The sequence below is a fragment of the Morganella morganii H1r genome (assembly GCF_000633515.1).
Lineage (GTDB): Bacteria > Pseudomonadota > Gammaproteobacteria > Enterobacterales > Enterobacteriaceae > Morganella > Morganella morganii_B.
The window spans coordinates 1-115343 of sequence record NZ_AYMP01000023.1 but is presented as its reverse complement, the minus strand read 5'-3'; the positions used below and the strand labels follow the sequence as shown (position 1 = coordinate 115343).

At 53.0% G+C, this 115343-nt stretch carries 98 protein-coding genes, 3 tRNA genes and 2 riboswitches (1 of these 103 running past the window's edge); of the genes, 57 read left to right on the top strand and 44 right to left on the bottom strand.

What is annotated here, in order from left to right:
• Nucleotides 1–417 carry the 5' portion of a DedA family protein gene (locus U868_RS0113895; RefSeq protein WP_025153813.1) on the bottom strand. It extends 282 nt beyond the left edge of the window, so the window shows 417 of its 699 coding nt (coding positions 1–417); it begins with the start codon at nt 415–417; its stop codon lies off the left edge, out of view.
• Nucleotides 418–792: 375 nt separating this feature from the next.
• Here U868_RS0113895 and exbB point away from each other — a divergent pair, with 375 nt between their 5' ends.
• On the top strand, nt 793–1701 hold the full coding sequence (gene exbB, locus U868_RS23670; protein ID WP_025153812.1) for a tonB-system energizer ExbB: 909 nt from the start codon (nt 793–795) through the stop codon (nt 1699–1701).
• 6 nt (nt 1702–1707) lie between these two features.
• The gene (exbD, locus tag U868_RS0113885) at nt 1708–2130 is read left to right on the top strand and encodes a TonB system transport protein ExbD (RefSeq protein WP_004237145.1); all 423 of its coding nucleotides are present in this window, start codon (nt 1708–1710) and stop codon (nt 2128–2130) included.
• A 32-nt stretch (nt 2131–2162) separates the two neighbouring features.
• On the opposite strand, the gene U868_RS0113880 is transcribed toward exbD, so the two are convergent.
• A complete protein-coding gene (locus U868_RS0113880) occupies nt 2163–3341 on the bottom strand; it encodes a multifunctional CCA addition/repair protein (RefSeq protein ID WP_025153811.1) in 1179 nt (392 codons plus the stop codon).
• A gap of 31 nt (nt 3342–3372) precedes the next feature.
• Nucleotides 3373–3990 (bottom strand): TIGR04211 family SH3 domain-containing protein, encoded by a 618-nt coding sequence (locus U868_RS0113875; protein WP_025153810.1) that lies wholly within the window; start codon nt 3988–3990, stop codon nt 3373–3375.
• A gap of 228 nt (nt 3991–4218) precedes the next feature.
• Here U868_RS0113875 and U868_RS0113870 point away from each other — a divergent pair, with 228 nt between their 5' ends.
• The 3 genes from U868_RS0113870 (at nt 4219) to hldE (ending at nt 9580) form a co-directional block, all read left to right on the top strand.
• Nucleotides 4219–5187, top strand: coding sequence for an inorganic triphosphatase (locus tag U868_RS0113870; RefSeq protein WP_025153809.1), 969 nt, complete (start codon nt 4219–4221; stop codon nt 5185–5187).
• Nucleotides 5188–5232: 45 nt separating this feature from the next.
• The gene (glnE, locus tag U868_RS0113865; protein ID WP_025153808.1) at nt 5233–8061 is read left to right on the top strand and encodes a bifunctional [glutamate--ammonia ligase]-adenylyl-L-tyrosine phosphorylase/[glutamate--ammonia-ligase] adenylyltransferase; all 2829 of its coding nucleotides are present in this window, start codon (nt 5233–5235) and stop codon (nt 8059–8061) included.
• Nucleotides 8062–8152: 91 nt separating this feature from the next.
• Complete coding sequence (gene hldE, locus U868_RS0113860) at nt 8153–9580, top strand: bifunctional D-glycero-beta-D-manno-heptose-7-phosphate kinase/D-glycero-beta-D-manno-heptose 1-phosphate adenylyltransferase HldE (protein WP_025153807.1); 1428 nt, start codon at nt 8153–8155, stop codon at nt 9578–9580.
• Between the two features lie 46 nt (nt 9581–9626).
• On the opposite strand, the gene ubiK is transcribed toward hldE, so the two are convergent.
• Nucleotides 9627–9887, bottom strand: coding sequence for a ubiquinone biosynthesis accessory factor UbiK (gene ubiK, locus U868_RS0113855; protein ID WP_004242156.1), 261 nt, complete (start codon nt 9885–9887; stop codon nt 9627–9629).
• 141 nt (nt 9888–10028) lie between these two features.
• A riboswitch (FMN riboswitch) is annotated at nt 10029–10174 on the top strand.
• 154 nt (nt 10175–10328) lie between these two features.
• On the opposite strand from ubiK, the gene ribB reads away from it, so the two are divergent.
• Both ribB and ygiD read left to right on the top strand, forming a co-directional pair.
• Nucleotides 10329–10982, top strand: coding sequence for a 3,4-dihydroxy-2-butanone-4-phosphate synthase (gene ribB, locus U868_RS0113850; protein ID WP_025153806.1), 654 nt, complete (start codon nt 10329–10331; stop codon nt 10980–10982).
• A gap of 185 nt (nt 10983–11167) precedes the next feature.
• A complete protein-coding gene (ygiD, locus tag U868_RS0113840) occupies nt 11168–11947 on the top strand; it encodes a 4,5-DOPA dioxygenase extradiol (protein ID WP_025153805.1) in 780 nt (259 codons plus the stop codon).
• A 76-nt stretch (nt 11948–12023) separates the two neighbouring features.
• Here the strand turns inward: ygiD and U868_RS0113835 are convergent, their stop codons facing one another.
• The 3 genes from U868_RS0113835 to tolC all read right to left on the bottom strand — a co-directional run bounded on the left by U868_RS0113835 (nt 12024) and on the right by tolC (nt 15531).
• Nucleotides 12024–13184 carry a glutathionylspermidine synthase family protein gene (locus U868_RS0113835; RefSeq protein ID WP_025153804.1) on the bottom strand — a complete coding sequence of 387 codons (1161 nt, stop codon included), beginning with the start codon at nt 13182–13184 and terminating at the stop codon, nt 12024–12026.
• A gap of 5 nt (nt 13185–13189) precedes the next feature.
• Nucleotides 13190–13855, bottom strand: a complete 666-nt coding sequence (locus tag U868_RS0113830) for a DUF1190 family protein (protein ID WP_025153803.1) — start codon at nt 13853–13855, stop codon at nt 13190–13192.
• A 311-nt stretch (nt 13856–14166) separates the two neighbouring features.
• Entirely contained in the window at nt 14167–15531 is a 1365-nt protein-coding gene (gene tolC / locus U868_RS0113825) for an outer membrane channel protein TolC (RefSeq protein WP_025153802.1), read from the bottom strand.
• 219 nt (nt 15532–15750) lie between these two features.
• Between tolC and nudF the strand changes: the two genes are divergently transcribed.
• The 7 genes from nudF (at nt 15751) to ftsP (ending at nt 24685) form a co-directional block, all read left to right on the top strand.
• Nucleotides 15751–16389: an ADP-ribose diphosphatase gene (gene nudF / locus U868_RS0113820; RefSeq protein WP_025153801.1), complete on the top strand. Its 639-nt coding sequence runs from the start codon at nt 15751–15753 to the stop codon at nt 16387–16389.
• A gap of 108 nt (nt 16390–16497) precedes the next feature.
• Entirely contained in the window at nt 16498–17331 is an 834-nt protein-coding gene (gene cpdA, locus U868_RS0113815) for a 3',5'-cyclic-AMP phosphodiesterase (RefSeq protein ID WP_025153800.1), read from the top strand.
• Nucleotides 17331–17909: an esterase YqiA gene (gene yqiA / locus U868_RS0113810; RefSeq protein ID WP_025153799.1), complete on the top strand. Its 579-nt coding sequence runs from the start codon at nt 17331–17333 to the stop codon at nt 17907–17909. The genes cpdA and yqiA overlap by 1 nt, the downstream gene beginning before the upstream one ends.
• A 95-nt stretch (nt 17910–18004) precedes the next feature.
• Entirely contained in the window at nt 18005–19900 is a 1896-nt protein-coding gene (parE, locus tag U868_RS0113805) for a DNA topoisomerase IV subunit B (RefSeq protein WP_025153798.1), read from the top strand.
• Between the two features lie 42 nt (nt 19901–19942).
• On the top strand, nt 19943–22204 hold the full coding sequence (gene parC, locus U868_RS0113800) for a DNA topoisomerase IV subunit A (protein ID WP_025153797.1): 2262 nt from the start codon (nt 19943–19945) through the stop codon (nt 22202–22204).
• A gap of 79 nt (nt 22205–22283) precedes the next feature.
• On the top strand, nt 22284–23030 hold the full coding sequence (locus U868_RS0113795; protein WP_025153796.1) for a 1-acylglycerol-3-phosphate O-acyltransferase: 747 nt from the start codon (nt 22284–22286) through the stop codon (nt 23028–23030).
• A 227-nt stretch (nt 23031–23257) separates the two neighbouring features.
• Nucleotides 23258–24685 (top strand): cell division protein FtsP, encoded by a 1428-nt coding sequence (gene ftsP, locus U868_RS0113790; RefSeq protein WP_025153795.1) that lies wholly within the window; start codon nt 23258–23260, stop codon nt 24683–24685.
• A gap of 52 nt (nt 24686–24737) precedes the next feature.
• On the opposite strand, the gene U868_RS0113785 is transcribed toward ftsP, so the two are convergent.
• Nucleotides 24738–25490 (bottom strand): nucleotidyltransferase domain-containing protein, encoded by a 753-nt coding sequence (locus tag U868_RS0113785; RefSeq protein WP_240182721.1) that lies wholly within the window; start codon nt 25488–25490, stop codon nt 24738–24740.
• Nucleotides 25491–25501: 11 nt separating this feature from the next.
• Nucleotides 25502–26116, bottom strand: a complete 615-nt coding sequence (locus tag U868_RS0113780; protein ID WP_025153793.1) for a LysE family transporter — start codon at nt 26114–26116, stop codon at nt 25502–25504.
• 171 nt (nt 26117–26287) lie between these two features.
• Here U868_RS0113780 and folA point away from each other — a divergent pair, with 171 nt between their 5' ends.
• Nucleotides 26288–26782 carry a type 3 dihydrofolate reductase gene (gene folA / locus U868_RS0113775; protein ID WP_015422448.1) on the top strand — a complete coding sequence of 165 codons (495 nt, stop codon included), beginning with the start codon at nt 26288–26290 and terminating at the stop codon, nt 26780–26782.
• Nucleotides 26783–26876: 94 nt separating this feature from the next.
• Here the strand turns inward: folA and apaH are convergent, their stop codons facing one another.
• From apaH to lptD, 6 genes are all read right to left on the bottom strand, one after another.
• Complete coding sequence (gene apaH / locus U868_RS0113770; protein WP_025153792.1) at nt 26877–27710, bottom strand: bis(5'-nucleosyl)-tetraphosphatase (symmetrical) ApaH; 834 nt, start codon at nt 27708–27710, stop codon at nt 26877–26879.
• Nucleotides 27711–27716: 6 nt separating this feature from the next.
• A complete protein-coding gene (apaG, locus tag U868_RS0113765) occupies nt 27717–28094 on the bottom strand; it encodes a Co2+/Mg2+ efflux protein ApaG (protein WP_004237169.1) in 378 nt (125 codons plus the stop codon).
• A gap of 10 nt (nt 28095–28104) precedes the next feature.
• Nucleotides 28105–28917, bottom strand: a complete 813-nt coding sequence (gene rsmA / locus U868_RS0113760) for a 16S rRNA (adenine(1518)-N(6)/adenine(1519)-N(6))-dimethyltransferase RsmA (RefSeq protein WP_004237170.1) — start codon at nt 28915–28917, stop codon at nt 28105–28107.
• The gene (gene pdxA / locus U868_RS0113755) at nt 28914–29912 is read right to left on the bottom strand and encodes a 4-hydroxythreonine-4-phosphate dehydrogenase PdxA (protein WP_025153791.1); all 999 of its coding nucleotides are present in this window, start codon (nt 29910–29912) and stop codon (nt 28914–28916) included. The genes rsmA and pdxA overlap by 4 nt, the downstream gene beginning before the upstream one ends.
• Nucleotides 29896–31194, bottom strand: a complete 1299-nt coding sequence (gene surA, locus U868_RS0113750; RefSeq protein WP_025153790.1) for a peptidylprolyl isomerase SurA — start codon at nt 31192–31194, stop codon at nt 29896–29898. The genes pdxA and surA overlap by 17 nt, the downstream gene beginning before the upstream one ends.
• A 70-nt stretch (nt 31195–31264) precedes the next feature.
• Complete coding sequence (gene lptD / locus U868_RS0113745; protein WP_025153789.1) at nt 31265–33625, bottom strand: LPS assembly protein LptD; 2361 nt, start codon at nt 33623–33625, stop codon at nt 31265–31267.
• A 179-nt stretch (nt 33626–33804) separates the two neighbouring features.
• Here lptD and djlA point away from each other — a divergent pair, with 179 nt between their 5' ends.
• Nucleotides 33805–34626: a co-chaperone DjlA gene (gene djlA, locus U868_RS0113740; protein WP_025153788.1), complete on the top strand. Its 822-nt coding sequence runs from the start codon at nt 33805–33807 to the stop codon at nt 34624–34626.
• Between the two features lie 236 nt (nt 34627–34862).
• Here the strand turns inward: djlA and rluA are convergent, their stop codons facing one another.
• The 6 genes from rluA to thiB form a co-directional block, all read right to left on the bottom strand.
• Nucleotides 34863–35513: a bifunctional tRNA pseudouridine(32) synthase/23S rRNA pseudouridine(746) synthase RluA gene (rluA, locus tag U868_RS0113735; RefSeq protein WP_025153787.1), complete on the bottom strand. Its 651-nt coding sequence runs from the start codon at nt 35511–35513 to the stop codon at nt 34863–34865.
• 55 nt (nt 35514–35568) lie between these two features.
• On the bottom strand, nt 35569–38475 hold the full coding sequence (gene rapA / locus U868_RS0113730; protein ID WP_025153786.1) for an RNA polymerase-associated protein RapA: 2907 nt from the start codon (nt 38473–38475) through the stop codon (nt 35569–35571).
• Nucleotides 38476–38688: 213 nt separating this feature from the next.
• Nucleotides 38689–41064, bottom strand: coding sequence for a DNA polymerase II (locus U868_RS0113720; protein ID WP_025153785.1), 2376 nt, complete (start codon nt 41062–41064; stop codon nt 38689–38691).
• A 72-nt stretch (nt 41065–41136) separates the two neighbouring features.
• A complete protein-coding gene (gene thiQ / locus U868_RS0113715) occupies nt 41137–41835 on the bottom strand; it encodes a thiamine ABC transporter ATP-binding protein ThiQ (protein ID WP_025153784.1) in 699 nt (232 codons plus the stop codon).
• Entirely contained in the window at nt 41832–43442 is a 1611-nt protein-coding gene (thiP, locus tag U868_RS0113710) for a thiamine/thiamine pyrophosphate ABC transporter permease ThiP (protein WP_025153783.1), read from the bottom strand. Before thiP ends, thiQ begins: the two co-directional genes overlap by 4 nt.
• On the bottom strand, nt 43418–44428 hold the full coding sequence (thiB, locus tag U868_RS0113705) for a thiamine ABC transporter substrate binding subunit (RefSeq protein WP_025153782.1): 1011 nt from the start codon (nt 44426–44428) through the stop codon (nt 43418–43420). Before thiB ends, thiP begins: the two co-directional genes overlap by 25 nt.
• A 69-nt stretch (nt 44429–44497) precedes the next feature.
• Nucleotides 44498–44606, bottom strand: a riboswitch (TPP riboswitch).
• A gap of 180 nt (nt 44607–44786) precedes the next feature.
• Between thiB and rppH the strand changes: the two genes are divergently transcribed.
• The 3 genes from rppH (at nt 44787) to lgt (ending at nt 48582) form a co-directional block, all read left to right on the top strand.
• Nucleotides 44787–45320, top strand: coding sequence for an RNA pyrophosphohydrolase (gene rppH / locus U868_RS0113690; RefSeq protein ID WP_015422452.1), 534 nt, complete (start codon nt 44787–44789; stop codon nt 45318–45320).
• A gap of 9 nt (nt 45321–45329) precedes the next feature.
• On the top strand, nt 45330–47576 hold the full coding sequence (gene ptsP, locus U868_RS0113685; RefSeq protein ID WP_025153781.1) for a phosphoenolpyruvate--protein phosphotransferase: 2247 nt from the start codon (nt 45330–45332) through the stop codon (nt 47574–47576).
• A gap of 109 nt (nt 47577–47685) precedes the next feature.
• A complete protein-coding gene (gene lgt / locus U868_RS0113680) occupies nt 47686–48582 on the top strand; it encodes a prolipoprotein diacylglyceryl transferase (RefSeq protein WP_025153780.1) in 897 nt (298 codons plus the stop codon).
• Between the two features lie 85 nt (nt 48583–48667).
• Here the strand turns inward: lgt and thyA are convergent, their stop codons facing one another.
• Nucleotides 48668–49603 (bottom strand): thymidylate synthase, encoded by a 936-nt coding sequence (gene thyA / locus U868_RS0113675; protein ID WP_025153779.1) that lies wholly within the window; start codon nt 49601–49603, stop codon nt 48668–48670.
• A 481-nt stretch (nt 49604–50084) separates the two neighbouring features.
• Between thyA and U868_RS0113670 the strand changes: the two genes are divergently transcribed.
• The 8 genes from U868_RS0113670 to recD are packed head-to-tail and all read left to right on the top strand — an operon-like array spanning nt 50085 to nt 63704.
• Nucleotides 50085–50552 (top strand): PPDA, encoded by a 468-nt coding sequence (locus tag U868_RS0113670; protein WP_025153778.1) that lies wholly within the window; start codon nt 50085–50087, stop codon nt 50550–50552.
• Complete coding sequence (locus U868_RS0113665) at nt 50546–51133, top strand: prepilin peptidase-dependent protein (protein WP_025153777.1); 588 nt, start codon at nt 50546–50548, stop codon at nt 51131–51133. Before U868_RS0113670 ends, U868_RS0113665 begins: the two co-directional genes overlap by 7 nt.
• Nucleotides 51108–51623, top strand: a complete 516-nt coding sequence (locus U868_RS0113660) for a YgdB family protein (RefSeq protein WP_025153776.1) — start codon at nt 51108–51110, stop codon at nt 51621–51623. The genes U868_RS0113665 and U868_RS0113660 overlap by 26 nt, the downstream gene beginning before the upstream one ends.
• On the top strand, nt 51616–51948 hold the full coding sequence (locus U868_RS0113655) for a prepilin-type N-terminal cleavage/methylation domain-containing protein (protein ID WP_025153775.1): 333 nt from the start codon (nt 51616–51618) through the stop codon (nt 51946–51948). The genes U868_RS0113660 and U868_RS0113655 overlap by 8 nt, the downstream gene beginning before the upstream one ends.
• 10 nt (nt 51949–51958) lie before the next feature.
• Entirely contained in the window at nt 51959–55360 is a 3402-nt protein-coding gene (gene recC, locus U868_RS0113650) for an exodeoxyribonuclease V subunit gamma (protein WP_025153774.1), read from the top strand.
• Nucleotides 55353–58235: a pitrilysin gene (ptrA, locus tag U868_RS0113645; RefSeq protein WP_025153773.1), complete on the top strand. Its 2883-nt coding sequence runs from the start codon at nt 55353–55355 to the stop codon at nt 58233–58235. The genes recC and ptrA overlap by 8 nt, the downstream gene beginning before the upstream one ends.
• Nucleotides 58236–58239: 4 nt before the next feature.
• A complete protein-coding gene (recB, locus tag U868_RS0113640) occupies nt 58240–61872 on the top strand; it encodes an exodeoxyribonuclease V subunit beta (protein WP_025153772.1) in 3633 nt (1210 codons plus the stop codon).
• Nucleotides 61872–63704 carry an exodeoxyribonuclease V subunit alpha gene (gene recD / locus U868_RS0113635; protein WP_025153771.1) on the top strand — a complete coding sequence of 611 codons (1833 nt, stop codon included), beginning with the start codon at nt 61872–61874 and terminating at the stop codon, nt 63702–63704. Before recB ends, recD begins: the two co-directional genes overlap by 1 nt.
• Before the next feature lie 9 nt (nt 63705–63713).
• Here recD and argA read toward each other — a convergent pair whose 3' ends face one another.
• Nucleotides 63714–65042, bottom strand: coding sequence for an amino-acid N-acetyltransferase (gene argA / locus U868_RS0113630; RefSeq protein WP_025153770.1), 1329 nt, complete (start codon nt 65040–65042; stop codon nt 63714–63716).
• A 280-nt stretch (nt 65043–65322) separates the two neighbouring features.
• Here argA and amiC point away from each other — a divergent pair, with 280 nt between their 5' ends.
• Nucleotides 65323–66573, top strand: a complete 1251-nt coding sequence (gene amiC, locus U868_RS0113625; RefSeq protein ID WP_025153769.1) for an N-acetylmuramoyl-L-alanine amidase AmiC — start codon at nt 65323–65325, stop codon at nt 66571–66573.
• Between the two features lie 151 nt (nt 66574–66724).
• On the opposite strand, the gene U868_RS0113620 is transcribed toward amiC, so the two are convergent.
• The 3 genes from U868_RS0113620 to U868_RS0113610 form a co-directional block, all read right to left on the bottom strand.
• Nucleotides 66725–66801 (bottom strand) — tRNA-Met (locus U868_RS0113620).
• A 26-nt stretch (nt 66802–66827) separates the two neighbouring features.
• Nucleotides 66828–66904: transfer RNA gene (locus U868_RS0113615), tRNA-Met, on the bottom strand.
• A gap of 59 nt (nt 66905–66963) precedes the next feature.
• Nucleotides 66964–67040: transfer RNA gene (locus U868_RS0113610), tRNA-Met, on the bottom strand.
• Nucleotides 67041–67270: 230 nt separating this feature from the next.
• Between U868_RS0113610 and mltA the strand changes: the two genes are divergently transcribed.
• Entirely contained in the window at nt 67271–68368 is a 1098-nt protein-coding gene (gene mltA, locus U868_RS0113605) for a murein transglycosylase A (RefSeq protein ID WP_025153768.1), read from the top strand.
• Between the two features lie 94 nt (nt 68369–68462).
• On the top strand, nt 68463–69278 hold the full coding sequence (gene tcdA / locus U868_RS0113600; protein WP_025153767.1) for a tRNA cyclic N6-threonylcarbamoyladenosine(37) synthase TcdA: 816 nt from the start codon (nt 68463–68465) through the stop codon (nt 69276–69278).
• A gap of 5 nt (nt 69279–69283) precedes the next feature.
• On the opposite strand, the gene csdE is transcribed toward tcdA, so the two are convergent.
• Nucleotides 69284–69730, bottom strand: coding sequence for a cysteine desulfurase sulfur acceptor subunit CsdE (gene csdE / locus U868_RS0113595; protein ID WP_025153766.1), 447 nt, complete (start codon nt 69728–69730; stop codon nt 69284–69286).
• 9 nt (nt 69731–69739) lie between these two features.
• Entirely contained in the window at nt 69740–70951 is a 1212-nt protein-coding gene (gene csdA, locus U868_RS0113590; protein ID WP_025153765.1) for a cysteine desulfurase CsdA, read from the bottom strand.
• A 511-nt stretch (nt 70952–71462) separates the two neighbouring features.
• Here csdA and U868_RS0113585 point away from each other — a divergent pair.
• Genes U868_RS0113585 through rlmM form a run of 3 tightly spaced genes read left to right on the top strand, consistent with a single transcriptional unit; the run spans nt 71463 to nt 73901 of the window.
• Entirely contained in the window at nt 71463–72389 is a 927-nt protein-coding gene (locus U868_RS0113585) for a transcriptional regulator GcvA (protein WP_004242201.1), read from the top strand.
• A gap of 26 nt (nt 72390–72415) precedes the next feature.
• Nucleotides 72416–72811 carry a DUF423 domain-containing protein gene (locus U868_RS0113580; protein WP_015422457.1) on the top strand — a complete coding sequence of 132 codons (396 nt, stop codon included), beginning with the start codon at nt 72416–72418 and terminating at the stop codon, nt 72809–72811.
• On the top strand, nt 72804–73901 hold the full coding sequence (gene rlmM / locus U868_RS0113575; protein WP_025153764.1) for a 23S rRNA (cytidine(2498)-2'-O)-methyltransferase RlmM: 1098 nt from the start codon (nt 72804–72806) through the stop codon (nt 73899–73901). The genes U868_RS0113580 and rlmM overlap by 8 nt, the downstream gene beginning before the upstream one ends.
• Nucleotides 73902–73941: 40 nt before the next feature.
• Here the strand turns inward: rlmM and U868_RS0113570 are convergent, their stop codons facing one another.
• From U868_RS0113570 to queF, 4 genes are all read right to left on the bottom strand, one after another.
• A complete protein-coding gene (locus U868_RS0113570; RefSeq protein ID WP_025153763.1) occupies nt 73942–74637 on the bottom strand; it encodes a DUF3592 domain-containing protein in 696 nt (231 codons plus the stop codon).
• Between the two features lie 228 nt (nt 74638–74865).
• The gene (gene xni / locus U868_RS0113560; protein WP_025153762.1) at nt 74866–75630 is read right to left on the bottom strand and encodes a flap endonuclease Xni; all 765 of its coding nucleotides are present in this window, start codon (nt 75628–75630) and stop codon (nt 74866–74868) included.
• A 56-nt stretch (nt 75631–75686) separates the two neighbouring features.
• Complete coding sequence (ppnN, locus tag U868_RS0113555; RefSeq protein WP_025153761.1) at nt 75687–77054, bottom strand: nucleotide 5'-monophosphate nucleosidase PpnN; 1368 nt, start codon at nt 77052–77054, stop codon at nt 75687–75689.
• Nucleotides 77055–77114: 60 nt separating this feature from the next.
• Entirely contained in the window at nt 77115–77966 is an 852-nt protein-coding gene (gene queF / locus U868_RS0113550) for an NADPH-dependent 7-cyano-7-deazaguanine reductase QueF (protein WP_025153760.1), read from the bottom strand.
• Between the two features lie 108 nt (nt 77967–78074).
• On the opposite strand from queF, the gene syd reads away from it, so the two are divergent.
• From syd to U868_RS0113525, 4 genes are all read left to right on the top strand, one after another.
• A complete protein-coding gene (syd, locus tag U868_RS0113545) occupies nt 78075–78626 on the top strand; it encodes a SecY-interacting protein (protein WP_025153759.1) in 552 nt (183 codons plus the stop codon).
• 413 nt (nt 78627–79039) lie between these two features.
• Entirely contained in the window at nt 79040–79363 is a 324-nt protein-coding gene (locus U868_RS0113535) for a YqcC family protein (RefSeq protein ID WP_025153758.1), read from the top strand.
• Nucleotides 79360–80133, top strand: coding sequence for a tRNA pseudouridine(65) synthase TruC (truC, locus tag U868_RS23665; RefSeq protein ID WP_205275512.1), 774 nt, complete (start codon nt 79360–79362; stop codon nt 80131–80133). Before U868_RS0113535 ends, truC begins: the two co-directional genes overlap by 4 nt.
• Nucleotides 80134–80174: 41 nt before the next feature.
• Entirely contained in the window at nt 80175–80624 is a 450-nt protein-coding gene (locus tag U868_RS0113525) for a flavodoxin (protein ID WP_025153757.1), read from the top strand.
• 60 nt (nt 80625–80684) lie between these two features.
• On the opposite strand, the gene U868_RS0113520 is transcribed toward U868_RS0113525, so the two are convergent.
• From U868_RS0113520 to map, 5 genes are all read right to left on the bottom strand, one after another.
• A complete protein-coding gene (locus U868_RS0113520) occupies nt 80685–81071 on the bottom strand; it encodes a DUF3461 family protein (protein ID WP_004237217.1) in 387 nt (128 codons plus the stop codon).
• Nucleotides 81072–81177: 106 nt separating this feature from the next.
• Nucleotides 81178–82002, bottom strand: a complete 825-nt coding sequence (gene dapD / locus U868_RS0113515; RefSeq protein ID WP_004242209.1) for a 2,3,4,5-tetrahydropyridine-2,6-dicarboxylate N-succinyltransferase — start codon at nt 82000–82002, stop codon at nt 81178–81180.
• A gap of 37 nt (nt 82003–82039) precedes the next feature.
• Entirely contained in the window at nt 82040–84694 is a 2655-nt protein-coding gene (gene glnD, locus U868_RS0113510; protein WP_025153756.1) for a bifunctional uridylyltransferase/uridylyl-removing protein GlnD, read from the bottom strand.
• A gap of 84 nt (nt 84695–84778) precedes the next feature.
• Nucleotides 84779–85495 carry a hypothetical protein gene (locus tag U868_RS0113505; protein ID WP_025153755.1) on the bottom strand — a complete coding sequence of 239 codons (717 nt, stop codon included), beginning with the start codon at nt 85493–85495 and terminating at the stop codon, nt 84779–84781.
• Between the two features lie 78 nt (nt 85496–85573).
• Nucleotides 85574–86371 (bottom strand): type I methionyl aminopeptidase, encoded by a 798-nt coding sequence (gene map / locus U868_RS0113500; RefSeq protein ID WP_004237221.1) that lies wholly within the window; start codon nt 86369–86371, stop codon nt 85574–85576.
• Between the two features lie 361 nt (nt 86372–86732).
• Here map and rpsB point away from each other — a divergent pair, with 361 nt between their 5' ends.
• The 18 genes from rpsB (at nt 86733) to tilS (ending at nt 107583) form a co-directional block, all read left to right on the top strand.
• Entirely contained in the window at nt 86733–87452 is a 720-nt protein-coding gene (gene rpsB, locus U868_RS0113490; protein WP_004242214.1) for a 30S ribosomal protein S2, read from the top strand.
• A 140-nt stretch (nt 87453–87592) separates the two neighbouring features.
• Entirely contained in the window at nt 87593–88444 is an 852-nt protein-coding gene (gene tsf, locus U868_RS0113485) for a translation elongation factor Ts (RefSeq protein WP_025153754.1), read from the top strand.
• 120 nt (nt 88445–88564) lie between these two features.
• Nucleotides 88565–89293, top strand: a complete 729-nt coding sequence (pyrH, locus tag U868_RS0113480) for a UMP kinase (protein WP_015422460.1) — start codon at nt 88565–88567, stop codon at nt 89291–89293.
• 118 nt (nt 89294–89411) lie between these two features.
• Complete coding sequence (gene frr / locus U868_RS0113475) at nt 89412–89969, top strand: ribosome recycling factor (protein ID WP_004242216.1); 558 nt, start codon at nt 89412–89414, stop codon at nt 89967–89969.
• A 155-nt stretch (nt 89970–90124) separates the two neighbouring features.
• Nucleotides 90125–91321: a 1-deoxy-D-xylulose-5-phosphate reductoisomerase gene (gene ispC, locus U868_RS0113470; protein ID WP_025153753.1), complete on the top strand. Its 1197-nt coding sequence runs from the start codon at nt 90125–90127 to the stop codon at nt 91319–91321.
• 265 nt (nt 91322–91586) lie between these two features.
• Nucleotides 91587–92300 carry a polyprenyl diphosphate synthase gene (gene uppS / locus U868_RS0113465; RefSeq protein WP_051583066.1) on the top strand — a complete coding sequence of 238 codons (714 nt, stop codon included), beginning with the start codon at nt 91587–91589 and terminating at the stop codon, nt 92298–92300.
• A complete protein-coding gene (gene cdsA / locus U868_RS0113460; protein ID WP_025153751.1) occupies nt 92293–93150 on the top strand; it encodes a phosphatidate cytidylyltransferase in 858 nt (285 codons plus the stop codon). The genes uppS and cdsA overlap by 8 nt, the downstream gene beginning before the upstream one ends.
• 26 nt (nt 93151–93176) lie before the next feature.
• A complete protein-coding gene (rseP, locus tag U868_RS0113455) occupies nt 93177–94532 on the top strand; it encodes a sigma E protease regulator RseP (RefSeq protein WP_025153750.1) in 1356 nt (451 codons plus the stop codon).
• 41 nt (nt 94533–94573) lie between these two features.
• Nucleotides 94574–96970: an outer membrane protein assembly factor BamA gene (gene bamA, locus U868_RS0113450; protein WP_025153749.1), complete on the top strand. Its 2397-nt coding sequence runs from the start codon at nt 94574–94576 to the stop codon at nt 96968–96970.
• 110 nt (nt 96971–97080) lie between these two features.
• Nucleotides 97081–97581 carry an OmpH family outer membrane protein gene (locus tag U868_RS0113445; RefSeq protein WP_004242223.1) on the top strand — a complete coding sequence of 167 codons (501 nt, stop codon included), beginning with the start codon at nt 97081–97083 and terminating at the stop codon, nt 97579–97581.
• 3 nt (nt 97582–97584) lie between these two features.
• Nucleotides 97585–98613 (top strand): UDP-3-O-(3-hydroxymyristoyl)glucosamine N-acyltransferase, encoded by a 1029-nt coding sequence (lpxD, locus tag U868_RS0113440; RefSeq protein ID WP_015422461.1) that lies wholly within the window; start codon nt 97585–97587, stop codon nt 98611–98613.
• Between the two features lie 103 nt (nt 98614–98716).
• Nucleotides 98717–99169, top strand: coding sequence for a 3-hydroxyacyl-ACP dehydratase FabZ (fabZ, locus tag U868_RS0113435; RefSeq protein WP_004237234.1), 453 nt, complete (start codon nt 98717–98719; stop codon nt 99167–99169).
• 3 nt (nt 99170–99172) lie between these two features.
• Nucleotides 99173–99964, top strand: a complete 792-nt coding sequence (gene lpxA, locus U868_RS0113430; protein WP_004237235.1) for an acyl-ACP--UDP-N-acetylglucosamine O-acyltransferase — start codon at nt 99173–99175, stop codon at nt 99962–99964.
• 14 nt (nt 99965–99978) lie between these two features.
• Nucleotides 99979–101133: a lipid-A-disaccharide synthase gene (gene lpxB / locus U868_RS0113425; protein ID WP_025153748.1), complete on the top strand. Its 1155-nt coding sequence runs from the start codon at nt 99979–99981 to the stop codon at nt 101131–101133.
• Entirely contained in the window at nt 101133–101729 is a 597-nt protein-coding gene (gene rnhB / locus U868_RS0113420; protein ID WP_025153747.1) for a ribonuclease HII, read from the top strand. Before lpxB ends, rnhB begins: the two co-directional genes overlap by 1 nt.
• A gap of 10 nt (nt 101730–101739) precedes the next feature.
• On the top strand, nt 101740–105219 hold the full coding sequence (gene dnaE / locus U868_RS0113415) for a DNA polymerase III subunit alpha (protein ID WP_025153746.1): 3480 nt from the start codon (nt 101740–101742) through the stop codon (nt 105217–105219).
• Nucleotides 105220–105231: 12 nt separating this feature from the next.
• The gene (gene accA / locus U868_RS0113410) at nt 105232–106191 is read left to right on the top strand and encodes an acetyl-CoA carboxylase carboxyl transferase subunit alpha (RefSeq protein ID WP_025153745.1); all 960 of its coding nucleotides are present in this window, start codon (nt 105232–105234) and stop codon (nt 106189–106191) included.
• Nucleotides 106192–106200: 9 nt separating this feature from the next.
• Complete coding sequence (gene tilS / locus U868_RS0113405; protein ID WP_025153744.1) at nt 106201–107583, top strand: tRNA lysidine(34) synthetase TilS; 1383 nt, start codon at nt 106201–106203, stop codon at nt 107581–107583.
• Here tilS and rof read toward each other — a convergent pair.
• Entirely contained in the window at nt 107561–107827 is a 267-nt protein-coding gene (gene rof, locus U868_RS0113400; RefSeq protein WP_025153743.1) for a Rho-binding antiterminator, read from the bottom strand. The two genes, tilS and rof, sit on opposite strands and share 23 nt — an antisense overlap.
• A 267-nt stretch (nt 107828–108094) precedes the next feature.
• Between rof and nlpE the strand changes: the two genes are divergently transcribed.
• The gene (gene nlpE, locus U868_RS0113390; RefSeq protein WP_025153742.1) at nt 108095–108754 is read left to right on the top strand and encodes an envelope stress response activation lipoprotein NlpE; all 660 of its coding nucleotides are present in this window, start codon (nt 108095–108097) and stop codon (nt 108752–108754) included.
• 73 nt (nt 108755–108827) lie between these two features.
• Here the strand turns inward: nlpE and proS are convergent, their stop codons facing one another.
• From proS to metN, 6 genes are all read right to left on the bottom strand, one after another.
• The gene (gene proS / locus U868_RS0113385; RefSeq protein WP_025153741.1) at nt 108828–110549 is read right to left on the bottom strand and encodes a proline--tRNA ligase; all 1722 of its coding nucleotides are present in this window, start codon (nt 110547–110549) and stop codon (nt 108828–108830) included.
• A 109-nt stretch (nt 110550–110658) separates the two neighbouring features.
• Nucleotides 110659–111366 carry a tRNA (N6-threonylcarbamoyladenosine(37)-N6)-methyltransferase TrmO gene (gene tsaA / locus U868_RS0113380; RefSeq protein ID WP_025153740.1) on the bottom strand — a complete coding sequence of 236 codons (708 nt, stop codon included), beginning with the start codon at nt 111364–111366 and terminating at the stop codon, nt 110659–110661.
• Nucleotides 111359–111769 carry an Rcs stress response system protein RcsF gene (gene rcsF / locus U868_RS0113375; RefSeq protein WP_025153739.1) on the bottom strand — a complete coding sequence of 137 codons (411 nt, stop codon included), beginning with the start codon at nt 111767–111769 and terminating at the stop codon, nt 111359–111361. The genes tsaA and rcsF overlap by 8 nt, the downstream gene beginning before the upstream one ends.
• Nucleotides 111770–111950: 181 nt before the next feature.
• Nucleotides 111951–112766, bottom strand: a complete 816-nt coding sequence (locus U868_RS0113370; RefSeq protein WP_025153738.1) for a MetQ/NlpA family lipoprotein — start codon at nt 112764–112766, stop codon at nt 111951–111953.
• Nucleotides 112767–112825: 59 nt separating this feature from the next.
• On the bottom strand, nt 112826–113479 hold the full coding sequence (locus U868_RS0113365; protein WP_025153737.1) for a methionine ABC transporter permease MetI: 654 nt from the start codon (nt 113477–113479) through the stop codon (nt 112826–112828).
• Nucleotides 113472–114506, bottom strand: coding sequence for a methionine ABC transporter ATP-binding protein MetN (gene metN, locus U868_RS0113360; RefSeq protein WP_025153736.1), 1035 nt, complete (start codon nt 114504–114506; stop codon nt 113472–113474). Before metN ends, U868_RS0113365 begins: the two co-directional genes overlap by 8 nt.
• A gap of 170 nt (nt 114507–114676) precedes the next feature.
• Between metN and gmhB the strand changes: the two genes are divergently transcribed.
• Complete coding sequence (gene gmhB / locus U868_RS0113355) at nt 114677–115258, top strand: D-glycero-beta-D-manno-heptose 1,7-bisphosphate 7-phosphatase (protein ID WP_025153735.1); 582 nt, start codon at nt 114677–114679, stop codon at nt 115256–115258.
• Nucleotides 115259–115343 lie beyond the last annotated feature (85 nt).

The following is a 115343-nucleotide window of genomic DNA, read 5'->3' as shown; positions in this document are numbered from 1 at the left end:
CAGCAGAGTACGGACAAAACCGAGAAAACGACCAATCAGCAGGGCATACAGACCGTGGCGGTTAAACAGCACTTCGGCTTTCTGATGATAATTTTTCGGGATCTGCGTCATCCAGCGCCTGACGGTTTTGGTATCACTCAGCCAGCGCCCCTGAACAAAACCCAGCCAGCTGCCGAACCCGGCGGCGGCGGTCAGAATGGCCAGCGTCGGCAGGAAATCCATCACGCCCTTCGCAATCAGTGCGCCTGACAAAATCAGCAGGGTATCCCCGGGCAGAAACGCGGTGGGCAGAATGCCGTTCTCCAGCACAATAACGGTGAAGAGGATAGCGTAAACCAGCCAGAGGACTTCGGGATTAGAGAGTGTGGCAAAATCGTGAGACCAGAGCGCACTCACAATCTCTGATAAACTAGACATTAGATTTCCTGTAAAACGAGATCCGGAACAACGGTACAGACAGTGTATCGTAAAAATTGCTCACTCGTTTGATTTGATCGGGTTTTTCTTCCGATTCACTGACGGTATAAAGGGAGGCTGGTGAATCATATCCTGTGTACAGTTCCTGTGCGTTTTATTTGTGAGGGCACTGGGCAGACTGCTGAAAACCCTTAGCATTCTGTGTGGTATTTTCCGCCGGAATCGCATTTTTTTGGTAAACGGTAATGATAATTACTATCAAATTGCTCAGGGTTTGGTATGATCAGCGGGTTTCGTTTTTGGGTAGCGATGAATAACACGATTTATTTTTTGCTGAGAAAGAGTTCATAACAAAAGAGAGTTGAAGGCCAACTGATGCGTAATTTGACCGTTTCTGTGCTATTGGCATTATGTTTAACCGGCAGTGCATTCGCAGACAACACTGCTGCTGTCACACCAGCGACAACAACACCTGTCACCGCGCCGGCAGCAACAGCCGCTCAGCCTGCTCAGACACCGGAACAACCGGCAGCCCCGGTATCTGCAACCGATGTTTCTGTTCAGGAAATCAGTGCTGCACCGGCAGACGGTAACCGTGGCTTTGCGGCGGAATTGTCCGTGATTTCCATGTATCAGGGCGCGGATGTTATCGTTAAAACGGTTATGATCGGCCTTATTATCGCCTCAGTGATTACCTGGTCTATTTTCTTTGCCAAGGGTGCTGATCTTATCGCTTCCCGCCGCCGTATCCGCCGTGAAGCGGCTGCTATCAAAGATGCCCGCTCGCTGGATGAAGCCGCAGCCATCGCCGATACATTCGGGAAAAAGAGCGTCACCCGGATGCTGGTACTTGACGCCGTGACTGAACGGACGGCATCAGAAAAAAGTCGTGACCTGAGTGGTATTAAAGATCGTGTGGCATTCCGCCAGGAGCGTATTGTTGCCGGTGTTGCCCGTCATATGGGGCGCGGTAACGGTTATCTGGCGACTATCGGGGCTATCTCACCGTTTGTCGGTCTGTTTGGTACCGTATGGGGTATCATGAACAGCTTTATCGGTATCGCCCACTCACAGACCACCAACCTCGCGGTTGTGGCGCCGGGGATCGCAGAAGCACTGCTGGCAACGGCACTGGGTCTGGTCGCGGCAATTCCTGCGGTCGTTATCTACAACATCTTTGCCCGTATGATTTCCGCTTACCGTGGTGATCTGGGTGATACCGCAGCACACACTATTTTATGGCTGGGCCGTGATCTCGACCTGGCAGACAGCAAAGCAGGGTAATATCTGATGGCAATGCGTCTTAACGAAGAGTCGGATGACAGCGGCGAATTGCATGAAATTAACGTCACACCTTTTATTGATGTGATGTTGGTTCTGCTGATCATCTTTATGGTGGCCGCACCGCTGGCAACCGTTGATATCAAAGTGAATCTGCCTGCCTCAACGGCAAAACCACAGCCGCGCCCGGAAAAACCGGTCTTCCTGACGGTGAAAGCGGATAACCAGCTGCTGGTGGGCGAGCAGGAAGTCACAAAAGAAACACTGGCTCAGATCCTGGATCAGACCACGGAATCCAATAAGGAAACCACGATCTTCTTCCAGGCAGATAAAACAGTCGATTATGAAACGCTGATGGGCATTATGGATGCCCTGCGCAAAGCGGGATATCTGAAAGTCGGGTTAGTGGGTATGGAGTCTGCGGAGAAATAATCATCCGCAGCTGAAGTGAAAAAAGCCGTTCATCATGAACGGCTTTTTTGTTGCCACTCCCGGATAGCCTCAGCGCGGCGGCGGGAGAGCTCGGCTTTGATGTCCGCGCCTTTAAAACCGGCCTCAATCACCGGTTTGACGGCAACCTGTTGTACCAGCGTGAAAGCCTCAGCCAGTAATTTTCCCTGCGGATAATCTGCTGCGTCCGGTGCTATCCGGCTGCGGTAATCCGCCTCACAGAGGATCGCCAGCTGAGAAATGCGCTCAGGCTTGCGCCAAGCATCCAGTGAATCAAACAGGGTAATGATATCGTCTGCCGTCAGATGGCTGATGTCATGAACAGTCCGGTAATCACGGGTGGCAAGCAGAGCCAGATCCCGTGCCGGGTTCGGCACCCGCAGGCGTTCAGACATCTTTTGAATTGCGGCTGTTCCCTCTGCGGTACTGTGACAGCTCAGGTAAAGGCACAGCGCAGCAAAGCGGATATCTGTGCTGTCTGTCAGAAGCACTGTCCGGCGCAGGAGTGCGGCGGTCAGAATGTCATAACCGGTCTGCCCGTCAGTGGTGCAGAACAGGGTTTCCAGCTCCGGAAACAGCACCGCCAGCGCACCGCAATCACGCAGTACCGCGAAATAGATATCCGGACGCAGGCTGTTCAGGGCTTTTTCTGTCTCTTTCCAGACCCGTTCCGCCGTCAGATGAGTAAGTTCTCCCTGCTGCGTGATGGCAGACATCAGCCCGAGGGTTTCCGGCGCAATCACAAATCCCTGCGGTGCAAAACGGGCAGCAAAACGCGCCACCCGCAGCACACGCAGCGGATCTTCTGTAAACGCCGCAGAAACATGACGGAGCACCCGGTTTTTCAGATCATCCGCCCCGTGATACGGGTCATGCAGCGTGCCGTCAGCCGATTGCGCCATGGCATTGATGGTCAGATCCCGGCGCTGTAAATCATCTTCCAGCGTGACATCCGGCGTGCTGTAACAGGCAAATCCGGTGTATCCGGCTCCGGTTTTCCGCTCTGTCCGCGCCAGGGCATACTCCTCCCGGGTATCCGGATGGAGAAAAACAGGAAAATCACGTCCGACCTGCTGATAGCCGCGCGCCAGCATCATCTCAGGGGTGGCACCGACGACCACCCAGTCTCTGTCAGAAACAGGCAGTCCGAGCAGGGCATCACGGACGGCACCGCCGACCAGATAAATATCCACGTGTCTCTCCGTACTGTGGTTACTGTGAGGCTCAGTTCATCCAGCGATCTTTTTTCTTGCGGCGCGGGATCATATGCGGCAGCAGCAGGCCCAGCAGCAGACCGGCACCGGCTACACCGCCGCCGTACATAAACCATTGCAGGATAATATCGCGCTGTTTGTCATCCAGCTGAACACTGATGGCATCCAGTTTTTTCTTTGCGACCACAACCTGATTACGCAGGCTGTCATTCTCTTTTTTCAGGTTATTAATGATATCATCACTGGCAGCCACACGGTTTTGCATGTCAGCCGTTTTTTCGTTCCAGGTGCCGTCGATATTGGCGAGTTTGCCGCGCAGAGTTTTAATTTCTTCTTCCATCGCCGGTACGCGCTCTTTCAGGCTCGGCGTTGTGCTCAGCAGCTCTTTCGGTAACCAGACATCGCGGTTTTTACTGTCACGGACACGGACAAAACCGCTTTCATTATTCACATCAAGAACGGTGACTTTTTCACCGGAATTGAGTGAGCCGGCAATGCGGTAGCGGTTGCTCGGGCCGCTGTGAACATAGGTGGAGAGGTCATCAGAGACATAACGGATTTCTTCAGCATGTGCGGTAATGCTGACGGTTGCTGCAAACAGCAAAGGGAGTAAGGCGAGTTTTTTCATCGTCATAAGCTTTATCAATCGTTGGTTATGAATAGCATACTAATGAGTTAAGTGTGCGGGTGCAAACGGTAAACAGCCATGAGATTACTCTTAACAGCGGAATAAATGACGGGATAAAGTGGATAAACAGCGAAAAATCCGGCTGTTTATAACAAATGAGTGTCATCTTTATCACGAATGCAGGGTCAGACTGACGATAAATAACGGTATAAGATTACGGGAATGTCTATGAGTGATTACGAAACAGAACTGAAATTTGCAGTAAAACCGGAAGCTATCACGGCGGTGATCGCCGCGCTGACCACTTTTCCTCATCAGCATTTCCGTGCTGTCCGCCTGACCAACAGCTATTTTGAAACAGCTGACGACACACTGCGGCAGTGGGACATGGGGCTGCGGATCCGGGGGTGTGATACCGAATATGAAATGACCCTGAAAACCGCCGGAAACGATATCGGCGGATTGCATCAGCGACCTGAATATAATATCCCGCTGTCCCGCCCGGAACTGGATTTATCAGCACTGCCTGCTGACGTCTGGCCGCCGGAAACGGATGTCGCGGCGCTGCAATCATCACTGCGTGCCCGCTTTACCACCGATTTCGCCCGTGAAAAGTGGCTGCTGACGGTCAATCACAGTGTGGTGGAAGCGGTGCTGGATCAGGGCAGTGTGGTTGCCGGAGAAGCAGAACACCCTATCTGTGAATTTGAGATGGAGCTGAAAGAGGGCACCGCCGCTGATTTGCTGACAGCAGCCAAAGCCCTGGCTGAATTACCGGGGCTGCGCCTTGCCGGACGCAGCAAAGCGGCGCGCGGTTACTGGCTGGCTCAGGGCGCCCCGGTACCGGAACTGCCTGAACTGTTCACAGAGTGGGATCCGCAGACTCCGCTGACGGATGTGGTTGTCCGTCTGATCAAACAGTGGCAGAGCCTGGAAGAAGCCTGGCTGCTGGATGCGGACGGTGCATTACCGGCATTGCGGCAAACCCTTTCTCTGCTGCTGATACTGGCGGACAACTATCCCGGCGCAGTGCCTGATTTTGTCCGTGACTGCCCGCTGCCGGAGGTGGCATCGGCACTGGCGGCGGCGGATGCAAAATCTGCGGATGTCTGTTTCAGTCCGGTATGGTTGCAGTGTAAACTGGCTTTCACGCAATGGGTTTTCGCACTGTGGATGGCGGCTCCTGCCATGCCGTAACCGGTGCTGAGCTGTTATGTGAATCTGATAACAAAAGGAACATTGATGCTGCCGCTGACCCCGATACTCCGGCAAGCCGCTGAGCGGGTAACCGCCCGGCTTGATACCGGACTGGTGCCGTATTCTGAACAGGAAGCGCTGATTTTTGCCGGCAGTGATTTTGTGGCGGAGCAGTGTATCCGCCATCCGGACTGGCTCTCTGCCCTCCGTGACACCCCGCCGCAGCCGGATGAATGGCAGAATTATGCCGCCCGCCTGACGGAGATGATGGCAGATACCGCACAGGAAGAGGATGTGATGCGGGTGCTGCGCCTGTTCCGTTATCAGATGCTGATGCGCATTGCGGTCATGCAGATCCTGCGCCGGAGCACAACGGAAGAGACACTGCGTCAGCTCAGTGAACTGGCGGAAGTGCTGATTATCGCCGCCCGTGACTGGCTTTATCAGCGCTGTTGTGCGGACTGGGGCACGCCCTGTTCGGCAGACGGCAGCGCGATGCCGCTGCTGATCCTCGGGATGGGAAAACTGGGTGGCGGCGAACTGAATTTTTCCTCCGATATTGATCTTATTTTTGCTTATCCGGAAAACGGTGTCACACAGGGGGGCCGCCGTGAGCTGGAAAATGCGCAGTTCTTTACCCGTCTGGGACAAAAAATTATCAGAATGCTGGATCACACCACGGCGGACGGTTTCGTCTACCGCGTGGATATGCGGCTGCGGCCGTTTGGCGACAGCGGGCCGCTGGTGTTCAGTTTCTCCGCCCTGGAAGATTATTATCAGGAGCAGGGCCGTGACTGGGAGCGCTATGCGATGGTCAAAGCGCGTATTCTCGGCCGTGATGATTCTGCTTTCAGTGAGATGCTGCGCCGGATGCTGCGCCCGTTTGTTTACCGCCGCTATATTGATTTCAGTGTGATCCAGTCTCTGCGCAATATGAAAGGTATGATTGGCCGTGAAGTCCGGCGGCGCGGGCTGACCAGCAATATTAAACTCGGTGCCGGGGGCATCCGGGAAGTGGAGTTTATCACCCAGGTCTTTCAGCTGATCCGCGGCGGACGTGAGCCGGGATTACAGACACAATCCCTGCATGCGGCGCTGGCCGAAATTGCCCGTCTGGGGCTGCTCGGTGAGGAGCAGGTTGCGCAGTTACTGGATGCTTACGTGTATCTGCGGCGGCTGGAAAACCTGCTGCAGGCGATTAATGACAGCCAGACACAGACCCTGCCGGACTCACCGCTGGATCAGGCCCGGCTGGCTCAGGGGATGGATGCCGCTTCGTGGGCGGATCTGGAAACGGTGCTGAACAGCAAAATGGCGGCAGTGCATCAGATTTTTACTGATCTTATCGGCGATGATGATGAGGAAAGTGAGGATGAAACCGCCTTACAGCCATTTATTTCGTTGTGGGAGAGTGAGCCGGAACTGACGGATATTACCTCATTGTTTGAACTGAATGAGGAGGATGCCGCACAGTTTCTTACCGGTTTACAGGGGTTCCGGCAGGATCTCGGCAAGCGGACCATCGGGCCGCGCGGACGGGATGTGCTGGATCACCTGCTGCCCAAACTGCTGGCGAAACTGGTATCCCAGCCGGATACACAACGGGTGTTGCAGCGCCTGACGCCGCTGCTGCTCAGCATTGTCAGCCGGACAACCTATCTGGAACTGCTGCTGGAATCCGATGTGGTACTGACCCATGTGGTGCGGTTGTGTGCGGCATCCCCGATGATTGCCGTGCAGCTGGCGCGCCATCCGTTGCTGCTGGATGAACTGCTGGATCCGGCTTCACTTTATCAGCCGCTGCCGCTGAATGCGTACCGTGATGAGCTGCGTCAGTATCTGATGCGGGTTCAGGAGGACGATGAGGAACAACAGCTTGAGGCACTGCGCCAGTTTAAGCAGGCGCAGTTGCTGCGGATCGCAGCGGAAGATATCACCGGCGTGCTGCCGGTGATGAAAGTGAGTGATCATCTCACCTGGCTGGCAGAAGCGATGATCGGCGCCGTGGTTCAGCAGGCGTGGGGGCAGATGGTCAGACGTTACGGCGAACCTGCGCATCTGACCCGCGGCGGGGATAAAGGTTTTGCGGTGATCGGCTACGGCAAGCTGGGCGGCCGGGAGCTGGGCTACAGTTCTGATCTCGACCTGGTGTTTCTGCTGGATTGCCCGGAAGGAACACAAACCACCGGCCCGCGTGAGATCGACGCGCGGCAGTTCTATCTGCGGCTGGCGCAGCGCATTATGCATCTGTTCAGCACCCGTACATCATCCGGCGTGCTGTATGAGGTGGATGCCCGTCTGCGTCCGTCCGGGGAAGCCGGGATGCTGGTCAGCACGCTGGAGGCATTTGCGGATTACCAGCAGAACAGTGCCTGGACCTGGGAACATCAGGCGCTGATCCGCGCCCGTCAGGTCTATGGTGATGAGGCGATTGCCGCCCGTTTTGACGGTATACGCCGCGATATTCTGTGCCGTCAGCGTGATAACGCACAGCTGAAACTGGATGTCCGTGAGATGCGCGAAAAGATGTATCAGCATCTCGGCAGCCGTGACGACAGCGTGTTTAACATCAAAACCGATCCGGGCGGGATCACGGACATTGAATTTATCGCCCAGTATCTGGTGCTGCGTTTCGCGCCGGAGAATAAGGCGCTGATACGCTGGTCTGATAATGTCCGGATTTTTGAGCTGATGGCTGATTATGATGTGATGCCGGAAGAGGAGTCACTGCGGCTGACAGCGGCCTATATTATGATGCGTGACAGACTGCATCATCTTTCTTTACAGGATAAATCCGGCGTGGTGCCGCTGACGGAATTTGCTGCTGAGCGCGAATTTGTCCGCGCCCGCTGGCAGCATTGGCTCGGGGAATAAGCACCGGTTGCCGCACGCGGGATTTTCTGTCCGGCAGCCGGTTTGTGATATTATCAGTAACAATTTCGTTATTCATAAGGTGGAGCAGGGGATGAAAGTAACACTCCCGGATTTTCAGAATGCCGCAGTTTTAGTCGTCGGTGATGTGATGTTAGACCGTTACTGGCACGGCCCGACCAACCGGATCTCCCCGGAAGCCCCGGTACCGGTGGTGAAAGTCACTGAAATTGAAGAGCGCCCCGGCGGCGCGGCAAACGTGGCCATGAATATCGCGTCTCTGGGCGCAAATTCGCGCCTCGTGGGGCTGACCGGTATTGATGATGCCGCCCGCGCACTGACTGAGCGCCTGAATGATGTGAAAGTCCGCTGTGATTTTGTCGGCCTGCCGACACACCCGACGATCACCAAGCTGCGTGTCTTATCCCGCAGCCAGCAGCTGATCCGCCTGGATTTTGAAGAAGGTTTTTCGGATGTTGATCCGCAGCCGATGCTTGAGCGTATCGCACAGGCACTGCCGCACATCGGTGCGCTGGTGCTGTCTGATTATGCCAAAGGCGCACTGGCGCATGTGGAAGAGATGATCGCACTGGCCCGTAAATCCGGCGTGCCGATCCTGATCGATCCGAAAGGCACCGATTTCGCCCGTTATCGCGGTGCCACCCTGCTGACGCCGAATATGTCTGAGTTTGAGGCCGTAGCCGGGAAATGCACTGATAATGCCGATATCGAAGAAAAAGGCCTGAAAGTTATCCGTGATTTCGATTTGCAGGCACTGCTGGTGACCCGTTCCGAGCAGGGCATGAGCCTGCTGCGTCCGGGACAGCCTGCCCTGCATCTGCCGACACAGGCGCAGGAAGTGTTTGATGTGACCGGTGCCGGAGACACGGTAATCGGTGTGCTGGCAACCTCGCTGGCTGCCGGGAAAACCCTGGATGAATCCTGTGCGCTGGCCAATGCCGCTGCAGGTGTTGTGGTCGGTAAGCTGGGGACATCCACCGTATCACCGGTTGAGCTGGAAAATGCCGTGCGTGGCCGCAGCGATAACGGCTTTGGTGTGATGACTGAAGCAGAGCTGCATCAGGCGGTGGCGGATGCCCGTCAGCGCGGCGAGAAAGTGGTGATGACCAACGGCTGTTTCGATATTCTGCACGCCGGGCACGTCTCTTACCTTGCCAATGCGCGCAAACTGGGGGATCGCCTGATTGTGGCAGTGAACAGTGATGCTTCCACCAAACGTCTGAAAGGCGAAAGCCGTCCGGTTAACCCGCTGGATCAGCGGATGATTGTGCTTGGTGCGCTGGGTGCCGTGGACTGGGTGGTGCCGTTTGAGGAAGATACGCCGCAGCGTCTGATCGCTTCTGTTCTGCCGGATGTGCTGGTGAAGGGCGGGGATTACCGTCCGGAGGAGATCGCAGGCAGTGAGGAAGTGCGGGCAGCTGGCGGGGAAGTGAAAGTCCTCAATTTTGAGGATGGCATTTCCACCACCAATATCATCAATACGATCAATAAATCAAAGTAACCGGCTGATTATGCAGGAGATACGCACGGCGTATCTCCTGTTGTCATTATTCGCCGCCTTTTTCCGCCAGACGCGCTTCCAGCTCTGCCAGACGTTTTTCCATCTGCGACAGTTTTTCGCGGGTGCGCAGCAGCACCTGAGTCTGCACATCAAACTCTTCGCGGTTGACTAAATCCAGCTTACCGAGTTGTGACTGTAAAATGGCACGCATCTTTTTATCGATATCCGCTCCGATCTCCCGCACACCTTTCGGCAGCGCGCTTTGCAGCTGTGTGGCAATCTGTTCAATTTTTTTCGGGTCAATCATGATTTTTCCTTTCTGAGCCTGAGGATCGTTATGCCGCAAATAGTAACCTGTTACGGGATTCTGAACCAGTCTGAGTTCTCATTTTGAGCCCCCGGTAAAAATAACCACTGGCTGAGATGATTTATCGGGGGTATAGTAATCACGCTATCTCAGGGCGGGGTGAAAGTCCCCACCGGCGGTAAACATTCCATTGCGAATGAAGCCCGCGAGCGCTTCACCACGGTGAAGGTCAGCAGATCCGGTGTAATTCCGGGGCCGACGGTTATAGTCCGGATGGGAGAGAGTCAGCATCAGCCGGGCAATATCCGCCCGTCCGATCGCATATCATTCATTATCTGCACAGGTAGTAATCTGTTGCAGCATGATTTTATGATATATATGCAACTCCTAAGATGCCCTGGTTCTGGTAATCATTTTTAATTACGATGAGGTTTATTTACCATGAATCAGACGCTGTTATCAGATTACGGCAATCCGATTGAACGTGCAGAACGTGCTATTGCAGCTATCCGTCAGGGACGGGGAGTGATGGTACTCGATGATGAAAACCGTGAAAATGAAGGCGACATGGTGTTCGCCGCTGAAACCATCACCGTTGAGCAGATGGCACTGACCATCCGTCACGGCAGCGGTATTGTGTGCCTGTGCCTGACTGACGAACGCCGTCAGCAGCTTGAGCTGCCGATGATGGTGGAGAACAACTCCAGCCAGTTCAAAACCGGCTTTACCGTAACGATTGAAGCCGCACACGGTGTCACCACCGGGGTGTCTGCGGCTGACCGCGTCACCACCATCCGCGCTGCGGTGGCCGATGGCGCTGTTCCGGCGGATCTGAACCGTCCCGGTCATGTATTCCCGCTGCGTGCGCAGAACGGTGGTGTGTTAACCCGCCGCGGTCATACCGAAGCCTCTGTTGACCTGGCAACGCTCGCCGGTCTGAAGCCGTACGGTGTGCTGTGTGAACTGACCAACGATGACGGCTCAATGGCCCGCGCACCGGAAGTGATTGTGTTTGCGAAAGCCCATGATATGCCGGTTGTGACGATTGATGACCTGGTGCAGTACCGCGAACAGTTAATGGCGAAAGCGGGCTGAGATCACTGACAGGGTCAGTAACTGAACAAGACTGAAATCCTGAGATGCCGCTGCTGACACAGCGGCATTTTTGTCTCCGCTCTCCCGTCATATTTTTTGAATAACTTCATCATGATTACCCTGCGTGATAAATCCCGGAATGGCATACACTGATCTCAGTGAATAATTTTTGTGTGAGGTCAGCAATGAAACGATTACCGGCTCTGTTTGCGGGTCACGGCAGCCCGATGAATGTCCTGGAAACCAACCGTTATACCGAAACCTGGCGGCAGCTGGGAGAACACATGCCGCGTCCGTCAGCCATTCTGGTGATTTCCGCGCACTGGTATACGCAGGGGTCGTGGCTGACATCCGCTGCCCATCCGCGCACCATCCATGATTTTCGCGGTTTTCCGCCTGCGCTGCATGAGACGGAATATCCGGCTCCCGGATCCTCTGCGCTGGTGGCACGGGTAAAAGATCTGCTCAGTGATGATAATATCGGGGAAGATCACGGCGAATGGGGGTTAGATCACGGCAGCTGGGGGATCTTAGTGAAAATGTATCCGGATGCGGATATCCCGGTGGTACAGCTCAGCCTCGACGGCAGCAAACCGGCACAGTGGCATTATGACACCGGCCGTAAGCTGGCGGCACTGCGCGATGAAGGTGTGCTGGTGCTCGGCAGCGGCAATGTGGTGCATAATCTGCGTGAGATGGACTGGCAGAATGCACAGGCCGAACCGTATCCGTGGGCAGTGAGTTTTAATAATTTCGTGCGTGATAATCTGGAAAGTGACACCCGGCCGCATCCGCTGGTGAATGCACTTGAGCGCGAAGACGGCAAGCGGTCAAATCCGTCACCGGAGCACTATCTGCCGCTGCTCTATATTCTCGGTATGCGGCAGGGCAGTGAGCCTGTCACCGTGCCGGTGGATGGCATTGAATCCGGTTCACTGAGTATGCTGACGGTGAAAGTCGGCTGACGATGTCTTTTCGTTATAAAAAATCCCCGCGATACCGGATATCGCGGGGATTTTTGTATCAGTCAGAGACTATTCGTCAGTCAATAATGACATGCGGATAGAAACGGGAGAGATCCTGGGTGATAAGCTCTTTATCTTCACGGATGCAGATCCCGGCAGATTCATCATTCACCAGCCAGCTGCCCACAAGGGTATAGCTGTCGCCGAATTTCGGCAGAGGATGGAACTGCTGGACAATCATACCTTCTTCACCGTAAGGGCCATCCGCGGCAGCAATTTCTTTGCCGTTTTCGATAATACGGATATTGGCACCTTCGCGGGAGAACAGCGGTTTGATGACGTAGCTCTCCATTTCCGGATACGGTTTATCCGCAAAATAGGCAGGCAACAGGTTCGGGTGATCCGGGAACATTTCCCACAGCACCGGCAGCAGTGCTTTGTTGGAGATGATGCTCTTCCAGGCCGGTTCCAGCCAGCGTACACCGGCATCTGCCAGCTTGGTGGAGAAAATCTCCCGCATCATAAATTCCCACGGATAGAGTTTAAACATGTTGCTGATAACCTGATCCTGAAGATCAGTAAACTCACCGCGATCGCCCAGCCCGATATCTTCGATAAACAGAAAATCAGTGGTGATACCGGCTTCCTGTGCGCAGTCCTGTAAATACTGGATAGTACCGCGATCTTCCACGGAATCCTGACAGCATGCCATGTGCAGATAACGGAACCCGTACTCTTCCGCCAGCATCCCGAAACGCTCAATCAGCTTTTCCTGGATGGCGTTGAACTGATCGGCATTTTCCGGCAGGTTACCGGCGGCAATCTGGTCTTCCAGCCAGATCCACTGGAAGAAAGCGGATTCATACAGCGATGTCGGCGTATCCGCATTATTTTCCAGTAATTTCGGCGGGTTAACGCCGTCATAGGCCAGATCCAGACGTGAATAAAGTGACGGCTGGCGGGTTGCCCATGACTCACGCACGAAATCCCAGCAGTGTTTCGGGATTTGGAAACGGGTCATCAGCTCGTCACTTTGTGTGACCTTATCCACCACCTGAAGACACATCTGATGCAGTTCGCTGGTCACTTCCTCGATTTCATCGATTTGTGCCATCGTAAACTGATAACAGGCATCTTCCGACCAGTACGGCTCGTCGTACATGGTATGAAAATGGAAGCCGAATTCTTCGGCTTTCCCGCGCCAGTCAGGGCGCTCGCTAATCGCTGTACGTTTCATGTAAATCAGCCGCCCATTGAACGGGAGGATGAGCTGCTGCCGGATGAGCGCTGCATGGTGTTCTGTTTCGCCACGCTGTCACCGAAGCCACCGCGTGTGGTGGTGGTTGTGGTGGCCGGTTTTGGTGCCATGGCGGTTTTCGGTACCGTCATGGAGCGCCCGCCGGTGGCAGAGCCGTAGTTCTTGCCGGTGGCATCAACAAATTTACCGTTGGCCGGGCTTGCCGGGTTACGGGAAGTGAACAGCGGCTGCGAGTTTGCGGCACCGCCACCCATCATACGGCCCATCATATAACCGGCCATCAGCGGCATCCAGAAGCTGCCGGAGGCCTGGGCAGGCTGCTGCTGGCTGTTGTTTGCCAGCTCTGTTGGTGCCTGAGTACACTGTGCTTCGCCGAATTCCGCCACACAATCTTCGCGGGTGGCATATTTCGGTGCGGTTTTTGCCGCCTCTTCCAGTGCGTTGTTATAGGCAGTGGTACATGCACCGGCGTGTGCCGGGTTCTCGGCGGAGCACTGCTCTGCGGTGGTGTAGAGCGCAACGGTTTCATCGGCTTCATCGCAGGCGGTTAACATCAGAACAGCGCCGACAGCAGCCGCAACAGGTGCCAGGCGGTACTGACGCCAGGTTTTGCGGAAAGCATCGCGGTTAATATTTTTGGTGCGTTTCATTGTCATCGTCGTTATATCCGGAAACGGTTTTATGGGGAGGTAATATCTGTCTAGGATAGGGGAAAATTGTGTTAAATTAAAGTAATAATCGGCTTTTTGCGTCTGATGTCAATTAAATCAGATTAACAGAAAAAAAAGATACCGGTATGGCGGTATTTTTACGGATAAAGTACACATTACGGGGGTAATTATATTGCGGCTTCCGGTATATAACCTGATATTTCACTGCCCGGCAGAAGTATTATCCGTAAAAACAGCAAAAACATATAAAAACCCGCCGAAGGCGGGTTTTTATCATCACAATACGAAAATCAGCGGGTGGTCGGCGCCACGGAAGCCGGTGATGTGGAAATGGTTTTACCCAGCACCTGGTTGAGACGCAGGATATCGTCTTCATTCAGTGTACCGCGTGCCTGACCGATATAAAGCTGGTTAATCAGATAGTCATAACGGGCATTGGACAGGCTTTTCTTCGCTTCATACAGGGTAGTGGTGGCGTTCAGCACATCCACAATCGTACGCGTACCCACCTGATAACCGGCTTCGGTTGCATTGAGTGAGCTTTCCGCAGAGGTCACAACCTGTTTGTAGGCGTTCACGCTGCTGATTGAGGCGTTGATATTGTTGTAAGAAGAACGGGTGGTCTGAACAACCTGACGCAGTGTCGCTTCCAGTTTTTCGCTGGCGGCGGTATAGCCGTACTGAGCCTGATCAACCTGTGATGACACAGCACCACCGGTGTACAGCGGGATACTGACATTCACACCGATGGTGCTCTGGCCTGCATAGCTGTTATCCGGACGGCCGTTAGGGTAGCCGTTGCCGCTGTAATCGGTGTTGGTTACGCCTGTGCCGGCACTCAGGTTCACAGTCGGATAGTGACCGGATTCTGCCAGGCTGATTTGCTCTTTCGCCAGGTTACGGCTCAGTGTGGCACCCAGCAGGTTCAGGTTACGTTCCTGTGCTTCTTTCAGCAGTGCTTCGATGGCATCCGGGGCATTGGTTTTAAAGCGGTTAACATCCAGCGAGGCTAATTCGCTGTAATAAATACCACTCACCTGACGCAGTGCTTCAATAGCGTTTTCGACATCATTACGGCCTGCCACTTCCTGAGCCAGAACACTGTCGTAGTTAGCGCGGGCGTTCTGTACGTCAGTAATGGCGACCAGACCGACATTAAAACGCTGAGTGGTCTGATCCAGCTGACGGTAGACCGCTTCTTTCTGTGCCTGTATGAAGGACAGGGTATCCAGCGCGCGCAGAACATTAAAGTAAGCAACGGCGGTATCCACAATCAGCTGCTGCTGGGCACTCTGGAATGTGATATCGCTGATCCCGGCATTCTGTTCCTGCAGGTTCAGCTGGCGCCATTTGCTCATGTCAAAAATTGTCTGAGTCAGTTTCAGCTGTGCATTCAGTGCATTATTACTCTGGTTACTGTTATCACGGTAACCGGTGTTATAGTCATAACCCCCGCTTAAACCTAACTGCGGCAGTAACGGACTGCGGGCTTCGTTAATTTTTTCAAACGCCTGGTTACGTTCAGCCTGAGTCTGACGGAGGGTCGGGTTGGTCTCTTTCGCTTTTTGATAAACCTGAAGGAGGTCTTCAGCCTGGGTGACAGAGCTGAAACCTGCCACACTCACAGCAATGAGAAGAGAAAGCAGTTTCTTCATTAGGATTCCTTTTTGCACAGCGCTAATCTGTCAGTTGCCTCACGGGAAGCACCAAATGGCTTTAATTCTAGCAGAGTCCGCTCGCTAATAAAGGTAGCCGTTTGTGCCTTCCGGGTTAAATTAGCTTAACTTTACCTCAACGGGATGAAAATTTCTTTATCTCAGCAGAGGAAAAAGGTCATTATCACTGATAATTGATGTATTGGCGGAGAAAATAGTATGAAACGCACATCCGGATTACCTTTTGCGTTCAGCAGCGATGACGTGGAGATTATCAGTCAGAAAACCCTGTTTTCAGGATTTTTTAAGATTAATGAATACCGTTTCCGGCACCGGTTATTTGAGGGCGGCTGGAGCCCGGAAATCCGCCGCGAAGTATTCGAACGGGGAAATGCCGGCGTCATTTTGCCGTATGACCCGGTTCGTGATGAAGTTGTGCTGATTGAACAGATTCGTCTGCCCGCCATTGAAAGCAGCCAGACCCCCTGGCTGCTGGAAGCGGTGGCCGGGATGATCGATAAAAGCGGGGAATCCGCTGAAGATGTGGTGCGGCGTGAAGCGGAAGAGGAAGCAGGGCTGAAAATCGGCCGCTGCACCTTCGCGCTGAGCTATCTTTCAAGCCCGGGCGGGACATCCGAGCGGATGTATGTGTATATCGGCGAGGCAGATACCGCGGCGGCAGGCGGGGTTCACGGGCTGGCGCAGGAGAATGAGGACATCCGTGTTCATGTGGTCAGCCGTGAGCAGGCGTATGAATGGGTTGAAAAAGGTGTGATCGACAACGCAGCAACTGTCATTGCAATTCAGTGGCTTACACTGCACTATGAACGTATACGCACAACATGGCGGGATAAATAATCCGGATTTTTTTATACGCAACCGGGGAATTGTGTGCGGGATTGCAGATCTTCTTCGCCGAAACACGTTATCATTATATGTTAGTTATTAAAATAACAAGGACATCGATTGGAAACCCCGTTGCACTTGCCCGTGGCTGACGGCGCTGCGGTCAGAATTTTACAGATTACCGATACGCATCTTTTTGCCGGTGAAACAGACACGCTGCTGGGCATTAATACTCTGCACAGTTACCACGCCGTGCTTGATGCTATCGTAAAACAGCAGTTACCGGCTGACCTGATTGTTGCCACCGGTGATCTGGTTCAGGACCAGAGCACCCGGGCCTATCAGCGGTTTACGGACGGTATTGCCCGTTTACCGGCGCCGTGTGTCTGGCTGCCGGGGAATCATGATTATCAGCCGTCGATGGCACAGGAACTGGCCGCCGCCGGTATCTCCTCCTCCAAGCAGGTGCTGTTCGGGGATCAGTGGCAGATCCTGCTGCTCGACAGCCAGGTTCAGGGCGTGCCGCACGGCGAACTGAGTGACGACCAGCTTATCTGGCTGGATAACTGCCTGGCGCGGCAGCCTGACCGCCATACCGTTGTTATGCTGCATCACCATCCGCTGGCATCCGGCTGTACCTGGCTTGATCAGCACAGTCTGCGCAACTCGCATATGCTGGCTGAGGTTCTGACCCGTTATCAGAATATTGAAGGCATTTTGTGCGGACATATTCACCAGGATATGGATGTGATGTGGAATGGCATCCGTATGCTGGCCACGCCGTCAACCTGTGTCCAGTTTAAACCGCACTGCACTAATTTTACGCTGGATACCGCAGCGCCGGGCTGGCGTTATCTGGAACTGACCACCGGTGATAATCCGTCGCTGACGACACAGCTGTTCCGGCTCGATACGGATGAATTCAGCCCCGATCTGGGTTCGGACGGTTACTGATGGCAACGCTCCTTTATCTGCACGGCTTCAACAGTTCCCCGCTGTCAGAAAAAGGGACGATGCTGAAAGCGTGGCTGGCAGAGCACCATCCGGCGATCCGGATGTTACAGCCGCAGATCCCCTGCTATCCGGATGACGCCGCACTGTTTCTGGAAGATCTGATGAACTCGCTGGCCGGTGAAAACACCGGCATTGTCGGGTCGTCGCTGGGCGGGTATTTTGCCCTCTGGCTGTCACAGGCGTTTGATGTCCCAGCGGTGGTGGTCAATCCGGCAGTGTATCCGTTTGATCTGCTTCAGGATTATCTCGGGGAGAATGAAAACCCCTATACCGGCGAGCGTTATACCCTCGAACCGCACCATATGCAGGATTTACGGGCGATCTTTGCCGATCCCGTTGAATCACCTGATTTGATCTGGTTATTGCAGCAGACCGGCGATGAAGTGCTGGATTACCGTCAGGCGGTCACCCATCTGGTGGCATGCAAACAGACGATTGAATCCGGCGGAAACCACGCATTTACCGGATTTCAGCGCTATTTTCCGCAGATAATTGAGTTCCTCGGCCTCGGCCATTAATGAAAAATCGTATTTAAATTTATCCGGGACTGGTATTATCGCCAGTATCATTCACGTATTTTGTTTATTTTTTAGCGAAAAACCGATAATCCAACATGACGCAATCATCTTATAACGCAGAGGATATTGAAGTCCTCAGTGGTTTGGAGCCTGTCCGCCGCCGTCCGGGTATGTACACGGACACGATGCGGCCGAATCACCTTGCTCAGGAAGTTATCGACAACAGCGTCGATGAAGCTTTAGCCGGTCACGCTAAATCTGTCGAAGTCATTTTGCATAAAGATCAGTCTGTTGAAGTGATTGACAACGGGCGCGGGATGCCGGTGGATATGCACCCGGAAGAAAAAGTCTCTGCGGTCGAACTGATCATGACCCGCCTGCATGCCGGGGGGAAGTTCTCCAATAAAAACTATCAGTTTTCCGGTGGTCTTCACGGGGTAGGTATTTCCGTGGTCAATGCGTTGTCAAAACGCACCGAAGTGACTGTCCGCCGTGACGGACAGGTTTATCAGATTGCCTTTGAAAATGGTGACAAAGTCAGTGAACTGGCTGTCATCGGGCAGTGCGGCAAACGCAACACCGGTACCAGTGTGCATTTCTGGCCGGATGAGCAGTTTTTTGACAGTCCGCGCTTCTCTGTTTCCCGGCTGGTGCATCTGCTGAAAGCCAAAGCGGTGTTGTGCCCGGGGGTTGAGATCCTTTTCAAAGATAATGTGAACGAGACCGAACAGCGCTGGTGCTATCAGGATGGTCTGACCGATTACCTGATGGAAAACGTCAACGGCCTGGTGACCCTGCCGGAAGCGGCGTTTACCGGCAAACATGCCGGGGACAATGAAGAGGTGGACTGGGCGCTGCTGTGGCTGCCGGAAGGCGGCGAACTGCTGACCGAAAGCTACGTCAACCTGATCCCGACCCCGCTGGGCGGTACTCATGCCAATGGCCTGCGCCAGGGGCTGCTTGACGGCATCCGCGAGTTCTGTGAATTCCGTAATATTCTGCCGCGCGGCGTGAAGTTATCCGCTGATGACATCTGGGAGCGCTGTGCGTATGTGCTCTCCGTGAAGATGCAGGATCCGCAGTTTGCCGGTCAGACCAAAGAACGTCTGTCATCACGTCAGTGCGCGGCATTTGTCAGCGGCGTGGTGAAGGATGCCTTCAGTTTGTGGCTCAATCAGAATGTGCAGGCTGCGGAACAGCTGGCGGAAATGGCGATTGCCAGCGCCCAGCGCCGTCTGCGGGCCGCGAAAAAAGTGGTGCGCAAAAAACTGACGTCAGGCCCGGCACTACCGGGAAAACTGGCGGACTGTTCATCCCAGGATCTGAATCAGACCGAACTGTTTCTGGTGGAAGGGGACTCAGCGGGCGGCTCTGCCAAACAGGCACGTGACCGAGAATTCCAGGCCATCATGCCGCTGCGCGGTAAGATACTGAATACCTGGGAAGTGTCGTCTGATGAAGTGCTGGCGTCTCAGGAAGTGCATGATATTTCCGTGGCCATCGGTATCGATCCGGACAGTGACGATTTAAGCACCCTGCGTTACGGCAAAATCTGTATCCTCGCGGATGCGGACTCGGACGGGCTGCATATCGCCACCCTGCTGTGCGCTCTGTTTGTGCGTCACTTCCCGGCGCTGGTGAAAGCCGGTCATGTCTATATGGCTATGCCGCCGCTCTATCGTATCGACCTCGGCAAAGAGGTGCATTACGCCCTCGATGAAAACGAGAAAAATGCGATTCTGGATAAATTAAGCCGCAAGCGCGGCAAACCGAATGTGCAGCGTTTTAAAGGGCTGGGGGAAATGAATCCCGGTCAGTTGCGTGAAACGACCCTGGATCCGAATACCCGGCGTCTGGTACAGCTCACTATCAGTGAGGAAAACTATCAGGAAACGATGTCGGTGATGGATATGCTCCTCGGCAAGAAACGAGCGGAAGACCGCCGTAACTGGTTGCAGGAAAAGGGTGATCGGGTGGAATTGGATGTGTGATGTCACCCCGTGACGGCACAAAAGGTCAGAGGAACAGAGTGAATGAGTGAAATAACTCATGACGGTGTGGAGCGCCAGGCGCTGCATAATTTTACAGAGAATGCCTACCTCAACTATTCCATGTACGTCATCATGGACAGGGCACTCCCTTTTATCGGCGACGGGTTAAAACCGGTTCAGCGGCGTATCGTGTATGCCATGTCTGAACTGGGGTTAAGCAACTCCGCCAAATACAAAAAATCCGCCCGTACTGTCGGTGACGTGCTGGGTAAATACCATCCGCACGGCGACAGCGCCTGTTATGAGGCGATGGTACTGATGGCGCAGCCGTTCTCTTACCGCTACCCGCTGGTGGACGGACAGGGGAACTGGGGGGCACCGGATGATCCGAAATCCTTCGCCGCCATGCGTTATACCGAATCGCGCCTGTCAAAATATGCGGAAGTGCTGCTCAGTGAACTGGGACACGGCACTGCAGACTGGGTGCCGAACTTTGACGGTACGATGCAGGAGCCGAAAATGTTACCGGCGCGCCTGCCGAACATTCTGCTCAACGGTACCACCGGGATCGCAGTCGGTATGGCAACGGATATTCCGCCGCACAACGCCCGTGAAGTAACCGGTGCCCTGCTGGCGCTGATCGACAAGCCGTCTCTGTCCCTCGAAGAGGTGATGGCGTTTATCCCCGGCCCTGATTACCCGACAGAAGCGGAAATCATCACCGGACCGGAAGATATCCGTAAGATCTATAAATCCGGCCGCGGCTCTGTGCGTATGCGCGCCGTGTGGACAATTGAGGACGGTAATGCGGTGATCACCGCACTGCCGCACCAGGTTTCCGGCGCGAAAGTGCTGGAGCAGATAGCGGCACAGATGCGGGCGAAAAAGCTGCCGATGGTCGAAGATCTGCGCGATGAGTCGGATCACGAAAACCCGACCCGGCTGGTGGTTGTACCGCGCAGTAACCGGATCGATCTTGATCAGGTGATGACTCACCTGTTTGCGACCACGGATCTGGAAAGAAGCTACCGCATCAACCTGAATATGATCGGCCTGGACGGACGTCCTGCGGTTAAAGGGCTGGTTGAGATCCTTAATGAGTGGCTGGTTTACCGCCGCGAAACGGTGCGCCGCCGCCTGAATCACCGGCTGGAAAAAGTGCTGCGCCGTCTGCATATTCTCGATGGTTTGTTGCTCGCATATCTCAACATTGATGAAGTGATTGACATCATCCGTTCGGAAGATGAGCCGAAACCGGTACTGATGGATCGCTTCGGGCTGAGCGATACTCAGGCGGAAGCCATCCTCGAACTGAAATTACGCCATTTAGCCAAACTCGAAGAGATGAAAATCCGCGGCGAGCAGGATGAGCTGGCGAAAGAGCGTGATAAATTACAGGCAATCCTCGGCTCTGAGCGTCGTATGAACACGCTGCTGAAAAAAGAGCTTGAGGAAGACGCCAGACAGTACGGTGACGATCGCCGCTCCCCGCTCAATGAGCGCGAAGAAGCGAAAGCCATGAGCGACCATGACATTCTGCCGTCCGAGCCGCTGACCGTTGTGCTGTCACAGATGGGCTGGGTGCGCAGCGCCAAAGGCCATGATATCGACCCGTCAGGTATGAACTACAAAGCGGGTGATGCGTTCCTCGGTGCGGCACGGGGTAAAAGTAATCAGCCGGTGGTATTCCTTGATTCCACCGGACGCAGTTACTCGCTCGATCCGCTGGAGCTGCCGGGCGCGCGTGGTCAGGGCGAGCCGCTGACCGGTAAGCTGACACCGCCGCCGGGGGCTGTGTTTGAACAGGTGCTGATGAACGATGAAAATCAGAAGTACCTGATGGCCTCGGATGCCGGTTACGGATTTATCTGTACCTTCAGTGACCTGGTCGCGAAAAACAAAGCCGGGAAAGTGCTGATCACGCTGCCGGATAACGCAAAAGTCATGACACCGATTGAGGTGAATGATGAGGAGAACGATCTCCTGCTGGCAGTATCGCAGGAAGGGCGGATGCTGCTGTTCCCTGTCGGTGACCTGCCGCAGTTGTCAAAAGGGAAGGGGAATAAGATTATCTCCATTACCTCTGCGGCGGCGGCGGCCGGGGAAGACGGTTTGGCACATCTGTTTGTGATCCGCCCGGATGCCAGTGTGACACTGCATTTCGGCAAGCGTAAACTGACGCTGCGTCCGGAAGAGCTGCAAAAATTCCGTGCTGAGCGCGGACGCCGTGGTACGGCGCTGCCGCGCGGCATGCAGAAGAAGATCGAACGGATTGATATTTCTGAACCGGAGCCGAAGGCGTAATATCCGGTATTAACAGCGATACTATTCACGGGGCAATGATTGCCCCGCTTTTCTTAAAAGGCCATTTTGCGGGGGACGCATGTTAGCCATTTTACGTATTATCATCGTTATTATTTATTGTATTGCCGGCAGCCTGGCCGGTATCCTGATCTGCCTGACCAGCCCGCGTAACCCGAAGCATGTGATGACCTTCGGGCGCATGTACGGCAAGCTTTCTTATGTTTTCGGCATCAAAATGGTGTACCGCATTCCGGAAGAAGCCAAACACTACGGTTCCTGTGTATATGTGGGTAACCATCAGAACAACTATGACATGATCACCATGTCGAATGCGGTGCAGCCGCGCACGGTGACTGTCGGAAAGCGCAGCCTGATTTGGATCCCGTTTTTCGGGCAGCTGTACTGGATTTCGGGGAATATCCTGATCGACCGGAGCAATCGCAGCAAAGCGCATAACACCATTACCCAGGTGGCGGATCAGATCAAAAAGCGTAATATCTCTGTCTGGATGTTCCCGGAAGGCACACGCAGCCGGGGCCGCGGTATGCTGCCGTTTAAAACCGGTGCTTTCCACGCTGCAATGGCTGCCGGTGTGCCGGTGGTGCCGGTGTGTGTGTCCACCACTCAGGGACGCATCAAACTGAACCGCTGGAATAACGGTGTGGTGATTGTGGATATGCTGCCGCCGGTTGATACCTCAAAATACAGCCGTGAACAGGTGCGTGAACTGGCTGAAGACTGCCGCCAGATGATGATCAAACGTATCGCGGAGCTGGATAAGGAAGTGATTGAAATGGAAAAACAAAAGGGCTGTAAAGACGCTTAATTTCCGTGATTGTCACGCCCGTTATACAATAGCAGTCTTATTATTTTGCAACTTATCATAGATAAGTTTAGGAATTGCTCTTCATCCGCTATATCATACGCTTAACACTCCGTTGTTAAGCGTATGCCCTTCATGAAAAGATAACACGGATGTCTCTGTCTGCTCACCGGCATACGGGTGTTCGGTACAAATCATAAAAATCATGGAAACGTTTTTTCGGAGATGCTATGACACTGAGTCGGCGCCGGTTTATTCAAGCATCCGGCTTAGCGGTGTGTTTAGGTTCACTGCCTCTGTCTGTCCGTGCGGCAGATGAGGGCGGCAGTCAGCCGTTACCGGTTCCGCCATTGCTGGAAAGCCGCAACGGACAGCCGTTATTTCTGACGATGCAGCGCACTCACTGGTCATTTAACGGTAAAAATCAGGCCAGTGTCTGGGGTTTTAACGGCCGTTATCTCGGGCCGACTGTGCGTGTCCGTAATGGTGATGATATCAAAATGATTTACAGCAACCGTCTGTCAGAGCCGGTTGCCGTTAATGTCAGCGGGCTGCTGGTGCCGGGAACGGTTGCCGGAGGGGCCGCACGCCTGATTTCACCGAATACAGACTGGTCGCCGGTGATCCCGGTGCGCCAGCCGGCTGCAACCTGCTGGTATCACGCCAATACTCCGAACCGGATGGCACCGCACGTTTATAACGGGCTTGCCGGCATGTGGATTGTGGATGATGAGGAAAGCCGTAATCTGCCGCTGCCGAAAGAGTACGGCGTCAATGATTTCCCGCTGATCATTCAGGATAAGCGTCTTGATTCCTTCGGGTCGCCGGAGTACCGCACGGAAGATAACGGTATGTTTATCGGTGACCGGCTGATCGTCAACGGTGCGGAAGATCCGTATCTGGAAGTGTCGAAAGGCTGGATCCGGCTGCGCATGGTCAATGCCGCAAACGCCCGGCGCTTTGAACTGAAACTCAGTGACGGCCGTCCGTTCTATATGATCGCTTCTGATCAGGGACTGCTGCCGTCACCGGTAGCGGTTGAGGTATTGTCCCTGTCGCCGGGTGAACGGCGCGAAGTGCTGATCGATATGTCAAAAACGGAAACACTGACTATCACAGCCGGGGAATCCGCTACCCTGACAGAGCGTTTTAAAAGTCTGTTTGAGACATCAAATACGCTGGTGAATACTAACGTGCTGACTATCCGCGCAACCGGTCTGATTTCGCTGGTAACGGATAATTTACCGGCCACCCTGATTCAGGATCCGACACAAATCACAACCGGTGTCCGTAACCGCGATGTGTCACTCAGTCTGTTACCGCCGGGGATTAACGGCGCGATGTGGGACATGAGCCGTACCGATATCCGCACGCAGCAGGGTAACTGGGAGCGCTGGGCTGTCACAACCGATACCCCGCAGCCGTTCCATATCAGCGGTGTGCGCTTTAAGGTGATCAGCCATAACGGTCAGTCACCGCAGCCGCAGGATTACGGCTGGAAAGATACTGTCTGGATTGACGGGCGCAGTGAATTACTGGTACAGATGATGCAGCCGTCGTATTCCCATTTCCCGTTCTTCTATTACAGTCAGTTCCTTGAACAGGCCGACAAAGGCGTTGTCGGGCAACTGGAAATTGAACCCTCTCCGCTGTATTAAAACACCCCGGATAAAAAAACTGCTGATTATTCAGCAGTTTTTTATGGTTTTTTCAGCGGCTCAGAAGACGCTTTTCCTCATCCCGCAGCCAGCGGGAGAATGTCCCGGCAACGGCGATAAACTGGATAATCCCGGTATCCGGCTCTTCGGTTTGTCCCAGCAAAAACGTGATCGCGTGGCGCTTTTCCGGATACAGCGCAATCGCTTTTCCGGCCATCTGCGGCAGCGGCAGCGGGTAAGTGCAGGTTTCATAATCATTCCACACCAGTGCGGTGGCACGCAGCAGACGCCGTGCGGTTTCCCGTTTTATCCGCCGGATTTCAGCCAGCGGCGGGCTTTTCTGTAACTGCGTCAGGTTGGTGCGGACCAGCACCGGAAAGTCGCCGTTAATGCCGTGTATAATCTCACGGTTAAGTGTCACAACGGGCAGTTTCAGTGTCAGGTCATCACCCCAGACCGGCAGGCAAAAATGTGCCAGCCAGTAAGCCCAGACCGGCTGCTCTTCCGCAGAGGTCACTTCTGACAGCAGGCCGGTATCAAACCCGATTTTTGACACACTGCTGTGACGCGCGGTCAGTGCTTTGTCCAGACTGCGGAGAATGGTTTTTTCCGCCGCGCTGAGCGGCCGGTGCAGCACCAGGGTCAGATCCAGATCAGAGCGGCCCGGGACAGCGCGACCTTCTGCTACACTGCCGTAAACATAGATGCTGTGCAGCACACCCGGCAGTGCAGTGCACAGGGATTGTACGGCATCCTGTATGACATCCTGAAATTCCGGCTGAAAAGTGTATTTATCTGTTTTCATTATCATTATCATCAGCTCATTGCAACCCGGACGCCAAAGCCAATCAGGACGACGCCAAGGACTTTATCGATATACTTCTGAATTTTCGCCAATCCGCGGCGTACCGGATCACTCTGAATCAGCAGTACCAGTGATGGCCAGTAAACCACCGCCAGTCCCATTACAATAGCAGCATACCAGAGTTTTTCACCAAATCCGGAGTTGATATCCAGTACCTGGGTAAAAATAGCAAGGAAAAAGAGTGTGGCTTTCGGGTTCAGCAGGTTACAGAGAAATCCCTGCATAAAGGCTTTTTTAAAGGAGATACGCTGATGTGAGCCATCCCCGGTATCAAGGGTATGGCCGGCACGCGCCAGCAGGCTGTTGATCCCTATCCAGATAAGGTAAGCCGCCCCGGCATATTTGAGGATCATAAACAGCCATGGTGTGGTGGTGATGATCACCGCCAGACCTGCCACGCAGTAGGTCATGTGAATAGCGATCGCGGACAGCACACCCAGTGCGGTCATCATAGCTGCAGCACGCTGGTAACGGGCTGCGTTTTTCACAATCAGAAAGAAATCCGGGCCCGGGGAGATCATACCGAGCGCAGCGATAGTGGTGACCATCAGAGTGGCATCATACATATGGTATATCCTTGCTGAAAAAGACCTGAATACAGAGTAAAAGTATGACCCACCTTCAAGTGTGAAGACAAATAAATTATTTGTATTGATGAAACACTGAATTCTGTCGACGGCATTGAGTAGTTTACGTATAGTGACGGCAAAATTTCTCTCAGCCCTAAGGTGAAATGAATGAACATTAGCTTGATCGCTGCTTTAGCTATGGATCGGGTTATTGGCATGGAAAATGCGATGCCATGGACACTGCCGGAAGATCTGGCATGGTTTAAACGTAATACGGTGAATAAACCGGTGATCATGGGTCGCGTGACTTATGAATCTATCGGCCGTCCTCTGCCGGATCGCCTCAATATCGTCCTCAGCCGTACGCCGGGCAACGATGATCGCGTGGTCTGGGCTAAGTCTGTGGAAGAAGCACTGGCGATTGCACAGAAAGAAACAGACGGTGAGATCATGGTGATGGGCGGCGGTAAAGTCTACGGACAGTTCCTGCCGCTGGCGGATCGTTTATATCTGACGCACGTTGATGCCGAAGTCAGCGGGGATACTTACTTCCCGGACTATGAGCCGGATGAGTGGGACTCCACTTTTATGGAATATCATGATGCGGATGAAGCAAACTCGCACGGTTTCTGCTTTGAAATCTTAGAGCGCCGTAAGAGCTGATTAATCAGTTGATTCGTATTATTTCATAAATAATGTTAATACAAAAAAGCAGAGCCACCGGCTCTGCTTTTCCTTGTCTGTTGCCGGTGACTGCTCAGTCCTCATCCTCATCCCGCACCGCAAAAGATTCCTGCCAGAAATAGCAGCGATCTTCCCAGCGCAGCATGGTAAGCTGTCCGCCCCAGCAGCAGCCGGTATCCAGCGCATAAATACCGCGCGGCGTACCTTTGCCTTCCAGTGATGCCCAGTGACCAAAAGCCACGCTGTAACCTTCCGGCAGTTTTGACGGCAGGGCAAACCAGGGTTTCAGCGGTGCGGAAACCTGATCCGGTTTATCTTTGCAGACCATATCCAGTTGTCCGCCCGGGAAGCAGTAACGCATCCGGGTCAGGGCATTGGTGGAAAAGCGCAGACGTGCCAGGCCGGTCAGAGAGGGGGACCAGTCATTCGGCAGGTCACCATACATAGCATTAATAAACAGCGGATAGGTATCGCTGCTGAGAACCGCTTCCACTTCACGGGCACATATAATGGCGGTATCCAGATCCCACTGCGGGGTGATCCCGGCGTGTGCCATAATCAGCTTTTTCTCATGATCAACCTGCAGCATCGGCTGGCGGCGCAGCCAGTTGATCAGCTCATCCAGATCCGGTGCGCTGAGCAGTTTGTTCAGATGGTCGCGTGGTTTGTTACGGCTGATCCCCGCGTAGATCCCCAGCAGATGCAGATCATGATTACCGAGTACCAGCCTGACGCAGTCACCCAGGCTTTTGACATAACGAAGGACATCAAGTGAATCCGGGCCGCGGGCGACCAGATCACCGGTCAGCCACAGGGTGTCAGCCTGCGGATCAAAATCTGCCTGAGTCAGTAATGCGCGAAGTTCACGGTAACAGCCGTGAACATCGCCGATAAGATAGGTTGCCATAGAGAATCAGTGAATAAAGGTTGGTATTGCGAGCCGGAAAACAGGGATCTCACTGATGAAATCCGCACCCTCGTGATCCACCATAGTGTAGTAACCTTCCATGGTGCCCAGCGGTGTTTCCAGGACTGTGCCGCTGGTATAACGATACTCTTCACCGGGCCGGATCACCGGCTGTTCACCGATGACACCTTCCCCCTGAACCTCTGTCTGGCGGCCTTCACTGTTGGTGATACGCCAGTAGCGGCTGATAAGCTGCACAGGATCACGACCCAGGTTACGGATAGAAACGGTATAGGCGAAAACATAGCGTTCCGCATCCGGTTCAGACTGACTTTCGATATAAACACTCTGAACCTGAATACAAATTCTCGGGTCGTTATTCATGATGAATCCCCTATGAGGCGGGATGTTCCGCCAGGTAATTGGCCATCAGACAGTATTGCGCAACACTGATATTTTCTGCCCGGGTGGCCGGATCAATACCCAGTTCAGTCAGGGTTTCCGGACTGAACAGATCACCTAAGCTGTTGCGGATCGTTTTGCGGCGCTGGTTAAAGGCCTGTGTGGTTACCCGGCTGAGCAGCGCGACATCTTTCAGCACATACGGATTTTCGCGGTGCGGGATCAGGCGGACAACCGCTGAATCCACTTTCGGTGCCGGGCGGAATGCCGTCGGCGGCACATCCAGAACCGGTACGACCTGGCAGTAATACTGCGCCATAACACTCAGACGACCGTAGGTTTTGCTGCCCGGACCGGCAACCAGACGGTTAACCACTTCTTTTTGCAGCATAAAGTTCATATCACTGATTGCGTTAGTGAAGGTGAACAGATGGAACATCAGCGGCGTGGAGATATTGTACGGCAGGTTACCGAACACCCGCAGCGGCTGGCCGCGCTCCTGTGCCAGTGCCGTGAAATCGACGGTCATGGCATCCTGCTGAATAATGGTCAGTTTGCTTTGTAAAAACGGATGGCTGGCCAGACGGGCGGCCAGATCACGGTCGATTTCAATGACCGTCATTTTGTCCATGCGATCGGCGACCGGCTCAGTCAGTGCAGCCAGTCCCGGCCCGATTTCGACAATCGCCTGACCGGGTTGCGGGTTAATCGACGCGACAATGCTGTCGATAATAAATTGATCGGTTAAGAAGTTCTGCCCGAAACGTTTACGGGCAAAATGCCCCTGATGGACTCGTGTATTCATTGACTGTTTTTAATCATTGTAATCGCTAAATTTAATGCGGTGATAAAACTACCCGCATCTGCTTTGCCGGTACCTGCCAGTTCCAGGGCTGTGCCGTGGTCGACAGAGGTCCGGATAAACGGCAGTCCCAGCGTGATATTCACGGCACGGCCGAATCCCTGATATTTTAGCACAGGAAGGCCCTGATCGTGATACATGGCGAGCACCGCATCCGCGCGTTCCAGGTATTTCGGCTGGAACAGGGTGTCTGCCGGGAGCGGACCTTCCAGGGAAATCCCCTGCGCCCGCAGTTCATCGAGTGCCGGGATAATGGTATCTATCTCTTCATGGCCCATATGGCCACCTTCCCCCGCATGCGGGTTCAGGCCACAAACGATGATATGCGGCTGCGCGATACCGAATTTGGTACGCAGATCATGATTGAGAATAGTGATCACTTCATGCAGACAGGTGCGGTCAACGGCTGCCGGTACCTGTAAAATCGGCAGATGTGTGGTCGCCAGCGCCACCCGCATTTCTTCGGTGGCCAGCATCATCACCACACGCTTGCAGTGACTGCGGTCAGCGAAAAATTCGGTATGACCGATAAACGGGATCCCGGCATCGTTAATGATGCCTTTATGTACCGGGCCTGTAATCAAAGCACCAAACTCACCCTGTAAACAGCCGTCACAGGCGCGTGCCAGTGTTTCCGTTACATAGGCGGCATTTGCCACGTTAAGCTCACCGGCGACAGCCGGCGCTTTCAGTTTAACAGGCAGAATGGTCAGTGTGCCCGCGCGCTGCGGCTGACAGGCGGTATCCGGTGAATAAGGTTCAAGGGTGAGCGGCAGTGACAGCGCGTGTGCGCGTTGCTGCATCAGTTGCGGGTCGGCACAAACCACCAGTTTTACCGGCCAGTCGCGCTGTGCCAGCGCGACTGTCAGATCAGGACCAACCCCGGCCGGTTCGCCGGGGGTAATAACGACAGGTTTCAGCTTATTTGTTACTGCCATCTAAAATTTCCACGTAAGCGCCGGCGCGCTGTTCCTGCATCCAGCTCTGTAATTCTTCGCTGAATTTACGGTTAAACAGCATACGGTAAGCGCGATCTTTCTGAGCCGCTTCGGTCTTATCCACGTTGCGGGTATCTTCAAGCTGGATCAGGTGCCAGCCGAAAGAGGAACGGACAGGCTGACTCAGTTCGCCTTTTTTCAGTTTCATCAGTGCGTCACGGAAAGCCGGGTCGTAGATATCAGGCATTGACCAGCCTAACTCACCACCGCGCAGGGCAGAGCCCGGATCTTCTGAGAATTGTTTTGCCGCAGCATCAAAAGTGGTTTTACCGCTTTTCACATCAGCGGCAATCTGCTGCAGTTTGCTGCGGGCCTGGTCATCGGTCATTACCGGTGACGGTTTGATCAGAATATGACGGGCTTTCACTTCCGTCACCGAAATCGGCTGACTGTTTCCGCGGACGTCATTCACGCGCAGAATATGGAAGCCGACACCGGAGCGAACCGGCCCGACAATTTCTCCGCTTTTGGCGGACTGAAGACGCTCGGCAAACAGACCCGGCAGCTCCTGTAAACGGCTCCAGCCCATATTACCGCCTTTCAGCGCCTGCGGATCCGCAGAATAGGTAATTGCCAGTTTACCGAAATCGGCACCATGCTGAAGTTCATTCATAATGGTGGTGACTTTTTCTTTTGCTGCATTCATCTGTTCTTCTGTCGGATTTTCCGGCAGCGGGATCAGGATATGGCTGATGTTCAGTTCCGTATCCGCAGCGTTTTGTGTGCTGATAAGGTTTGCCAGAGACTCCACTTCCTGCGGCAGGATCACCACACGGCGGCGGACTTCGTTATTACGGACTTCCGCCATCATCATTTCTTTGCGGATATCGCTGCGGTATTTGTCATAGCTCATCCCGTCACGTTTCAGACGATCTTTCATCTGGGCAAGGGTCATGTTGTTCTGACGGGCGATATCTTCGATAGCGCCATCAACGGCCTGGTCAGGGATAGTGATCTGCATCTGTCCGGCCATCTGCATCACGATATTGTCCATGATAAGACGTTCAAGAATCTGCTGACGTAATGTTGCCTGATCCGGAATCTGCTGACCGGCATTGCGGGCATTCATGGCGACAGTCTGAAGCATATTATTGACATCACTCTCCAGAACCACACCGTTATTCACCACTGCCGCGACTTTATCCAGTTGCTGCGGTGCTGCGAATGAGGCTGTGCTTGCCGTGAACATCAGGCCGAGAATGAGTGTTCTCCAGTTTTTCATAAGTATCCCATCATGTTTCGTATCGCCGTACCGCCGGTACGGCATGTGAAAATTGTGTCAGCTCAGGCGGTTAAAATGCCGGGACATACGGCAGAATACCACGCTCAAGCATTTTCTGGCTGCCCAGACTGTAATTGCTGCTCATGCCGCGTAATTCGATATTAAACGTCCATTTATTGTCGTATTCACTGGCATCATTTTTCCAGCCGATAATCTTACGCTCATAGCCAACGTTTGCCGCCCAGCAGCAGGTATTGTATTGCAGACCAACCAGCTGGCTGGCCGGCTGGCTCTCTTTGGTGTCATAGTAATACTGACCGACAAAGGCCCATTGCTCGGCAACCGGCCAGCTGGCCACGATACCGACCTGAGAGATACCTTTCTGGTAAGCTGGTAACTCAGAGTTATTGCCGGAAGCATTCTGCCGCATTGCCTGAATATAATCCCGGTCCACATAGCGGTAGTTCAGCTGAATCAGACGTTCGGCATCCTGACGGTACTCCATTGTGGCATTGGACATGGCGACACTGCCCAGGCGGCGGTCATACTGAATGCCGCCTTTCAGGCCCCAGTTGTCGTTATAACGCCACATGGAATCACCAGCCCAGACCATCGAACCGGTTTCATCTTTCTCGTCCACAACGGTAGTTTTACCGGTACGCGGACGTTCAAAGTAGTAGATTTGACCCACAGAAACGTTAAATCGTTCAACTAATTCATCATCATAAATCCGGCTGGTCACCCCGGTGGTCACCTGGTTGGCGGATGCAATGCGATCCAGACCACTGTACATACGGTCACGGAACAGGCCGCTGTAGCTGGACTGCATCAGCGTGGAGTCGAAGTTGTTGATATTGTCCTGGTCTTTATACGGGACATACAGGTACTGTGCGCGCGGTTCTAATGTCTGGGTGAAACTGTTGTTAAAGAACATCGGCCGCTCGAAGATCATCTTCGCGTCAGCTTTAAACTGCGGCAGTACCCGGGTAACATTTTTTTCCAGCGCGGCGTTCTTCGGTGTATCAGGAATATCCTGATCATAATGAGTTGCCATCAGCTTCGCTTCGGTATTGAAGCTGGCCCAGCCATTTGACAGCGGCATACTGAGCGTTGGCTCTGCATGCAGACGGATGGCATCCGGATTATTTCTGCCCACACTGGTAAAACGGGCAGCCTGGCCATAGGCCCGGAAATCAAACACGCCGAGGTCATTCTTATAATAGTTGAGATCCAGCTGCGGCTCAGCGCGGTAGGATTTCGCATTATCATTGTTGGTCAGGATCTGGAACTGTTTAGAGGTTACAGTGGCGTTCCAGTTTGATTTTCGGATACCCACAGCCAGTTTCTGCGTGGCATAGCCGTCCGTAGAGTTACCGTAAGCCGAGGTAAAATCAGAAAAATAGCGCGAGTCACTGACTTTGGTGTAGTCAGAAGAGAACCACCAGTCCTGTGCAAACGACCCGCTGTGACCCCAGTAGAATAACCAGCGGTCGTTGGATTCCCGTTTTGCCCATTCCGCATTACCGGCGGCTTCTTTGTCTTTTTTGTACTGCGAGTCATCCAGCAGGAAGTCAAAGGCCAGTGTGCCTCTGCCGAACTGTGTCAGATAACGGAATTCATTATCCATTTTCAGGCCGCGTTTACTGAAATAGTGCGGCGTGATAGTGGCATCATAATTCGGGGCGATATTCCAGTAATACGGCAGGGTAAATTCCAGGCCGGAGGATTTGGAATAGCTGCCGTTCGGGATCAGGAAACCGGAGCGGCGTTTATCACCGATCGGTAACTGGAGATACGGGCTGTAGAAGATCGGGACATTGGCAACACGGAAACGGGCGTTCCAGATTTCCGCAACCTGCTCATCCTGGTCAATAATGACTTCTGAGCCTTTGACGCTCCAGCTGTCATTACCCGGCAGACAGGAGGTGAATACCCCGTTCTCAAGGATGGTATAACGGTTTTCGCCGCGAAGCTTCATTTTGTCGGCATCACCGCGGCCCTGGCGACCGACCATCTGGTAATCGCCTTTCTCAACATCGGCATCATTGTTGTTGAGATTCAGCCACGCTTTCGGCCCTTTCAGACGGATTTGCGGATCAGAATAGCGGACATCACCGGTCGCTGTCGCAATACGGACAGGATTGGTCTCTTCACCGCTCTGAGTGACTTCCACTTCATCCGCTTTCAGATTCTGGTTACCTGAACGGATATCCACACCACCGTCATATTTTACCGCGTGCGGATATTCGCCTGACATACCTTGTGCGGTGATATTGACCGGAAAATCACCGGGTTTTCCGTCAACAACCGGCTCGTCATACACCGGAACACCCAGCATACACTGCTCGGCAAGTGTGGCGGCTTGTGCAGCCTGACTGTATAGCGCTGTCCAGATAATGGTGGCCAGCAGGGTTGGATAACTCTTCTTCATAAGTATGTCTGCAATTCCGTCCTCGGTAGCACATTGCCCGAACGCCAGGAGCCTAATTTACACGAAAAAAGAGCGTGCGTGAAACAGGTTCACGTATCCAAATGGCGTTAGGCATCGTACAGAATGGGTAGTATGATAATGCAAAATTGCGTCAAGGGCATTGTTGAATTGAGGAGTATATGCACTATTTGGGAAAAATCATCGGAATTTTATTAGGCATGGCATCCGGAGCCGGTTTTTGGGGTATTTTTCTCGGCTTTCTTATTGGTCATGCGATTGATAAAGTCCGCAGTCAGCAATTGGGTGGCTCATTCAGCAATAATCAGTCCAGACAGGCACTTTTTTTCAGCACGACCTTTCAGATACTGGGGCATCTGACCAAATCAAAAGGCCGGGTAACGGAATCAGATATTTATCTGGCCACCGCGCTGATGGATCGCATGCAGTTACACGGCAGTGCGCGGACACAGGCTCAGAATGCTTTCCGTGAAGGTAAAGCCGCCGGTTTCCCGCTGCGGGATGCCCTGCGGCAGTTACGCAGAGCCTGTTACGGGCGGGCGGATTTGCTGCGTATGTTTCTGGAAATCCAGATCCAGGCGGCGTTCGGTGACGGGGAACTGCATCCGAACGAGCGCCAGGTGCTCCTGGTGATCGCCGAAGAACTGGGGATCCCGCGTCATCAGTTTGAAAATGTACTGGCAATGATGCAGGCACAGATGCACGGCGGGGCACAGAGCGGTAACTGGCAGCAGCAGTCTCAGCAGGGTTATTATCGCGATCAGAGCGCTGATCTTGCCGCGGCTTACCGGGTGCTGGGTGTGAAAGAAAGTGACGACAGTACTGCCATCAAACGCGCCTACCGCAAGCAGATGAGTGAACATCATCCGGATAAACTGGTGGCGAAAGGGTTACCGCCGGAAATGATGGAACTGGCAAAAGAGAAAGCGCAATCGATCCAGGCAGCATATGATCTCATTAAAAAAGAGAAAGGCTTTAAATAATCCCGTTTAATACCGTTTTGAAGGTGTAAAACGTGTTGCCGGGAAAGTGCAGGGCGGATCATATTCTTTTCATATCATTGCTATAAAATATAAATGCAGTTGAAAAATTACGTAAATATTTTATTAAATATGTTAAGGATATGATCCATGGCCAATACCCGTGTTCTTATCGGAGTAGCGGGATTAGCACTTTGCCTGATTCTTGCCTCAATGAATTCGGTGACCGTGTTAATCCACTAAAAATCTGATTCACAAGTAAAATGCATCGGCTCACCGTTTGCCGGATGTGTGACAGACAGCGCCTCTGCATGAAGCTGCAGCCGGGGCGCTGCGGCTCTTGCTTCATCATGTGCATAAAAACGATCACCTAAAATCGGATGTCCCAGTGCCAGCATATGCACCCGCAGCTGATGTGAGCGGCCGGTAACCGGGAACAGCCTTACCCGCGTGGCATTTTTCTCATATTCCAGCACCTCATAACCTGTCTGAGCCGGTTTGCCGGTTTCAAAACACACTTTCTGTTTCGGCCGGTTCGGCCAGTCACAGATCAGAGGTAAATTGACCATACCGGTTTCCGGCTCCAGCCGTCCCCAGATACGGGCAATATAGGTTTTTTTCGGTTCCCGTTCGCGGAACTGCCGTTTAAGCTCCCGCTCGGCGGCTTTGGTCAGCGCAACCACAATAATACCGCTGGTCGCCATATCCAGACGATGAACAGATTCTGCGGAAGGATAATCACGCTGAATGCGTGTCATCACACTGTCTTTATGTTCGGGCGCACGGCCGGGTACGGAAAGCAGTCCGCTTGGTTTATTCACCACCATGATACTTTCATCCTGCCAGAGGATGTTCAGCCGGGGATCGGCTGGCGGGTTATAGGGTTCCATTAGCATGGGATCACCAAATCAGAGACCCGGCAGAGATTCTCTGCCGGGATACAGGTTACTGATGCGAAACGACAATCAGCCGGATAGCATCCAGGCGCCAGTTGGCATCATCCAGATGTGACAGGATTTGCTGACGTTCTTCTTCAATAGCGTCAAGTTCATCATCACGGATATTCGGGTTAACCGATTTCAGTGCCAGCAGGCGGTCGTGCTCCAGAGTAAGGTGCTGATCCGCCATTGCTTTCGCAGCGGTAATCAGTTCACGGGCCTGACCGGCGACAACGTCTTCGGACAGACGCAGCACCTGATGCACTTCATTTTGTACCGCATTGACAAACTTGCTGCCGGTATGGCGGTTCACGGCATTCAGCTGGCGGTTAAAGCTTTCAAACTCCACCTGAGACGCCAGATTATTGCCTTTCACATCCATCAGCAGACGCACCGGTGTCGGCGGTAGGAAACGGGTCAGCTGCAGATTTTTCGGCGCCTGGGCTTCCACCACATAAATCAGCTCGGTCAGCAGTGTGCCGACCGGCAGGGCTTTGTTTTTCAGTACAGAGACCGCGCAGCTGCCGGTATCACCGGACAGGATCAGATCCAGACCATTGCGGATAATCGGGTGTTCCCAGCTGATAAACTGCGTATCCTCGCGGGACAGCGCCTGCTCACGTTTAAAGGTGATGGTACAGCCGTCCTCCGGCAGACCCGGAAAATCCGGCACCAGCATATGATCAGACGGGGTCAGGGCGATCATGTTGTCGCTGCGGTCATCCTGATTGATACCGACAATATCAAACAGATTCAGGGCAAAGGTCACCAGTTCAGTATCTTCATCCTGATCCGCAATTTCAGCAGCCAGCTCATTACCGGCTTCGCCGCCGTTGGAGTGCATTTCCAGCAGGCGGTCACGGCCCTGTTCCAGCTGTTGTTTCAGGACATCATGGGTTTTCCGGCATTCGGCGATAAACTCATCAAAACCACTGAGATCCGCCGGATTCGCCATCAGGTTAATCAGTCTGTCGTAATAGCGGTCATAGATGGTGCGGCCGGTCGGACAGGTATATTCAAAGGCTTCCAGACCTTCGTGGAACCAGCGCAGCAGTACCGCCTGTGCGGTATTTTCCAGATACGGGATGCTTATCTGAATATCACGTTTCTGACCGATACGATCGAGACGCCCGATACGCTGTTCCAGCAGATCCGGGTTGAACGGCAGATCGAACATCACCAGCTGATTGGCAAACTGGAAGTTACGGCCTTCTGACCCGATTTCGGAACAGAGCAGCACCTGTGCCCCTTCCTCTCCGGAAGCAAAGTAGGCCGCCGCACGGTCGCGTTCCAGCAGGGACATATTTTCATGGAAAACCGCTGCGTGGATACCTTCGCGCTCGCGCAGAACCTGCTCCAGTTGCAGAGCGGTTGCGGCCTGGGCACAGATCACCAGCACCTTTTCATTGCGGTTTGCCAGCAGGAAGCCGAGCAGCCATTCAACACGCGGGTCGAAGTTCCACCAGGTGGCGTTTTCGCCTTCAAATTCCTGATAAATCTGCTCCGGATAGAGCATCTCCCGGGCTTTGACTTCGGTGGTTTTCTTGCTGCCCATGATCCCGGCGACTTTAATCGCGGTCTGATACTGTGCCGGCAGCGGCATTTTAATCGCTTTCAGTTCGCGGCGCGGGAAGCCTTTCACGCCGTTACGGGTGTTACGGAACAGCAGGCGGCTGGTACCGTGTCTGTCCATCAGCATGCTGATAAGCTCACGGCGGGCATTCTCGCCGTCTTCGCTGTCGGTATTGGCGGCTTTCAGCAGCGGCTCAATATCCTGTTCGGCGATCAGGTCATGAATGGCATTCTGCTGATCGCTGGTCAGCGGCGCGTGGTCGAGCAGCAGGGTGACAGCATCGGCAACCGGCTGATATTTCTGCTGTTCGGCAACAAAAGTTTCGAAATCATGGAAACGGTTCGGATCCAGCAGGCGCAGGCGCGCAAAATGGCTCTCCATACCCAGCTGTTCCGGGGTGGCGGTCAGCAGCAGAACCGACGGGATGCTCTCTGCCAGGGTTTCAATCACCTGGTACTCACGGCTTGGCGCGTCTTCACTCCAGACCAGATGGTGTGCTTCATCCACCACCAGCATATCCCAGCCGGCTTCCGCCAGGTGTTCAAAACGCGGCTTGCTCTTGCGGACAAAATCCAGCGAGCATAATACCAGCTGCTCAGTATCAAACGGGTTGTCACTCTCGTGCTGTGCCTCGGTGTAACGGCTGTCATCGAACAGGGAAAAACGCAGATTGAAGCGGCGCAGCATTTCCACCAGCCATTGATACTGAAGGCTTTCCGGCACAACAACCAGTACACGCTCGGCACGTCCTGCCATTAACTGCTGGTGGATAATCATCCCGGCTTCGATGGTTTTCCCCAGACCGACTTCGTCCGCCAGCAGAACACGCGGCGCGTGGCGTTTGCCGACTTCATTGGCGATAAACAGCTGGTGCGGGATCAGACTGGCGCGGATGCCGCGCAGGCCGCTGGTGGCACGGCGGTATTCTTCACTCAGAAATTTGCGGGCGCGGTAGCGCAGCGCAAAGCGATCCATGCGGTCAATCTGACCGGCAAACAGGCGATCCTGAGGCTTATTAAACGTCAGTTTGCTGTCGAGAAACACTTCGCGCAGGCGGACATTGTCCTCACCGGTATCGGTGCGTTGCCCGATATAGGTTAACAATCCGTCGCTCTCTTCAACGGCGGTCACACTGAGCTGCCAGCCTTCGTGACTGGTAACGGTATCCCCTTCGTTGAACATCACACGGGTGATAGGGGCATCGGCTGCGGCATAGAGGCGGTTTTCACCGGTAGCCGGGAAAAGAAGGGTGATCATCCGGGCGTCGACAGATACAACTGTACCTAATCCCAGCTCGCTTTCAGTATCGCTTATCCAGCGTTGACCAAGAGTAAACGGCATATTTTTGGCTCGATTCTGTTATTCAGGGCTAATTAGACAAATGCTGTGGACATCATTACCGGTGATACAAAAACGGCATTGTATTCACCGGGAAAAAACACCGTCAGTCAGAACGGCAGCATCAGCTGCGTCACTCTGCTCCGGTGATAAAAGCAGTAAAGGGGCGCTATGTTAATCCATAAGATCCGCAGCGTCACCTGTAAAATGGCAAAATTAAAATGGCATCAATAATTGCCCGGTTAACAACGTGGTGAAGTCATCCTCCAGGAAGGGCAGAATGGCATCGGCTATCGGCATCAGTTGCTTATTAATGTAATGTTCGTAGTCCGGCGGTGCCGTCAGAATTTCCAGCGGCTGCGGCCCGGCGCGGGTAATGATATAGCTTATTCCGGCGCCGCGCTGGTACTGTGGCGGGCGATTCATGCGGATATTATACTCATCCGCCATTCTGGCCGCTTTGACATGAGGCGGCACATTACGCTGATAATCCGCCAGCGGGCGGCGCAGGCGCTTGCGGTACACCAGGCGGTCATCGTAGCGTCCGGTGAGGGTGTCGCGGACATAATCACGGATAAACTGCTGATACGGTATTTTATCGAAAATCAGCCGGTACAGGGTTTGCTGGAAATGCTGTGCCAGCGGTGTCCAGTCACTGCGGACCGTTTCCAGCCCGCGAAAAACCATGTTATCCCCGGAAAGCCCTGCATACCGTTTTTTGCTGCCGAGGTCGGTTCCGCGGATCGTCGGCATCAGAAAACGCCGGTAGTGGGTTTCATATTCAATTTCCAGGGCGGAAGTCAGCCCGTATTCATTCTTTAAATGTGTTTGCCACCATTGGTTGATCTCATCCACCAGCCAGCGTCCGATACGTTCCGCATCCGCTTCACTGTGTGCGCTTTTCAGCCAGACGAAGGTGGAATCCGTATCGCCGTATATGACCCGGTAACCCAGGGATTCAATAATGGTGCGGGTTTTGCGCATGATATCGTGCCCGCGCATGGTGACGGAGGAGGTCAGACGCGGATCATAAAAACGGCATCCGGCCGCCCCCAGGACACCGCAAAACGCATTCATAATAATTTTCAGTGCCTGTGACAGCGGTTTATCCCCTGCCAGTTTCGCGATATCCCGCTCATGCCAGATGCGGTTGACGATATCCGGCAGGCAGTTGGTTTCTCTGGAAAAATACGCGCCCTTAAACCCGGGAACCGCTTGTTCCGGCGCGGTAAGACCTTCGACCATGCCAATCGGGTCAATGAGGAAGGTGCGGATGATGGAGGGGTACAGGCTTTTAAAATCCAGCACTACCACGGAGTCATATAATCCCGGGGCTGAATCCATCACAAAGCCGCCGGGTATCGGTTCGCCGGGTTTTTCGCCGGGATCAGGCGCGACATAGCCTTTACGGTGCATCGGCGGCAGATAAAGATGGGTGAAGGCGGCGACCGATCCCCCCATGCGATCCGGTGTCAGGCCGGTTACCGCTGCCCGTGCCAGCAGGAATTCTGTCAGATGGGTGTGTTCAAAAATCCGGGTGACCAGACGGCAGTCCTGAAGGTTATACCGTGCCAGCGCCGGTTTATCCTCCCGGAAACGGCGGTTGATTTCATCCATGCGGTCATACGGTGAATCACTGTCTTTGCCCTCGCCGAGCAGTGCCTGAGATACCGCCTCCAGACTGAAGGACGGGAACTGCCAGGTCGCGGCTTTCAGGGCATCGATACCGTCAATAATCAGCCGCCCCGCAGCACCGGCAAAAAATTGGCCGGGTTTGAAGCCGTGTTCCCGCCAGGAGAGCGGGGCATTATTGCGGCCGAAAATCAGCGGGATCTGATACTTTTCCGCATGGCGCTGCAGAATGCGTAAATCAAACTGGATCAGGCTCCAGCCGATTATCATGTCCGGATCATGTTCTGCCAGCCACTGGTTCAGACGGTGAAGCAGATCCGGGCGGCGCGGGACGTACTCCAGTGTGAAATCGGGATTGGTCAGCGGCATGCCGTTCTCCGGGCCGAGCATAAATACCGTATCGGCCCCGCAACCGGAGAGCCCGATGGAATAAAGATCACCGAACTCCGTGGTTTCGATATCCAGAGAAACGATTTTCAGCGCCGGGCGGTAATCCGGATGCGGCTTCATCAGCACATGACCATCCGGCTGCGGCTGCACCCAGACAGCGGCGGTGATAAAGCGTTCCATCAGATAGCGCTCACAGGGGCGGATATCCGCTTCATAAAGGTGCAGATGCTGCTCGCCGAGTTGTTTTTCCAGTTGCTGTAACTGGCGGTACTGGCGGCAGTAAACGGCACTGACATCATCCTGATGGAAATCCTTCAGCGGGCGTGCTGTCAGTGTGGTGCCGGGGATATTGTTAATAAAGGGACGGCTTTCAGCCAGTTCCCGGTGCGGGACAAAGCCGACAGCCTGTTGCAGCGGAACAGAAACATACCGCGGCCCGTTATCTGTCGCCAGCCAGTAACGGACCTCAATACCGCGCGGGGTATCAGACCAGTGACGGGTCAGAATAAAACCGGCTTCCGCCGGTGCTGCCACCTGACGGGAGGGAAAATTGTTGTGCCCTGCCATCATTTTGTCCGTTCTGCTGATGAAAAAATAACTATAGCAGAGTGGTGTGGATATATACAGTATTTAAGGTGCGGTTTACCGACCGATACCGAGGATCCGTGCCTGGGGAACCTCACCGCTGACCAGGGCGGTGGTGCTGCCGTCAAAGGCAATGGTGCCGTTATCCACCACCATCGCGCGGGGCGCGATCCTGGCGGCATCATCTGTGTTGTGAGAGACCATCATCAGTGTCAGCCGCCGTGAATCACAAATGGTTTCCAGCAGCGCCAGCATTTCATTGCGCAGTGCCGGGTCCAGGGCGGAGAAGGGTTCATCCAGCAGTAAAACCGGCTGGGAACGCACCAGGCACCGTGCCAGTGCCACCCGCTGACGCTGGCCGCCGGAAAGCTGTGACGGCAGACGTTTCAGCAGTGGTGTCAGTGAAACCTGTTCAGCGATTTGTGCCAGCTGTACTTTCTGCTCCGCATTCAGTTTCATTCCGGGATGAAAACCGAGGGCGATATTCTGCTCTGCTGTCAGGTGCGCAAAGAGATTATTTTCCTGAAACAGCATGGATACCGGGCGCGAAGCGGGCGGTGTACGGGTGTGATCTTCACCATTGAGCAGGATAGTGCCGCTTTCGGCAAACTGAAATCCCGCAATCAGTGACAGCAGGGTACTCTTACCCGCACCACTCGGGCCGAGAATGGCAATTTTTTCTCCGGCGGCAACGGAAAAATGAAAATTCATTGTCTGTTGCTGATAGCGGTAAAGAATATGATCAAAATAAATCATGGGCGTTTCCCCGGCAGACGTTCCAGAACGGTAAACAGCCCGAAACAGAGTAAAAACAGGATCAGTGCCGTGACTGCGGCGTCCGCATTGCGGTAAGCACCGATCTGCTGATAAAGATAGAACGGCAGCGTGCGGGAATCGTCATTGCCGAACAGGGCTATCACACCAAAATCCCCGACCGACAGCACACTGGCAAATGCCACCGCCTGTGCCAGAGGGTTACGGAGAGCCTTCAGTTCAATCAGTTTCAGCCGGTTGAATCCGCTGATATTCAGCGAGAGACAAAGCGGGTTATAGCGTTCAGCCAGGTCACGCATCGGGTTATCCAGTACTTTCAGGGCATACGGGACTGCCATCAGCGCATTGGTCAGGATCACCAGTCCGTATGGGATTGCCCCCAAATCAGTGGTGCCGGTCGTGCTGTTGAGCAGCAGGAAAAATCCGGTGGCCAGCACAATGCCCGGCATGGCCAGGATCACCAGCCCGGAAAGCTCCATGGCCTGCCCGGCTCTGACTGCCTGCCGCAGCCGCAGTTCACGGCTGCTCCACAACAGCATCATGGTCAGCAGCACACAGATAAAACCGGAAGCCAGCGCAATACCGAGCGAGGTGAAAAAAGCCCGCCACAGCGCCGGTTGCTGCAATACCGGCAGTAATCCCGGATTGAGGCCGTCAGCGATAATGGCAAAAAACGGCGGCAGCAGAAACAGCAGGGCGCAGAGGATGATCAGGCCGTCAGTCAGCCGGCGCGGCAGCGTGTCCTGCGGATTGCGCCATTGCAGCGATTGGGTAAAGCCGACAGAAAAATGGCCGGACAAACGCTGGCTGATGAGCACCAGCCCGATGCAGCACACCAGCTGGATCAGCGCCAGCAGGGCAGCCCGGCCGATATCAAAGTCATAATTCAGTGCCTGATAAATCGCCAGTTCGATGGTGGTTGCCGCCGGGCCGCCGCCGAGCGCCAGCACCGTGGCAAAACTGGCAAAGCAGAGCATAAAAATCAGTGCCGCAGTCGGCAGCAGCTGACGGCGCAGATAGGGCCATTCAACAATCCGGAAATGCTGCCATTCATTCATATTGAGCTGGGCGGCGAGCTGTCTCTGCTCTGTGGCAATATTATCAAGCTGTTGATACAGCATCCGGGTGGCGAGCGGCATATTAAAGAAGATGTGTGCCAGCAGAATGCCCTGTAACCCATACGGGGAGAAAGAATAGTCCAGACCCAGAAAACCGGAAATATGTGCCAGCCAGCCGTTACGGCCATAGACAGATAAAATACCGAATACCGCCACCAGCACGGGCAGTACCAGAGTCATTGCGCACAACCGCAAAAAGACTGCCCGTCCGGGGAAACGTCGGCGCCAGAGTGCCCGTGCCAGAAAAACCGCCGGGATGACCGAAAACAGGGCAGATAAGAAAGCCTGCCAAAAGGTAAAGCGGACGACATGCCACAGGTAGCTGTCATCCCATATCTGCTGCCAGTCTGTATCCGGTGTGTTAAACCACAGCGCCCCGAAGGCACTGACAGCAACAACCAGCAGAAGACCGGACGCGAGTGCGCCCGGTATCAGGTATGCGGCAATTAACGGCTGACTGCGTTTTGCCATATCCGTATCCACTGATTGCGTTCTTTCGCCACTTCTTTTGCATCAAATTCCAGCGTTTTGGCCGGTTTCGGCATGTTGTCGTAAACCGGCGGCAGCGGCATATCAATCACAGGATACATCCAGTTGGTGGTCGGCAGTGTTTTCTGGAAATCCGGAGTCAGCATAAACTGCATAAACTGTTCTGCCAGTGCAGGGTGTTTTGACGCAGCCAGCACACCCGCCATTTCCACCTGAAGGTAATGCCCTTCCTCAAACAGTGCGGCCGCATAGTTATCTTTGTTATCCGCCAGCATGTGATAACCCGGCGACGAGGTGTAACTCAGTACCAGATCAGCTTCACCTTTCAGGAACAGGCCGTAAGATTCGCTCCAGCCTTTGGTGACTGTCAGGGTTTTTTTTGCCATTTTGGCCCACTGCGCTGCCACATCGTCTCCGTAGAGCTTTTCCATCCACAGCAGTAATCCCAGTCCCGGTGTGCTGGTGCGCGGATCCTGATAAATAATGGTCAGCTTCTGATCACTGTTAAGCAGTTCTTTCATGCTTTTCGGCGGATTCGGCAGAGTGTCTTTGTTGTAGATAAAGGCAAACCAGCCGTAGTCATAAGGAATAAAGGTATTGCTTTCCCATTTGACCGGCAGTACCAGTTTTGACTGATCAACATTGCTTTCTTTAAACAGCCCGGTATCCAGTGCCGCCTGCATCAGGTTGTTATCCAGACCTAAGATGATATCTGCCTGCGATTTTTTGCCTTCCATCCGCAGACGGTTCAGCAGCGTCACGCCGTCACTCAGCCCGACAAGTTTCAGTTCGCAGTTGCATTGCGCTTCAAAGTTTTTCTTAATTTCCGGCCCCGGTCCCCACTCAGCGACAAATGAGTCATAGGTATAGACAGTCAGAACCGGCTTGCTGTTATCCGCAGCTGCCTGGAAAGAGAACAGTGCGGCAAGGCCGCCTGCAATAATATTTCTGGTCAGTTTCTGTAACACTTTGCGCTCCTGTAAGGGAAGGATTGGCAAAGGATCTGAGTGCAGCATGATGGCGACAGGCTGTGCTGTCAGCAGTGGCGGCTCAAATCCCTACGCCGGTATTAACCGGATCAGGTTCCTCGGGTGTTATCTCAGCAGCACCGGCCGGAAAGCCGGCGCTGCACCCCGTTGAGAGAGGAACAGTGTAGTGTTTTTCCCGGGAATTTGCCACTGTCCGGAACGGCTGAAACAGCCTGTTGCTTTTTATCCGTCAGAGCCGGAAATGCGGCGGGCTGAAGGATTTTGAGTGCAGAGGTTTACCCCATGATGGGAGTGTGAAACAATTGGCTATCTTTCAGTTTTTTTCTGAGGTAGTCGAGTGATTGATGATGATGGCTACCGCCCGAATGTCGGAATTGTAATTTGTAATAAGGAAGGCCAGGTGTTATGGGCCCGCCGCTACGGACAGCACTCGTGGCAGTTTCCTCAGGGAGGTATCAATCCCGGCGAATCACCGGAACAGGCCATGTACCGTGAGTTGTATGAGGAAGTTGGTTTAACGCGTAAAGATGTGCGTATCCTGGCGGTCACCCGCAACTGGCTGCGCTACAAATTACCCAAACGTTTGGTGCGTTGGGATACCAAACCGGTTTGTATCGGTCAGAAGCAGCGCTGGTTTTTACTTCAGCTGCTCTGCGAGGACAAAGAGGTCAATGTGACCCGCAGCAAGTCGCCGGAATTTGACGGCTGGCGCTGGGTCACCTACTGGTATCCTGTTCGTCAGGTGGTCTCTTTCAAACGTGATGTGTACCGCCGCGTCATGAAAGAGTTTTCTTCCGTTGTGATGCCTGCCAACAGCGAAGCGACGGCTGTGCGGGCACCGTTTCCCTATCGTCGCCGGCGCCAGAATTAGGGGGAACGGATGCTGACGCGTTTACGTGAAGTGATTGAAAAAGTGGCTGCTGCCGCTGATCTCGCGGAAGCGCTGGAGCTTCTGGTTAAAGAAACCTGTCAGGCGATGGGAACCGATGTCTGTTCCATCTACCTGGCAGATAACCAGCATCACTGTTTTTATCTGATGGCAACGCAGGGGCTGAAAAAGCCCCGCGGCCGTGCTGTCAGCCTTGCTTTCGGCGAAGGTGTGGTCGGCCATGTCGGCCGCCGCGCCGAGCTTATCAATATCGCGGATGTCCGTGAACACCCCGGTTTCAAATATCTCCCTCAGGTTAAAGAAGACAACCTGCGTGCGTTTCTCGGTGCGCCGGTGGTTTACCGCCGCCAGTTACTGGGTGTGCTGGTGGTTCAGCAGAGAGAAAAACGCCTGTTCAGTGAAACGGAAGAGTCTTTTATTGTCACTCTGGCAATGCAGCTGGCGGTACTGCTGGCTCAGGCGCAAACCAAGGGGTTGTTCGGGCAGTTCCGTCAGACCCGTATTCAGGCTATTCCGGTCTCTTCCGGGATTGTGATGGCCTATGGCTGGGAAGACCGTTCACAGCCGGTGCTTGAGAATGTTTCCGAAGCCTCGGCGCTGGATCGCGCGCAGGAGCGTGCCCGCCTGAATAAAGCGCTGGAGGATGCCACGGCAGAGTGCCGTCGTATCAGCAAGCGTTTTAATGCCGCCTCACAAAAAGAGAGCGCGGCTATTTTTGATCTCTACTCCCACCTGCTGAACGACCTGCAACTGAAAAAAGGGTTGTACAGTATTGTGGAGCAGGGTTTTGTGGCTGAATGGGCTGTCAAAACAGTCATTGAGCAATTCGCCGCCCGGTTTGCCGGGCTTCAGGACAGCTATATGCGGGAGCGGGCCACGGATTTACGTGCACTCGGGCAGCGGCTGTTATTCCATCTTGATGATAATTTTACCGGCAGCAACCAGTGGCCGGAGCGCTTTGTGCTGGTGGCTGATGAGCTGAGTGCCAGCCTGCTGGCGGAACTGCCTCAGGAACAGCTTGCCGGTGTGGTGGTGCGTGACGGGGCAACACATTCCCATTCCGCCATTCTGGTCAGGGCAATGGGTATCCCGGTTATCATGGGTGCGGATATTCAGCCGGAGCTGTTACATAACCGCCTGCTTATCCTCGACGGCTACCGGGGCGTGGTGTATATCGAACCGGAACCGCTGATAGTACAGGAATTCAGCCAGATTATTGAACAGGAGCAGGCTATCAGCCAGCTGGCGGAGGATGAACTCAGCCGCTCCGCTGCACTGAAAAGCGGCGAACGGGTTTCTGTTCAGCTGAATGCCGGGCTCAGTCTGAAATACGAGCAGAAAATCGTCAGAAGCATTGACGGTATTGGCCTGTACCGCACGGAAATACCGTTTCTTGTGCACAATGGTTTTCCGTCAGAAGAAGAGCAGAAGGTCCGTTATCAGGATATGCTGCAACTCTTTGCCGGGAAACCGGTGGTACTGCGGACACTGGATATCGGCGCGGATAAGCAGCTGCCATACATGCCTATCAGCGAGGAAAACCCGTGTCTGGGCTGGCGCGGTATCCGCGTGATGCTGGATCAGCCGGAGATTTTTCTTATCCAGCTGCGGGCCATGCTGCGGGCTAATATCGGGCTGAATAATCTGAAGATATTATTCCCGATGATTTCCGGGCTCGCTGAGGTTGAAGAAGCCATCCGTCTGCTTGACCGCGCCTGTGAGGAAGTCTCGGCACTGGCCGGGGTGCGGGTGGAACGTCCGCCGGTGGGGGTGATGCTGGAAGTGCCGTCATTGCTGTTTATGCTGCCGGAACTGAAACACTATATTGATTTTATTTCTGTCGGTACGAATGATTTAACTCAGTATCTGCTGGCGGTTGACCGGAATAATACGCATGTTGCACCATTATATGACTCGCTCCATCCGGCGGTTCTGCGTATGCTGAATTTTGTCCGGACGGAAACCACCCGGCTGGGGATCCCGGTCTCGGTCTGCGGGGAAATGGCGGCAAATCCGCTAGGTGCAATGATACTGGTTGGTTTAGGATACCGTCAGCTGAGTATGAACGGGCGGAGTATCCCGCGTATTAAGTATCTGCTGCGGCATCTGGATGCCGGAGCGCTGGAGCCGCTGCTGGCATCATTGCTGGATGCACAGACAGCGGCTGAGATCCGTGAAAAAGCGGAGCTGTTTATTGAGAGCAAGGGACTGGGACAGCTTATCCGGGGCAGTGCTTAACCGGCACATCCCGGGGCATAAGGTGTTTCAGTCCTTACAGTCATATATCCCGGTCTGCGGCAGGCAGAGCTGTAACCGCAGCCGGATACAACACACAGTGTGAGGTACGATGAGTAACACTTATCTGGCATTTCCGGATTTTGATCCTGTTATTTTTTCTGTGGGGCCGGTGGCGTTACGCTGGTACGGGCTGATGTATCTTGTCGGGTTTGTGTTTGCCATGTGGCTGGCCGGCCGGCGGGCGGATAAACCGGGCAGCGGCTGGAAACGCAGTGAAGTTGAAACACTGTTATATGCCGGGTTTGTGGGTGTTTTCCTGGGCGGCCGTATCGGTTATGTCCTGTTTTATAACTTTCCGCTGTTTGCGGAAAACCCGCTGTATCTGTTCAAAGTCTGGGATGGCGGTATGTCATTCCACGGCGGACTGATGGGCGTTATCATTGCTATGTGGTGGTTTGCCCGCCGCACGAAGCGTCATTTCCTGCAGGTTGCTGATTTCGTGGCACCACTGATTCCGTTTGGTCTCGGTATGGGGCGCATCGGTAACTTTATTAACGGCGAGCTGTGGGGACGTGTGACACTCGATACGCCGTGGGCCATTCTGTTCCCGACGTCTTACAGTGAAGACGTGAAACTGGCCGCTGCTGATCCGTCGCTGATGCCGGTACTCGAGCAATACGGCGTTCTGCCGCGTCACCCGTCACAGCTGTATGAAATGCTGCTTGAAGGGATCGTCCTCTTTATCATTCTGAATGTGTTTGTCCGCAAATCCCGCCCGATGGGCAGCGTGTCAGGCCTGTTCCTGATTGGTTACGGCCTGTTCCGTATCATTGTGGAGTTTTTCCGCCAGCCGGATGCGCAGCTTGGTTTATTCGGCGGGATCAGCATGGGGCAGATTCTGTCTGTACCGATGATTATTGTTGGTGTGCTGATGATGGTATGGGCCTACAAATGTCCGGGTAATAAAAAGCAGAGTGATAGCGGAAAACAGAATGCGCCGGAATAGATCCGGTTTTAGTATTTAGTGAGTAATAAAAAACTGCATCGTAACTGATGCAGTTTTTTTTATGCGCAGATGTTTAATCGCTTTCTCAGACAGAGAACGGATATTTTATCGGGTCGTGGTGCTGATAATCTGTCACCGTGAAGTCATCGGTGGTTACCCATGTCATTAAATCATCCAGTGTTTTAATCTCAGGGTTAATATGCAGTTTTGGTGATGTAAATGGTTTACGTGTGATCTGGACGTCACGCATTAATTCCAGCTGGTCTTCATATAAATGAAGATTAACCACTTTGTGATAAACCTTACCGCATTTCAGGCCGGTTATCTGAGCCATGATAGCCAGCAGGAAATAACATTGCGGCGCATTGAAAACATAACCAAGTGCATAATCACAACTGCGCTGATAACTGTTTAAATATAATGTGCCATCAAGAACAGAGAAATGATGCATAAACATGCAGGGTCTCAGACAGCCCTGATCAAATTCACCCGGATTCCAGAATGAAATGATTTCACCGCGGTCATCAATGCCTTTTTTTAAATTATTATAGACTTTACGGAGTTGGTCGAATGTATTTTTCCGCAGTTCAGTAATCAGTGCGTGAACGCCTTCTTTATCTCCGGAGTCACTTAATGATAATAATAAATCATATTGTGCTTCTGTCGGGGATACTTTCAGCTGCCGTCCCTGAACGCCATAAACGCGGCCCATATCATCCTCACCTTTGCGGTTCGGGTTTGCCAGCCAGTCGGTATTTTCATTGGCGTTAGCGTTCCAGGTATTACAGCCGATGGCTCTGAACTGAGCGGCACTGTCATATCCGCGTAAGTAACCCAGCATTTCCGCAATTGCCGCTTTCCAGAATGCTTTGCGGGTGGTCACCAGCGGGAACTCATTTTTGTCAACGTGGTAAGTGAAATCGGCATTAATAATTGTCAGGCATCTTTTACCTGTCCGTTTATTCTCAATCCATTTCCCTTCCTCCAGAATGCGCTTTGCAATGTCTAAATATTGTTCCACTTTTATTTTCCTGTTGACGCAGTATATGGTCTTAATATTATAACATTATTTTCATTTGTTTCATACAAGATAATATTGTTTTGATTTTTATTAAAATTAAATTTATTAATGAAATTGATGGTTAAGAATGTGTTTTTTTATTTTATAAAACAGTATCAGTGGTTGATTTTATTTTCTGGCTGATAGTATCCGGCACACAGGTACTGAGACTTAAATACAGTACCTGTGGCCGGTTTTTATATCAGTTAATTTCCGGATTGTTAAAGAGCGGTGATGTCTGTTCTTTTTAGTCTCTTCATTTTATTCACTCCACACTTTTTTTTCCGGCAGGTGATTTTTTTCCGCACAACACGAAAAAAAATGTGTGTTTGCAGTACCCCGCAGAAAAATTTTCCTGTTGTATCGCATTTTTTCCGGTTTTGTCTTTCCGGGAGTGGCAAACACGCTATTTTTTCCGCATGAAACAGAAACGGGTGATCACATGCAGACAGAGCGGGGAATATCACTGATGGAAGTCATTGTTGTTTTATTTATTATGGCATTACCTTTTTCATTTATTCATATTTCATGGGAAAGCTACAGAGAGCGGCGTTACCTGACAGAAACGGCGGCGTTGTTTCAGCAATATCTCAGCAGCCATAAACTGAAAGCAACCTATCTGAATGAAACACGCAAAATAGCAGTTACTTTTGGTGAGAAAAGCAGGGCCTGTCATCAGGCATCAGCAGCACCGTGTGATGATGGCCCGGAAGGATTCACACCGATGGAGGGAGTCCGGATTGTTTCCGGCACGACAGATACGGTGCTGTTCTGGGGAACCCGGCATACCGCCTCTGCTGCCAGCTTTTTACTGGAAAACACACAGGGACAGATAAAACTGATTATCTCGGCACCCGGCCGCATACGGCTGTGTACGCCGGGGAAGATATCCGGTGTACCGCCATGCTGAATAAAATACAGGAGCAGGGCTCATTGCTATTTGAAATGCTGGTGAGCATGGCGGTCAGTGCAATTCTTCTGGTCGCGGTAACCCGTTTTTTTCCGGCGCTGGGGCAGGATGTGCTGAATACATACCGGCAATATAAGCTGGATACCATTATGCGGGAAACCCTTTTGCGGCTGGAAAAAGATCTCCGGCGGACGGCATTCTGCAGGGGGCATTGTCAGGGAAACCCTCTGGACATTGCCGCCCGGCCCGGAGAGGCAAACGGCAGTTGCATCATTGTTGCTTATGATCTTAATCACAATGGCCGCTGGGAGCAGAATGTCCGCAAAACCGGGGAGCATTTTGGCTACCGTCTGAATAATCAGGCACTGGAATGGACGCGCGATGCCCGCAGCTGCCGGGATACCGGCTGGCAAAAGGTCACGGATAACCGCTATGTGAATGTTTCCCGGTTTCTGGTCACGCCGGTGAAACTATACGGTAAAAATGGCCTGAAACTGGCCCTGACACTCACCGGGCGGGACATGCCCTTAATACAGCGAACCGGAGAAAGCCTGATTGTTATGCCTAATTACCACCTGTAGCACCGGCAGGAAGAAAAATATCCGTTCAGCGGGAAGCGCTCTGTTACTGATGATTATGATGTTGCTGGGGATATCACTGATGATGCTGTCTGTTTTGCATCGTTTTTATCAGACGGAGTGGCGTAACGGTCAGGATGAAACGGAATTTTACCGCGCAGATGCCGGAGCGGCTTCCGCGCTGGAATGGGGTCTTACACAAGCGTGGTCCCGGAAAGCACTGAACAAAACACAGTTTTACTGCCGGGCAGCGCCGGACCCGGCACTGAAGAGTTGTTTGCGGCGACTGAGAGCCAACAAGCTGTTATTACAGGGCAGCATGTTTTCATCCTGGTTTGAACAAAATATCACGCATTATCAGCTGGTCAGCGCCCGGGAAGAAGGAGACAACATGATTTTGACAGCACTGCCGCAGGGATGGAGTGATTTTTGCCCGCCGGATTTAAAGCCCGGCTGCAACCGGCATACTGAAACGGGAGAATACAATGAATGAACGCGGAATGTCGTTAGCGGAAGTGATGATCTGTGCCTTGATCTTTGCAATTCTGGTTACCGGATTATTACGCTATTATCAGCTCCTGCACAGCGGAAAACAGCGGCAGTATGCGGATGTCAGCACGGTACGTCATCTGCATCAGATGATGCGTTTTACGCCGGACCCCGGGATATTACGGCAGATGATGCAGCCACATTTATCTTCCCGGCAGAAATGGGAAAGTTATCAGGAAAATGTGTCACCGGGCTGTATTTCCGTTACTATCAGGCTGGTCTCTCCGGGAGAGCGCCGGTTAACCGCCGGCAGATGGCAATGTATGTAAGGACAGGACAATGTTTACAGTTTATCACTCCAATGATCTGGATCTGCTGAAAGATTTGATTTGCCATATTATTGATAACGATAAAATTAATGATCCTTTCTGTCCGGAAACCGTACTGGTGCAAAGCCCCGGGATGTCGCAGTGGCTGCAAATCAGCCTGGCGGAAAAACTGGGCATTGCCGCGAATATTACCTTTCCGCTGCCCGCCACATTTATCTGGGATATGTTTACCCGTGTCCTGCCGGGTATTCCGAAGGAGAGCGCTTTCAGTAAAGGGGCAATGACCTGGAAGCTGATGTCACTGCTGCCGCAGCGTCTTGATGATCCGGATTTTGCCCCGCTGCGCCATTATCTTGATGATGACGGGGATAAGCGCAAACTGCATCAGTTGTCAGGCCGTATTGCGGATTTATTTGACCAGTATCTTGTCTACCGGCCGGACTGGCTGACGGCATGGGAAAATAATGAACTGGTTGACGGGCTGAGTCAGAACCAGTCCTGGCAGAAATGCCTGTGGCGGGATTTGCAGACACTGACCCGCAGCCTGGGGCAGCCGGAATGGCACCGTGCCAATCTTTATCAGCGCTTTATTGATGTACTCAATGAAGGTAACCCGGCGGTGGTTGCCAATCTGCCGCCCCGTCTGTTTATCTGTGGTATCTCCGCATTACCGCCGGTCTATCTGCAGGCTCTGCGGGCGCTCGGGCAGCATACTCATATCCATCTGATGTTTACTAATCCCTGTCAGTATTACTGGGGCGATTTACAGAGTCCGGCTGCACTGCGGCGTATGCTGGCGCGCAAGCCGCAAAGCTATTGGGATAAAAAAGCCGTCAGCTGGTTTAAATCGGATGAGGATGCACCTGCACTGTTCGATTTTGACGCTGACGGGGAACAGAATACCGGTAACCCGCTGCTGGCGTCATGGGGACGTCCCGGCCGGGATAACCTGTTTTTTCTGGAAGATATTGAAGAAATCCATGCCATTAAAGCGTTTGTCGATCGCCCGGCAGACACACTGCTGTCCGCTGTTCAGCAGGATATTCTTAACCTGGAGGACGGCAGTGTGGTGGGGAAAAACAAAGAGGAGTTTTCCACCAGTGAAGGGCGGCGGATTATTGCGGATAATGACGGTTCCCTGACCTTTCATTCCTGTCACAGCCCGCAGCGGGAAGTGGAGATTTTGCAGGACTATTTACTGAACCTGCTGGAAAATGATCCGTCACTGACTCCCCGCGATATTATTGTGATGGTGGCGGATATCGACAGCTACTCTCCTTATATTCAGGCAGTTTTCGGGCAGGGGAACGAAAACCGCTATCTGCCGTTTGCGATCTCAGACCGTAAAGCCCGCCAGGCTCATCCCGTATTACAGGCCGTGCTGACACTGCTGGAATTACCGCAGAGCCGTTTCACTTCAGAACATGTGCTCAGCCTGCTGGAAGTCCCGGCGGTGGCGCAGCAGTTCGGGCTTGATGAGAGTGATCTGCCGCTTCTGCGCCGCTGGGTCAGCGGAGCCGGTGTCCGCTGGGGCCTGGATGATCATAACATTGAGTCTTTCTCGCTGCCGGTTTTTGGTCAGAACACCTGGAAATTCGGGCTGGATCGCATGCTGCTGGGCTATGCCATGGCAGAGGAGGAAGGTACCTGGCGCGGGATCCTGCCATATGACGAAGTTTCCGGGATGTCAGCGGACCGGGTCGGGCAGCTGGCCGCCTTTATCGATACTCTGCGGAAGTGGCAGAAAATACTGAGCGAGCCGCGGACACCGGCACAATGGCGTGAAACCGGATCTGAGCTGTTGTCTGCCTTTTTCATGACGACACCGGATACCGAACCGGTGCTCAGTATGGTACTTCAGCAGTGGCAGCAGGTACTGGATCAGGGGGTGAAAGCCTGTTATGACGGGGATATCCCGCTCCCGCTGATCCGTGATGAACTCTCTCTGCGGCTGGATGACGAGAAAATCAGCCAGCGCTTTTTATCCGGTGCGGTAAATTTTTGCACGCTGATGCCGATGCGTTCTGTACCGTTTAAGGTTATTTGTCTGCTGGGTATGAATGACGGTGTGTACCCGAGAACAATTCCGCCGCTGGGGTTTGATCTGATGGCGGAAAAAAGCCGCCGGGGTGACCGCAAACGCCGGGATGATGACCGCTATCTTTTCCTGGAGGCGCTGGGGTCAGCAAAAGAATATTTATATATCAGCTATATCGGCCGATCTATCCGTGACAATGAAGAACGGAACCCGTCAGTGCTGGTCAGCGAATTACTGGAATATATCTGTCTCAGTTTCTGTCTGGAAAAAGATCGGTTTGCTGACCTGGATACCAGCCGGGAATCGCTGGAAAATCATCTCATTGTCCGGCACACCCGTGTTCCGTTTGCGGCGGATAACTACCGGGAAGGTGCAGAATTTCAGAGCTTTTCGCCGCAGTGGTTACCGGCAGCATTACGGCAGGGCGAAGCACAGGGGGCGTTTAATGTCCCGGTTCCGTCAGAAGATATAACAGAAATAACCATTGAGCAGCTGCTGCGGTTTTACCGCCATCCGGTCCGGGCGTTTTTTCAGCAGCGCCTGAATGTGCATTTTGATATTGAGGATGTGGCACTGCCGGAGGAAGAACCGTTCAGTGTTGATAATTTACAGCGTTACGGGTTTAACACGCAGCTGCTGGATGCGCTGGTGGACGGCGAACCGGAAGAACGGGTCTTCCGCATGCTGAAGGCGGCAGGAGAACTGCCGGCCGGCGCGTTCGCACAGGTTTACTGGGAAGAACAATTACAGGAAATGGATGTTCTGGCGGAGAAAATCCGCAATGCACGGACAGAATCGGATATTGAGTCGTTTCACTATGTTACCGGGTCGTATACTTACAGCGGGCAACTGACCGGTGTTCAGGATAACGGGCTGCTCCGCTGGCGTCCGGCGGCACTTACCGCCGCTGACGGGCTGCGTTTGTGGATTGAACATCTGACATACAGCCTGAGCGGACGGCAGCAGTACAGCCGGATGTACGGACGCAGTGATACGGTGTGGATCTTTGAGCCGCTGACGGCGGAGCAGGCGCAGGGCTATCTGCGTCCGCTGCTGGATGTATTTGTCCGCGGTCTGAATGAGCCGCTGCCGGTCTTTATCAAAAGCGGCTGGGCATGGCTGACCACGCTGGCTGATGAGAACACCGGTGAACTCTCTGATGATGATGCACTCCAACATAAAGCCGGTTTATTGCTTCTGCAGACACTGCAGGGGGGATATCAGTTTACCGGTGAGGCGGAGGACGATTATGTTGTCCGTGCATTCCGCCATTTTGATGAAGCACTTATGGATGCGATAAAGCAATTTTCACAACAACTCTTTTTGCCGATGTTTCAACATCAGAAGAACAGGGAGAACGAGGCTGATGCCTAAACAACTAGTGCAGTTTATTTTTACGCTGCTTTTCTTTTTTACCGGTGCCAATGCACTTGCTCAGAACAACTGGCAGGTTCTGCCCGGAGAGATTGAGAAAAGCGCCAACGATCCGCGTCAGTATCAGGCAATCACCCTGAAAAATAATATGACGGTTCTGCTGATTTCCGATAAAACCGCGCGCAAATCAGCGGCGGCGGTCAGTCTGGCTATCGGCAGTATGGATGAACCACAGAGCCAGGCGGGTCTTGCGCACTATCTGGAGCATATGGTGCTGATGGGCTCAAAACGTTTCCCTGAACCCGGTAACTTCAGTGATTATCTGGCGAAGCACGGTGGCAGCCATAATGCCAGTACCGGTTCCAACTACACAGATTTCTATTTTGAAGTTGAAAACAATGCACTGAAAGGGGCAACCGAACGGCTGGCGGATGCCCTGGCAGAACCGCTGCTGGATCCGGTAAATGCGGATAAAGAACGTAATGCGGTTAACGCTGAACTGACCATGGCACGTTCCCGTGACGGGCACCGCATGTATCAGGTACGGGCGGAAACCTGGAACCCGGCACACCCGATCTCCCGTTTCTCCGGTGGTAACCTGGAAACCCTGAGAGATAAGCCCGGCAGCATCCTGCATGAAGAGCTGCTGAAGTTTTATAACACCTATTATTCATCCAATCTGATGAAAGCCGTGATCTACGGGCCGGAGTCCGCAGAAGAACTGGCAAAACTGGCCAATGAGACGTTCGGTACGATTCCGGATCGCCATGCGGCTGTTCCGCAGATTACCGTTCCGCTGATCACCGCAGCCGAGCAGCAGAAAATTATTCACTATGTGCCTGCCCAGCCGCAGAAATCGCTGGATTTTGAGTTTGTCATCGACAACAACAGTAAAGATTTCCGCAAGCAGACAGATACCTATATTGCGTATCTGCTGGGCAGCCGCAGTGAAGGCACACTGGCTAACTGGCTGATATCCAACGGGCTGGCGGAGAATATCAGTGCATCCGCATCCTCAACCCTGGCACGTAATCAGGGCGTGTTTATTATCTCTGTCTCACTGACGGATGAGGGGATGGCGAAGCGCGATGAAATTACCGCCGCTGTTTTCGCGTACCTGAATCTGATTAAAGAAAAAGGGATTAAGAAAGACTATTTTGATGAAATCGCCCGTGTGAATATGCTGGCGTTCCGTTACAACTCGGTTGTCCGTGATATGAATTATGTTGAATCACTGGCAAATACGATGATGGACTATCCGGTAAAAAATGTCCTGAATGTCGGTTATCTGGCTGATGACTGGGATCCTGCCGCCATCAAAGCCCGTCTTGCGGATTTAACACCGGAAAAAGCCCGTGTCTGGTATACCAGTCCGCAAGAACCAAGCAATAAAAAAGCGTACTTCGTTGATGCACCTTATCAGGTGGATGCAGTGACAGCAGCACAGCTGGATAAATGGCGTAAATCTGAAGGTGATTTCCGTTTCTCTCTGCCTGCACTGAACCCGTTTATTCCGGATAATTTTGATCTGATCAAACAGCAGGAACAGCAAAAACCGGTACAACTGACAGACACTGAAAAGCTGCGCCTGTTCTACATGCCGAGCCGCTATTTTGCGGATGAGCCGAAAGCGATTATTGCGCTGGAGCTGCGTAACCGCAATACCGGCAGAACAGCCAAAGATGTTGTTACCAGTGCGCTGCTCAGTTATGTCAGTGAACTGAAACTGAACCAGCTCAGTTATCAGGCCAGTGTGGCAGGCATGGGGATTAATATCAGTGATGATGATGGCCTGAATATCAGTGTCAGTGGCTATTCCCAGCATCTGCCGGAATTGCTGACCACGGCAGTGACTGAATATCAGTCCTTTAGCCCGACAGCATCTGAACTGGCGCAGGCGAAATCCTGGTATCGTGAGCAGGTTGCGGTATCGGATAACGGCAAAGCCTATGAAATGGCAATGCGTCCGTTCAGTCGTCTGAAATCAGTGCCTTATTTTGAGGATAAAGAACGCCTCGCCGCGCTGGAGACCATTACAGAAAGTGACATCACGCAGTACCGTGACCGTCTGATCCGTGAAGGGGCTCTCCAGATGTTTGTGTTCGGTAATCTGACGGCACCGCAGGCAGAGCAGATTGCCTCGAAAGCTCAGGTGCAGCTCGGTTCACAGGGCACGGAATGGTGGGTAGGGGATTATTATGTGATTGATAAAGCCCTGAAACCAAATTTTGACGAAAAAGCCAACAGTACCGATAACGCGCTGGCCAATATCTTTATCCCGACCGGTTATTCACGGACGGAAGGCGCGGCATTCTCGTCAGTGCTGTCGAAAATTCTGCATCCGTGGTTCTATGATCAGCTGCGGACACAGGAACAGCTGGGATATGCCCTGTTTGCATTTAATCCGAACTTCGGCCGCCAGTGGGGGATCGGCTTCCTGCTGCAAAGCAATGAAAAGAATCCGGCTTATCTGTCACAACGCTTTAATGATTTTTATATCAATGCGGAAAAACGTCTGAAAGGCCTGGATAATGCGGAATTTGATAAATACCGCAATGCACTGCTGACCGAAATGACACAGCCGCCGGAAACCTTTGAGGAAGAAGCATCCCGTTATTCATTTGATTTCAGAAATAATTATTTTGATTTCAACACCCGTGAGCAGACTATCGCGGCGGTGAAAAAAATGACCAAACAGGATGTGATGACCTTCTATGAAAACGCCGTGATGTCGAAAAACGGACTCGCGCTTTACTCCCAGGTAACCGGCACCGGCGGCAAAGCGGATGATTACGCGAAACCGGCCGGATGGACGACGTATCCGTCTGTAACGGAGTTCCAGGCACTGTTACCTGTGAAAGAAGAAATACGGTAAGACAATGGCGGCTGAATCTTTAAATCCGGTGACAATACCGCTGCAGGGGCAGCGGTTAATTGAAGCCTCTGCCGGGACAGGGAAAACCTACACCCTGGCCCGGCTCTATCTGCGTTTGCTGCTGGGTATTGGTGAAGGGGCATTTGTCCGGCCGTTATCGGCGGAAGAGATCCTGGTGGTGACCTTTACCGAAGCCGCCACTAATGAACTGCGGGGGCGTATCCGTGAGAACATCCATAAGCTGAGGATTGCCTGCCTGCGTCATGAGGAAGGCGGGGAACCGGGTGAGGATTACGGGTTCGGCCCGCTTCTGGCGCTGATTGAGGATAAACAAAGTGCTGCTCAGCGTCTGCTGCTGGCTGAACGGCAGATGGATGAAGCCGCCATTTTTACTATCCACGGTTTTTGTCAGCGCATGCTGACACACAACGCCTTTGAATCCGGCGTGCTTTTTGAACAAACACTGATTCAGGATGAGCATCCTGTCCGTAAACAGGCCTGTGAGGACTTCTGGCGGCGTCATTGCTACCCGCTGCCGGTTGAGCTGGCCAGAGCCATTAAACAGCTCTGGTCTGATCCTCAGGCGCTGCTGCGGGATATTTATCCCTGGCTGCAGGGGGAATTGCCCGGGATTACCGATGCACCGGAATCGGATGAGACATTACTTTCCCGCCATGAAAAAATTATCGCCGCGATCGATGAGGTCAAACAGTGCTGGCGGGAAAGTGATGCTGATTTTGTCAGTCTTATTCAGAACTCTGATCTGAATAAAAGCAGTTACCGCGCCAACCTGGTGCCCGGATGGATTGCCGGCATTGATGACTGGGCGAAGGAAACAGAAACCACACACTATGCTCTGCCGAAAAATATAGAACGTTTCAGTCAGGCAGTGCTGGATGAAAAAACCAAAAAAGGCGGCACACCGCCGTCACATCCGGTGTTCTCTGCGATTGAGGAACTGACAGCGCAGGCTCTGACGCTGGAGGATGTTCTGTTTACCCGCGCGGTGTATGAGATCCGCCAGACCATCACGCAGGAGAAACAGGCCCGGGGCGAGATGGGATTTGATGATTTACTGACCCGGCTGGACAACGCACTGCATCAGGAAAACGGGGCGCTGCTGGCACAGACACTGCGCAGACGTTTTCCGGTGGCGATGATCGATGAATTCCAGGATACCGATCCTCAGCAATACCGGATCTTCCGTACTATTTATCAGGAGACGGTTTATCAGGAAAACACCGGTGATAACGGCACACCGGCAGATCCGTACGGGCTGCTGTTTATCGGTGACCCGAAACAGGCGATTTATGCCTTCCGCGGCGCGGATATTTTCACGTATATCAAAGCACGGCGGGATGTCAGTGCGCATTATACGCTGGGGACTAACTTTCGCTCCGCGAAGACCATGGTCGACAGTGTTAACAAGCTGTTTTTACAGGCAGATGAGCCTTTCTGCTTTAAACAAATCCCGTTTCAGCCGGTCAGTTCCGCGCCCGCAAATGATGATGCCGCTTTTGTTGTTGCCGGGGAAACTCAACCGGCAGTGCAGTTCTGGTGGCAGGCCGCAGAGGGCGTCAGCAGCGGGGATTATGAGCGGACAATGGCGGGTGTGTGCGCCGGGCAGATCCGCGACTGGCTGGATGCCGGACAGAACGGTACAGCCCTGATTGGCCCGCCCGGAAAACAACGTCCGGTCAGTGCGGCGGATATCACCGTGCTGGTGCGCAGCCGCCGGGAAGCACAACTGATAAAAGATGCCCTTAATCAGCGGGCGATCCCGTCAGTTTTTCTCTCAAACCGCGACAGCGTGTTTGACATGCCGGAAGCCCGTGAGTTGTTGTGGCTGCTCCGGGCGGTGCTGAACCCGGAAAAAGAACGGCTGTTACGCAGTGCGCTGGCGTCCGGGTTGTTTGGTCTGAATGCGGCACAAATTGAGGCACTGAATCAGGATGAAGCTGCCCGTGACAGGCTGGTGGACGAGTTCGCCGGTTACGGGCAGATCTGGCAGCAGCAGGGTGTTCTGCCGATGCTGCGCCGGGTACTCAGTCAGCGGAAGATCGCGGAAAATCTGCTGGCGGGACAGGACGGTGAACGGCGCTTAACCGATATCATGCATATCAGTGAGTTGCTTCAGGAAACCTCATTGACGCTGGAAAATGAACATGCGCTGGTGCGCTGGCTGGCACAACAGGTATTACGCCCGGATGCGCAGTCGGAAAGCCAGCAGATGCGGCTGGAAAGTGATCAGCATCTGGTTCAGATTTGCACTATCCATAAATCCAAAGGGCTGGAATACCCGCTGGTATGGCTGCCGTTTATCTGTAATTTTCAGGCAGGCGGTCAGCGCCTCTATCATGATGAAACCACCTTTGAGCCGTGCCTGACACTGTCACCGGATGAAACACAGCTTGCCCTGGCGGATAAAGAACGTCTGGCCGAGGATTTGCGTCTGCTTTATGTGGCGGTGACACGGGCGGTTTACCATTGCAGCCTGGGTGTTGCGCCGATTATCAGAGGTAACCGTAAAAAAACGGGTAATACCGATCTGCACCTTAACGGGCTGGGTTATCTGCTTCAGAACGGGCAGGCGTGTGACAGCAAAACCCTGGAGGAGCGGCTTGATGCATTTTGTCAGGGTGACCGCGCTGTTGCCGTTACCCGGATAACAGAACCACAACTGCAACTGTGGCAGCCCGGCATGTCACCACCACCATCTCTGGCGGTGAAGCCGTTTACCCGGTCTGTCAGCAGTCGCTGGCGTGTGACCAGCTACAGCGGCCTGAGCTACGGTGCGTCATCCGGCGGCAGTGTGTATACGCAGGACAGGCAGGAAGAGATGATGGCGATGATCCGCTCCCTCAGCCCGTCCCTGGATACAGACACGCTCGGTGAAGAGCAGGATGAAACCGGAGCGGCACAGACCGCTTATACTTTCCCGCGCGGCGCGATGGCGGGGACATTCCTGCACAGCCTGTTTGAAGAGCTTGAATTTGATAGTGAGCCCTCACTTGAGTGGCTGACTGAGCAGCTGCTGTCATACGGATTTTCTGCTGAGTGGGCACCGTTCCTGCAAACCTGGTTTACGGAACTGGTGAATACGCCGCTGTCTGCGGACGGGCCGGTACTCAGTGTCATTCCTGTACGTCATAAGCAGGATGAAATGGCGTTTTTCCTGCCGATAGACGGTGATCTGACCGCGCAAAAACTGGATGCACTGACACGGCAGTATGATCCGTTGTCAGCACAGGCACCACCGCTGGATTTTGCGGCGGTGACCGGCATGCTGAAAGGTTTTATTGATCTTGTGTTTTATCACGATGGTAAATATTACATAGCGGACTATAAATCAAACTATCTGGGTGACAGTCACGCAGATTATCAGCCTGACGTACTGGCACAGGCGATGGCGGAACACCGCTATGATTTGCAGTATCAGCTGTATACGCTGGCGCTGCACCGCTATCTGCGTCACCGGCTGCCGGATTATGATTATCAGACACACTTTGGCGGGGTGTATTACCTCTTTCTGCGCGGCATGACACCAGACCATCCCGGTCAGGGGATCTGGTTTTATCGCCCGGAACAGGCATTTACAGAGCAACTGGATGCCCTGTTTAAAGGGGAGGAAAGTTAATGAACACTCACTTACAAATGTTGTGTGAAGAGCATATTCTGCGTCCCCTCGACTGTCAGTTTGCCGCGATGGTGGCACCGGATAGCCATCCGCTGCTGCAACTCGTCTTTGCCCTGCTCAGTGCACAAACCGGCAGCGGACATGTCTGCCTGCCGCTGTCGGGGATTATTCCCGCAGCGGAGCAGGGCGGGCGGCATGCGGAGATCATGCAGTCTGTCTGGCGGGCACTGAATGAGCCGGGACTGCCGGAGATAAAAGCAGCGCTGTCTGCTTCTGATGCAGTTAGTGATGGCTCACTTCCCGCACCGGTTGTGCTGTCTGAAGAGAATTTGTATCTGCACCGGATGTGGCAGTATGAATGCCGGGTAGCGGAATTTTTCTCCCGGCCTCAGCGGGTTTCTGCTGATGCAGAGAAACTGCGCCCGGTTCTGGATGCACTGTTCGGTACGGAAGAGCAGGAGGACTGGCAGAAAATTGCTGCGGCGGTGGCGGTCAGCAGCCGGACTGCCGTTATTTCCGGCGGGCCGGGCACCGGTAAAACCACAACCGTTGCCCGTATTCTGGCGGCACTGGTGCAATCCGCCGCTGAGCCGCTGCTGATTGAACTGGCGGCACCGACCGGGAAAGCCGCTGCCCGCCTGACTGAATCGCTGGGTGAGGCCATAGCTCAGCTTGATTTGACGGATGCACAGCGGGCCATGATGCCGGATCAGGCCAAAACCCTGCACCGTCTGCTGGGCGCTCAGCCGGACAGCCGCCGGTTGCGCCATCATCAGAAAAACCCGCTGATGTCGGATGTGCTGATTGTGGATGAAGCCTCCATGGTCGATTTACCGATGATGGCAGCTCTGATTGATGCACTGCCGGAGAACGCGATGCTTATCCTGCTGGGGGATAAAGACCAGCTGGCTTCGGTGGAGGCCGGAGCGGTGCTGGGGGATATTTGCCGCTTTGCTGAATCCGGTTATACACCGCAGCGGCGGCTGGCGCTGGAAGCAATGACAGGTTGTGTGCTGCCGGATAAATCACCGGCGCATCCGGTGAATGTGCAGGATCACCTCTGTCTGCTGCGCAAAAGTTTCCGTTTTGATGCCGGTTCCGGCATCGGGCAGCTGGCTGCAGCAGTTAACCGTGGTGATGTCCGGGAAACCATGGCGGTTCTCGGCGGGCAGCGGGCGGATGTCCGTTATGTGCCGCTGGAGGATGAAGAAGGCTATGCTCAGGTACTGACAGATACCATGAAAGCCTATCTGCCGTTTTTGTCACTGGTGAAACAGCATGCAGACCCGGCGGCGGTAATTGATGCCTTCAGTCAGTTCCGGTTGTTGTGTGCGCTGCGTGAGGGGCCGTTCGGCGTGGAAGGGCTGAATGAGCGTATTGAGCGGCTGCTGCATCAGCAGGGGCACATCCGCCGTCCGCTGATACACCGGCACCGTGCCTATCACGGTAAACCGGTGATGATAAGCCGCAATGACAGCCCGCTGGGGCTGTTTAACGGTGATATCGGGATTATGCTGACGGATGAAAACCATGAACTGCGGGTGTATTTCCGGCTGCCGGACGGTACTATCAGGGGGATCCGCCCGAGCCGTCTTCCGGCACACGAAACGGCGTATGTGATGACGGTGCATAAATCACAGGGCTCTGAATTCGCTCATACCGCACTCGTGCTGCCGGTGCAGCCTTCGCCGCTGGTCAGCCGTGAATTGCTGTATACAGCACTGACGCGGGCGAAGCAGTTTCTGACCATATACAGCCGCGAAGAGTGTGTTAAGCGGGCGGTGAAAACCCCCACTCAGCGGTACAGCGGGCTGAGCGGGCGCTTACGTTAGTCCGGCAGATTACTGAAAGCCGAGGATCAGGATTTTTGAGCGCCGCTGATAGTTATACAGCGCCTGTTTTTTAACCGGCAGGTTTTCAATTTCTGCCGGGACAAAGCCGCGCTCCTGAAACCAGTGAATGCTGCGGGTGGTGAGCACAAACAGCTTTTCCAGCCCGATCTGCTTTGCCTGCTGCGTCACACGGTGCAGCAGTTCCTCGCCCCGTGCCGAGCTGCGGTAATCGGGATGTACCGCCACGCAGGCCATTTCACCGATTTTCTCTTCCGGATACGGATAGAGCGCGGCACAGGCAATGGTGGTGTTATCGCGTTCAATAATGGTGAATTTGTCGATTTCCATTTCCAGTTGTTCGCGGGAGCGGCGTACCAGAATGCCCTGTTGCTCCAGCGGGCGGATAAGCTCAAGGATCCCGCCGATATCGTTGATATTGGCGCGGCGTGTCTGTTCCGAGCTTTCCATCACAATCTGTGTCCCGATACCGTCGCGGGAGAAGAGTTCCTGGATAAGCGCACCGTCCTCCTGGTAACTGAGAAGGTGGCTGCGTTTCACGCCCCGGCGGCAGGCTTTCACCGCGCCGCGCAGGAAACGGACGGTTCCGGAGTAGTAATCGCCGCTGCCCTCCAGCGCCTGCACATAGTGCTCTGCATCATTCGGGTGCATTTCGGAGATAATCCCGCCGTCATCCGCCACCACTCCCTGCGCAGAGCAGAAACCGATCAGTTTTTCCGCTTTCAGTTTGACGGCAATCTGCGTGGCAATTTCCTCGGAAGTCAGATTAAAGCTTTCCCCGGTGACCGACACTGCCACCGGGCCAATCAGCACGATACCGCCGTTATTGAGCTGACGGTTGATGGCATCCTCATCGATCCGGCGGATACGCCCGCTGTGGCAGTAATCAATGCCGTCATCCACGCCCAGCGGCTGGGCTATCACAAAATTTCCGCTCACCACATTGATATGCGCACCCTGCAGCGGTGTGTTACTCAGACACATCGACAGGCGGGCGGTGATATCCAGCTGTAACTGTCCGGCTGCCTGTTTGACCAGTTCGAGAGTCCGGGCATCTGTCACACGGGTATTTTTGTGATAAACCGGCTTACACTGATGGGCCAGCAGATTTTTTTCAATTTGCGGACGGGCGCCGTACACCACAATCAGGCGGATGCCGAGGCTGTGCAGTAAGCCGATATCATTAACAATACCGGGAAAGTTTTCATGATCGATAGCTTCGCCGCCCAGCATCACCACAAATGTTTTGCCATGGTGAGCATTAATATAAGGAACCGACTGACGGAATCCGTCCACCAGTTCGATACTGCGCTCTTTCATAACACCCCTCGCAAGTGAATTTTTATTCGAAATTTATGTATTTTTATTCTTTTTGCGCCGGAATAGCAAGTGTAAATTTTGGTCGCCGGTGAAGATTTTGCCGGGTTTTATGCCGTGTTATCGCCATATAAGCCAAAAATGCATAATGACAGGGCGCAAATGATTAGATAAAGTGCCGTTTAAATTATTTACGGAATAAATTGTTCTGTTTCTTTATTTTCCGGTTTTTATAATCCGCACCGGTTATTGTTGATTTGATTTACGCTATGGATATTTTTTCATGAGTCATTCTGAACATGATGCGTCACGCCGTCTGTTACTGAAAGGCGCAGCGGCGTTTTGTCTGCTGAGTATCAGCCCGTTCGGCTTTGCGGCATCGTCACAAATTGTGGCGGTGCGTATCTGGCCGGCATCCAGTTATACCCGTGTGACTATTGAGTCGGATCATCCGCTGAAATATAAGCAGTTTTCGCTGCAAAACCCGGAACGTATTGTTGTTGATCTGAAAAATGTGCATCTCAACAGTGTGCTGAAAGGCATGGATAAGCAGGTGCAGGATCGCGATCCGCATCTGAAGCTGATCCGTGTCGGTCAGAATGACCCGCAAACTGTCCGGCTGGTATTTGAAGTGAAACAGGCGATGAGCCCGCAGGTGCTGGAACTGACCCCGGTCGCGGAGTTTAAAAACCGTCTGGTGCTTGATTTTTATCCGAAAAATGGTGCTGCGACAGAAGACGATCCGCTGCTGGCCCTGCTGGAAGATTACAACCGCGGTGACCTGGAAGAGAGCCTGCCGCGTGAAACGCCGAAACCGGGTAAAGCCGGTCAGGACAGGCCGGTTGTTATCATGATTGATCCGGGCCACGGCGGAGAGGATCCCGGTGCTGTCGGGAAATATAAAACCCGCGAAAAAGATGTGGTGCTGCAGATTGCCCGCCGTCTGAAATCGCTGATCGATCGCGAGCCGGGTATGCGTGCCTATATGACACGCAACGAGGATGTGTTTATCCCGCTGTCAGTGCGCGTGGCGAAAGCCCGTAAAATGCGGGCGGATCTGTTTGTCTCAATTCATGCGGATGCCTTTACCAACCGCTCTGCCAGAGGTTCGTCGGTCTTTGCGCTTTCGACGCGGGGAGCAACCAGTAATACCGCGAAATATCTGGCCCAGACCCAGAACGATGCGGATAAAATCGGGGGGGTCAGCAAAAGCGGTGACAAATACCTCGATCAGACCATGTTTGATATGGTGCAGAGCGCGAGTATCAAAGACAGCCTCAAATTCGGTTCAGAAGTGCTGAAACGGATGGGAAATGTCAATAAACTGCATAAACGGACGGTCGATCAGGCCGGGTTTGCGGTGCTGAAAGCGCCGGATATCCCGTCGATTCTGGTGGAAACCGCCTTTATCAGTAACCTTGAGGAAGAGCGTCTGCTGAAAACCGCCAAATTCCAGCAGGAGATGGCTAATTCGATTTTTCAGGGGATTAAGGCGTATTTTGCCAATGGCGGAGCCGTTGCGCGGCGCAACTGAGAACAGAACAAAGACGATGCATCACAAGGATGTGGTGTGAAACGGACACATACAATACAGACAGCCTTATGTGCTGAAATAATCGTGTTTCAGTGACGCTGACGTGTTTTGTGTTTTTCAGGAAAAGTGACAGGGAAATTTGTCATAAGAGTGGTTGCGGGGGCCGGATTTGAACCGACGACCTTCGGGTTATGAGCCCGACGAGCTACCAGGCTGCTCCACCCCGCGTCCGATTTTGTTAATGATATGAAGGTTGGTTGCGGGAGCCGGATTTGAACCGACGACCTTCGGGTTATGAGCCCGACGAGCTACCAGGCTGCTCCATCCCGCGTCCGAATATCATTAACTGAGCATATTACATTGTATTCACAGACCGCACATTTCAAAAATTGGTTGCGGGAGCCGGATTTGAACCGACGACCTTCGGGTTATGAGCCCGACGAGCTACCAGGCTGCTCCATCCCGCGTCTGTGAGGCGCCCACTATACTCAGGATGAGAGCTGATGCAAGTTTTTTCTTGATAAAAAGCTATCCCGCCCCCTGATTTGGTTAATTATCCGGCTGATTGATTGTTTTTTATTCATTTAACCGGATGATTGCTCAGCGATAAAAAATTAAACCGGTTGCATAATAAAAGCGATTTGATATCGTTCTCATACATATTATATTAATTCAAATTATTGGTTGGCAGATGGGTATGAGCAAAACCGGCAGGTATTTGTTGTGCGGTGTATTGTTTGCGTTATTAGTCGGTTGTGAATCCCGCCCGACAGATAAAGGTCAGCAATATAAAGACGGGCATCTGACGCAGAATTTACAGGAAGTGGCTAACGTCAACAGCCCCGGTATACCGGTCAACGGCCCTGACTTTCTGAAACAGGTGGAAGCCATCCGGACTACCTCACCGCGCCTGTACAACCAGTACAGTGATAACTTCCGGGCGGTTGAAAACTGGCTGCGTTCCGGTGCGGATACCGCGCAGCTGCGGCAGTTCAACCTGCACAGCTATCAGATGGAAGGCAAAGATAACTACGGAAACGTGCAGTTTACCGGCTATTACACCCCGGTTGTTCAGGCCCGTCATACCCGCGGGGGGGAGTTTCAGTACCCTATCTACCGCATGCCGCCGAAAAAAGGCGGCCGTCTGCCGAGCCGTGCTCAGATTTATAACGGGGCGCTGAGTGATAACTATGTCCTTGCCTACAGCAATTCACTGATGGATAACTTCCTGATGGATGTTCAGGGCAGCGCTTATATTGATTTTGGCGATGGTTCTGAGCTGAACTTTTTCGCGTATGCCGGAAAGAACGGACACGGTTATACCAGCGTCGGTCGTGTTCTTATCGAGCGCGGCGAGGTGGAAAAGAAAGATATGTCGATGCTGGCTATCCGCAAGTGGGCCGATAGTCACTCTCCGCAGGAAGTGCAGGAATTACTGGAGCAAAACGCCTCTTTTGTCTTTTTCACGCCAAAGCAGTTTGCACCGGTAAAAGGAGCGAGCGCGGTACCGCTGATTGCCAAAGCGTCTGTGGCCTCCGATAAAACACTGATCCCGCCGGGTACCACGCTGCTGGCGGAAGTCCCGGTGCTGGATAACCAGGGCAATTTTACCGGCCGTTATGATATGCGTCTGATGATCGCGCTGGATGTCGGCGGCGCTATCAAGGGGCATCACTTCGATATCTATCACGGTATCGGCCACGATGCCGGGCTGATGGCCGGTTTCTACAATCACTACGGTCGCGTCTGGGTACTGAAAAAAGGTATTCCGCCGATCCTGAACCCGGTGCTGTAGTCTTTCATTCTTGCGATGTATACTTCGCAACGAAGTATGCATCCGCATTATTTCTTAGTCGTTTCTGTCATTTTTCACCGCAGGTTTCTGTATTATGCAAACCCTTTTATCTGATGCTTATCTGCAGCGTTTTGCCGGTATTGGTCGTCTCTATGGTCAGCAGGCGCTCCGTTTGTTTGCCCGATCTCATTTCTGTGTTGTCGGCATCGGCGGTGTCGGATCGTGGGCGGCGGAAGCGCTGGCACGTACCGGTATTGGTGCCATTACACTGATTGATATGGATGATGTGTGCGTAACCAATACCAACCGGCAGATCCACGCTATGCAGGGCACCGTCGGGCAGCCGAAAATTGAGGTGATGCGGGAGCGGATCCTGGCCATCAACCCGGAATGTCAGGTGCATTGTACGGATGATTTTGTCACGCCGGGCAATGTCGCTGATATGATGAGCCCGGGATTTGATTATGTGATCGATGCTATCGACAGCGTCCGCCCGAAAGCGGCACTACTGGCCTATTGCCGCCGCAATAAAATTCCGCTGGTCACCACCGGCGGCGCGGGCGGGCAGATCGACCCGACACAGATTCAGGTCGCGGATCTGGCGAAAACGTTACAGGATCCGCTGGCGGCGAAACTGCGTGAACGCCTGAAATCAGACTACGGTGTGCGTAAAAACGGCAAAGGACGGCTCGGGATCGATTGTGTGTTCTCGACAGAGCCGCTGCGTTACCCGCAGGCGGACGGCAGCGCGGCCTGTGGCATGAAAAACAGTGCGGAAGGGAGTATGCGGATGGACTGTGCTGCCGGGTTTGGTGCTGCCACCGTGGTCACGGCATCCTTCGGGTTTGTGGCGGTCTCTCATGCACTGAAAAAACTGATGGCAAAAGCAGAGCGTGCTGCAGCTGAGTAAGCCTTTCAGGCGCTGAGCCGCTGTGCAATCGTGCGCGCGGCATCAATCAGTGCCTGAATCCCGTTTTGTCTGGACTGGCTGAGCTGCGCGCTCAGCCCGTACTGTTCATACGCTGCGGATAAATCCGCGGATAACAGTGCCGCCGGTGTCAGGCCTTCCGCTTCGGTCAGCAGCACCGCCAGCAGACCTTTAACAATCCGCCCGTCACTGTCCCCCCAAAAATGCAGCGTACCGTCACTGCGGAGTGTGCCATCCAGCCAGACTCGGTTTTCACAGCCTTTGATTTCTGTCTCTTCACCTTTGCTTTCCGGCGGCAGTGCCGGTAACTGACGCGCCAGCATCACCAGCTGACGGTATTTTTCCTCCCATGAGCGGCAGGCGGAAAAAGTTTCCGTGAGCTGCTCACGGCGGATAGTGTGACCGAACGGGTGTGCCGGGAATGTGTGTGTCATCTTTTTCTCTCAGTCGTCAGCCAGGATTTCAAGGGCAAACTGTACCGCCTGCACCAGCTGACGGACATCATCCGGCTGATTATACGGCATAAAAGAGACCCGCAGACAGCCTTCCGTGCCCAGCGCCTGACACAGCGGCTGTGCACAGTGTTGTCCGTGGCGCAGGGCGATATTTTTTTCCGCCAGCAGCGTAGCGATATCACTGTGATGAATACCATCGATATTAAAGGCCAGCAGCGGGCTGCCGGGGCTGCGGTAACTGCGGAAACCGGGCAGTGCCGCGAGCTGCTGCTCCGCACTGTCACACAGAGCAACGGTGTAATCGTGGGCGGCGGTGAGATCGATTGTATCCAGCCAGCGCAGGGTTTCCCCGAATGCGGTAACACCGGCCACATTCGGTGTTCCTGCTTCAAAACGGGCGGGAACCGGAGCCGGGGTGAAGCTGAAAAAGTCGGTGCCGGTCAGCATTTTGCCGCCGCCCTGCCACGGCTGCATATCACAGAGCAGTTCCTGACGGCCATACAGAACGCCCAGCCCGTTCGGGCCATAGAGTTTGTGGGCGGAAAATGCATAGAAATCAACCTCACTGAGGGTGACATTCAGCGGGTGGTGAACCACGCCCTGAGCACCGTCAGCGACAATCAGTGCGCCGTGCTGATGTGACAGCTGCGCCGCACGGGCGATATCCGGCCGGTATCCGGTAACATTGGACATCTGCGTGACCGCCACCAGCCGGGTGCGCGGTGACAGCAGGGTTGCCAGCTGATCGCAGCACAGTGTTCTGTCCGCCGTCAGCGGCCATTTCACCAGGGTTGCTCCGGTCTGCTGTGCCAGTATGATCCACGGGATCAGGTTGGAATGATGTTCCGTTTCACTGACAATGATTTCATCCCCCGGCTGCAGACGCGGGCGGAAAAAGCCCTGAGCGACCAGGTTCAGGGATTCGGTGGTGCCTTTTGTCCAGATACAGCTGCGGGCATCTTCAGCCTGAATCAGGTGCCGTACGGCGTCACGTGCCTGCTCAAACTGTTCAGTGACGGCTCTGGCCTGCCGGTGATGGCTGCGGTGAACGGTCGCGCCGCTGTCATTCTGATAATAGCGGGCGGTGGCCTGTGTCATCACCTCCGGTTTAAGGGCGGTGGCGGCGCTGTCGAGAAAAACAGTGTCACCGGCAGCCCCGGGAAAGGCACGGCGGAATGTATCGGGAGAAAAGGTTTTCATCAGTGTTATCAACGGCAGTCTGAGATAAACAGAGCTTATGCAAAAAGTGCGGTATCCGGTACATCAGAGGCGCGAGCCCGGTGGTGACCGGCCGGATCGCGGCGGCAGTACTGTCAGCGACGGTTTACTATAATCAACATTGTGACGGCTTTCCAGACGGGTGATGCGTATCTGCCGGACGGAAGGCAAAAAAAAGCACCGCAATCAGCGGTGCATTCAAAAAATCACTATGGACAGACAGGGTAAATGTACAGGAAGTGAAAAAAACAGTAGCTTAAGCTACTATGTCCGGAACTCCCGGACAACTTGCAAACACAACATCACAACCACATAGCCAAAAGTTTTGCAGTATCGCTACCGTTCAACTTTTCGTTCCGGCTCAGGAAGTGGGCATACTATAGGTATTTGCTGGTGTATCATCAAGGGACAATTTATAATGCTTCGGATTACAAAAACTAATCCCGAATAAACTTACGTTACCGGTATCCGGATCTGACAGAAAAACCAGAAAATGTCCAAACGATTGCCTCCGCTCAACGCACTGCGTGTCTTCGATGCTGCCGCCCGTCATTTAAGTTTTACTAAGGCGGCGGAAGAGCTTTTTGTGACCCAGGCTGCCGTGAGCCATCAGATGAAAAGTCTGGAAGATTTCCTCGGGCTGAAATTATTCCGCCGCCGGAATCGTTCGTTGTTGCTGACGGAAGAGGGGCAGAGTTATTATCTCGATATAAAGGAAATCTTCTCAGCGATAAACGATGCCACACGCAAACTCCAGGCGCGCAGTGCCAAAGGGGCACTGACGGTCAGTCTGTCACCGAGTTTCGCGATTCAGTGGCTGGTGCCGCGTCTGTCCGGTTTTCATCAGGCCTACCCGGGGATTGATGTGCGGATCCAGGCGGTTGACCGCGAAGAAGATAAACTGGCCGATGATGTGGATGTGGCGATTTTTTACGGCAGAGGTAACTGGCCGGGTCTGCGTACAGACCGGCTGTATGCGGAATATCTGATCCCGGTGTGTGCGCCGTCACTGATGACCGGTGAACGACCGCTCAAAACACTGACCGATTTGTCGTATCATACACTTCTGCATGATTCATCCCGCCGTGACTGGCAGGCGTATATCCGCCAGGCGGATTTACAGCAGCAGGTCAATGTGCAGCACGGGCCGATTTTCAGCCACAGTGCAATGGTGATTCAGGCCGCAGTACACGGGCAGGGCGTGGCACTGGTCAATAATGTTATGGCAAAAAATGAACTGGATGCCGGTCGCCTGGTGTGCCCGTTTAAAGATATTCTGGTCAGTAAGAATGCGTTTTATCTGGTGTGTCAGGACAGTCAGGCTGATTCCGGTAAAATCGCAGCATTCCGTCAGTGGATTATGGCGCAGGCGGCGAGTGAACAGGAAAAACTAGGTTGGATGACAAGTGAGCAGGATTAACCTGAACATCACATAAGGTATGGCAAATGAATAGTCGGTTGATGTTAATTTTTGCCGGTTTCAGCGGCTTTTTTTATGTTGCATTCGGCGCAATAGGATCGCACCTTTTAACCCCGGTTCTGGCAAAGCACCAGATGGACTGGATTAATCTGGGTCTCCAGTACCAGATCTCACACACACTCGCCCTGATGGGGCTTGCTGCGGTTCTGATGCGCAAAGTGGTGTTGTGGTTTTACTGGAGCGGACTGTTTTTCGGGATCGGCATTCTGCTGTTTTCCGGCAGCCTGTATTGTATGGCGCTGTTACAGATGAAATATTTTGCCTATTTTACGCCGGTTGGCGGGGTAAGTTTCCTGTTAGGCTGGTTTTGTGTATTGATTGGCGCGTTGCGTCTAAGGAAAGTGGCTTCCGGCCATGAATAAAATAGCATTATATTGCCGTCCGGGTTTTGAGAAAGAGTGTGCCGCTGAGATCACGGATAAAGCCGGGCGTCTTGAGATTTTTGGTTTCCCGCGGGTTAAAGAGAACAGCGGTTATGTCATTTTTGAATGCTATCAGCCTGATGATGCCGATCGCATTGCAAAAGAGATCCCGTTTAAAGAGCTGATTTTTGCCCGTCAGATGATCGTTGTCGGCGAACTGCTGAAAAACTTACCCGAAAATGACCGGATCACACCGATCATGGGAATGCTGACCGGTGTGGTCGAGCGTGCCGGTGAGCTGCGTGTCGAAGTGCCTGACACCAACGAAGCCAAAGAGCTGATGAAGTTCTGCCGCAAATTCACAGTACCGCTGCGCTCAGCACTGCGGCAGGAAAAACTGCTGCTGGCAAAAGAGAACCGGGGCCGTCCGGTCATTCATGTTTTCTTTATCGCACCGGGCTGTTGCTATGTCGGTTATTCGTATTCAAATAATAACTCGATGTTCTACATGGGCATCCCGCGTCTGAAGTTCCCGTCAGATGCACCGAGCCGTTCCACCCTCAAGCTGGAAGAAGCGTTCCACATGTTTATTCCGTATGACGAGTGGGAAGAGCGTCTGGAAGGCGGATTACAGGCGGTGGATCTGGGCGCATGTCCGGGCGGCTGGACGTATCAGCTGGTGAAACACAGTATGCGTGTTCAGGCGGTGGATAACGGCCCGATGGCCGAAAGTCTGATGGAAACCGGTCAGGTGCGCCATCTCCGTGAGGACGGCTTTAAGTTCGTGCCGACATCCAAAAATATTACCTGGCTGGTCTGCGATATGGTGGAAAAACCGGCGAAAGTGGCTGCGCTGATGACCACCTGGATGGTTAACGGCTGGTGCCGCGAAACGATTTTTAACCTCAAACTGCCGATGAAAAAGCGCTATGAAGAGGTATCCCATATCCTCGAAAAAATGGCTGCTGAAATGAAAGAGCAGGGCGTGAATGCGCTGATCCACGCGAAACATCTGTATCATGACCGAGAGGAAATTACGGTGCATGTCCAGCGGGTGTGGGGAGCGTATAACCCGGATCGGATATTCTGATGAGTCATCCCGGCAATGATTGCCGGGATTCTTTTTTGTATCACTTCACTTTCGGCAGGAAAGAAGTATCCATGTAATATTTGTCCGGATTTTTCTGGTCCACATAAACAGTAATAAATTCCTGATGAATAAACGGTGCCGGGTCAAATGCAAGATTGCGGCTGTAATACAGTTTCACTGTATTGTCAGCGCTGTTATACCCCTGTGCCACAATCTGAAACGGGCTGCGGCCGTTAATGCTGACCATGGTGTTCATGATCACGTCAGTGAACCGGGCGTTGACCGGCATCCCTTCCCGCAGCAGACGCTGACCGGATTTCCCCCGCAGATACATGACAGCCAGCGGCAGCGAGCCGGCCAGGGCAAATACTGCTCCCATCCCGAGAAGAACCACAGCTCCGCCGTACAGGCCGCCGAAGGAGTGGATAACCGCGTTACCCGGGCTGCCCGGCCGGTAAATCACATCAATATCGTCACCCAGTGCATTGCGGTATCCGCTGCTGCAATAAGAGGACTCCATGACATACTCGTCCTGCCCGTCAGTGTATTTCACCACCGGGCAATATGACGTGCCGTTATCCGAGCGATGAACAGACAGATCGATGATCTGTCCGCTGACCACAATCCCGTCTTTTTCCTGTGAATAACCGGAAAGGTAAAAGTAGCTGCCGCCCATCAGCATCAGCAAACCAATAACAGCAAAAATCCCTAAAATAATGCGTGCTTTCGTAAACATAGGCCATCCGTCGGCTGGTTAATATTAATAACGCGGAGAGTGTAGAGGATGCCCGGCGGTTTACCTAACGATTTCAACTTAAGTTAAATTCGGACGGGATTATTCCGGACGCGGCAGAAACGAAACAGGCAAGACAGGCCGCTGCCAGCAGTATGATCATGCCGATTACCAAAAAAGTACCGGCAATATAGCGAAGCTGAGTAAATACAGGCATTCCGTTTATCTGGTTTAAGGGTTTTTTCCTGCCGGTAAACGCAGCTGGCTGAGATTTCCCTGTAAATGCAGATCCCGCTTCAGGGTGGCGACGTCACGGCAGCAGTAAGCCATGGCTTTTCCGTCGATCAGTTTCTGACGCCATTTTTCCGGTACCCGGTCAATATTGCTGTAGAGTGAGTCCAGATCAGCAAAGGTGCCGAGCAGTGCGGATGCTGCTTTCGGGCCGATACCGGTGATGCCGGGAATTTTACTGCTGCTGATACCGCTTAAGCCCCAGAAGTCCGGTAATTGCTGCGCGGTAACGCCAAATTCGGCGGCAATAAACGGCATATCGAGCCAGCGTTTCTGAAAATAGTCGCGGATCTGAATCTGCGGGGAGAGCAGCTGGCAGTAGCCTTTGTCGGTGGAGACAATGGTTACCCTGTGTCCCGCCTGACCGACTTTGTGCGCCAGTGTGGCGGCGAGATCATCCGCCTCATCCCCTTCGGAATGCCACGCTTTGATACCGTGACGGGCAAACATTTCCCGCAGCAGCGGCAGTTCCTGCCGGACAACCTCCGGCATTTCACTGCGTCCGGCTTTGTAACCGGGCAGCAGCTGATGACGCCAGCTGTGACGGCGGTCGTCTTCATCAAAGACTGTGACGGCGTGTGTCGGTTGTGCATGATTCAGGATCTGCATCAGCGCCTGTTCACAGACCAGCAGGCCGGACTGGCTCTGCACGGCATAGATCCGGCGGATCAGATTCATTGCATCGATAATCAGTAAATGGATCATAGTCGCTATATATAATTTCCCCGCCGGCGGCGGGGAAACAGTTCAGATAAAAAGTATCAGCGGATGATTTCGTAGCATGGCTCGTAAGCCGTGCCGCCCGGTAATTTCATCCGGTGCTGTTCAACAAACCCGCGCAGCATGACATCCATCCGCTGCATGATGGCCTCTTCGCCGTGTATTTTGAACGGCCCGTGCTGTGCAATGGCCTGCATACCGTTTTCTTTCACGTTACCGGCGACAATACCGGAGAACGCACGGCGCAGATCGGCCGCCAGTTTTTCCGGCTCCTGATTGCGGTACAGGTTCAGCGCGGTCATATTTTCATGGGTCGGTTCAAACGGATGCTGCAGATCACCGGCAATTTTAATTGACCAGTTGAAACTGTAAGCATCCCCGGTGCTGCGGCGGTTGTCTTTCACTTCCGGCATGGCGCGTTTCATCACACGGGCAACTTCCACCGGATCATCAATAATGATCTGATAATGACGGGTGGCTTCTTCGCCCAGGGTGTTGATGACGAAATCATTGAGCACACGGAAATAGTCAGCGCTCTCTTTCGGCCCGGTCAGCACCAGCGGCAGTACCTGATCTTTGTTGTCCGGATGCATCAGTATTCCGAGCAGATAGAGGAGCTCTTCAGCTGTCCCGACCCCGCCCGGGAAGATGATGATCCCGTGTGCCAGGCGGACAAAACTCTCCAGCCGTTTTTCGATATCCGGCATGATGATAAGCTCGTTCACCAGCGGGTTAGGCGGCTCGGCAGCAATAATGGACGGCTCGGTCAGACCGATAAAACGGCTGTTTTTGTACCCCTGCTGGGCATGACCGACAGCCGCGCCTTTCATCGGCGCTTCCATCGCACCCGGCCCGCAGCCGGTACAGATATTCAGTTCACGCAGCCCCAGCTCGTTGCCGACTTTACGCCCGTACAGGTATTCGGTTTCATTGATGGAGTGGCCGCCCCAGCAGACGATCATATTCGGATCTTCATCAATATGCAGGGCGCGGGCGTTACGCAGGATAAAGAAAATCAGGTTGGTGATATGTGCGCTGTTGTCCAGATTCAGGCCGCGGCAGCGCTCGGCATCGGAGATCTGGGTCTGGACGAACAGGATATCGCGCAGCACGGCAAACAGGTTCGCCTGGAGTGAGCGGATAATTTTGCCGTCAACAAACGCATTCTGCGGCGGGTTCACCAGTTCGAGTTTTACCCCGCGCTCACGGCGCAGCACGTTAATATCAAAATCCGGGAAACGGGACAGTAATTCATGACTGTTATCCATCTGGCTGCCGGAATTCAGCACCGCCAGCGAACAGTTGCGGTACAGACGGTACAGGTGACTGCTTGCTGTCCGTTTCAGAACATCAACTTCAAGCTGGGAAAGCAGATCCATAGAGCCTAACGGGCTGATATGTGTGATCAAGTAAAACTCCTTGTTATCCCGTGGATAAATTGTAGTCGTACAGGTTGCGCGCTGTCTGCCTTACTGACGGGCAAGACGGTCCGCAGACGGTGTAAAGTCCGTATTGGTGCGCCACGGATTGATATCCAGCCCGCCGCGCCGTGTATAACGGGCGTAGACAGTCAGGGCAACCGGGCGGCAGTGTGTGTTCAGATCGGTAAAAATCCGCTCAACGCACTGCTCATGAAACTCGTTATGGTTGCGGAATGACACCAGATACCGCAGCAGTTTCTCACGATCAATTTCAGGCCCGCGATACTGTATGGCAACGGAGCCCCAGTCAGGCTGCTGTGTAATCAGGCAATTTGATTTTAGCAGGTGGCTGACTAACGTTTCTTCAACGACATCGTCATTTTTATTGACAGCATCAATAAGATAATCACTGCTGAACTGATAATCAGTAATCGTAATATCCTGATAATCAATACATTCGCCGGTAAAATCAATGATTTTTTGTTCCGTGAACTGATCCGGGCGCAGCAGTTCCACCGTCACCGCACCCTGTGCGCAGGCACTTAAATCCTGTTCGAGTATGCGGCGGACATCATCCGCAGAGGCAAATACTGTCTGGTTAAAGCTGTTGAGATAGAGTTTGAAGCTCTTGGATTCGATCAGATTCAGCCCGGCGGCATCGAGAGAAACATAGCCGAGTGCAATGCAGGGCACGCCGTTCGGCTGTAACCAGGAAAGCTCATAGAGGGTCCACAGATCCGCGCCGCGAAAAGGCAGATCATCCGCATGCAGATGCAGTGCATCCCGGTTGAGGCTGCGCGGCACACCCTGTAACAGAGCGGGATTGTAATGCTGCTCATAACCGGTTTTTTTACCGAGCGTCAGTGACGCCAGTTCCGCCTTTCCTTCATACAGAGACATAAATAACCCTTTTACCTCAGGTGAAAAATAGTACCGCCTGTCGCCAATACAGTCTGTCATACGTTACTATAGCGGCATGATACTTTTATGTTTAACAGGTTTTGCGATATGACCCGCACAGTTTCTCAGGCGTTACATCAGTTTACCCGGCATTATGTCGGTTTATGGCAGGAAAAAACAGGTTTACCGCCGATCAGTCACGATCTTTATGGTATTCCTTCCCCGTGTATTATCCGCACAGGTGATGAGTGTGTGTACTGGGAACCGGCGGAATTCACCGCAGACACGCATTTGCAGCCGGTTGAAAAAGCGCTGGATATTCAGCTGCACCCGGATATCAGTGAATTTTACACGCAGCAGTTTGCCGGGGATATGCAGGCCGTTTTTGAGGACATTCAGCTCAGTCTGGTACAGGTCTGGAGTGAGGATGATTTTATCCGCTTACAGGAAAACCTGATTGGTCATCTGGTCACGCAGCGCCGCCTCAAACTGCCGCCGACACAGTTTATCGCCACGCTGGAATCGGAATTTGACATGATTTCTGTCTGTAACCTGAGCGGTGAAGTGATCCTCGAAACGTTCGGCACCACAAAGCGCCGGGTGCTGGCAGCGGACACCGCATCGTTCCTGTCACAGCTGACGGCGGTATGCCCGGTATAAATATCACTGACAGCAGTGTGGGATTTTACCGGAGATAACTGTAATACCACTTGCCGGGAAATTGCGGATTACTGTAAATAATCTTTAAATTCAGTTAATTAATGTTTTTATGCCACGGTGATTTAGCGCCGGTATTATTGTCTGCCACGCCGTGCTGCGGCATGCTGTCTGTGCCCATAAGGAAGTGGACGGAAATACACGGATGTATTTTCAGCAGAGACAGGATGTTATTTTATTAGAAACGAGGGGGGATTTTTCCCCCTCGTTTCTAATCCCCCGCAAATCCCCGTTATCCCTTTTTATGTCTTCCGGACAGGAATTGATTTTTACTTATCTGACCTCAATGTTACGCTACAGATATCAGCGGCATTGGCTGCGGAAAATGAATTTTACAGCGTAAACAGGTTTCAGTTATGACAAAACATCAGCAGATTACTGCGATCCTGACGGACATCGAGAACGAGATGCGCGCCGTCGATCTGTGGCAGGGGCAGCCTCCGGCAGCAGACGCATTTGAAAGCGAACTGCCGTTTGCGGTGGATACTATGAATGCCCATGAGTGGTTACAGTGGATCCTTATCCCGCGTCTGTATGCCATGATTGAACAGGGCGCGGTACTGCCGTCCGCCTTTCAGATAGCCCCGTATTTTGAAGAGCACTACAGAGGGGACGAACAGGCGGCACGCTATCTGGTGCTGCTTGACCATTTACGGGCACTGGACGGGCTTTTCGCGTGACACGATCATTGCAGGACAAGCGATTACCGGAAAAAACATTACCGGAAAAACCATTACTGGAAATCTGTTATCAGGATGAACATATTGTCGCGGTGAATAAACCCGCAGGATGGCTGGTACACCGCAGCTGGCTTGACCGTCATGAAACAGTGTTTGTGATGCAGACACTGCGCGACCAGATAGGTCAGCATGTTTTTCCGGTTCACCGTCTCGACAGACCGACTTCCGGCGTGCTGCTGATGGGGCTGTCATCAGAGGTGGCGCGGCTGCTGTCACAACAGCTTGAACGGCATGAAATGCAGAAAACCTATCATGCGGTGGTGCGCGGCTGGATAGAAGAAACGGCGACGCTGGATTACCCGCTGGTGGAGGAGCTGGATAAAATTGCTGATAAATTTGCGGCGGAAAAACCGGCGCAACCGGCGGTGACTCACTATCGTCCGCTGGCGAAAGTGGAGTGTCCGGTGGCTATCGGTCGCTATCCCACATCCCGTTTTACCCTGACAGAACTGAAACCGGAAACCGGACGTAAACACCAGCTGCGCCGCCATATGCAGCATCTGCGGCATCCGATTATCGGTGATACCGCACACGGCGATCTGCGTCAGAACCGGGGCTTTACAGAACATTTCGGCAGCCGCAGGCTGATGCTGCACGCATCGGAACTGGCGCTGACACATCCGGTCAGCGGAGAGCCGCTGGTATTGCATGCCGGTTTTGATGAAACCTGGCAGCGGGTGGCGGAACAGCTTGGCTGGACATTACCCTGATTTATTAATAATTTGATTTTACTGATGAAAAAGGACGGATAATGGCTCGTATCGGTATTTTTATCGGCACAGTTTACGGCAACTCGCTGGCTGTGGGGGAAGAGGCACAGACCATTCTGGAGCAGGCCGGTCATGAAGTGGTGTTATTTGATGAACCGGAACTGTCGCAGTGGAAAGATTATCTCACGGATGTGGTGCTGGTGATCACCTCCACCACCGGGCAGGGCGATCTGCCGGATAATATCCGCGAACTGTTTGCCGGCCTGCGGGATGACATCGGTTACCAGCCGTCACTGCGTTACGGTATTATCGCGCTGGGTGACAGCAGTTATGATAATTTCGCCGGCGGCGGCCGTCAGTTCAATGAGTTACTGCAGGAACAGCATGTGCAGCGTATCGGTGAGATGCTGGTGATTGACGGCGCAGACGTTGCCGCACCGGAAGAATTCGCACAGTCGTGGCTGACCGCGTGGGCGGCACTGGTCAGCTGATCACGGAAAATTAATGCCGCAGCGGCGTTGCAGCACTGCGGCACTGTTTCATCCGGTTACTTACTTGCGGGTCAGTTTTTCCAGATCGCTTTCAATTTCAGCGATCTTATTGGACACCACATGTTCCAGATGGCGGAGATCGTCGAGGATCTTACGTTTCAGATCGATTTCCGGCATTGCGCTTTCGGTCTGCTGGCAGATGGTATCCAGCTCTTCAATGACATAACGCAGGTTGCTGTTGATCTCATTAATCTCTTTGAAGCCCTGTGCGTCCTGGATAGTCTTGCGCTGACGCGGGTATTTGAACTTCACGCTTTTGGCAAAAAACTCACCTTTATCCTTACGGAAATAGATTTTCAGAATGTCATTGTTCGCTTCCTGACGAAGAGTATAGCGATCAATATCTTCAGGATGCGTAATTCCCAGACTTTTTAAATTGTCGTACATGTGCGCCACCTATTGATTGTTATTCTGTCCTGTTTCCGCCGCAAAAGGCGGAAGATAAGATGCACAGATAAAAAAATAGCGGAGTTATTATCCGCTATTTCTGAGATTAGTCTATGGTGCGTAACAATTCATTAATTCCGACCTTGCCGCGTGTTTTTTCATCCACTTTTTTGACAATCACCGCACAATAGAGGCTGTAACGGCCATCTTTTGACGGCAGATTACCGGAGACCACCACAGAACCCGCCGGGACACGGCCGTAATGGATTTCGCCGGTTTCGCGATCATAAATTTTGGTGCTCTGGCCGATATACACGCCCATGGAAATTACCGAGCCGGTTTCCACAATCACCCCTTCCACCACTTCGGAACGCGCGCCGATAAAGCAGTTATCCTCGATAATGGTCGGATTGGCCTGTAACGGCTCTAATACCCCGCCGATACCGACACCGCCGGAGAGATGCACATTTTTACCGATCTGCGCACAGGAGCCGACTGTCGCCCAGGTATCCACCATCGTGCCTTCATCCACATAGGCACCGATATTGACGTAAGACGGCATCAGCACGGTATTGCGGGCGATAAATGCACCACGGCGGGCTGCCGCAGGCGGTACCACACGGAATCCCTCGCGCTCAAAACGGGCCTGGTCGTAATCCGCAAATTTCATCGGGACTTTATCAAAATAACGGGATTCAGCCCCGTCCATCACCTGATTGTCACTGATACGGAAAGAGAGCAGCACTGCTTTTTTCAGCCACTGATGTGTCACCCAGGTGCCGCCGATTTTTTCAGCGACCCGCAGTTTTCCGCTGTCCAGTAACTCAATCACCTGATTAACTGCGTCACGCAGTGCCGGGGTGGCAGTTGCCGGTGTCACAGCGGCGCGATCTTCAAAGGCGGATTCAATAATGGCCTGTAATTGCTGCATCGGTGTTAGTTTCCTTTTATCTGGTGCTTTGATGAATTTACTCTGTTTTATCCTTTGAATTGAGGGCTTTTGTCAACCGCTCAGTCAGTTCTTCCTGAATATTTTTATCCAGCGCTTTATTCTCCTTATCCGTCAGAATAAAAATATCCTCGACTTTTTCGCCGGTTGTGGTGATGCGTGCGCCGTGCAGCTGAAGATCCAGTCCGGCAAAAATCTGACCGACCTGTGCCAGCAGCCCGGGTTTATCCAGCGCATATAATTCCATGTAGCTGCGCAGGCCGCGTTTATTGTCAATAAATTTCACCCGCATCGGCACATCAAAATGGCGCAGTTTGGCGGGCGCGGTCCGGGTGCGGTGGTTCGGTACATAATCTGTGGTGACCGCACGCGCCAGTGATTTGCGGATGGTGTCATGGCGATCGGCAGCGAGAGGCTTACCGTCCGGCTCCAGCACCACAAAGGAATCCATTGCCATATTGTCGCGGTTGGTAAAAATCTGGGCATTCTGGACACTGAGATTGCGGCGATCCAGCTCGCTGACCACCGAAGCAAACAGGGACGGACGGTCGTTGCACCAGATAAAAATTTCACTGCCGCCGTGGCTGCGCTGGTTACTGATAAGGATCAGCGGTGATGCCATATCATTTTTCAGCAGCGCCCCGGCGTGCCAGGCAAGCTGCTCCGGGGTATGGCGCAGAAAATAATCCGCATGACAGCGCGACCAGAACCGGTTCAGTTTCTGTTCATCGGCACCGTCCTGGCGCAGCAGCGCCAGCGCACGGTCACGGTGGTGGCGGATCCGCTGACGCAGATTCGGTTTGTTATGCACCCCGCGTAATAACTGGTTCTCGGTGCTGATAAACAGCTCGCGCAGCAGGCTGCGCCGCCAGCCGTTCCAGAGTGAGGCATTGGTCGCCCATATGTCGGCAACGGTCAGGCAGATGAGGTAACGGAGCCGCTCTGTACTCTGTACCTCAGCGGCAAAGGTACGGATCACTTCCGGATCCTGAATATCCCGGCGCTGTGCGGTCACCGACATCAGCAGGTGTTTTTCCACCAGCCAGCTGACCAGATCGGTATCTGCTTCATTCAGGCCGTGATATTCACAGAATTCCCGTGCATCTGCCGCACCAAGAACGGCATGATCGCCCTGTCTGCCCTTGGCGATATCGTGGAACAGAGCCGCGAGGCGCAGCAGTTCCGGCTGCGGCAGTTTCGGCCAGACATCCACACAGACCGGATGATTCACCCGTTCGGATTCCAGCCTGAAAGTATCGATTTTCCCCAGCACCCGCAGTGTGTGTTCATCCACGGTATAGGCATGGAACAGATCGAACTGCATCTGCCCGACAATATTGCCCCACAGCGGCATATAGGCACCCAGCACGCCGTGGCGGTGCATCGGAACAAACGCGGCGCTCACACCGCGCGGATGGCGCAGGATCGCGATAAACAGTTCTCTGGCCTCCGGATACTCCATCAGCGGGCGGCTGAGGTGGCGCCGGGCATGGCGCAGCTGACGCAGTGTGCCGGAATGAATGCCGGTGATGGTGTCATCGCAGGCCATGCGGTAAAACATCCGCATAATGGCAGCGGGATCCTCACTGAACAGCGAATCACGGATAAGCCCGATACGGTGGCCGTACAGCTGAAAATCTTTATCAAGTGGTTTGGGGGTATCGTGGTGCCCGGCGTGCAGAATCGCTTCGTCGAACAATTGCAGCAGCATCTCATTGAGTTCGGACACGCGGCGGGTGACGCGGTAATAGGCTTTCATCATCCGCTCGACCGGCTGATTGTGTTCGCCGTCATATCCCAGTTGCTCCGCCACACTGAGCTGGCGGTCAAACAGCAGGCGGTTGTCGTAGCGGCTGAGGGACAGATGCAGGGCAAAGCGGATGCGCCAGAGCATATCCAGACACTCATTCAGTTCTTCCCGCTCGGCATCGGTCAGGAATCCGGAACCGGCCATTTCATACAGCGAGGTTGCGCCGAAATGACGGCGGGCCACCCAGAGCAGGGTGTGGATATCACGCAGCCCGCCGGGACTGCTTTTGATATCCGGCTCCAGGTTATAACTGGTGCTGTGATAGCGGGCGTGGCGCTCTTTCTGCTCTGCCAGTTTGGCGGCAAAAAAGTGCGGTGACGGCCAGAAGCTGTCATTAAATATCTGCCGCTGTAACTGCAGGAACAGCGGCAGGGTGCCGCAGATAAGGCGCGATTCAATCAGGTTGGTGGCGACAGTCAGGTCGCCGAGCCCTTCGCGGAGACACTCATCGAGGGTGCGGACACTGTGGCCGACCGTCAGTTTCAGATCCCACAGCACGGCAATAAACTCACCGATTTTCGGTGTGAGCGCTTCCGGCAGCGGGGCTCTGCTCAGCAGCAGGATATCGATATCCGACAGCGGGTGCAGTTCCCGGCGACCGTAACCGCCGACCGCCACCAGGGCGAAATCCGCCACCTCATCAAAACAGAAAAACTGCCACAGGCGGATCAGCAGCTGATCGATATAATCACTGCGGGTCAGCAGCAGGGTATGAACCGGCTGACCTTCACGGAAAGCCTCCGCCTGCCAGCGGCGGTAATGCTCCAGGTGTTCCCGCAGCACCGGCAGCTGCAAATCATCATCGGTAAAGGATAATGGTGAGGCGGGTTTCAGGGCTGATGCGGTATTCCGGGCGTTGTCCATACGGGATCCTTGTGGCAGAGGCGTTCTGCTGCAAGGTTACTGCGTCAGCGGGGAAATAACCAGTTTTTTGCCGGTCCGCCGGGGTTATATCAGTACCGGGCCGGGCATCGGGATAAACTGCAGAATAATGCGTTTATTTTCATCATCCACCCGGTAAATCAGGCAGCTGCGGAAGTAGTTATGCAGGACATCACTGAGGTTAATATAGGTATCTTCGGCGATCCCGCAGCCGCTGCTCTGTCCGTCTGTGCGGCACATACCCTGATTGACGATATCCTTCAGGTACGGGGAGGATTGCAGGATTTCCGGCGCGTTATCATCGGTACTGAAACTGAACAGAGCGCGATCGGGTGAGACGGTCAGACGGGTGATGCGGTAGCTCTTCCCGGCATTCAGGTACTGTCTGCTCTCGGTTGCCAGCGCGGTGGTATCAATATTCAGGGCGGTGATGCTGATCCGGCCGTTGAAATAGGGGTTTTCTGTCGGCAGCAGGATGTTTTTCCGTGTCGGAAACGACTGTTGTGACAACGCAATCAGCGTGAAATAGGAACCGAGATTGCTTGCAGGGACATACACTGACTGGTGATCAAACACCGGTTTGGTAAAGGCCAGATCAAACAAATTCAGTTCGTAAACATTCTGGTGGATCTGCACACCGACAGCATACCCGCGCGCAACAAACTCTTTCTGCCACCAGCCGAACGATTTGGTCAGGAAATAAAACGGCACCAGCATGACAAGCAGGATCAGTGTGGCAATACCAATAATGATACAGGCGGATTTCCGGGGGGAAGTTGTCATTCAGGTTTTATTCCTCAGCGTCCTGACGGCGGGGAGGTATCATGCCCGGCATGTGTGCCGGACATGAATACAGGGCGGTTACTGCGCAACGAGAATACGGGAAAGCGCACCTTCCTCATCTTTACGCAGGGTCATGATTTCACAGCCGTCATCGGTGACAACCAGCGTGTGTTCATATTGTGCGGATAAACCGCGATCTTTGGTTTTGACGGTCCAGCCGTCTTTCATGGTACGGATGCGGTAATCGCCGGTATTCAGCATCGGCTCGATGGTAAATGCCATGCCTTTTTTCAGCACCACGCCGCCGTCATCGCCGTCATAATGCAGCACCTGCGGTTCCTCGTGGAAACCTTCGCCGATACCGTGACCGCAGTAGTCGCGCACGACAGAGTAATCATGGCCTTCCGCGAATTTCTGGATAGCCGCGCCGATAGTCCGCAGGCGGATGCCCGGTTTGACCATACGCAGTGCCAGATAGAGGCTCTCCTGTGTCACGCGGCACAGGCGCTCGCCCTGAATCGTCGGTTTTCCGGCGATAAACATGGCGGAGGTGTCACCGTGGAACCCGTCTTTGATAACAGTGACATCGATGTTCACAATATCACCGTTTTTTAAGATTTTATCTTCGCTCGGAATGCCGTGGCAGACCACATCATTGACGGAGATACAGACAGATTTCGGGAAGCCGTGGTAACCGAGACAGGCGGAAATGGCCTGCTGTTTTACCGTAATATGCTCGTGACAGATACGGTCGAGTTCACCGGTACTGACACCCGGCACAACATGCGGGGCGATAATTTCGAGCACTTCAGCCGCGAGACGACCGGCGACACGCATCTTCGCGATGTCGTCTTCTGTTTTGATTGTAATTGCCATAATTATTGATATCCGAACCGGGAATGCCCGTTACTTTACTTAGGAAACTGGTACTGAGACGCAGTATGTTATCAGCCGGAGAAAAGGATGCCAATCATTGCGCGGAAACCCGGCGGACAACGGATAAGCGCCGGCATGAAAACTGAAGAAAATGTGGTATCACTGCGGCTTTTATGGTATAAAGCGCGCCGGCATTCCGTGTATTTTGCCCGGTTGCCGGAAACTTAAATTAACTCAACTGTTATAACACACACGAATCGGCACGTGCGCCGGGGTGCTCCGAAGCTTAACGCTGACAGGGAGTCGGCAGCATGGGATTCGTGGAGGCATAACCCCAACTTATTATTTACAGAGGTTTAAAATGGCTACTGTTTCCATGCGCGATATGCTCCAGGCGGGCGTTCACTTCGGTCACCAGACTCGTTACTGGAACCCGAAAATGAAACCATTCATCTTTGGTGCCCGTAACAAAGTGCATATCATCAACCTGGAAAAAACTGTTCCGATGTTCAACGATGCATTAGCTGAACTGAACAAAATCGCTTCACGCAAAGGTAAAATCCTGTTCGTAGGTACCAAGCGTGCTGCAAGCGAAGCGGTACAGGAAGCTGCAATCAGCTGTGACCAGTTCTTCGTGAACCACCGCTGGTTAGGCGGTATGCTGACTAACTGGAAAACAGTCCGTCAGTCAATCAAACGCCTGAAAGATTTGGAAGCACAGTCTCAGGACGGTACTTTTGACAAACTGACCAAGAAAGAAGCGCTGATGCGTACCCGTGAACTTGGTAAGTTAGAAAATAGCCTGGGCGGTATCAAAGACATGGGCGGTTTACCTGACGCTCTGTTTGTTATCGATGCTGAGCACGAGCACATTGCAATCAAAGAAGCAAACAACCTGGGTATCCCTGTATTTGCTATCGTTGATACTAACTCTGATCCGGACGGTGTTGATTTCATCATCCCCGGTAACGACGATGCAATCCGTGCAATCAAGCTGTACCTGGGCGCAGTCGCGACGTCTGTCCGCGAAGGCCGTTCACAGGATCTGGCTGTTCAGGCTGAAGAATTAGCCGCTGAATAATCTGAGTCCGCTCTCTGAGCGCTCTTATTAACCAGGTATTGCTGCAAATGGTTAGGGAGCCGTCATGGCTCCCTATACGCATCTGATATACGAACAACTCCCCGCAGAAACAGTTTCTGCAGGCTCATCGAGGAAATAACATGTCTGGAATTACCGCTGCACTGGTAAAAGAACTGCGTGAACGTACTGGCGCAGGTATGATGGAATGTAAAAAAGCACTGGTTGAAGCAAACGGTGATATCGAATTAGCTATCGATAACATGCGTAAATCCGGCCAGGCAAAAGCAGCGAAAAAAGCAGGCCGCGTTGCTGCTGAAGGCGTTATCTTATCTGCTGTCAGCGCAGATGCTAAATTCGGCGCACTGATCGAAGTTAACTGTGAAACAGACTTCGTTGCAAAAGATACCGGTTTCCTGGCATTTGCACAGGACATCCTGAATTTCGTTATGGCTGAGAAAACGGCTGATGCAGAAGCTATCGTTGCGAAATTCGAAGAACAGCGTGTTGCACTGGTTGCTAAAATCGGTGAAAACATCAGCTTCCGTCGCGCTGCTATCTTAGAAGGCGACATCGTTGGTTCTTATATGCACGGCGCACGTATCGGTGTTCTGGTTGCTGCAACCGGCGCAAACGAAGAACTGGTTAAACACATTGCTATGCACGTTGCGGCAAGCAAACCTGAATATACCAAACCTGAAGATGTTCCTGCTGATGTTGTTGCTCACGAGAAACAAATCCAGCTGGATATCGCAATGCAGTCCGGTAAACCTCAGGAAATCGCAGAGAAAATGGTTATCGGCCGTATGAACAAATTCACCGGCGAAATCTCTCTGACCGGTCAGCCGTTCGTTATGGAACCAAGCAAATCTGTCGGCGACCTGCTGAAAGAAAACAAAGCAGACGTGACCGCATTCATCCGTTTCGAAGTGGGTGAAGGTATCGAGAAAGCTGAAGCTGACTTCGCTGCAGAAGTCGCGGCAATGAGCAAATAATCATTGCATATCAGAGCCGCCGGAAGGCGGTTCTGTTTTATCTGTCGTACCCCTGTTTATCATCCGGGCATCCGTCCGGGTATCTCTGGCAATAAATTCATCTGTTTAGGACAGAACACCATGGCTACCAATGCAAAACCTGTTTATCAACGTATTCTGCTGAAGCTCAGTGGCGAGGCTTTACAAGGGAATGAAGGTTTCGGAATTGATGCGACTGTACTTGACCGTATGGCGCAGGAAATTAAGGAACTGGTTGAACTGCAGATTCAGGTCGGTGTCGTTATTGGCGGGGGCAATCTGTTTCGCGGCGCAGGGCTGGCCGAAGCCGGTATGAACCGCGTTGTCGGTGACCATATGGGTATGCTGGCAACCGTGATGAACGGTCTGGCAATGCGTGATGCACTTCATCGCGCTTATGTGAATGCGCGGCTGATGTCTGCGATTCCGCTCAACGGCGTTTGTGACAATTACAGCTGGGCTGAGGCAATCAGTCTTTTACGTCACGGTCGTGTGGTTATTTTTTCTGCCGGAACAGGCAACCCATTCTTTACCACGGATTCTGCGGCCTGTCTGCGCGGGATCGAAATTGAAGCGGATGTGGTACTGAAAGCCACAAAAGTGGATGGTGTTTACTCAGCCGATCCGGCCAAAGACCCGGATGCGGTGCTGTATGAAAAACTCAACTATCAGGATGTGCTGGAACGCGAACTGAAAGTGATGGATCTGGCGGCCTTTACCCTGGCCCGTGACCATAACCTGCCAATCCGTGTTTTCAACATGAACAAACCCGGCGCATTACGCCGTGTCGTGATGGGCGAGAACGAAGGTACCTTGATTTCGCGTGACTAAACGCCGGGACACCGGCGGAATTTGACGGTATCATTTATAAATCGATTCGCCAAAATTATAATGCGGGCCGCGCGACAGGCACGGTCTGAAAAATTACCCGTTTCCAAGGACTCATAACGTGATTAATGAAATCCAGAAAGACGCGCAGGAACGCATGGAAAAATGCGTCGAGTCGCTGAAATCCCAAATCAGTAAAGTGCGCACCGGCCGTGCTTCCCCGAGCCTGCTGGACGGTATCGTTGTTGAATATTACGGTACACCGACTCCGCTGCGCCAGTTAGCTAACGTGGTTGCGGAAGATTCACGCACCCTGGCTATCACTGTGTTTGACCGTTCCATGTCACCGGCTATCGAAAAAGCGATTATGGCCTCTGACCTCGGTTTAAACCCGTCATCTGCCGGTACGGTTATCCGTGTTCCGCTTCCTGCACTGACTGAAGAACGCCGTAAAGACCTGATCAAAGTGGTCCGTGGTGACGCTGAGCAGGGTCGTATTGCTGTGCGTAACGTCCGCCGTGATGCGAACGATAAAGTCAAAGCACTGCTGAAAGACAAAGAAATCAGTGAAGATGATGATCGCCGTTCCCAGGACGACGTTCAGAAAATGACTGATCTGTTTATCAAAAAAATCGATGATGCACTGGCAGCAAAAGAAAAAGAGCTGATGGAATTCTGATCCGGATGCTGTGCTGAACAGAACATACAGAAATAGTGCCTGAGGGCACTATTTTTTTACTTATCAGTTGCGGAAATGACTTCTCACCCTCCGTTGACCAAAGTGCTATACTTTTGCGATTCGAAATAACGATAAAGTCACATTGAGTATTTATCATGAAAGGTTTGGCCATTCTCGGATCCACGGGATCTATCGGTAAAAACACACTCTCGGTTATTCGTCAGCATCCGGACCTGTTCCGTGCGGTGGTTCTGGCTGCCGGGAAAAATGTTCAGACGATGTTTGAACAGTGTCTGGAATTTAAACCCCGCTATGCGGTGTTATCCGACGAAGTGGCTGCCGGTGAATTGCGCATTCAGCTGAAACTCCACGGCAGTGCAACCGAAGTGCTCAGCGGCAGTGCTGCTATCTGTGAAGTGGTTCAGTCGGATGAGGTGGATCAGGTCATGGCTGCCATTACCGGTGTGGCCGGGCTGCTGCCGACCCTCGCGGCTATCCGCGCTGACAAGCGTATTCTGCTGGCGAACAAAGAAGCGCTGATTACCAGCGGGCGTCTGTTTTTTGCCGCCATGAGCACCAGCCGCGCTGAACTGTTTCCTATCGACAGTGAACACAATGCGATTTTCCAGTCCCTGCCAACCGGCGTACAGTTATCGCTCGGGCATGCTGACCTGACTGCCGCCGGTATTGATTCCATTATCCTGACCGGCTCCGGCGGCCCGTTCCGCGAAACCACCTTATCTGAACTGGCCAATATGACGCCGGATCAGGCCTGCGCGCACCCGAACTGGTCAATGGGACGTAAAATTTCCGTGGATTCCGCCACGATGATGAATAAAGGTCTTGAATATATTGAGGCGCGTTATTTCTTTAATGCATCAGCGAAACAAATGGAAGTGATTGTGCATCCGCAGTCGGTCATCCACTCCATGGTCCGCTATACTGACGGCAGCATTATCGCGCAGCTGGGTACCCCGGATATGCGTACCCCGATCAGCTATTCCATGAGTTATCCGGGGCGTATCACCGCCGGGGCTGAACGTCTTGATTTCACCCGTATGGGCGGCCTGACATTCACTGAGCCGGATTATAACCGTTATCCGTGCCTGAAACTGGCGATCGACGCCTGTGATGACGGGCAGGCGGCAACCACGGCAATGAATGCCGCAAATGAAGAAACCGTGCAGGCATTTTTACAAAACAGAATCCGTTTCACAGATATCGCGCAAATAAACCGTATGGTAGTGGAAAATCACCGGTTTACGGAACCTCAGTCAATTGATGATGTCCTTATTATTGATAAACAGGCGCGGGAACTGACCCGTAAATCAATCGGAAAAATCGCGAAGTAATTAATTTATATTAACGGGTTGCGTTTGTCGGTGAATAGCGCAAGTGATATAGTTCGGCGTTGCGATTTCTGTAAATCAGATTTTTAATGACCGGTTAATGACACCATGACGCTATCACTGACAAACAGAGACAACACCGTGAACCTGCACGGTGTTTTTGTGTCTGACGCCATGTATTAACCGATACCTCAAAGGATTAACTTGCGTGACAGTATCCAGTGAAAATGCCTCAGAAAAGCCGGGACCTCAGCATGTCGCCATTATTATGGACGGCAACGGCCGCTGGGCAAAAAAACGCGGAAAATTGCGGGTTTCCGGCCATCGCGCAGGGATCAAATCGGTCCGCAGCTCGGTCAGTTTTGCCATCAAAAACCAGATACAATCCCTGACACTTTATGCCTTCAGCAGTGAGAACTGGAACCGTCCTGAACAGGAAGTTCACTCACTGATGGAGTTGTTTGTCTTTGCGCTGGATAACGAAGTCAAAAGCCTGCACAAACACAATGTCAGATTATCCGTTATCGGTGATATCAGCCGGTTCAGTCCGCGTCTGCAGGAGCGCATCCGCCGCGGTCAGGTGCTGACCGCCAATAATACCGGTTTACAGCTGAATATCGCCGCCAACTACGGCGGGCGCTGGGATATCACCCACAGTGTGAAACAGGTGATAGCACAGGTGCAGCGCGGGGAGCTGTCCGCTGAGGATGTCAGCGAACAGGATATCAGCCGTCATATCTCACTTCATGACCAGCCGCCGATTGATCTCGTGATCCGGACCGGTGGTGAGCATCGTATCAGCAACTTCCTGCTCTGGCAGGTTGCGTATGCCGAATTTTATTTTACAGAAGTGCTGTGGCCTGACTTTGATGAAAACGCATTCAGCGATGCGGTGACATCTTTTACACAGCGTGAGCGCCGTTTCGGCGGAACCACACCTGATGATCAGTCTGAGCAGGCTCCGGGAGGAAATGTTGCTTAAGTACCGTCTAATTACTGCCATTATTTTAATTCCGCTGGTCCTGCTGGCGATGTTTATGCTCGCGCCACAGCATTTCGGCTGGGTGGTGATTGCTGTATGTGGTCTGGCCGGCTGGGAGTGGGCGCAGTTTGCCGGTCTGAAAGGTAGCGGACAACGTATTGTTACCGGTGTGCTGTTTGCCGCCGGTCTGGCTGCGTGGCAGCTGACACTGGATATGAGTAATCTGATGGCGGATACGGCAGTGCAGGTCAGCCTGTGGGCAGCGCTGGTCTGGTGGGTCTGCGCGGTGCTGCTGGTGATCAGTTTCCCGAAATCCGCCGCGCTGTGGAAAGATTCTGTGATTATCCGCCTGATCTTCGGTGTGGTAACGATTGTGCCGTTTTACAGCGGCATGATGGTGCTGCGCAACCAGGGATATGCGGCCGGTGATGTGTATCAGGGGGCCTGGTGGCTGCTGTATGTCATGCTGCTGGTCTGGGCGGCGGACTCCGGGGCGTATGCCTTTGGCCGCCTGCTGGGCAAACACAAAATGGCACCGCGTGTCTCGCCGGGCAAAACCCTGGAAGGTCTGGCCGGTGGCCTGATTACCGCCGGTCTGGTGTCCTGGCTGTTCAGCCACTATTCGCCGTTACAGACACTGCCGGAAAACCTGATTATTGTGTCAGTGATTGTGGTTCTGATTTCCGTGTTCGGTGATCTGACCGAAAGCATGTTTAAACGCCAGTCAGGCGTGAAGGACAGCAGTCAGCTGATCCCGGGACATGGTGGTGTGATGGATCGCATTGACAGCCTGACCGCAGCAGTACCGGTATTTGCCGGTCTGATCCTGTTAGTATTCTCCGGCTTTTAAGCACACCGGGAGCAGACAGAAAACGCATGATGACTTTTCTCTGGAACTCAGCCGCTTTTATTATCGCACTGGGGATTTTGGTTACCGTACATGAATTCGGGCACTTTTGGGTGGCCCGGCGTTGCGGTATTTTTGTCGAACGATTCTCCGTCGGTTTCGGCAAAGCACTCTGGCGCCGCACAGACAAACACGGAACCGAATTTGTCATCGCCATGATCCCGCTCGGCGGCTATGTCAAAATGCTGGATGAGCGTGTGGCACCGGTGGCGCCGGAGCGCCGTCATCAGGCGTTCAATAACAAAACCGTCGGTCAGCGGGCGGCGGTGGTCAGTGCCGGGCCGATCGCTAACTTCCTGCTGGCCATCGTGGCGTACTGGATTGTGTTTATGATCGGTGTGCCGGCAGTTCGCCCGGTGGTGGCGGATATCCGCGCGGGATCGGTCGCAGAACAGGCAAATATTTTGCCCGGGATGGAACTAAATGCCGTTGACGGCATCGAAACGCCTGACTGGAATAGTGTGCGCATGGCGATGATCAGTAAAATCGGTGATGATTTTACCGTTCTGAATGTGATTCCGGAGCCCGGGTCCGCACCGGCAGAAAAGCGTCTGGATCTTACCCGCTGGAAATTGGACCCGGAAAAACAGGACGCGGTTCTGTCTCTGGGAATTATGCCGGTGTCCGCAACGGTCAGCAATGAGATTAATGCACTGACCCCCGGGGGGCCTGCTGAAAAAGCCGGTTTACAACCGGGGGACAGGATCGTTAAAGTAAGCGGGGAGCCGCTTTCGGTTTGGCAGCCATTTACGCTCTTTGTACGTAATAGTCCCGGTAAAACGCTCGATTTACTGATTGAGCGGGGCGGAGAGCATATTAATGTGCCTCTCACACCGGAGATAAAAAACAGCGGCGGCAGTAAACAAATTGGTTTTGCCGGTGTCGAATTAAAGGTTATTCCGCTCGACCCGCAGTATATTACGGAACATCAGTACGGGCCGGTGGAAGCGGTTGCCGAGGCGACCGGGAAAACCTGGCAGTTAATGAATCTGACCGTGAAGATGATCGGCAAGCTGGTGACCGGTGATGTAAAACTGAATAATCTCAGCGGTCCGGTATCGATTGCGAAAGGTGCCGGTATTTCCGCCGATTCGGGCTTAGTGTATTATCTGATGTTTCTGGCGCTCATCAGCGTCAATTTAGGGATCATAAACCTGTTCCCGCTGCCAGTTTTAGATGGTGGACACCTGTTATTCCTGCTTATCGAGAAGATAAAAGGCGGGCCGGTGTCTGAGCGTGTACAAGACTTCAGTTATCGTATTGGTGTAATGGCACTGGTACTGTTGATGGGGCTTGCACTTTTCAATGATTTCTCCCGCTTCTGATTAAAGAAGACCGGGACCGGTAAGGAAAACGCATAACAACGATGGCGATGAAAAAGTTGCTCATAGCGTCGCTGCTGCTTGGCAGCTTCACTGCATACGGTTCAGACGGATTCGTGGTTCAGGACATTCAGTTTGAAGGTCTTCAGCGCGTCGCCGTTGGTGCTGCATTACTGAACATGCCTGTCCGTGTCGGCGACACGGCCAGTGATGAGGATATCGGGCGTACCATTCGCGCACTGTTCGCGACAGGTAACTTTGAAGATGTCCGTGTCCTGCGTGAAGGTAATGTACTGCTGGTTCAGGTGAAGGAACGTCCGACCATTGCAAATATCACCTTCTCGGGTAACAAATCCGTGAAGGACGACATGCTCAAACAGAACCTAGAAGCATCCCGTATCCGCGTCGGGGAAGCCCTTGACCGGACGATGCTGTCAAACATTGAAAAGGGGCTGGAAGATTTCTATCACAGTGTCGGTAAGTACAACGCAACAGTAAAAGCCGTTGTCACACCACTGCCGCGCAACCGTATTGATGTGAAATTCGTCTTTGCGGAAGGGGTTTCCGCGACTATTCAGCAAATCAATATCGTCGGTAACACACAGTTTACCACGGCTGAACTGGTTAACCGTTTCCAGCTGCGTGATGATGTACCGTGGTGGAACCTGGCGGCTGACCAGAAATACCAGAAACAAAAACTGGCCGGTGACCTTGAAACCCTGCGCAGCTTCTATCTGGATCGCGGTTACGCGAAATTCAATATTGATTCGACTCAGGTCAGCCTGACGCCGGACAAAAAAGGGATTTATATCACCATCAACGTGACCGAAGGCGATCAGTATCAGATTGCCGGTGTTCAGGTTGCGGGTGAAACGGCCGGTCACTCTGCGGAAATCACCGAGCTGACCGCCATTGAGCCGGGTTCACTCTATAATGGTGCTCAGGTCACCAAAATGGAGAATGATGTCAAAAATATGCTCGGCCGTTACGGCTATGCGTATCCGCGCGTCATGACCCAGCCGGAAATTAATGAAGCCGATAAAACCGTGGTTCTGCATGTGAATGTGGATGCCGGTAACCGTTTCTATGTCCGCCAGATCCGTTTCGCCGGTAACGACGTGAGTAAAGACTCCGTTCTGCGCCGTGAAATGCGTCAGATGGAAGGGGCATGGCTGGGTAACGATCTGGTTGAAGCCGGTAAAGAGCGTCTGAACCGTACCGGTTACTTTGAAACCGTTGAAGTGGAAACCCAGCGTGTGCCGGGTGTTCCGGATCAGGTCGATGTCGTCTATAAAGTCAAAGAGCGTAACACCGGTTCCCTGAACTTTGGTGTGGGCTTCGGTACAGAGAGCGGCGTCAGCTTCCAGGTGGGTGTCACCCAGGATAACTGGTTAGGTACCGGTTATCAGGTTGGTGCGAACGCCAGTAAGAACGACTACTCAACGTACGCTGAACTGTCACTGACTGACCCGTTCTTCACGGTTGATGGTGTGAGTCTCGGCGGCCGTATTTTCTACAACGACTTCCGTGCGGATGATGCGGACTTGTCCGGTTACACCAACAAAACCTATGGTGTGGACGGAACGCTCGGCTTCCCGATCAACGAAAACAACTCTCTCCGTTTAGGCCTGGGTTATGTGCATAACACCCTGTCACGTATGGAACCACAGGTTAATATGTGGCGCTACCTGCACTCAATGGGTGAAGAGCCGAACTATAAAGATCGTGCGGAATTCCGTGCCGATGACTTTACCCTGACAACTGCGTGGGTTTATAACAACCTCGACCGTGGTTACTTCCCGACCTCCGGTGTGAAATCCACCGTGAGTGCGAAAGTCACAGTTCCGGGCTCTGATAACGAATACTATAAATTGATCGCCGATACCACCGGTTACTACCCGATTGACGAAAACGGCAGCTGGGTTGTGATGGGACGCGGTCGTTTAGGCTTCGGTGATGGTCTCGGCGGCAAAGAACTGCCGTTCTATGAGAACTTCTATGCCGGTGGTTCCGGTACCGTCCGTGGTTTCCGTTCGAATACCATCGGTCCGAAAGCCGTTTATTATGACGGGTCATCCGATAAGTTACGCAGCGACAGCCCGTCCCGTGATGCTATCGGGGGTAACGCGATGGCGGTGGCCAGTATGGAACTGATTACACCGACACCGTTTATCGACGAAAAATACACGAATTCTGTCCGCACATCACTCTTTGTGGATGCCGGTACAGTGTGGGATACCAATTGGGACAATACTGAGCTTATGCAGAAGTATGGTATTCCTGATTACAGCAAAGCAGGGAACATCCGTGTTTCCACCGGTGTCGCGTTCCAGTGGATTTCTCCGCTCGGACCATTGGTCTTCTCGTATGCGAAACCAATCAAAGACTACCAGGGTGACCGGACAGAACAGTTCCAGTTTAATATCGGTAAGACCTGGTAATTGCAGTACAGGGTTACCATGCGTAATAACCAGTACGCTCAGTGTGCAAAGGGAATCTTTACCATTGGGTTTAATATCCAACCAGTAAATGGTGTTTAAGGGGTTTTATTGTGAAAAAGTTATTAACTGCTGCCAGCGTGGGTATGGTATTAGCGATGTCTGCCGGTGCTGCTCAGGCTGCTGACAAGATCGCGGTTGTCAATATCGGTGAAGTTGTCCAGAAAATGCCGGGCCGTGAAGCGGCAGCAAAACAACTGGAAAGCGAATTCAAAAGCCGCGGTACTGAACTGCAGAGTTTAGAAAAAGATCTGCAGACCCGTGCTCAGAAACTGCAGAAAGACGGCGCGACCATGAAAGACAGCGAGCGTCAGAAACTGGCCGGTGAATTCGACACCAAACGTGCTGACTTCGCGAAAAAAGCCCAGGCATTTGACCAGGATTTCCAGAAACGTCAGATGGAAGAGCGCAACAAAGTCATGAAGCGTGTTGAAGATGCAGTGAAATCTGTTGCTTCAAAAGGCGGATATGACGTTGTGATCGATGCTAACGCAGTTGCTTACTCAGTTTCCGGCATTGATATCACTGCTGATGTTCTGAAACAGGTTAAATAATTAATGTCTTCCATTCGATTAGCTGATCTCGCTCAGCAGTTGAATGCAACGTTACACGGTGATGGCGATCTTGTCATCACCGGTATCGCGCCTATGCATTCAGCAAACAGCGGGCAAATTACCTTTCTGTCTGATGCCCGTTACCGGGAAAAACTGGCCGGTTGTCAGGCGGGTGCTGTGGTATTGCGTGAAGACGATTTACCGTTTTGTCAGGTCGCCGCCCTTGTGGTGAAAGACCCGTACCTGGCGTATGCGCATATGGCGCAGATTATGGATACCACACCGGCTCCGGCTGAGAATATCCATCCGTCTGCGGTGATTGACCCGTCCGCCTCTCTCGGGGCCAATGTGTCGGTCGGTGCGAATGCTGTCATTGAGTCCGGCGTTGTCCTGGGTGACGATGTTATCATCGGCGCAGGATCGTTTGTCGGCAAAAATACCACTATCGGTGCCAAAACCCGTATCTGGGCAAATGTCACCGTGTACCACGGGATTGTGATTGGCGAAGGCTGCCTGGTTCATTCCAACACCGTTATCGGTGCGGACGGATTCGGTTATGCCAACGATCGCGGTCAGTGGGTTAAAATCCCTCAGCTGGGTTCCGTCATTATCGGTGACCGGGTTGAAATCGGCTCCTGTACCACTATCGACCGTGGTGCATTAGAAAATACGGTAATCGGTAATGGTGTTATCATTGATAACCAGTGCCAGATCGCCCATAACGTCATAATCGGCGACAACACGGCAGTAGCCGGTGGTGTGATTATGGCCGGGAGCCTGAAAATCGGCCGCAACTGTATGATTGGCGGAGCAAGCGTCATTAATGGTCATATGGAAATCTGCGATCGCGTCGTCGTGACAGGCATGGGCATGGTAATGCGGCCTATCACCGAACCGGGTGTATACTCTTCCGGTATTCCGTTACAGCCGAATAAAACATGGCGTAAAACTGCCGCGCTGGTGATGAACATCAGCGAAATGAATAAACGCCTCAAGGCGGTCGAGCGGCAGCTGGATAACGACGATAAATAACAGCGCATTTTGCGGTATTTTTGCGGCCTGCTAACCGCGTGACGGGTATAGCAGGCCGTGTTATTAATAAGACATATGACAAAGAGACAGGAAGAGTATTCTGATGAGTGACAACCATACTCTCAAAATTGATGAAATTTTAGAGCTTCTTCCGCACCGGTATCCGTTTTTATTAGTGGATCGCGTGCTGGATTTTGAAGAAGGTAAATTTTTACGTGCCGTGAAAAACGTATCGTTCAATGAGCCGTTCTTCCAGGGGCACTTCCCGGGCAAACCGATTTTTCCGGGCGTTCTGATTCTGGAAGCCATGGCGCAGGCCACCGGCATTCTGGCATTCAAAAGCCTGGGTAAATTAGAGCCGGGCGAACTGTATTATTTTGCCGCCATCGATGATTGCCGCTTCAAACGCCCGGTACTGCCGGGAGACCAGATGATCCTCGAAGTGACTTTCCATAAGGAACGCCGCGGCGTTGCCCGTTTCACGGGTGTTGCGAAAGTTGACGGAGAAGTTGCCTGCGAAGCGACCATGATGTGTGCACGCCGCCGTGAGGGGTAATAAATGATCGATAAAACCGCCCGGATTCACCCGTCTTCCATTATCGAAGACGGTGCCGTTATTGGTGCCAATGTCACCATCGGTCCTTTCTGCTGTATTGGTGCGGATGTTGAGATCGGTGAAGGGACTGAAATCAAGTCCCATGTTGTGATTAATGGTCATACCAAAATTGGTCGTGATAACCAGATTTTCCAGTTTGCCTCCATTGGTGAGATAAACCAGGATCTGAAATACAAAGGTGAACCGACCCGCGTAGAGATCGGTGATCGTAACCGTATCCGCGAAAGTGTGACTATTCATCGCGGCACCGCGCAGGACACCGGCGTTACCCGTATCGGTAACGACAACCTGCTGATGATCAATGCTCATGTTGCTCACGACTGTGTGATCGGTAACCATTGCATCATTGCCAACAACGGAACCCTGGCGGGTCATGTCACGCTGGATGATTATGTCATCCTGGGTGGCTTATCGGCGGTTCATCAGTTCTGCCGTATCGGTGAGCACGTGATGGTCGGCGGCTGTTCCGGAGTGGCACAGGATATCCCGCCGTTCTTAATCGCGCAGGGTAACCATGTGACTGCTTTCGGCCTCAATGCTATCGGCCTCAAACGCCGTGGTTTTGATAAAGACGATATCAGTGCGTTACAGAATGCCTATAAAGTCCTGTACCGCAGTAATCTGACGCTGGCAGAAGCCAAAGTGCAGTTAGCTGAACTGGCGAAAGAAAATGTCCATGTAAAAACCTTCGCTGACTTCCTGGATACCGCTGAACGCGGGATCATCCGTCCGTAATTGCGGGGGCTGCCATGTCGGTATCACCTCGTCCGCTCACGATAGGTATTGTCGCCGGAGAAACCTCCGGCGATATTCTCGGCGCAGGTTTAATGCGCGCACTGAAAGAAAAATATCCGGATGTTCGTTTCACCGGGGTTGCCGGTCCGCTGATGCAGGCGGAAGGCTGTGAAACCTGGTATGAAATGGAAGAACTGGCGGTGATGGGCATTGTGGAAGTGCTGGGGCGTCTGCCGCGTCTGCTCTCCATCCGCCGTGATCTCACCCGCCGCTTCCGTGAACTGAAACCGGATGTTTTTGTCGGCATTGATGCGCCGGATTTCAATATCACCCTGGAAGGACGGTTAAAATCTTCCGGGATCAAAACGATCCACTATGTCAGCCCGTCAGTCTGGGCATGGCGGCAGAACCGGGTCTTTAAAATCGCCAAAGCGACCAATCTGGTGCTGGCTTTCCTGCCGTTCGAAAAAGCGTTTTACGACAAATATAATGTGCCGTGCCGTTTTATCGGCCATACCATGGCGGATGCGCTGCCGTTGCAGCCGGATAAAGCCGCTGCCCGTGACGCACTGGGGCTGGATCCGTCCGCGCCGTGTCTGGCAATACTGCCGGGCAGCCGTCACGCGGAAGTCTCGATGCTCAGCGGCGATTTCCTGAAAACCGCGCAACTGCTGCGGCAATCTCTGCCGGATTTACAGATTGTGGTGCCGCTGGTGAATGCCAAACGCCGGGCTGAGTTTGAAGCTATCAAACAGGAAATTGCGCCGGAACTGGATGTGCATCTGCTTGATGGTCGTGCCCGTGATGCCATGATTGCCTCGGATGCCGCACTGCTGGCATCAGGCACGGCAGCACTGGAGTGCATGCTGGCGAAATGCCCGATGGTCGTGGGCTACCGCATGAAGCCGTTCACGTTCTGGCTGGCGAAACGGCTGGTCAAAACCCCGTATGTGTCACTGCCGAACCTGCTGGCAGGGCGCGAAATCGTGCCGGAACTGTTACAGGATGAGTGCCGCAGTGATCTGCTGGCAAATGCACTGCTGCCGCTGCTGCAGGGCGGTGAAGCCGTGGATAAACTCAGAGAAACCTTCCTGGAACTCCATCAGAAGATCCGTCTTGATGCGGATAATCAGGCGGCACAGGCCGTATCAGATATAGCGAGTAATTAATGGATTTTGTTTATCCGGACGCGGCACTGATTGCCGGTGTCGATGAAGTCGGCCGCGGGCCGCTGGTCGGTGCGGTGGTAACCGCCGCCGTTATTCTTGATCCGCAGAACCCGATCGACGGTCTGGTGGATTCCAAAAAGCTCACAGAGAAAAAACGTGAGCGGCTGTTTGCTGAAATTCAGGAAAAGGCGCTGTACTGGAGCATAGGCCGCGCGGAAGCGGCTGAAATTGATCAAATCAATATTTTGCAGGCCACATTCCTGGCGATGCAGCGGGCGGTTGCCGGGTTACCGGTACGTCCGGGATTTGTTCTGGTGGATGGTAATAAAGCGCCGGATTTCGGCGTTCCTGCTCAGGCGGTGATCAAAGGCGACGGACTTGTGCCGGAAATCAGTGCGGCATCGATACTGGCAAAAGTCACGCGGGATCGCGAAATGGCAGAGCTGGATAAACAATTTCCGCAGTACGGATTTGCAAAACACAAAGGTTACCCGACGGCGCTGCATCTTGAAATGCTGGCGCAGTATGGGGTGACAGAGCATCACCGAACCAGTTTTGGCCCGGTCCGCCGTGCGCTGGCCGGTATCAGTCAGTGAGGATGGCGTAATGGCGGAACCGCGTTTTATTCATCTTAATATTCACAGCGACTATTCCATGATTGACGGGCTGGCGAAAACCGGCCCGCTGGTCAAAAAAGTGGCGTCGATGAATATGCCGGCGATGGCGATTACGGACTTCACTAACCTGTGCGGGCTGGTGAAATTTTACGGCAGTGCGCACGGCGCCGGGGTGAAACCGATTGTCGGTGCGGACTTCCTGATGGAAAGTGAGCTGCTGGGTGACGAACTGGCATCGCTCACGATTCTGGCACGCAATAACACCGGTTATCAGAACCTGACCCTGCTTATCTCTGAAGCCTATCAGAAAGGCTATGGCGCTCAGGGACCGGCCATTCAGCGCGACTGGCTGGTTAATCACAAAGACGGGCTGATTATTCTCTCCGGCGGACGTAAAGGGGATGTCGGTAAATTCCTGCTGCGCGGTAACAGCGCGCTGGTGGATCAGGCACTGGAATTCTGGCAGACCCACTTCCCGGACAGCTTCTATCTGGAGCTTATCCGCACCGGCCGCCAGGATGAGGAAAGCTATCTGCATGCTGCTGTACAGCTGGCGACAGAGAAATCCCTGCCGGTGGTGGCGACCAATGATGTCCGCTTTATCAGCAGTGAGGATTTTGACGCCCATGAAATCCGTGTTGCCATTCATGACGGCTATACGTTAGCGGATCCGAAACGCCCGAAACTCTACAGCCCTCAGCAATATCTGCGCAGTGAGGACGAGATGTGCGAGCTGTTTGCCGACATCCCGGAAGCACTGCAGAACAGCGTCGAAATTGCTAAGCGTTGTAACGTCACTATCCGCCTCGGCGAGTATTTCCTGCCGCAGTTCCCGACCGGGGATATGAGCACAGAAGATTATCTGGTCAAACGATCGAAAGAGGGACTGGAGGAGCGCCTGGCGTTCCTGTTCCCGGATCCGGAAGTGCGTGCACAGCGCCGCCCGGAATATGACGAACGTCTGGATGTCGAACTGAAAGTGATTAACCAGATGGGCTTCCCCGGCTACTTCCTGATCGTGATGGAGTTTATCCAGTGGTCGAAGGATAACAATGTACCGGTCGGGCCGGGACGTGGTTCCGGTGCCGGTTCGCTGGTGGCGTACTCCCTGAAAATCACCGATCTGGATCCCCTGGAGTTTGACCTCCTGTTCGAACGCTTCCTGAACCCGGAACGTGTTTCCATGCCTGACTTTGACGTCGACTTCTGCATGGAAAAACGTGACCGCGTGATCGATCACGTGGCCGAAATGTACGGACGTGATGCTGTTTCCCAGATTATTACCTTCGGTACCATGGCGGCAAAAGCGGTGATCCGCGATGTCGGCCGCGTGCTGGGGCATCCTTACGGGTTTGTCGACAGAATTTCCAAACTGGTGCCGCCGGATCCCGGTATGACACTGGAAAAAGCCTTTGCCGCAGAGCCGCAGCTCGGCGAGGTGTATGAGGCCGATGAGGAAGTCAGGGCGCTGATCGACATGGCGCGTATTCTGGAAGGGGTGACACGTAACGCCGGTAAACACGCCGGTGGTGTGGTGATCGCGCCGACAAAAATTACCGATTTCGCCCCGCTTTACTGCGACCCGGAAGGGAATAACCCGGTCACGCAGTTTGATAAAAACGACGTGGAATATGCCGGTCTGGTGAAGTTTGACTTCCTCGGTCTGCGTACGCTGACGATTATCGACTGGGCGCTGGGGATGATTAACCCGCGCAATGAGAAAAAAGGCAAGCCGCCGGTGGATATCGCGGCTATCCCGCTCGACGATCAGAAAAGCTTTGATATGCTGCAACGCTCGGAAACCACAGCGGTTTTCCAGCTTGAATCCCGCGGCATGAAGGATTTGATCAAACGTCTGCGTCCGGACAGCTTTGAAGACATGATAGCCCTGGTGGCGCTGTTCCGTCCCGGCCCGCTGCAGTCGGGCATGGTGGATAACTTTATTGACCGTAAACACGGACGTGAGGCTATTTCCTACCCGGATGTGGAATGGCAGCATGAATCCCTGCAACCGGTACTGGAACCGACGTACGGCATCATCCTCTATCAGGAACAGGTGATGCAGATTGCCCAGGTACTGGCGGGCTATACGCTGGGCGGTGCGGATATGCTGCGCCGTGCAATGGGTAAGAAAAAGCCGGAAGAAATGGCAAAACAGCGCTCGGTATTTGAAGAGGGCGCGGTGAAAAACGGCGTCGATGCCGAACTGTCCATGAAAATCTTTGACCTGGTGGAGAAATTCGCCGGTTACGGGTTTAACAAATCTCACTCCGCTGCCTACGCTCTGGTTTCCTATCAGACACTGTGGCTGAAGGCACATTATCCGGCGGAATTTATGGCTGCCGTGATGACGGCGGATATGGATAACACCGAAAAAGTCGTCGGGCTGGTGGATGAATGCTGGCGGATGGGGCTGAAAGTATTGCCGCCGGATATCAACAGCGGGCTGTATCACTTCCATGTCAATGATGAAGGTGAGATAGTCTATGGTATCGGTGCGATTAAAGGCGTCGGCGAAGGCCCGATCGAAGCAATTCTGGAAGCCCGCAAGGACGGGTATTTCAAGGATATTTTTGATTTGTGTGCCCGCACGGACACCAAAAAACTGAACCGCCGCGTAATGGAAAAACTCATTATGTCCGGCGCGTTTGACCGCCTGGGGCCGCACCGCGCCGCGCTGATGTCCTCACTGGAGGATGCGCTGAAAGCTGCGGATCAGCACGCCAAAGCGGAAGCCACCGGTCAGGCGGATATGTTCGGGGTACTGGCGGAAGCACCGGAGCAGGTAGAGCGCTCTTATGCCAATATTCCGAAATGGCAGGACGAAATTATCCTTGAAGGGGAACGGGAAACACTCGGGCTGTATCTTACCGGACATCCGATAAACCGTTATCTGAAGGAAATTGAGCGCTATACTCATGGTTTACGTCTGAAAGATGTTAACCCGACACCGCGTGGTCAGATGACCACGGTCGTCGGTCTGGTGCTGGCTTCCAAGGTGATCACCACCAAACGGGGAAACCGGATTGGTGTCTGTACCCTCGATGATCGTTCCGGCCGGCTGGAAATTATGCTATTTTCCGATGCACTGGAACGTTACCAGCATCTGCTCGAACAGGATCGCATTCTGATCGCCTCCGGGCAGGTCAGCTTTGATGATTTCAGCGGCGGGCTTAAAATGGTGGTCAGGGAGCTGCTGGATATCAGCGAAGCACGCGAAAAATATGCGCGCGGGCTTGCTATCTCGCTCACGGACGGGCAAATTGACGAACAACTGCTGCACCGGCTGCGCGGTGCCCTTGAACCGCACCGCTCCGGGACAATACCGGTTCACCTTTATTACCAGAAGGACGATGCCAGAGCGCGGATGCGTTTCGGTGCCACCTGGCGGGTCACCCCGACGGATACCCTTCTGACGGATCTGCGGACTCTGCTGGGTAATGAGCAGGTAGAATTAGAATTTGACTAAAATAGGAACATTATGAGTCTTAATTTTCTGGATTTTGAACAGCCGATTGCCGAGTTAGAGGCGAAAATTGATTCGCTGACCGCGGTCAGCCGCCAGGATGAATCACTCGATATCAATCTTGACGAAGAAGTTGAACGCTTACGGGCGAAGAGTCTGGAACTGACACGTAAGATTTTCGCTGACCTGGGTGCCTGGCAGATTGCTCAGCTGGCCCGCCATCCGCGTCGTCCGTATACCCTGGATTACGTCAAACTGATCTTTACCGATTTTCAGGAACTGGCAGGCGACCGCGCATATGCGGATGACAAAGCGATTGTCGGCGGAATTGCCCGTCTGGACGGTCGTCCGGTGATGATTATCGGCCATCAGAAAGGCCGTGAAACCAAAGAAAAAATCCGCCGTAACTTCGGCATGCCGGCACCGGAAGGTTACCGCAAAGCCCTGCGTCTGATGGAACTGGCAGAGCGCTTTAATCTGCCGGTGATCACCTTTATCGACACCCCGGGAGCCTATCCGGGCGTGGGCGCGGAAGAGCGCGGCCAGTCCGAGGCGATTGCCCGTAACCTGCGTGAAATGTCCCGCCTGAAAGTACCGACTGTCTGTACTGTTGTCGGGGAAGGCGGTTCCGGCGGCGCACTGGCAATTGCGGTCGGTGACAAAGTGAATATGCTGCAATACAGCACTTACTCTGTCATTTCACCGGAAGGCTGTGCCTCGATTCTGTGGAAAAGCGCGGATAAAGCGCCGATCGCCGCAGAAGCGATGGGTATCACCGCGCCGCGTCTGAAAGAACTGAAACTGATCGACAATGTGATCCCTGAGCCGCTGGGCGGCGCACACCGGGATTATGAAGCGGTTGCCGCATCCCTGAAAGCACAGATCCTGTCTGATCTGGCAGAGCTGGATAAACTGGACAGCGAGTCTCTGGCTAATCGCCGCTATGAGCGCCTGATGAGCTACGGCTACTGCTAATAACCGGTTGTGGATACTGCTTTTTGTGAATCATTGTCTGCCGTGTTCCGCCGTGTGTTTGCCTCTCAGCAGGCAATCCTGGCGGGACTGAGCGGCGGGCTTGATTCTGTTGTCCTGCTGCATGCTCTGCGGCAGTGGCAGACCGCTGAGCGCCCGGCGCTGCGGTTGCGGGCAGTCTATATTCATCACGGATTAAACCCGCTGGCGGATGACTGGGCAGAACACTGCCGGACATTCTGCGGCTCACTCTCTGTTCCGTTTCAGGTGTGCCGCGTGCAGGTGGATCCCCGCAAAAAAGGGATCGAAGCTGCCGCCAGAGATGCCCGCTATCAGGCTTTCCGTGAAGTGATAACCCCGGATGAGGCGCTGGTGACCGCGCAGCATCTGGATGATCAGAGCGAAACCTTTTTCCTAGCCTTAAAACGCGGCAGCGGCCCTGCCGGTCTCTCTGCTATGCCGGAACAGATGGCATTCGGTGCCAATCCGCTGATCCGTCCGTTACTCTCCTTCAGCCGTGCTCAGCTCGAACAGTATGCGCACTATCATCAGCTTTCCTGGGTCGAGGATGACAGTAATCAGGATCGCCGTTATGACCGTAATTTCCTGCGTCATGCGGTATTACCGCAACTGAATGCCCGCTGGCCGCATTTTGCTCAGGCGGTTTCCCGCAGTGCCGCGCTTTGCGGTGAACAGGAAGCCCTGCTGGATGAACTGCTGCTGCCGGAACTTATGCAGCTGACGGATGCCGATAACGGGTTGTCTTTTATTCCGCTGCTCAGTACCGGGACGGCGAAACGCAACGGCATACTGCGCCGCTGGCTGAAACACTGTGGTGTGCAAATGCCGTCACAGCACCAGCTGGCACTGCTCTGGCAGGAAGTGGCACTGGCGAAACCGGATGCGGAGCCGGGCTATTACCTGAAACCAGTCACTATCCGCCGTTATCAGAACAAATTGTATGTAACAGAAAAAACAGCCGGATTATCAGAATACTGTCTGCCGTGGGATCTGCACTCTGCATTGTTATTGCCGGATGATGCCGGGATTTTGCGGGTAGCGGAAGTTATCACTCCGCATGATATGGTTTCTGTGGTGCGCCCGCCGCGCCGGGATGAACAGGCGACGATCCGGTTTGGTTTGCAGGGGCATTATCATATCTGCGGCCGGGATCGCGGGCGGTCAGCCAAAAAGCTGTGGCAGGAATCCGGTGTTGCGCCGTGGCTGCGCGAACGTACACCGCTGCTCTGGTATAACGATACGCTGATAGCGGCGGTCGGGGTATTTGTCACGAAAGAGGGCGAAGCGGATGAGGCAAAACTGATGATTATGCAGGAAAAAAACAACCCCGCAGGCGGGGTTGCAGAGTTATTCAGGACGGTGAGTGATCAATAACCACTGTTCCCAGGTCGGGATGACTAAAGCTGACAATCGAGTCCAGACGAAGCTCCCGCAGTTCGTTGTCAATCGTGACAACAAGGTATTCCACTTTCTTCCGGAGTACCAAATCGGTTGCTTTTCCTGTCAGAACATCGCCCCCCTGTAAGGTCACTTCCAGTACCATATGATGCTGGCAGGCCAGTTCGAGGTTGTCATAGTCATCACAATTAATTGGTTGATATTCGTTTTCTGCAGACATATTCCCTCACCATACTTTCGCTTGCGGTATCATCCGCGGATGGTTATTCAAATAGCCTCATCGCTCCCAGCAGACTATATCATAGTTATCATATTGGCTATTACTGATTACATTTTATTATCGGCAAAACATATTGTTTATCACTGTTTTGAAGAAAATCATTGCCATTTTAAAAATAAAAATGCGTAATTGTCTGAAAGCGCATGAATATACAAAAACTGACAATCATTTTGTTAACATTACCGCATCTGATGTTCAGGGGGAAACATGAAAAATCTGACAAAACTCTTATTGGCGGCAGGCATTTTCAGCATTACGGCCTGTAGTTCGACAGTCGTTGTACCACCAACGCCGGAAGTCCATGTTCTTGACCGTGCCTATAACGGCGTGGTTCCGTGTGCCGATTGCTCCGGCATGGATGTGACCGTTTTACTGGAAGGTGACGGTACCTATGTTATGCAGCGCACTTATCTGGAAACCCGCGACGGCAACCAGACCTTCTTTGAAACCGGGACCTGGGCGAAAGACGGTGACAAACTGCGCCTGACCGATACCGCCGGGCAGCGTGCTTATTATGATCCGCAGGATAAATCATTAGTGATGCTGGATATTGACGGCAATCCGATTACATCAAATCTGAACTACACCCTGAAAATGGTGAAACCGGTACAGCTGAAAGGTGAATACCGTTATATGGCAGATGCGGCAACCTTTAAAGATTGCCAGACCGGTGTGGTTTATGCGGTACCGGGCAATATCGGCTTAGAGCAGGGTTACGGTAAGCTGGGTGTTGAAGGCGGTAAACCGGTTTATCTGGAAGTGGAAGGGTATTACACCATCCGTCCGTCCATGGAAGACGGTCAGTTTGATCAGGCGCTGATCCAGACCGGTAAATCTGTACTGGATAAATCCCGCGGCTGTCAGTAAGTTCTTCCGGCTCCCGCAGGCATAAAAAAGGCTGAACAGATGTTCAGCCTTTTTGTATTCACAGCACTGATAATCAGGCAGTGATGATTTTTTCTTTCAGCACACTGATAACATCGTCCAGCGCGATCAGGGATTTATCTTCGCTGCGGCGGTATTTGTATTCCACCACACCGCTGTCGAGGTTGCGATCACCGATAACAATGGTATGCGGAATACCCATCAGTTCCATATCTGCAAACATCACACCCGGGCGCTCTTTACGGTCATCAAAGAGTACTTCAATGCCCTGAGCGGTCAGATCGGCGTAGAGTTTTTCCGCCACTTCTTTCACACGGTAAGATTTGTGCATATTCATCGGCAGAAGAGCAACCTGGAACGGTGCAATCGCATCCGGCCAGATAATCCCGCGATCATCGAAGTTCTGCTCAATCGCTGCCGCAACAATACGGGTGACCCCGATACCGTAGCAACCCATAAAGACCACTTCGTTGTGACCGGCTTCGTTCTGAACGGTCGCTTTCAGTGCTTCGGAATATTTTTTACCGAGCTGGAAGATATGACCGACTTCAATCCCGCGCTTGATCATCAGGGTACCTTTGCCGTCCGGGCTCGGGTCACCGGCGACCACATTACGGATATCCGCCACTTCCGGCAGGGCAGCATCACGCTCCCAGTTGATACCGAAATAGTGTTTGCCGTCGATATTCGCACCGGCACCGAAATCACTCATCATGGCAACGGTACGGTCAGCGACCACCGGCAGCGGCAGATTTACCGGCCCCAGTGAACCCGGGCCTGCATTCACGGCTGCACGGATCTCTTCTTCTGTCGCGAACTCGAGCGGAGCCGCAACCAGCGGGTGTTTTTCTGCTTTCACTTCGTTGAGTTCGTGATCACCGCGCACCAGCAGTGCAACCAGTTTATGGCCGCTCTCTTTGCTGCCGTGAACGATCAGGGTTTTGACGGTTTTCTCAACCGGCAGATTAAACTGTTCAACCAGCTCCGCGATAGTTTTCGCGTTTGGTGTATCAACCAGTTCCATCGCTTTCTGCGGCGCAGGGCGTTCAGTGATATTGCAGACCGCTTCTGCCAGCTCAATATTGGCTGCGTAATCTGACTCAGAGGAGAAAATAACATCATCTTCGCCGCTCTGCGCCAGTACCTGGAACTCGTGGGATGCACTTCCGCCGATAGAACCGGTATCTGCCATTACCGCACGGAAATCCAGCCCGATACGATTGAAGATTTTGCTGTACGCCTGATACATCGTATCGTACGTTTCCTGCAGTGAATCCTGGGTCAGGTGGAAAGAGTACGCATCTTTCATAATGAATTCACGGGAGCGCATCACACCAAAACGCGGACGGACTTCATCACGGAATTTGGTCTGGATCTGGAACACATTCAGCGGCAGCTGTTTATAGGATGTCACTTCGTTACGGATGATGTCCGTGACCACTTCTTCGTGCGTCGGACCCAGTACAAACTGGCGATCGCCGCGATCGGTGATACGGAGCAGCTCCGGACCGTACTGTTCCCAGCGTCCGCTCTCCAGCCATAAATCTGCGGGCTGAACCACCGGCATGGAGATTTCCAGTGAACCGGCATTTTCCATCTCTTCACGCACGATCTTCTCAACTTTGCGTAATACGCGGACACCGGTCGGCATCCAGTTGTACAGACCTGAAGCAAGTTTACGGATCATCCCGGCGCGCAGCATCAGCTGATGACTGACCACTTCGGCGTCAGCAGGGGTCTCTTTCAGAGTAGAGAGCAGATATTGGGTAGTACGCATTATTTAGGTTCCATTAGAACGACAAACATGTCTTATCGCAGAGGTATTCTGCGCAGAAGTGAAATTAAGCCTGACAGTTTACCAGTGACTGCCGCGCCCCAAAAGGGGTTTAGCGTTTTTCCAGACTGATGACTTCGGTCACGCTGTCACGGATATGCCAGCGGACATTTAAATCCAGCAGATGGACGGCATAGATTTTATCGTCAGCCTGTTGTTTTTTATACGCCGGACGCGGATCCTGCGCCAGTACCTGAGTGATAAAACGCGCCAGGTCAGGATATTGTGCGGCCTGAGCCGTTATGAATTGTTGTGCCGTAGTACTGAACACGACCGGCATATCCGCAGGCGGCTCTTCCTGCGCAAAACCGGCCAGTGCGCCGGGTACAGATTCAGCATAAGGCAGATAGGGTTTGATATCCAGCACCGGTGTGCCGTTAAGCAGATCCAGACTACCAAGAGAGAGATACGCCGTATCGCCGTCGTAACAGACTTTTTTCAGTTCAACCAGTGACATCCCGATCGGATTCGGGCGGAAGGTGGAGCGGGTGGCAAATACGCCCATTTTGGCATTACCGCCAAGGCGCGGCGGGCGTACCAGCGGACGCCAGCTGCCGGCCGGAATATCATGGAAAACAAAGATGACCCACACATGACTGAACTGCTCCAGTCCGCGCACGCAGTCGGCGTGATTATAGGGCGCCACAAAGTGCAGTTCCCCTGTGCCATCCTCAACCAGCCCCGGCTGGCGTGGAATTGCAAATTTCTCCTGCCACGGTGAGCGGATAAACCCCACGGGCGAAAATGAAAACTCAGACATCATCAACCTTAATTGCCGTACCTTCGCAAACCGCCAGCTGCTTACAACCCGGTGCGGGGTTCACGGCACACTGATGGAGTAACACGGCATCTGCTTTCAGTTTTCCGGCCCGGTACAGCATTTGCTTACGGGCTGCCGGAATACCGGACTGTGCAGGTTTTGCCGCTTCCCGGCAATTCTGACCCAAAACCACGCCAAGGTCACGGAAAGGTTTCCCCAGCAATTCTTCCGGGTGGAGGTAGAGTTTGACACGTGATGCTGCGGATGTTGATTTGGCTTTTTTACCGGCCGGTTTTTTCAGCCGCATATCGGCGTATTGCGCTTGTTCCTGCTCAGAATGGCTCTGACGGAAAGAACATCCCGCGATGAGAAGAGCAAGCAGGCTGATAATAAGCACTCGCATGAAAAGAGATCCTCTGGCTGTACAAAACAGGAAAGCAATGGCTGGTGAAGTATTATTATTTATATAATGAACATTTAATGACTATAACAAAATAAAAAGGGTGAACAATTGTTCACCCTCAGTGTAATATTCTTTTATCTTCAATAAAAGAACTTAGCCGTTATTCTGACTTTCCGGTCTTTTACCAGCCTTTAACCGCACCGCCGTTGAAGACTTTATCTGCTTCATTAAAGACTTCATCTGACTGATATGCCTGAACAAACTCTTTCACCGCTTCGCTGTCTTTATTATCTTCACGGGAGACAATAATGTTGACGTAAGGTGAATCTTTATCTTCGACAAATAAGCCGTCTTTGGACGGGGTTAAGTTGATCTGGCTGGCGTAAGTGGTGTTGATGACGGCCAGGTCGATCTTATTATCATCCAGTGAACGCGGCAGCTGCGGGGCTTCCAGCTCGATCAGTTTCAGACCTTTCGGGTTTTCAACCACATCCAGAACTGTCGGCAGCAGGCCGGTGCCTTCTTTCAGTTTGATTAATCCCTGCTTCTGTAATAACAGCAGTGAACGGCCGAGGTTAGTCGGGTCATTCGGCAGAGCGACCTGTGCGCCGTCCTGTAACTCATCCAGTGATTTGATTTTCTTTGAATAACCGGCAATCGGATACACAAAGGTATTGCCCACTGTTGTTAATTTGTAGTTACGGTCTTTAATCTGCTGATCCAGATACGGCTTGTGCTGGAATGCGTTCAGATCGATATCGCCGCGGCTGAGAGCCTCGTTCGGCATGACATAGTCGTTGAATGTGACCAGTTCCACATTCAGGCCGTATTTGTCTTTGGCGACTTTTTTCGCCACTTCTGCCACCTGCTGTTCAGCACCGACGATCACGCCGACTTTGATGCTTTTCGGATCTTTTTCATTCTGTCCGCAGCCCGCCAGCACTAATGAACCCAGCAAAGCACCGGCAACGACAAGCGATTTTAATTTAAAAGCCATCTTTTGTTTCCTCGTTCTGTTTAATACGCGGTCGCAGTCTGTGCGGCGCGGAGAGAGTCTTATTTGTGGGTAACGGCTTTAACCAGACGATCACCACATACCTGAATAATAAAGACCAAAACAACCAGCAATGCCAATACTGTATTCATAACTACTGCGTTATATCCGACATAACCATACTGATAACCAATCTGACCTAACCCGCCTGCTCCCACAGCACCACCCATTGCGGAGTAGCCCACGAGTGTGATCAGTGTAATCGTCGCCGCGTTGATCAGTCCCGGCAATGCTTCAGGCAGCAGGATCTTACTGACAATCTGTAATGGTGTGGCACCCATGGAGCGGGATGCTTCAATCAGGCCTGACGGGATTTCCAGCAGCGCGTTTTCCACCATACGGGCAATAAACGGTGCGGCGCCGACAGTCAGCGGCACAATGGCAGCCTGTAACCCGATAGAGGTACCAACCACTAACCGGGTAAACGGAATCATCCATACCAGTAAGATAATGAACGGAATCGCACGGAAGATATTGACCAGCACGGACAGGATCCGGTACAGGCTTTTATTATCCGCAATCTGACCCGAACGGGTGATATACAGCAGTACCCCCACCGGAAGGCCGATTAAAAATCCCAGGAAACCGGATGCAAATGTCATGACCAGGGTTTCCCAGATGCCTTTAACTAACAGTAAAATCATTCCTTCAGACATAACCGAGAACCTCTGTTTTTACGTGGTGTTCTTTCAGAAAATCAATCGCAGCTTCAACATCCTGCGGGCTGTTGCCGTCCAGCTCTGCCAGCATGACCCCAAATTTCACACCGCCCGCATAATCCATCTGAGAACTCAGGATGCTGATATCAATATTAAACTTGCGTGATGCAATCGAGATCAGCGGTGCATCAACGGACTGACCACCAAATTCCAGTTTCAGCAGCGGTCCCAGGCCTTCCGCCGGCTCCGGTTTCAGACGCGCCAGATAATCTTCCGGCACATCCAGATGCAGCGTGGACTCAATAAAGGCCTGCGCCACCGGGGTTTTCGGATGAGAGAACACTTCACTTACCGTATTCTGTTCAATCAGTTGTCCGCCGCTGATAACTGCAACCTGGTCACAGATACGTTTCACCACATCCATTTCATGGGTGATCAGCAGGATAGTTAACTCCAGCCGGCGGTTAATATCTTTCAGCAGTTCCAGTATCGACCGGGTGGTTGCCGGATCCAGGGCGCTGGTGGCCTCATCACACAGTAACACCTCAGGTTCGTTTGCCAGTGCGCGGGCGATAGCCACACGCTGTTTCTGACCGCCGGACAGATTCGCCGGATAAGCATCCCGTTTATCTGCCAGACCGACCAGGTCAAGCAGCTTCACAACCCGTTTTTCAATTTCAGCGGCCGGTACGCGATCCAGCTCCAGCGGCAGAGCAATGTTCCCGAAAACAGTACGGGACGACAGCAGGTTAAAGTGCTGAAAAATCATGCCGATGCCGCGGCGGGCACGGGTTAACTCTTTATCGTTCATCTTAGTGAGGTCACGGCCACCGACGAGTACCTGTCCCGATGTTGGCCGTTCCAGCATATTCACACAGCGGATAAGCGTGCTTTTTCCGGCACCGGAAGCACCAATCACACCGTAAATCTGCCCTTGCGGGACGTGCAGGTTAATATCAGAAAGTGCCTGTATTTCGCGATGACCCTGCTGAAAAACCTTATTTATATTCGTCAGCTTTATCATGTAATTATTATTACCTTGTTACGAGAAACTGGTTGTTCACCAGATGATTTTCGGATGTTAAGATGTCTGGACGGCTAAGTCAACAGGATTTAGTTATCAGGCCGCATTCTCATTCCGTATCAAATAAGCGATACTAAATACATTATTGATGACGGACTAAGAGTGTAACCATGGGTATCCCCGCAGTATTTCTGGACAGAGACGGCACCATTAACGTTGATACCGGCTATCTCCACGAGATTGATGATTTTCAGTTTATAGAGAATGCGATTGAAGCAATGCAGGCCATCAAACAGATGGGCTACGCCTTAATCATAGTCACAAATCAGTCGGGCATCGCCCGTGGTATGTTTACCGAAGATCAGTTTATGCATCTGACAGAGTGGATGGACTGGTCTCTGGCGGATCGCGGCGTTGATCTGGACGGTATCTATTATTGTCCTCATCATCCGGAAGGCACTGTCGGTGAGTTTCGTCAGGAATGTAACTGCCGTAAACCGGCACCGGGTATGCTGCTGGATGCACAGAAATTCCTGAAGATCGACATGAGTAACTCTTATATGGTGGGGGATAAGCTCGATGATATGCTGGCCGGACGGGCTGCCGAAGTGGGTACAACGGTATTGGTACGTACCGGTAAACCGGTAACGGAAGACGCTGAAGCGGCGGCAGATATTGTGATTAACAGTATCGCGGATTTACCTGCCCTGCTGAAACCCGTACAAAAAAGCGCAAAATCACCTAAAAAGTAACCCGATTGGGTATTTTATCTGCGAACAGAAAAAAAGTTGAAATAAACACTTGCGTGATCTCAGCTAGTGTCTATAATGCGCCCTC

Excerpts from the sequence above, each read along its gene's own strand:
- exbB (WP_025153812.1), top strand. The coding sequence starts at position 793 with ATGCGTAATTTGACCGTTTCTGTGCTATTGGCATTATGTTTAACCGGC.
- exbD (WP_004237145.1), top strand. The coding sequence starts at position 1,708 with ATGGCAATGCGTCTTAACGAAGAGTCGGATGACAGCGGCGAATTGCAT.
- U868_RS0113875 (WP_025153810.1), bottom strand. The coding sequence starts at position 3,990 with ATGAAAAAACTCGCCTTACTCCCTTTGCTGTTTGCAGCAACCGTCAGC.
- U868_RS0113870 (WP_025153809.1), top strand. The coding sequence starts at position 4,219 with ATGAGTGATTACGAAACAGAACTGAAATTTGCAGTAAAACCGGAAGCT.
- glnE (WP_025153808.1), top strand. The coding sequence starts at position 5,233 with ATGCTGCCGCTGACCCCGATACTCCGGCAAGCCGCTGAGCGGGTAACC.
- hldE (WP_025153807.1), top strand. The coding sequence starts at position 8,153 with ATGAAAGTAACACTCCCGGATTTTCAGAATGCCGCAGTTTTAGTCGTC.
- ubiK (WP_004242156.1), bottom strand. The coding sequence starts at position 9,887 with ATGATTGACCCGAAAAAAATTGAACAGATTGCCACACAGCTGCAAAGC.
- ribB (WP_025153806.1), top strand. The coding sequence starts at position 10,329 with ATGAATCAGACGCTGTTATCAGATTACGGCAATCCGATTGAACGTGCA.
- ygiD (WP_025153805.1), top strand. The coding sequence starts at position 11,168 with ATGAAACGATTACCGGCTCTGTTTGCGGGTCACGGCAGCCCGATGAAT.
- U868_RS0113835 (WP_025153804.1), bottom strand. The coding sequence starts at position 13,184 with ATGAAACGTACAGCGATTAGCGAGCGCCCTGACTGGCGCGGGAAAGCC.
- U868_RS0113830 (WP_025153803.1), bottom strand. The coding sequence starts at position 13,855 with ATGAAACGCACCAAAAATATTAACCGCGATGCTTTCCGCAAAACCTGG.
- tolC (WP_025153802.1), bottom strand. The coding sequence starts at position 15,531 with ATGAAGAAACTGCTTTCTCTTCTCATTGCTGTGAGTGTGGCAGGTTTC.
- nudF (WP_025153801.1), top strand. The coding sequence starts at position 15,751 with ATGAAACGCACATCCGGATTACCTTTTGCGTTCAGCAGCGATGACGTG.
- yqiA (WP_025153799.1), top strand. The coding sequence starts at position 17,331 with ATGGCAACGCTCCTTTATCTGCACGGCTTCAACAGTTCCCCGCTGTCA.
- parE (WP_025153798.1), top strand. The coding sequence starts at position 18,005 with ATGACGCAATCATCTTATAACGCAGAGGATATTGAAGTCCTCAGTGGT.
- parC (WP_025153797.1), top strand. The coding sequence starts at position 19,943 with ATGAGTGAAATAACTCATGACGGTGTGGAGCGCCAGGCGCTGCATAAT.
- U868_RS0113795 (WP_025153796.1), top strand. The coding sequence starts at position 22,284 with ATGTTAGCCATTTTACGTATTATCATCGTTATTATTTATTGTATTGCC.
- ftsP (WP_025153795.1), top strand. The coding sequence starts at position 23,258 with ATGACACTGAGTCGGCGCCGGTTTATTCAAGCATCCGGCTTAGCGGTG.
- U868_RS0113785 (WP_240182721.1), bottom strand. The coding sequence starts at position 25,490 with ATGAAAACAGATAAATACACTTTTCAGCCGGAATTTCAGGATGTCATA.
- U868_RS0113780 (WP_025153793.1), bottom strand. The coding sequence starts at position 26,116 with ATGTATGATGCCACTCTGATGGTCACCACTATCGCTGCGCTCGGTATG.
- folA (WP_015422448.1), top strand. The coding sequence starts at position 26,288 with ATGAACATTAGCTTGATCGCTGCTTTAGCTATGGATCGGGTTATTGGC.
- apaH (WP_025153792.1), bottom strand. The coding sequence starts at position 27,710 with ATGGCAACCTATCTTATCGGCGATGTTCACGGCTGTTACCGTGAACTT.
- apaG (WP_004237169.1), bottom strand. The coding sequence starts at position 28,094 with ATGAATAACGACCCGAGAATTTGTATTCAGGTTCAGAGTGTTTATATC.
- rsmA (WP_004237170.1), bottom strand. The coding sequence starts at position 28,917 with ATGAATACACGAGTCCATCAGGGGCATTTTGCCCGTAAACGTTTCGGG.
- pdxA (WP_025153791.1), bottom strand. The coding sequence starts at position 29,912 with ATGGCAGTAACAAATAAGCTGAAACCTGTCGTTATTACCCCCGGCGAA.
- surA (WP_025153790.1), bottom strand. The coding sequence starts at position 31,194 with ATGAAAAACTGGAGAACACTCATTCTCGGCCTGATGTTCACGGCAAGC.
- lptD (WP_025153789.1), bottom strand. The coding sequence starts at position 33,625 with ATGAAGAAGAGTTATCCAACCCTGCTGGCCACCATTATCTGGACAGCG.
- djlA (WP_025153788.1), top strand. The coding sequence starts at position 33,805 with ATGCACTATTTGGGAAAAATCATCGGAATTTTATTAGGCATGGCATCC.
- rluA (WP_025153787.1), bottom strand. The coding sequence starts at position 35,513 with ATGGAACCCTATAACCCGCCAGCCGATCCCCGGCTGAACATCCTCTGG.
- rapA (WP_025153786.1), bottom strand. The coding sequence starts at position 38,475 with ATGCCGTTTACTCTTGGTCAACGCTGGATAAGCGATACTGAAAGCGAG.
- U868_RS0113720 (WP_025153785.1), bottom strand. The coding sequence starts at position 41,064 with ATGATGGCAGGGCACAACAATTTTCCCTCCCGTCAGGTGGCAGCACCG.
- thiQ (WP_025153784.1), bottom strand. The coding sequence starts at position 41,835 with ATGATTTATTTTGATCATATTCTTTACCGCTATCAGCAACAGACAATG.
- thiP (WP_025153783.1), bottom strand. The coding sequence starts at position 43,442 with ATGGCAAAACGCAGTCAGCCGTTAATTGCCGCATACCTGATACCGGGC.
- ptsP (WP_025153781.1), top strand. The coding sequence starts at position 45,330 with ATGCTGACGCGTTTACGTGAAGTGATTGAAAAAGTGGCTGCTGCCGCT.
- lgt (WP_025153780.1), top strand. The coding sequence starts at position 47,686 with ATGAGTAACACTTATCTGGCATTTCCGGATTTTGATCCTGTTATTTTT.
- U868_RS0113670 (WP_025153778.1), top strand. The coding sequence starts at position 50,085 with ATGCAGACAGAGCGGGGAATATCACTGATGGAAGTCATTGTTGTTTTA.
- U868_RS0113665 (WP_025153777.1), top strand. The coding sequence starts at position 50,546 with ATGCTGAATAAAATACAGGAGCAGGGCTCATTGCTATTTGAAATGCTG.
- U868_RS0113655 (WP_025153775.1), top strand. The coding sequence starts at position 51,616 with ATGAATGAACGCGGAATGTCGTTAGCGGAAGTGATGATCTGTGCCTTG.
- recC (WP_025153774.1), top strand. The coding sequence starts at position 51,959 with ATGTTTACAGTTTATCACTCCAATGATCTGGATCTGCTGAAAGATTTG.
- ptrA (WP_025153773.1), top strand. The coding sequence starts at position 55,353 with ATGCCTAAACAACTAGTGCAGTTTATTTTTACGCTGCTTTTCTTTTTT.
- recB (WP_025153772.1), top strand. The coding sequence starts at position 58,240 with ATGGCGGCTGAATCTTTAAATCCGGTGACAATACCGCTGCAGGGGCAG.
- recD (WP_025153771.1), top strand. The coding sequence starts at position 61,872 with ATGAACACTCACTTACAAATGTTGTGTGAAGAGCATATTCTGCGTCCC.
- argA (WP_025153770.1), bottom strand. The coding sequence starts at position 65,042 with ATGAAAGAGCGCAGTATCGAACTGGTGGACGGATTCCGTCAGTCGGTT.
- amiC (WP_025153769.1), top strand. The coding sequence starts at position 65,323 with ATGAGTCATTCTGAACATGATGCGTCACGCCGTCTGTTACTGAAAGGC.
- mltA (WP_025153768.1), top strand. The coding sequence starts at position 67,271 with ATGAGCAAAACCGGCAGGTATTTGTTGTGCGGTGTATTGTTTGCGTTA.
- tcdA (WP_025153767.1), top strand. The coding sequence starts at position 68,463 with ATGCAAACCCTTTTATCTGATGCTTATCTGCAGCGTTTTGCCGGTATT.
- csdE (WP_025153766.1), bottom strand. The coding sequence starts at position 69,730 with ATGACACACACATTCCCGGCACACCCGTTCGGTCACACTATCCGCCGT.
- csdA (WP_025153765.1), bottom strand. The coding sequence starts at position 70,951 with ATGAAAACCTTTTCTCCCGATACATTCCGCCGTGCCTTTCCCGGGGCT.
- U868_RS0113585 (WP_004242201.1), top strand. The coding sequence starts at position 71,463 with ATGTCCAAACGATTGCCTCCGCTCAACGCACTGCGTGTCTTCGATGCT.
- U868_RS0113580 (WP_015422457.1), top strand. The coding sequence starts at position 72,416 with ATGAATAGTCGGTTGATGTTAATTTTTGCCGGTTTCAGCGGCTTTTTT.
- rlmM (WP_025153764.1), top strand. The coding sequence starts at position 72,804 with ATGAATAAAATAGCATTATATTGCCGTCCGGGTTTTGAGAAAGAGTGT.
- U868_RS0113570 (WP_025153763.1), bottom strand. The coding sequence starts at position 74,637 with ATGTTTACGAAAGCACGCATTATTTTAGGGATTTTTGCTGTTATTGGT.
- xni (WP_025153762.1), bottom strand. The coding sequence starts at position 75,630 with ATGATCCATTTACTGATTATCGATGCAATGAATCTGATCCGCCGGATC.
- queF (WP_025153760.1), bottom strand. The coding sequence starts at position 77,966 with ATGTCTCTGTATGAAGGAAAGGCGGAACTGGCGTCACTGACGCTCGGT.
- syd (WP_025153759.1), top strand. The coding sequence starts at position 78,075 with ATGACCCGCACAGTTTCTCAGGCGTTACATCAGTTTACCCGGCATTAT.
- U868_RS0113535 (WP_025153758.1), top strand. The coding sequence starts at position 79,040 with ATGACAAAACATCAGCAGATTACTGCGATCCTGACGGACATCGAGAAC.
- U868_RS0113525 (WP_025153757.1), top strand. The coding sequence starts at position 80,175 with ATGGCTCGTATCGGTATTTTTATCGGCACAGTTTACGGCAACTCGCTG.
- U868_RS0113520 (WP_004237217.1), bottom strand. The coding sequence starts at position 81,071 with ATGTACGACAATTTAAAAAGTCTGGGAATTACGCATCCTGAAGATATT.
- dapD (WP_004242209.1), bottom strand. The coding sequence starts at position 82,002 with ATGCAGCAATTACAGGCCATTATTGAATCCGCCTTTGAAGATCGCGCC.
- glnD (WP_025153756.1), bottom strand. The coding sequence starts at position 84,694 with ATGGACAACGCCCGGAATACCGCATCAGCCCTGAAACCCGCCTCACCA.
- U868_RS0113505 (WP_025153755.1), bottom strand. The coding sequence starts at position 85,495 with ATGACAACTTCCCCCCGGAAATCCGCCTGTATCATTATTGGTATTGCC.
- map (WP_004237221.1), bottom strand. The coding sequence starts at position 86,371 with ATGGCAATTACAATCAAAACAGAAGACGACATCGCGAAGATGCGTGTC.
- rpsB (WP_004242214.1), top strand. The coding sequence starts at position 86,733 with ATGGCTACTGTTTCCATGCGCGATATGCTCCAGGCGGGCGTTCACTTC.
- tsf (WP_025153754.1), top strand. The coding sequence starts at position 87,593 with ATGTCTGGAATTACCGCTGCACTGGTAAAAGAACTGCGTGAACGTACT.
- pyrH (WP_015422460.1), top strand. The coding sequence starts at position 88,565 with ATGGCTACCAATGCAAAACCTGTTTATCAACGTATTCTGCTGAAGCTC.
- ispC (WP_025153753.1), top strand. The coding sequence starts at position 90,125 with ATGAAAGGTTTGGCCATTCTCGGATCCACGGGATCTATCGGTAAAAAC.
- uppS (WP_051583066.1), top strand. The coding sequence starts at position 91,587 with ATGGACGGCAACGGCCGCTGGGCAAAAAAACGCGGAAAATTGCGGGTT.
- rseP (WP_025153750.1), top strand. The coding sequence starts at position 93,177 with ATGATGACTTTTCTCTGGAACTCAGCCGCTTTTATTATCGCACTGGGG.
- bamA (WP_025153749.1), top strand. The coding sequence starts at position 94,574 with ATGGCGATGAAAAAGTTGCTCATAGCGTCGCTGCTGCTTGGCAGCTTC.
- lpxD (WP_015422461.1), top strand. The coding sequence starts at position 97,585 with ATGTCTTCCATTCGATTAGCTGATCTCGCTCAGCAGTTGAATGCAACG.
- fabZ (WP_004237234.1), top strand. The coding sequence starts at position 98,717 with ATGAGTGACAACCATACTCTCAAAATTGATGAAATTTTAGAGCTTCTT.
- lpxA (WP_004237235.1), top strand. The coding sequence starts at position 99,173 with ATGATCGATAAAACCGCCCGGATTCACCCGTCTTCCATTATCGAAGAC.
- lpxB (WP_025153748.1), top strand. The coding sequence starts at position 99,979 with ATGTCGGTATCACCTCGTCCGCTCACGATAGGTATTGTCGCCGGAGAA.
- rnhB (WP_025153747.1), top strand. The coding sequence starts at position 101,133 with ATGGATTTTGTTTATCCGGACGCGGCACTGATTGCCGGTGTCGATGAA.
- dnaE (WP_025153746.1), top strand. The coding sequence starts at position 101,740 with ATGGCGGAACCGCGTTTTATTCATCTTAATATTCACAGCGACTATTCC.
- accA (WP_025153745.1), top strand. The coding sequence starts at position 105,232 with ATGAGTCTTAATTTTCTGGATTTTGAACAGCCGATTGCCGAGTTAGAG.
- rof (WP_025153743.1), bottom strand. The coding sequence starts at position 107,827 with ATGTCTGCAGAAAACGAATATCAACCAATTAATTGTGATGACTATGAC.
- nlpE (WP_025153742.1), top strand. The coding sequence starts at position 108,095 with ATGAAAAATCTGACAAAACTCTTATTGGCGGCAGGCATTTTCAGCATT.
- proS (WP_025153741.1), bottom strand. The coding sequence starts at position 110,549 with ATGCGTACTACCCAATATCTGCTCTCTACTCTGAAAGAGACCCCTGCT.
- tsaA (WP_025153740.1), bottom strand. The coding sequence starts at position 111,366 with ATGTCTGAGTTTTCATTTTCGCCCGTGGGGTTTATCCGCTCACCGTGG.
- rcsF (WP_025153739.1), bottom strand. The coding sequence starts at position 111,769 with ATGCGAGTGCTTATTATCAGCCTGCTTGCTCTTCTCATCGCGGGATGT.
- U868_RS0113370 (WP_025153738.1), bottom strand. The coding sequence starts at position 112,766 with ATGGCTTTTAAATTAAAATCGCTTGTCGTTGCCGGTGCTTTGCTGGGT.
- U868_RS0113365 (WP_025153737.1), bottom strand. The coding sequence starts at position 113,479 with ATGTCTGAAGGAATGATTTTACTGTTAGTTAAAGGCATCTGGGAAACC.
- metN (WP_025153736.1), bottom strand. The coding sequence starts at position 114,506 with ATGATAAAGCTGACGAATATAAATAAGGTTTTTCAGCAGGGTCATCGC.
- gmhB (WP_025153735.1), top strand. The coding sequence starts at position 114,677 with ATGGGTATCCCCGCAGTATTTCTGGACAGAGACGGCACCATTAACGTT.